Below are 112,829 nucleotides of genomic sequence, written 5' to 3' on the forward strand. Positions count from 1 at the left end.
CCTGTACGCTCTTCTGTCGTTTCTTCTTTCCTTCCCTTAAACTGTCAAATAACGGCGATATAAACTAGCAGTCATACTGCCTAACATTTTTTATTTTGTTCCTTTGTTTTCAAAGGGTGAGATAGAATATATAGCTGTGAAGAAATATTGTCAATAGTAAAATCAAAAAAAAGATAAAATTTATTAAATTTTTTGTACGGCATAAAAAAAGCAGACATTTTCAGCCTGCTTTCATTTATTATTATAGAATATAAAAATTATTCAGTTGCTTAGTTTTCCTCGTAATCAAGGTTTTCTTCTGGAATTTCTTCAGCTGGCAAATCAGTTTCTTCATATTCGCCGGCATCGTATTCATCGTCAGCAGGAAGAACAACCATCTGGGACTGCACTGCGCTCTGAATTTCCTCTTCCGTTATCGCATCAACCAAATCCTTTGCCTGCGCCCTTGTAAAGTACAAAAGGTTTCCGCCGTATTCAATTTGCGTGTCGCCTTTTCTCTGATTTGACTTTGTGGAAGGAATTTTTATGCAGAAATAAGGAGACTTTCCGACAAAAACATAGCCCATGGAAATTTTTGGGTCAGCATAAGAAGAGTACTGGAAAGGTCCCCATTCAATTTTTGCGCGGGCATATTCATAAGTCGCCTTGTATTTTTTCTGATTGCGGTCAAGTTTCTTTTCTTCAAAGTCCTTTAAATATGCGTTGTAAGAAGTAATAACGGCTTTGCGCGCATCTTTGTCCAAAAGAAGACGTTCTTTGTTCGGCATATTTTTATAAACAATTCCAGCTGTTCCGTTTTTTGGAAAAAGCATAACTGAAAAATCTTTCGCCTCAAGCTCATTCACGAGAATTTTTCTTAGCCTGAAAGTTCCAGAGCCAAGTTCAACAGGATCAAATTTTCCAAGTTTTACAGTTTCGATTTCCTGCTTTACTTTTGGAGTTCTTGCCGCAAACGACAATGCAGCCATTGTTCCAACCATTATAAATAAAATTTTCTTTTTCATATTTTCCTCTGTTAATTAAGTTCTTCCATTCCGTTCAAAAGATTCTTTAAAGCGCAAAGCTCATCTTTTGTAAATGTTACGCCTTTTCCCATTTTCTGATGCTCGGAATCCCAGGAACGAATGTCGTACTTTGCAGGACGGCCGCCCCAAGACACAAAATTCAGCTCAAGATTCCAGCCGGACTTTGACGTGGAAAGAACACCGATATTTTTCTGTATATCAGGCGGAGTAAAACCTTCAGACATTGCCATAAAATCCTCCGAAAAAAATATGCGCCGCGCTTTTATAGAAACAACCGCTCGCAAAGCAAAAAGTTACAGGCGCTTTCAATCTATTTTATATTAATGCCGTTTGTCATTTTTGTCATCAATAAAATTTCATTCTAAAACAAAACGCATTATGGCTTTTGCGCAGTCTGTTTATTGCCGAAATACAATTAGTATTATATATTAATAGTAAGCAAAACAGCTTTTATGAAAACTGAAATTCAAAAGGCAAACAAAGCTTTTCGTTTTTTACTTTATGGAGGAAAAATGATTAAAAGTAAACTTGTATTGGCGGCATTTGCAGCCATGTCGCTCGCACTGATTTCATGCGGCTCGTCACCAAAAGAAGAGCCAGAGATTCAGGAAGAGAATGTTTCTGAAAGCACAACAGAAGAATCTCAAGACCAGCAGCAGATTTCCGAAGACACAGCGGAATCAAATGAAGCAGCACTCAGCAAAATTGAGTCTTCAAGGCAGGACGCAATAAATGCCGGCGCTCAAGAAGCAGCTCCAGACGCATTTAACGCCGCAGAAGAAGAATACAATTCTGTAAAATCCGCGATGGAACAAGGCGAAGATGTTTCTGCAAGACTAAAAGATCTTCTTGCACGCTATCAAGGTTTAAAGGCTTACGCAGACGCAGTTGCAAAGAAAGCAAAAATTGACGAAAACGGATTTGCTTCTTATGCGCAGAATGTATACAATGACGGCTCTTCTCTTATAAGCGAGCTTGCATCTTCAAAAGACTACGGAAGCGACTGGAATAAAAATGCGCTTTCCGCAGATGCAAAAATGACTTTCGTTCTTAAAGCAGCTTACAAATCGCTTGCGCAGGCTGAACGCACAGAAGCTTTTAAAGCAAAGAGAAACGCAGACAGCATAAAGTGCTCTGTTTCAAGAAAAGCTGACTACGACAAATTTGTTGCAAACTTCAAGTCCGGCGACCAGAATTACGTTACAGGAAACCCAGAAGGCGCGCTTGCAAACTACACAAAAGCAAAAGAAGGATTCGCATCTCTTTACGCACAGGTTTCCGAAGCAAGAGCACAAGCTCAGGCAGCAATTGAAGAAGCAAAGAAACGTGTTGCAGAAAGCGAAACAAACGCTCAGTGGGCAGACAAGGAAAAGCCGCTTGGAGACGAGCCAGTAGAAGGAATCGAGGAAGCAGACACACAGCTTCTTGAAGCAGACGACTTTACAAAGGCAGAAAACTCAGAAGTTGAAATCGAAGAAACTATCGAAGAAACTGCACAGGAGGCTGAATAATGAAAAAATTACTTGCTTGCACAGTTGCATCTGTTCTGGGACTTTCAGTTTTCGCAGCCAGCTACACAAACAACACATACCAGAAACTTGCAAAAGAATACACACAGAAAGCAGAAAGAGCATTGGACGCAGGAGAATATGTTCTTGCTGAAGAATACGCCGCAAAAGCAAAGGAAAATGCAGAGCTTTCTGACACTTACATAAGCCACATGCTTTCAAAGGAAAGCGCGGAAAAAGACCTTAACCTTGCAAGAAACAGACTCGCTTATGTTGAAAGCATCAACGGAAAAGAAAACTTTCCGATTGCTTATGATTCAGCATCAAAATCTCTTGCACAGGCTGAAGACGCATTTGCAAAAGAAGAATGGGACGCGGCTTCAAGCTATTCAAAGCAGGTTCTTGACGCTTTGGCAGAAATAAAAGAAGTTACACCTCTTCCAAAATATTATGTTGTAAAACCTTGGGAGTCAGACAAAGACTGCTTCTGGAATATTTCTGGAAGACCTTATGTTTACAACAATCCTTATTTGTGGGAAAACCTTTACGAAGCGAACAAGAATTCCCTTCCAGACCCAAAGAATCCAAACTTGATTCGTCCGGGAATGAAAATGGAAATTCCTTCAATTTCTGGCGAATACCGCGATGGAGTTTATAGCCCGGACAAAGACTACGAGCCTTTCCAGAAACGCTAAAAATTCCTAGCTAAATACAGGGCAGCTGCTGAAGCCATCAACGCATGGCAATATTCGGGGCTGCCCATTTTTTTTATCACTTCGGACTTTGGAATTTCCATGTAGTTTACATATTCGTCAGCATCCAGACTCTGCTTGCCGGAAAACTCCAAGCCTTCAGCAAGAAAAACATGAACGTGGTTTGCAAACAAAGCCGGGTTAGGATTCATTGAGCCAAGGCAAATCATTTTTTTTGCAGTTGCGCCGGTTTCTTCCAAAAGCTCACGTTTTGCAGCCTCAAGAGGAACTTCGCCCTTGTCTATTACGCCGCCCGGAAATTCAATGCTTAAAGATTTTTCTCCGTGCCGCCATTGCCTTACCATAAGAAAATTTTCACCGTCATCTGGAATCACAATTACCCAGTCTGGAGCTTCGTTCACAATGTAAACGCCTTCAGTTCCGTCGGGACTTACGCTGGTTCGTTCAGTAACAGTAAAAACGGGAGTCTTAAAAGCTCCCCTGCGAGATTTTTCGTGCCATATAAGTTTTTTGTCGTCCATGGGTTTTATACTAAAATTATTCTGAAACTTTAGCAAGAAAGAAAATCTCAATAACTGTCATTTCATTGCTTGACAAGGAAATCTAAAATCAACATAAGATTGCTGGACTTGCTCTGGCAATGACAAAGAACCAAATCATAAAAAATTGCAAATTTCAAAAAACGGATTTATAATTTAGTTATCAAAAACAATATTTAAAACAGGAGGCGCATTATGGCAATCATCGCAATTTCAAGACAGGTGGCAGCCCTTGGAGATGAAATAGCTGCGGCGGCGGCAAAAAAACTTGGCTACACATTTATAACACGCAAGCAGATAGAAAACCGCATTGTAGAACTAGGATTTCCAAAGGAAAAACTTCAAAAATATGACGAAATAAAACCGGGATTTTTCGCAAGCCTAGCAAAAGGTCGCGATGAATACCTGAACTATTTGCAGTATGCGGTTCTTGAAGCGGCAAGCAAAGGAAACTGCATTTTAATAGGACGCGGTTCATTTGTAATTCTTGAAGATGTTCCAAACTTGATTTCGCTGCGGTTCGTTGCAAAAGAATCTGTAAGAGCAAAACGCCTTGAAAAAGAATTCAACTGGACAGAAAAGCAGGCAATGGCAAGAATCAATGAAAGCGCGGCAAACAGAAAAGGATTCCACAAGAGTTTCTTCAATATAGACAATGAAGATTCAAGCCACTATATGCTCACAATAAACACAGGAATTCTTGAGCAGGAAGAAGTTGTAAAGCAAATTGTAAACTTTGTAAAATATTTTGCAGATCCAGAAAAAGAAGCGTTAGGCAAAAAGCGCATTGAAAATATGCTCAAAGCCCAGGACTTGACAAACAAACTTCTTTTTGAATACAAGCTGAACATAAATTTCCTGCGCGCAATAATCGATGACGAGGGAACTTCTATAACATTGCAAGGCGTGGCGGATTCCCAGGCTATAGTAGACAGAGCCGTAACACTTGCCGCAAAGATTCTTCCAAGCTGCACAATAAAATCAGCAGTAAACATTGTTCAGGACTTTAAGGGCTGCTAGCTGAAAGCAGTTTATATGAAAAGTTTTTAATGCCATATTTTTAACTGTCATTCCCGTGCTGTGCGTCGCAAGACGAATGCTGACACGGGAATCTAGCTATAAAATTTAGATTATCGGGTCAAGCCCGATAATGACAGTAGTTTTTATTCAACCGTAACAGACTTTGCAAGGTTGCGCGGCTTGTCCGGGTTGTTTCCCCTGTGGACTGCGCAATAGTAAGCAAAAAGCTGCGCCGGAATTATTGAAAGCATCGGCTCAAAAAAACTTTCCGTAGAAGGAATCTTTACAATTTCATCTGCGGAAGAACTGAACGCCCCGGAATCATCCTGAGTAATAACAAAAGTAGAAGCTCCGCGGCTCTTGACTTCAATAATGTTGCTTGCAAGTTTTTCATAAAGCTCAGGAACTGTGGCAGTCGCAACAACAAGAGTGTCTGTGTCTATAAGCGCAATCGGTCCGTGCTTAAGTTCGCCCGCAGCAAAAGCTTCGCTATGCATATAGCTTACTTCTTTAAGTTTAAGTGCGCACTCAAGACTTGTCGCGCTGTCATACTGGCGGCCAATAAAGAACACTTTCTGCTTGTTGTAGTTCTTGGAAACAAATCTCTGAATAGAAGCCTTGTCTTCAAGAATCTGCTGAACTTTTTCTGGAATAGAATTCAGTTCGCAAAGATATTTTTTATAGTCAGAAGCGGAAATAGTTTCTTTTATAAATGCGGCTTTCAAGGCAAGCATGCAAAGGCACATAAGCTGAGTTGTATAAGCCTTGGTTGAAGCAACCGCAATTTCAGGACCTGCCCAAGTATAGACGACATCATCAGCTTCGCGGCTTACAGTTGAACCTACGCAGTTTGTAATCGCCGTAACGTGAACGCCGCTCTGCTTGGCAAGACGCAATGCAGCCAAAGTGTCGGCAGTTTCCCCGGACTGGCTTATTACAATAAAAATATCATCCTTGCATAGAATAGGATTTCTGTAGCGGAATTCGCTTGCAACATCGACTACAACAGGAACACGCGCAAGCTGCTCAAAAACATACTTCGCCACAACTCCGGCATGGTAGGCAGTTCCGCAGGCGACAATCACAATGCGCTTGGCTTCCTTCCATTTTTCGTCAAAGCAAAGCTCGTCAAACTTTATGTCAACAGGAACTCCGCCTTCAAAAACAAGACGAGGTCTCATTGTGTCTGTAAGAACTTTTGGCTGCTCGTGGATTTCCTTAAGCATAAAATGCTCGTAGCCGCCTTTTTCCGCGGAAGAAATATCCCAGTCAACATGGAACGGCTGCTTTATTATGCGGTTTCCGTCCTCGTCAAAAAGATCAACATGGTCTTTGTAAAGAACTGCGATTTCTTTCTGGTCAAGGAAGTAAACATCGCGGGTGTACTCAAGGACAGCAGGAACATCGCTTGCAATAAAGTTTTCATCCTTGCCAAGCCCCACAATGAGCGGACATTCTTTTCTTGCGGCAATAACTCTGTCTGGGAAGTCCTTGCACAGAACTCCAAGAGCGTAGCTGCCTTCCAAGCGGTTTACAGTCGCCTTTACAGCTTCAAAAATATCAAGAGAATCTTCATAGTAATAGTTTATAAGATGAGCAATTACTTCTGTGTCTGTGTCGCTCTTGAACACAACGCCTTCACTCTGAAGCCACGCCTTTAGCTTTGCGAAGTTTTCGATGATTCCGTTGTGAACAACAGCGATTGTTCCGCTTTCGTTAAGATGCGGATGAGCGTTTATGTCGCTAGGTTCGCCGTGGGTCGCCCATCTTGTATGCCCTATTCCAAGAGAGCCTTCGATTGTTTCCTTTGCGATTTTTTCTTCAAGAGCCTTGAGCGCGCCTTTTACCTTGCGCACCAAAATATCCTGACCGTTAAACACTGCGATTCCCGCACTGTCATATCCGCGGTACTCAAGTTTTTTAAGAGCATTCACCAAAACCGGTGTAGCATTTTTATTGCCGATATATCCTACAATTCCACACATGGCATTATTCTAGCGAATTTCCTGTCTTTTGAACAGAATGCATTTCGTAAAAATAAATGTAAAATCTAATCAAGGAAAATTGCTTCAAGAATATTTTATTTTTCTCTGGAATTCTTTAAAAAGTTCAGGAATATTTCATTTTCTATGTGGAATTCGTCAAAAAACTCAAGAATATAGAATTTTCCTGAAGAATATGCATAAAAACTCTGGAATATCTTTTATTATTCAATTTTTATACAAATTCCTCAGGAATATACAATATTCTTGAGGAATATTATTTATTCCTGTATATTTATGCAAAATTTATCATTTCACAAAAAAATTCTCCTCTATGAAAAAAAACGCGCAATGCACTATAATGGCGCAAGGTTTTGGACAAATGAAAAGGCTTTTGGGATTCGCCGCAGTTTTAATATTTTCCGCAGGAATTTTTGCCGCCACATTAAAGGACGCGCAGGACAGGCTTTCTGCAATCGAAGAATTTAAAAGCGGAATTCTAAGCTCAAGTCCAAGCGGATTTTTTTCTGACGAGGAAATGGACGCGTTAAACCTTCTTTACCAGGTTCTTGAAGGAGATGAATACACCGTAAACTCGCTTAACGGAGAAATGCAGTTTTCCATAGGAGAATACAGCCTTGTAGAAACAAAATGGCCCACGGAAATTCAGGCACTTTTCTTCGGCGGAAAAATAAGCTATGAGCGCAGCGTGGACATCATGTATTCCGACGCAATGGAAAAAAAATACGTTCCAGAACCGCAAATGACTGAATACCAGCGGCGCGACTATGAATATTACATAAACGACTACGAAACCAGAATCCGTTCCGGGGAAAAATTCTTTTATGCAGAACTTACATTTAAACTTACGCACTGGCAGGGAGCAAGCGAATACAGATTCGAGCCGGTCGCGCTAAAAATCTACAAGAATTCAAAACGTCCGTGGGCAATAATCACAATAGACGAAACGCAGAGCAAGGATTTTTTTACATTCACAGAAGAAAAAGAATTCAGAACAGAAAAGCAGATTGAAAGAAACAGCGCGCGCATAAAAAAGCTTCTAAAGGACGAAAACAAAAACGCTTCTACAGAAAAAGCAAAGAAAAAAGACATAATATTCACCGAGCAAAAAGGAAGACGCGCATTTTACGTAAGCGCGGAAACTTCCACGGACAACATTGATTTTTCAAGCACGGACATTGCCTCTTACTCGCTTGACAATATGTACGGAACTCTTACGCTTGGACTCGGAAAATTTATCTTCGCAGGAATTTCAGCTGGAATAGACTTGCCTTCGCTTAACGAAAATGTTCCCGTTTATTCTTTCGGCGGAATCTTCGGATTAAACCTGAACCTTGGAACTCACATTCGGCCTTACGGTCAAACTTCAGTTTATGCACGCACAGACGACCACGTTGTATTTAAAACCGGAGCTGGAATAGATTTTAAGCTTGGAAAATTCATGCTGAATCTTGAGTACAGCTACAACTGGAGCAACAACGTAAACGCTTCTGTAAAAGACGAGGAAACAGAAAAGTTCGGCTCGTACACGGCAGGAATCGGACTTACTTGGTAAAGTTTTCGTTGTGAAGGCACAGGTCGTTTATCGGGCATTCCGCGCACTTGGGGCTTCGCGCTGTGCAAATATAGCGTCCGTGCAAGATAAGCCAGTGGTGGGCGTGCATCATAAATTCAGAGGGAATGCGTTCAAGCAAGGAACGTTCAACTTCAAGAGGCGTTGAGCCTTGGGCAAGTCCAATCTTGGGGCAGATTCTAAGCAAGTGCGTGTCTACCGGCATTGTGGGCTTGTGGTAGACAACATTCAGAATAACATTCGCAGTTTTTCTTCCCACGCCCGGCAATGACTCAAGGTCTTCCCTGTTGTCTGGAACTTGCGAATTGAATTTTTCCACAAGCATTTTGCTCAAGCCCACAACGTGCTTTGCCTTGTTCTTGTAAAGCCCGATTGACTTTATAAAGCCCCTTATTTTTTCTTCACCAAGAGCAAGCATAAGTTCAGGCGTATAGGCGACTTTATAAAGCGGCTCGGTTGCTTTGTTCACGGCTTTATCCGTAGTCTGCGCGGAAAGAACCACGCTCACCAAAAGACAAAAAGCGTTCGGAGCAACAAGCTCAGTTTCTGGAGAAGGATTCAATTTTTGAAACCGCAGAAAGACTTGCGAAATCTGCTGCGGAGTTAAAAGTTTCAAGCTAGAACTCTTTCTTTAGAAGCGCGGCTTTGTCTGTCTGTTCCCACGGAAACTCAGGATTTCCAAAGTGACCGTAAGAAGCTGTCTTAGAATAAATAGGACGCTTGAGGTTGAATGTCTTTGTTATTCCAGCTGGAGTGCAGTCGAAAACTTTTTTTACAGCATCCGCAATCTGGCAGTCAGGAACAATTCCAGTTCCAAAAGTTTCAACTAAGACAGAAACAGGGAACGGAACTCCGATCGCATAAGCAAGCTGAACTTCGCATCGTTCCGCCAAATCCGCGGCAACAATGTTCTTGGCAATGTAGCGCGCCATATATGCTCCAGAACGGTCAACTTTGCTAGGATCTTTTCCGCTGAAAGCTCCACCTCCGTGCCGTCCCATTCCGCCGTAAGTGTCAACGATTATTTTTCTGCCTGTAAGACCAGTGTCTCCAACAGGACCGCCGATTACAAACTGACCTGTAGGATTTATAAAATACTTTGTATCAGAATCCAAAAGTCCTGCAGGTTCAAGAACTGGCTTTATTATTTTTTCCATTACAGTGGATTTTATTTCGTCATAGCTGATTCCTGCGTCGTGCTGCTGGCTTATAACAACAGTGTCGATTCTTACAGGACGGTGGCCTTCATATTCAATTGTAACCTGGCTTTTTGAATCCGGGCGCATCCATTTGACTTCGCCGCTTTTTCTTAGTTCTGCGGATTTTCTCATAAGCTTGTGGGCAAACATAATCGGAGCAGGCATAAGCTCAGGAGTTTCCTTGCAGGCAAAGCCAAACATCATTCCCTGATCTCCTGCGCCCTGCTGACCTTTGTATTCATCAAGGCCTTTTCCAACAACTCCCTGATTTATATCCGACGACTGGGAATGAATCATATTAAGAACAGCCATGGAATTGCAGTCCAAGCCGTAATCCGGATTTGTGTAGCCGATTCTCTGAACAACATCGTATGCAACTTTCTGAACATCAACCTGGGCATTTGTAGAAAGTTCGCCGCCTACAAGAATAAGAGCCTGGGATGCAAAAGTTTCGCAGGCAACATGGCTTTCTGGATCCTGACGCAAACATTCATCAAGAATTCCATCTGAAATCTGGTCGCAAACTTTGTCCGGGTGTCCTTCCCCCACGGATTCCGAAGTAAATAAATAGTGATTTTTTGATAAGACAGCGCTCATTTTTAGAGCCTCCTGTTTAGCAAGTTTCAGTTCCACAAGAAAACTGTTCCGCCTGCAATTTGGATAAATCAGCGGATAATTTATAATTTGTTCAAAACAATATAATCAAAAGCACAAAAACAAGCAAGGGAAATTTTTTCAACAAATTGAACGCTAACCTTGCTAAAAAAATATTAGATTTTTTCTTTGTTACCAAATAGTTTTTACATTATATAAAGGAATTTTTGAGTCTGTTGTTACAATAATTAAATCATTTTCAATTGACTGTGCAATCAACAATCTATCAAACGGATCTTTATGAATATCTGACAAAGTTTTTATTCTTTCAGCATCATATTCTGTTGTTGGAAGATATACAAATTCTTCATTTTCCAAAACAGATTTTAACCTTGGAATATCAATATCAAATTGCAATGTACCCTTTGCTTGCTTTATCGCGATTTCCCATAAAGATACATAACTAAAAAAGCACCTTTTAGTTTCCATTATATTACGAGCTATTGGAGAAAGCTCATTATTTCCTGTTACATACCAAATTATTGCATGAGTGTCTAATAAATACATCACATATACTCCGCAAATTCTTCAAGTGGTTCATCAAAATCAGGAGACATTTTACATGGTATATTTTTTAAACATCCAAATCCACTTTTTTTTGTTTCAATAGGGCATTGTTTTTCTGAAACAGTAAATTTATAAAAAATGTAGTCTACATACGAAGCAACTTCTTCAAGTGCGGCCTGAGGAAGTGTTTTCAATTTTTCCTCAAGCATAGGATATGACATACAATACCTCCATGTTTTCAAATGTTGATCTAATTATATCACATTTCAATTAGTTTTCTACTTAAAAAATAATAAGAACCTAACTTTTCATAAACTTGCATAGAGAAATTGTATCTGCAATCAGCGAAATGAAACGTTTTTATATATGCCCTTGATTACATTTGAAATATTATATAATATGTAAATATAGCAAAGGAGCGGAAACAATGCATATATATGCGTTATTTTCTATCCGGCAACTGTTGTTTTATATCAAATTGTTTTTATAATAAGGAGACATGAAATGTCACTGAAAAAGTCTTATTCCAAAGACAAGAAAACTTGTAACGTAACTTTTTCTGTTTCTCAGGAAGCAGCACACGGCGCAGAAAAAGTTTCAATCGCAGGAGACTTTAACAGCTGGAGCAGCACAGAAACTCCGTTGAAAAAAGGCAAAGACGGTTCTTTCTCTGTAAAAATCCCTCTTGAAGCCGGAAAAGAATATCAGTTCCGCTATCTTCTTGACGGAAAGCACTGGGAAAATGACTGGGCGGCAGACAAGTACATTCCTGCTCCATTCTCCCACACAGACAATTCTGTTGTAATCTGCTAAGCTAGCTTAAAATCTTTTACTTTATACAAGCTGTCCAACTGAAGAAAACTTCAAAGGGCAGCTTTTTTTATAAAATCTGCAAAAAAAAACACGCAAAAAGTAGAAATTCCAAAATACCTTATTATAATGTATAAAAGGAGATGCGCATGGACTTAAAAGAAATCTATACAGCAGATGCCCGCCGCTATGATGACTCCCAAGCTTTATACAATCGATGCGGAAAAAGCGGAATTCTCTTGCCCAAAGTAAGCCTAGGATTTTGGCACAACTTCGGCGGAAACGACTCTTATGAACGAAGCCGGAAAATCACACATTTTGCGTTTGACCACGGAATAAATCACTTTGACCTTGCAAACAACTACGGTCCTCCTTATGGCAGCGCAGAAGAAACAATGGGCAGGCTCATAAAAGACGACTTCCGCCCTTACCGCGATGAACTTTTTATTTCAACAAAAGCCGGCTACGATATGTGGGAAGGACCTTATGGCAACTGGGGCTCGCGCAAGTATCTTATAGCAAGCCTTGACCAAAGCTTAAAGCGCATGAATCTTGAGTATGTAGATTTATTTTACAGCCACCGCTACGATCCGGACACACCTTTGGAAGAAACTTTGCAGGCAATGGTGGATATTGTAAAGCAAGGAAAAGCACTTTATCTGGGTTTAAGCCGCTGGCCGCTTGAAGCATTGAAATTCGCCGACAAATACCTTCGCGAACGTGATGTTCCGCTTCTTATTTATCAGGGCAGACTGAATCTTCTTGACCGCTCTCCGCAAGAGGAAGGCATTCTTGACTACTGCGCCGAGCATGGAATTGGCTTTATTTCATTTTCTCCATTAGCGCAAGGATTGCTTACAGACCGATACCTTAACGGAATTCCTTCTGACAGCAGAATGGCAAAAGAGCATTTTCTAAAAAGCAAGGATTTAACTCCAGAGCTTTTGGAAAAACTAAAGTCATGGAATGCGCAGGCAGTCAAATGCAACGAAACTCTTGCAGAAATGGCACTGTCCTGGATTCTTAACCAAAAAGGCGTAACAAGCGTGCTAGTAGGCGCAAGTTCCACAGAGCAACTTGAAAAAAACATGAAATGCGTTCACGCTGAACCGTTCAGCAGTGAAATATAAAATAAAATCTAGGAGAATTATTATGAACATCAGGAGATTTTCATTTGCATTCTTACCGGCAGTAATTCTTGCATTTATTTCTTGCATGAACGTGAACAATTCTAGCGGAAAAGACGGCGCAATACGCATAACAGTTCCGGGAGGCGAGCGCGGACTTTACACATTTAACAAAGACAATGCCACTTCATATAAAGTAAGCATAATTCTTGACAAAGAAGTTATCGACTCACAAACCGCAGATTCCACGGGGGGGGGTATTTACATTTGATGAACTTGAGCCTTCCACATATACAGTAAAAGCCGAAGTTTTTGATTCAGACGGAATACGCATAGGAAGCGGAAGCATAGAAGTAAAAGTCGTAGCCGGCGAAACCGCAGAAAAATCAATTCTGATGATACTTACAAACGGCGGCAAAATATACGAAACAAATTATCTTTTATTCCATTACAACAGCAGCACAAACAAATATTATTACGCAGACTCAACCTCTGAAATAACTGACAAAAGTTTTACCGGAAGCAATTCAGTTATTGCAGGATATGCAGAATGTAAAAACGGAGCTGCTTATAGATACTTTAAAAGCAATGCTTTTGAAGATAGTGGTGAAAGCGGAGGTAACTCAGATTCTAATTTCGCTACTTTACTGAAGACTAATGGTGATAGAACTACCTTCTCAATAACATACCAAGATGACACACCTATAATAGACCCTTTTTATTATGATGAAACAACAGATACTTTATGGATAGGTCATTATACAACCACAGACAACACTCTAAAATTCCTTAAAATAGAAAATCCATCGACTAAATTTTTTAATATTCAAAACAATCCTACATTTGCGACTTCCACAGGATTTTCTGTTTCCGGGGCAACTTACATGGCTTTTGCAATTCAGGGCAGCGATATTTACGTTGCATACAAAGACAATAGCGGCACATCGTACCTTCAGCGTGGAACAATCACGAGCAGCAATGATTCAGATTTTTCAATAAGCGCAAAAGGAACGGCACAGTCCACAGAACAAATGGGCATTGCGGGCACAATCAACGATATAGCCATTTTATACGATGGTTATGTATATGCGCTGGTTTCAAATGTGGGAAATTACGCAACAGGTTCTGATGATACTTTCTATACTTTTTATGATTGCAAGGTATACAGCCGAGGCGCGCTTTTAAAAATCGCAGGCACAGATTCAGGATTTGAAGTAGAAGACATCTTGGGCTGGACAACTTCCGCAAGAACAATAAATTCCGTTGGAAATCCTGAAAGCGCAGGAAGTTCAATAGGACCACTTGAAGCATACATTCCAGCACTTAAAGAAAACAGTCAGAAATTTTACGGTCCACGCAGATTCGTAGCCATAAAACCAAAAGAACTTTCAATTGCAGACTGTGGCGCAAACTTTGTTCTTCCAAACAAAACCACAGGCAAATCAGGAAAACTCTTTGCACATAACAGAGTCATAAATGTAAACCTTTATAATTTCGCAATCGATTCTATTGTAGATTTGGAAAACATAAAATTCAGCAATGTATGCCTAAGCGGAAACTCAATGTACATATCGGCAGATTACTGCACTGATACAAATGTTACAGAAGAATAAATAAAAAACATTTCATTATGATGATTACAAGCACACGGCAGCCCTACTGTCGTATGCTTACAACACCCCCTAACAAATGCTTGCAAGGCTCCTTGCGTGTGCATATCAGTACCCCTTGCAAAGGCTGAGTAGAGAATCTTCCACTCTTATTGCATAGTTGCCATCTTATGAACAAAGGGCAATGTTTCAAAAGTTTTGTTTTCAAGCATACTTATTAATCTGCAAGCAGATCCAGTAGGATGGTTTGTTCCTCTTTCCCATGATTCAACTGTTTTTGTTGAAACACCCATATAATTTGCAAAAAATGCTTGTGTCATGCCTATTGAAGTTCGAATCTGCTTAATTTGAACATTGTCATATTTTTTTACCGGCTGAATTTCATAAACAGTTCTTCTACCCTTCAATTTGCCTTGTTCAATGGCAACAGCTTCATTAAGTCCTGTCATTAAGTCATTAAAAAAACTACTCATGTTTTTCCTCCAAATTTTTAGCAGATTCAGTTTTTAAAATAGCAACAACTTTCCTTACTGCATTTTTTTCAGCGTCAGTCAAATTAGGTTTCTCGTCTTTTGAAAACACTTGAATCAAATAATCTTTTTCAAAGGCTGCAAAATCAACATAGCAAACACGCGCACTTCCGCTTTTGCCTTTTCCTTTAAATGCAAACCTTAGTTTTCTTAAGCCTCCAGTCCCAACCATCATATCACCAGCTTCTGGATTCTCTACAAGAAACTGCTCTAATTCAGCTAAATCTTCATCATTGAAACCAAGCGAAAACCATTTTTTAGTAAATGACGGTGTTTCAATAAATTCTCTTTTCATTTATTGATTCTAATATATCCTATAAAATAGGGTATGTCAAACAACAGATTGCCGTATCAAGTACGGCAATGACAGTTAGAAGTTATTAGACAATTCCATGACAGGTTTCTTTACAGCATACTTTTTTGGCATGACAGCTTCAGTTTTCCTATTGGTGCAGAATTTTGTACATTGGGGTTTGACCGGGGCAAAGTTCCAGGATGTTTTTTTCGCATGCAAGGACTTCGGAAGGCTCGTGGGTTACGTGCAGAAGTGTTGTTGTTCCTGTTTCTGCAACGGTTTCAAGAAGGTCTAGGATTTTTCCGCGGTAGTTTTCGTCAAGTCCATGGCAAGGCTCATCCAAAATAAGAACACGAGGAGACTTTACAGCAGCTCTAAGAATCAGAATTGCGCGCTGCTCTCCGTAGCTTAAAGAGCCGAATGATTCCTTTTCGCGTCCGGTAAATCCTGCAAGTTTAAGCCAAGCCTTCGCCATTGCAAGTTCAAAATCCGTGGCAGGCTCATAAAGCCCGATGCTGTCCTTGAATCCGCTTACAATCACGCTTTGCAAATCAGTTCCGCCGACCATTCTGTATTCCACATGAAGCCTGTAGCTTACAATTCCAAGATGCTTTTTTATATCCCAAATTGATTCGCCTGAACCGCGCCGATTTCCAAACAGATAGACTTTTTCGCGGAATACTTGCATATTGTCGCCTGTTATAAGCTCCATGATTGTGGTTTTTCCAGAGCCGTTCGGTCCTCTTACAAGAAAATGTTCGCCTTTTTTAACTTCCCAGTTTAAGTTTACAAGAACCTTATGGTCGTCCCAGCCCACATTCACATCCTCGAATTTTATAAGGCTTTCCGGCACTTCGGAAAATTCTTCTGTTTCCAAAGCGGCATTGCTTTCACTGCGGATTCTTTTTAGCTCGCAAAGGAATTCCTGTCTTTCTTTTTCGCGGATTGATTTTCTTTCTGCGTTTCTAGTTTCAAGAAGATTTTCGTATTCAGAACGGCTTGCGCAGAAGGAAATTTTTTTATCTGAAAACTCAAGCACGCGGTTTATTTTTTCCGGGATTTCATTGAACCGCTCCATGCACAAAATTATGCGCGGAAAATCTGTTCCTGAATTTTCAGTCTGCCGCTTTAAAATCATGTTGAAAAATTCCATTAGAATTGAACGCGACTCAGCATCCAGCCCCGCAAAAGGGTCGCTCAAGACAAGCATTTTAGCTCCAGACAAAAGTGAACGGCACAAAAGAGTGCGCCTTATTTCCCCGGTAGACATAAAGCGAAGTCCGCGGTCAAGAATTTTTTCTACGCCGCAAAGCTTTACCTGCGGAAATGTTTCAAGCTTGTACGCATCCTTTACAAGAGGCTCTGATTTCTTCTTTGCGCCGCCAATCACTTCGTAAATGTATTCACGGCCAGTTCTTCCAATATCAATTTTGTCCAAGTATTCGCTTTCATCCCGCTCACGCTCTTCTTCTATTAATCTTGCAGCTTCTTCAAGTGAAACTACAGCCGTGCTTTTTGCAAATTCAGAATAGAACGAGCCGCCCTGTTCCGGGTAGAATTCCAAAGAGCCAGACAACGCTTTTATAAAATCAGCCTTTCCGCCGCCGTTCGGTCCTGTAACAAGCCATGCTTCGCCCTCTTTCATCGTCCAGTCAATCTGCGGAATCAAAACAGAGCCGCTCTTCCTTATCTGGCATTTATCAATGCGAATCAAATCTTTTTCCATAAATATTCTCCAAATCTATTATAATGCAAATATTAGCATCAATATTTTATTTACTAACAATAAATAACTAAAAATGCGGTAAGAAAAAGAAAGCGGCAACAGAGCCGTTTTGAGCGTTGGCAAGCGATTGTAAAATCGCGCAGTCCGATTCAATTTACGCTCAACTTGGCGAATTGGCGCGCTTTTTCTTATAGCTTTTTTAGTTGCTTCTAACATTGCAAAATACAACTTTATGAAATGCCTAATATTTCATTTACTGCAATGCGGATTTTTCTTGCGCTTTCACTTCCTGTAATTTTTGACTTTTGAATAAATCCGATGTCATAAAATCCCAGCGCATTTCCTGCGTTGTGCGACACAAAGCCTTCCCTGTATGGTCCGTTTTCAAGAACAATTTTCGGAACAAGTCCTATTCCAAGTCCAAGAGCGGCAAGCGCCATTACAGCTTCATTTCCTTCTGTTTCCGCGGCAACTTCCGGGTGAACATTGCGGCTTTTTATCCAGGAATCGAATCTTTTGCGGGCAAGTCCGGCTTTGGGCAAAATCAAAGGCACTGTGGAAACTATATCCTGCGGACTTCCCTGCACGTCAACATAAGGACCGTTCAATGCGGCGGCAAACACAAGTGGACTTCGGCATACGGAAATGCAGTCAAAAAAAGCAGACCGTTCATCAGGAATCGCCGCAACCGCAAGCTCAGCCCGACCTTCCCTTACCGCGCTCACAGCCCCGGCAGGATCTCCTGTTTCTATGGAAAGATGAATTGCCGGATATTTTGCAGAAAGTCTCTTTATAAACGGAGGCATTATCGTGTAGCACGCCGTAACGCTTGCATAAACATGAAGAGTTCCGCACACACTGTCCTTTATCTGAGAAAATTCATTTACAAGATTTTCTTTTTCTTCCACACACTTTGAAGCAAAGCTAAGAAATTTTCTGCCTTTTTCTGTAAGAAATATATCCTTGCTTCTTCTGTCAAAAAGCTCCGCGCCAGTTTCCTCTTCCAGCCTTGAAACAAGACGGCTCAATGCGGAAGGACTCAAATTAATTTCGTTTGCGGCACGAGCAAAATGCAGATTTTTTGCCACGGAAATAAAAGCCTTAAGCTCAAAAAAATCCATGCATTTACTATAAAAATTTTTCGTTTTTTAGTCGATAATCAAGAAGATAAATTTACACTTTTGCATTATGACATTATCAGACTTGATTTGATAATCTATCGCAAATTAAAACTTTTAGCACTTGGGGGATTTATGAAAAAAACCGCTTTTTTCGCTATTGCTGTCCTTGCAGCCTTTTCTGCTTTTGCCGACAACTTTTCAATTGGATTCACTCCAGCCGGAAATGTTTCTTCTTACACAAAGACAAATTATTCTGTAACTTCTAAGTTCGGTGAATATTTCCGCTCTGTTTCAGAAAAAGAAGTTCACAAATTCAGCAACGGGCTTGAAACTGAATATTCACTTTTAAACGCAAAAGACGAGCTTATAACAAAAACAACAAACAATTATGACGCAAAAAAACTTGTAAGCTTTATATATTCAGACATTGCAAATTCCGCGGAACTCAAGACTGAATACGAATACGGCGTGGACTCAAAAATCAAGTCATATACAGTTACAGAAACTGATTCTGGAAATCTTAGCTCAAAAACAATTTTCAAATATGAAGGCAAAAAACTTACTGAAAATCACTACGACAAAGACGGAAAACTCTATCTGCGCGTAATTCAGACTTTGAATGATGACGGAATTCCTGTTCAGGAAACTGAATACAACGGAGATGGAACTTTCAGCCTTTCAAGAAGCTATTCATTTACAGAATCAAAAAAAATCGCCGCAATAGAAACTTTTGACGAGGAAGGAAACTGCACAAACAAAGTTGCTTTCCGCTATGACGCAAACGATTTTCTTACAGAAATTCAGGTTTACGAAAACGGAAAAATCACAGAACGCCGCATTTACAAAAATGATGCTTTGGGAAATCCTGTAAGAATAAGCTACTACGATGTCGCAGAAAAATTTGGAACAACAGTAAACGAACTTTCCCGCATAGAAGATTTTTCTTACAGCTACTAAGCCTGATGTCATACTTTGACAAAAAAAATATTCCAATGTCATTCTAGGCCTAACATTATGTCATACTCCGGCTTGACCGGAGTATCGCACGTGTAGAGATTCCCCGATTTAATCGGGGAATAACAGTTAATTTCTATTTCCAAATAGCCATAGACTTTTGAAGCAACCTCAGTTATTATTATATTCTATGAACAAGCATTTCTTGGCGCATTTGGAACAGATTGAATCTTCTATAAAAAATTTTCTTCCGCTTGAAGCAAACAACGAATGGAAAAAACTTTCATTTGGAAACGAAAATATAGACTCCAAGCACATTTTTCCGCTTATAGAAACAACACGCTCTTTGGTAGATCTTGGCGGAAAAAGATGGCGGCCGTTACTTTTGGTTTTATGCGCCCGTGCTTGTGCCAATGACAAAGAAAAATCCCAGGAAGCGGCATATTTGCTTGCGCCTCTTGTTGAATTTGTACACACAGCAAGCCTCATCCATGACGACATTGAAGACAGTTCTCCTGTCCGCCGCGGAAAGCCAGCCGCATACATAACTTACGGAATCGACACTGCAATAAACGCAGGCTCATGGCTATATTTTGAAGCTCCGCTCTGCATAGAGAAACTAAATTGCTCTATAGAGCTTAAAAACAGGCTTTACAGCAACTATCTTATGGAGCTTAGGCGGCTTCATTTGGGGCAGGCAATGGATATAGCTTGGCACAGAGACAATACAAAAGTTCCTTCCGTGCAAGAATATCTTGAAATGGTAAAAGGCAAAACCGGAACTTTGGCTTCGCTTGCCGCAAAGACAGGAACACTTGCCTCCAACGCAGATGAAGAAACCGTAAAAAAAGCCGGAATTATCGCTTCAGAAATTGGAGCCGGATTCCAGATTATTGACGATGTTATAAATCTTACAACTGGAAATCCCGGTAAAAAGCGCGGAGACGACATTGTTGAAGGCAAAAAGTCGCTTCCGGTTCTCACATTCTTTGAGCAGAATAAAGAGAATCCTAAGAAAACTCAGGAGCTTAGCCAGTACTTTATTCAAGCTAGAAAAGAAGGAATTGAAAGCCCGGCTGTGGAAAAGGCAATCGCCCTTATGGAGCAGGATTCTTCTATTGAAATAGCAAAGAAAAAAGGAATCGAGCTTATTTTTAACGGCGGAAACTCTTTTATTGAGCTTTTTGGGAAAGACAACGAAGATGCGCTTCTTATAAAAGAGCTTTTTGTTTCGATGATTCCAAAAGAACTTATGGGAGCAGAAAATAAAGATGCTTGAAAACAGCGAAAAACTAAATAATCAGGCGGTGCATCTTGCTTCAAAAGGTGAATATGAAGATGCGATTGCCTGTTTAAAGCGCGCAATAACTGTAGAAAATTCAAATTATCTTTTGTGGTTCAACTTGGGACTTACTTACCATGACGCAGGAAATATTTCACTTGCAAAAGCCGCAATGGAGCACGCTTACAGAATAAATCCTTATGATGAAGACACATTGGACAGCCTTGCTTCATTTTGTGTTTCCGCAAAGACATTCGATGAAGCAATTTTGTACTGCGCAAAAGGCCTTGAACTTAATCCGGTGAATCCGCATTACTGGAACACAAGCGGTGTCATAAGATTTCAGCAGGGAAATTATTTGGAAGCCGCAGAATTTTTTGAGCACGCGGTTTCTCTTAGTCCGCATTATTACGACGCTCTGTTCAACTTGCGCGACACTTACCAAGAACTGAACAACAAAGCCGGCGTCCAGGAATGCAACAGGATGCTTGAGTCAATAAAAAAAGCTGAATAAAATCCGCCAAGAAGGAAAGCATGACAGAAAAAGCTCTTATAATGTCGATAAATGAAAACAAAATTCTTGCCGCAAGATTTGAAAAAGAAGAATGCGCAAGCTGCTCAGCCGGATGCACCAAAAGAAACCATGCATTTGAAGTTGTAAATCCGCAGAACATGGAAATTTCAAGCGGCTCTATTGTAATAATCGGGGCGAACAAAAAAGTGCAGGCAGTTCAGGGAATCGTTTCGCTTTTTATTCCATTTTTATGCGCAATCGCAGGATATTTTTCCGCCTCGCCTATAATGAGTTTTTTTGGCAAATCAATTTCAAGCGACGGCAAAGCTGTGTTCGTGCTTTTGTTTCTTCTGTTGTCTTCCGCGCTAGTTTTTGCAGTTACGCGGAAAGTTCCAATTCCCGGCAAGCCTGAAATAATCGAAGTTCTGTAAACTCAAAATGCCAAAAGCCGCCTTTTTTCTTTTGCTCCTTGCATTTTCCTCCTGTTCCTTAAAATACGATGAAAATCCCAGCGGAACAGATTCTTCCCCGGAATTTGAATTTAAAGACGCGGACTACAAAAAATACGAAGACAAAAAACTTTCAACGCAGATTCAGGCGCAGCTTCTTGAACAATACAAAGACAGTTCAGCTTATGCAAAAAACGCCAGATTTAAAACTTGGAATTCTGGCGGCGACCTTTTAACAGAAGGATATTGCGCTTTGCTTGGAATCAACAGCGACACAAAAATCTACACGCTTTTCAACGAAATTTTCATAGACAACATTGAACAGAATTTCAAGATAAATGCTGAAAGTTTAAAATGGAATTCAGAAACAAAGCAGATGGTTTCCACAAAAGACGGAAACGTAAAGCTCACCAGAAGCGACATTGAAATTCAGGGCAGCGGATTTTCTGCGAGCGGAACTTCAAAAAGCTTTGAGTTTGCAAATCCTGTAACAGGAACAATTACAACAGACGACAGTGAAGAATCAAGCGGAGAAGAATTCAGTGAAGAGTAAAAAATTTATTTTGTTCTATATAACATTGCTGATTTTTTCTATTGCGGCAAACGCGGAGCAGATAACATTCAGCGCGGATTCAATGACAGGAACAGCCGGAAGCAAAAACAGCACGACAATTTTAAAAGGAAACGCAAAAGTAAAAACAGAAAGCATGGAAATTTCCGCGGAAACAATAGAACTTTCTGGAAAAAATTTCAGGCGGATAACGGCAAGCGGAAATGTCGTAGGCAAAAACACAGAAAGCAAAATGGATTTCACCTGCGAAAGAATGAAATACGACAGGCAGACAAAAATCGCAGTTCTGGAGCAAAACGTTGAGCTTTCGGACACAGAAAACGGCGTAAATGCAAAGGCCGAACTCATTGAATATGACCAGAAAAAAGAAACCGCCATCATGCAGATTCAAGTGAATTTAACGCAAAAGAAAAATGTCTGCACTTCCGCCTATGCAATCTACAGCAAAAACGAGCAGACTTTGGAAATGAGCGGAAATCCAAAAATTGTGCAAAACGGAGACACTTTCCGCGCGCAAGTAATTCTTCTTGATATGGAAACTCAGGAAATAACGCTTACAGGAAGAGTAAAAGGCTCTGTTTCTACCGCGGAATCAAGCAAGCCGGAGCAAAAAAATTCCGCCGAGCCAAAAACAGAAAGCAGCGAAAATGCGGAAGAAAAAGAAGAAATTTCAGAGGAGCAAAATGGAATTCCAGAGTAAAGAAAAAAGCACGCTAAGAGTTTCTTCGTTATACAAATCATTCGGAAAAAAAAGTGTTGTAAAGGGCGTTGATTTTTCAATGCAGACCGGGGAAGTTCTTGGACTTTTGGGACCAAACGGAGCCGGAAAAACCACAACTTTTTATATGATTGTAGGATTTTACAAGCCAACGGCAGGCGATGTTTTTCTTGACGAAGAATGTATAACACAGCTTCCAATGTACAAAAGAGCCAGAGCCGGAATTTCGTACCTTCCGCAAGAACCTTCAGTTTTTAGAAAACTTACAGTTGAAGAAAATATCTGGGCAATTCTTGAAACGCGCAAGGATTTGACACGGATCGAAAAAAAACGGGAGCTTGACCAGCTTATTGAAGAATTCAACATCGGGCGCATAAGAAAACAGCAGGCGTACACTTTGTCTGGCGGAGAACGGCGCAGAACTGAAATAGCGCGCTCGCTTGCAATAGAGCCAAAGTTTTTGCTTTTGGACGAGCCATTTGCCGGAATAGACCCGATTGCGGTTGCGGATATAAAAGGAATCATAAGGCTGCTTGCAAAAAGAGGAATCGGCGTTCTTATAACAGATCATAATGTGCGCGACACTTTGGAAATAACTGACCGCGCCATAATAATTTCTACAGGAACAATTTTAGTTTCTGGCGGAAAGGAAGAAATCTTAAAGTCGCAGGAAGCCCGCGAAATCTACCTAGGAAAAGACTTTTCAATGTAAAAAAAGAGCCTAGATAATCTCCGGCACCACTGCAAACTGAATACCGTTGCTGCGTTCCCGCTCTGGCGGGGTTTTCCAGCTGCAATGTGCAGAGCATCTAGGCTCAAAATCGGAAAGAGGGGGATTCGAACCCCCGGTAACATTTCTGCTACGCACCCCTTCCAAGGGTGTACCTTAAACCACTCGGACATCTTTCCTAAAATGTCAACAAAAAAAGGATTCATTCTTGCTGAATCCTTATAAACTGAAATCTAAATATAATTGAGACTGACACGATTCGAACGTGCGACCCCCACCTCCGCAGGGTGGTGCTCTAATCCAGCTGAGCTACAATCTCATAAACAGACCTTTTCTCTGCTGCTAAATCAAGTAAAACCTGTTTAGTAGCGGAGGCGACAGGAGTCGAACCTGCCCGGCCCTTTAGGGAACCGACGGTTTAGCAAACCGTTGTATTAACCGCTCTACAACGCCTCCAATTCCCTAAAACTCTGTTTAGGACGGAGCGAGAGGGATTCGAACCCCCGGTACCTTTCGGCACGCCTGTTTTCAAGACAGGTACTTTCGACCACTCAGACATCGCTCCATGAATGTGGAAATATACTAGCAAAATTCACATCATAATGTCAATAGGATTAATGCAGAAATTTAACTTTTAAAATGAAGCTTTCAGTTTATAGCCAAAGTTTCAAGGGCAGTCAAAAGGCTTACATTTTCTATGGGAACTTCGCTCGGAACTTTTAGCACACAAGGCGTGTAATTCACAATTCCTTTTATTCCGCAGTCAATAAGAAGATCCGTAAGCGACTGGGCTTCGTCGGAATCAACGGTAAGAATCGCATAGGAAATTTCTTCTTCACGGATAATTTTTTTCATCAAGGTCGTGGGATGAAGCGGAAATGATGAACTTAAAACTTCAGTTTTATTCACGCTTGAATCAAATCCGGCTACGATTTTAAATGGTGAATCATAAAGTTCCGAAGTGTCCAGCAGTGCCTGCCCCATTCTTCCAAGGCCAACAATACAGCACCGCAAGCTTTCTTTTTTTTCACCGAACATTTTTTCAAGATGGGATTTCAGCTCTTCAACCTTGTAGCCGTTCGTTGCACCGCAGTTCAACTTTAAGGCTGAAATATCACGGCGCACAACTGCAGAAGTCCAACCGGTAAGCTCCTGAATTTTTTGCGAAGTTATATTTTTTTCTTTATATCCTGAAAGCAGCCGCTCTAAAAGAACAAGTCTGCGTTTCGTTGGCAAAGGAATATCTTTCATCTTTTAAAAATATTTTATCAATTTAATACATTTTTTGTAAATATTCGAATATATATTTTTGGAGGAAATTATGAGGAAAATTAATTTAAATGAGCGGTTTAAATTTTATGCTGTTTTGTGGATTTTATTTCTGCCGTTTTTTGCCTGCTGCGATTCCGGCAAGAGTGAAATAAAAATTGTAAATTGGAATGTCCAGACTTTTTTTGATGCAACCAACGATGGAACAGAATATTTCGAATTTGTCAAAAGCAAAACTTGGGGCGAAGAAATGTACAAGGAGCGGCTCAAGCGGCTTTGTTCTGTTATAAAAAAACTTGACGCTGATATTTTTGTAATGGAAGAGCTTGAAAATTCAGATGTGCTTTTTGACATAAGCAATTTCCTTGCAGGCGAATGGAATCCACGGAAAATGTACAGATACGCTTGTTTTTCAAAAAGTGAAGGCGGCGCTATCGGCTGCGGAGTTCTTTCAAGAATTCCATTGCAAAAAATGAATTTGCATTCGCTTGACATAAGAAGCGAAAATGAAAAAATGCCACGGACAAGACCTTTGTCAGAAATTGAAATAAAATTAAAAGAAAAAACATTAAGTCTTTTTGTAAACCACTGGAAAAGCAAAAGCGGCGGAGAAGAAAAAACTGAAAAATGGAGGAACCGAGAAGAAAGCGTTCTTTCATTTTTTATGAGCCGGGCATTAAACGAAGACAAGGCAGTTTTTGCAGTTGGAGACTTCAACAGAGACATAAATGATTTTTGCGTAAAAGAAAACGGAAATGTTCTGCTTAGAGCGTGGCACGGCAAACTTCTTAACGATGAAGGGCTTTTGGTAAAATCGCCTTGGTTTGATGAAAACGAAAATTTAATAGAACCGGGAAGCTACTATTTTAGAGAAGAATGGTCGCGCATTGATAATATTTTTTATTCAGGGAAAATAGAAGTTGAAGATTTTTTTCCAGCGGCAGAAGGATTTTGGTGCAATGAAAATTCAATTCCTTACAAATATTCACTTTGGAACGGAAGAGGGTACAGCGACCATCTTCCGCTTGTATGCAAAGTGCGGCTCTTAGATTAGACTTCCGAAGTTTTCTTTACAAGTTTTTCATGCATAACAAAAAGAAGCGCGAGGGCAAGCAAAAGATAAAACGGATACAATGCGATTGTAGTTTTTGAGGCAATCATTCCAAATAAAGGCGGCATTAAAGTTGTGCCGGTGTAAGCGCTTGCCATCTGAACCCCAATTATTGCCTGCGACTTGTCTGCTCCAAAATGCGCCGGAGTAGAATGTATTATGCATGGATAAATTGGCGCGCATCCAAGTCCGATTGTTACCAATCCTACAACTGTGGAAATTTGTCCAAACGGCAAAACCACTGCGACAATCCCTGCAAGCGCAAAAATCTGTCCAAGGCGAATCATCTGCGTGTCATTCATTTTCATTGTTAAAAATCCGCTGATGGCGCGTCCTGCTGTAATTCCAATGTAAAACATTCCTGCAAAAAAGGCGGCTTTTTCAGGAGAAACATTTTCATAAAGCGCAAGATAAGTTCCAGCCCAAAGTCCAGTTGTCTGTTCAAGCGTGCTATAACAAAAAAATGCAATCATAACTTCCTTTGCGCCCGGAATTAAAAAAATCTGACGCAAGGAAAGAGGCTTTTCATTTTTTTCAGATTCGTGCAAATCAGTTTGGGTTTTATTTTTTTTCCAAAGCGGAAGAGAAGCAACGAGAATTGCAGTAAGCGCAGTCTGAAAAATTGCAATGTATCTGTAGCCGGAATTCCATCCGTGCTGACCAGTCAATGCGAATCCCATTATAGAAGGACCGATTGCAGTTCCGACTCCCCACATACAATGAAGCCAGCTCATGTGGCGGCTTTTGTAATTAAGGGCGACATAATTGTTAAGGGCGGCATCCACGCTTCCGGCTCCAAGTCCATAAGGAACAGCCCAAAGGCAAAGCATCAAAAATGAACTGCTTATAGAAAATCCAAAAAGCGCAAGTGCAGTTGTTGCAACGCTTATTACCATGACTTTTCCAACACCGGCTTTTTTTGTAAACCAGTCGCTCATCAAACTTGAAAAAACAGTTCCCGCGGCAATAATCATTGCAATGATTCCGGCAAAAGAAATGTCCACGCCAAAATCTTTATACATCGAAGGCCATGCGGAACCAAGCAAAGGGTCAGGAAGACCAAGACTTATAAAAGCCACATAAATCACAGCAAGAAGAAGCGATGCCATACAAACCTCACTTAATTGCAATTTTTGGAAAATTATAATACACAAAAATATTTTTTTCTTTAACGATTTTCCGCATTGATATAACAATCTTCCATAAAAAATATTTGACAGCATCTTTTCTTATAATTAAAATTATTCTGTTATGAATGTAATTGTAATCCAGCCGCCTTTAGTTCAACTTAATTCCCCATACCCATCTGGAGCATATTTAAAATCTTTTTTTAATGGAAACGGACACAATGCTGTATGGCTTGATTTGAGTGTGCGGCTCGTACATTCAATTTTTTCAAAAAACGGACTGAAAAAACTTTTTGAACTTTCAAAAGAAAACGCAATGAAGATTGCTTCCGCCGCAGAAAAAAAAGGAGACTTCGCAACTGCAAAAAATTTAAGGCGTTACATTTTTCAAAGCGATTTATGGATTGACTGGATTGATTTTATAATGTCGGCTTTATGCGGAAAACAAAATCCAAGCGCACGTGAACTTTGCCACAGATTTATTTTAAATCCGTACACTCCGCGCGGAAACCGCATGGAAAACTACATAGCAAATCTTGACAGAGAACCAACTGTAGATGACACAAGAAATATTGCAAGCCTTGCACTTGAAGATTTAGCAGACTACATTTCAGTTGCATTCGACAAAAGTTTTTCTCTCGTGCGTTACGCGGAAAGCATTACGGTAAGCGAAACTTCTTTTAGCCAAATTGAAGCAAAACTCAACTCGCCAGTTTTGACAACTTTTTATACAGAAGTTTTAGAAGATACGTTTTCAAAAACAACTATTGCTGAAAACGAAAAAACACTTGTATGCATTTCCGTTCCGTTTGCAGGAACTTTTACTCCAGCTCTTTTCACAGCAAAATATCTACGAAAAAAATATGGCGAAAAAGTTTTTATTTGTTTTGGCGGCGGATTCATAAATACAGAGCTTAGAGAATTCAGCGACAATTCATTTTCTAAATACGCAGATGCAATAAGCTACGACAGAGGCTACGGCTCATACAAAAATTTTTTTGATGAATTTCCCGGCGGAAAAATTTCCGAAGAAAAACAGCTCTATAAAATGCGTCTGTTTACAAAAGAAAAAATCATAGAGCCATTGCAGTCATCTTTAGAATACGAAAAATTTGAAAATGAGCAGACATCATTAATTGTTCCTGATTATTCAGAAACGGATTTTTCTATTTATCCGCGTGTTGCCGATGACGAAAATCCAATGCAGCGTTTGTGGTCAGACGGAGCCTGGATGAAAGCTTATCTTGCGCACGGATGCTACTGGCACAAATGCGCGTTCTGCGATGTAAGCCTTGACTATGTTGCTTCCTATAGGCTTGTTCAAATTGAAAATCTTTTTCATGGATTAAAATCACAGTCAGAAAAAAATGGAATACACGGAATTCATTTTGTTGACGAAGCAATGCCTCCAGCCGCAATGATAAAATTTTCCAAGTTGAATTTAGAAAATTCTGCTTCCTTTTCATTTTGGGGAAATGTAAGATTTGAAAAAATTTATTCCCGCGACATGGCAGAGTTTTTGTCATTCGGCGGACTGATTGGAGTTTCCGGCGGAATTGAAATTGCAACAGGAACAGGTCTGGACAGCATAAGCAAAGGCACAGATTTAGATTCAATTGTAAGCGCGTGCTGTGCGTTCAAAGAAGCCGGTATTTTGATTCACGCCTACATGATTTACGGCTACTTTGGAGAAACTGAACAGGACACAATAAATTCAATGGAAACTTTAAGACAGCTTTATGAAGCAGGACTCCTTGACTCTTGCTTCTGGCATAAATTTGTTTTAACAAGGCATTCAAGAATTTATTCAGAATGGAAAAACGGGCTTCATAAAAATTTAAATCCATTTGCTCCTAAAAATTCCGGAGTGTTTGCAAAAAATGGGCTTCATTTTAAGGACGAGGAAAAATCCGCAAAATTCGGCAACGGACTTTACGCGGCTCTTCAAAGCTGGATGCACGGAGAAAATTTAAATACTCCAGTTGAAAAATGGTTTGATTTTAAAGTTCCGCATCCAAATGTTCCCAAAAACTTGATTTCAAAATCAATTGAAAAATATGAGCAACGCCGCGACAAAGAATGGAACACGCCGTTAAATATAAAAAAACTTTTCTGGCTTGCAGGAAACGTTGCCTTCTGTGAAAATAAATTTTTATGGAACTATATGCATGAAGATTTTAAAATTTCAATAAATATTTCCGCACAAGAAAAAGAAGAGTTTATTCACGCGCTTTATTTTCTTTCACCTAAAAACTTTGACAGTTCATTCATGGAAAATCTTGTTCAAAAAAATCCGGGAATAAAAAAAATCCTTCGCTCGCTAAGGGGCAAAGGACTTGTAATGCTTTAAAAAATTCAGCAGCACAAATTAACTTTCTAGTTTTTGTCTGTAGACTTCATAAAGAAGAACGCCAGCTGCAACAGAAACATTCAGGCTGTCAATTTTTCCGCAGGTTGGAATGGAAACAATTTCATCGCATTGTTCTTGCAAAAGCCGCGCAATTCCGCTGCCTTCACTTCCCATTATGATGCAAGTTTTTTTTGGAAACTTTATTTTTGAAAGAGTCGTTCCACCTGCATCCGCTCCGTAAATCCAAAATCCGGCTGACTTTAAAATCTGAACTGCGCGAACAAGATTTGGAACTTTTGCAACATCAACCCAAGAAGAAGCGCCCGCGCTTGTGCGTGCAATTATTTCATTGCTGTTGATTTCCGCGCTTCTATGATCTGGAACAACCATAAGGCTTGCGCCGAACTGATCGCATGAACGCAAAATTGCGCCGACATTATGCGGATCTGTAACACTGTCAAGAACAATGACAACGGAATTTTCCGGGCAGTAAGTAATCCACTGTTCAAGCTGAATTTGATTTTTCGAATTTTCTTTTTCACCTTCAACTAGAAGAATAATTCCGCGGTGATCACGGGCAGTTTCTGGAAGCGGCAAAACCATTGAGTCAAGTTCTTTTTCATTCACAAGTGAAACTTCAAAATTTGAGTCCTTTGCAAGTGAAATTATTTTTTTGATTCTTGGTCCTGGCTTTGAATAAAAAATTTTCAAGCTGATTTCTTTAGGTTTAGAAACTGAATACAGTCTGACTTTTTCTTCCACAGCATGGAAGCCTGTATAAATATTTTTTGACATAATCTTTTATTTTTTCAAAAGAAACTGCTGGCTAATGTTGATTTACAAATATGGGAATGTCTAAAAAGTATCTTTTATGTCATTTTCGGGCTTGACCCTGCGATGTTTGTGCAGCAAACTCGGTTAGAAATCTAACTGCACATATCACAATCTTTTAGGGATTGTCGTATCAAGTACGGCAATGACACTTTAAACTTATTGGATATTCCCATAAAATTTTTCAATTAATTATCGTACAAAATTGCTGCGTCAATTCTTGCCGCAGTTTGGTGCTTGCTCCCACTTGGTCGCAATCATTGTACAAAATTGCTGCGTCAATTCTTGCCGCAGCAATTTTTATATTTTTTTCCGCTTCCACAAGGGCAAGGTTCATTGCGGCCAATTTTTCTGCCTTCTCTTACAACTGTTGTCGGGCGCATCATGCCTTCGCTGTAAAGCCACTCGCCGTTTATTTTTTTGAAGCCGCCAATTTCATGGTGAATGTCGTGCATTCCTTTTGAAGTGTATTCAGCTTCAAATTCAACAATGCCTTCATCATCGCTTTCTGTTCCTTTTTCTGTGCGAAGAATTTTCAAGCCATGCCAAGTACTGTTGTTGCTCCAGTCTTCAGTTGCCTTGCGGTCAATTTCTGCAATTTTCTCGCCTTTCTCGCAGCTATTGATAATGAAATCAATTTCATGCTTTACGTAAGCTGTATAACGCGCCCTCATTAGAGATTCAGCAGTTTTTGCTTTTTCAGTGCCCTTAATAATTTTTTCGCAGCATTCAGCATAATCTTTTCCTGAACCGCATGGACACAAATCTTTTTTATCGCTCATAGTTTCTCCAATAAAATTTCTGTTTGTAAATATTTTTTTATTTTACCAATTTATTCAAGTTGTTGCAAACTCTATTTCAGTTGTCGCGGTAGTCGGTTACGCGCTTTGTTTTCTTTTCGCTGCGTGGAAGAGTGCCGACCGGAACAATTGTAATTTTTGGAGTTACACCGATTTTCGACTTGAACATTTCACCAATTTTTTTTGCGGTTTCTTCAAAGTTCACTCTGCCCTCGGCTTCAGCAGTAAGAATCATAATGTCCTTGTTGATTTCATCGTCATGCGCAATCGCAATTGAATATTCGCTTGAAACTCCGTCAACATTTTGCAGCAATTCTTCAACTTGGCTTGGGAACATATTCACGCCGTGAACTTTAAACATATCGTCGCTTCTTCCCTTTATCATGTCGATTCTCGGATAGCATCTTCCGCAGCTGCATTTTTCAGGAATGATTCTTGAAATGTCGTGCGTTCTGAATCTTAAAAGCGGCGCGCCTTCCTTTACAAGAGTTGTAATTACGATTTCGCCTTCTTCTCCGTCCGGTAAATTTTTTCCAGTTTTCGGATCGATTATTTCTATATAAATGTAATCGTCCCAATAATGAATGCCGCTTTCTTTTTCGCAGTTGATTCCAATTCCCGGTCCGTAAATTTCTGTAAGTCCGTAAATGTCGTAAAGCTCAATTCCAAGTTCGTCTTTGATATACTTGCGCATTTTTTTTGACCAGCGTTCAGAACCGAACACGCCTTTCTTCAAATAAATTTTATCTTTAAGTCCGCGCTTGTTGATTTCTTCCGCAAGCAAAAGTGCATAAGAAGAAGTCGCCGTGATTACAGTTGATTTTAAATCCTGCATCATCTGAAGCTGTTTTTCTGTATTGCCCGGTCCCATCGGAATTGCCATTGCGCCAAGCTTTTCGCATCCAGCCTGAAATCCAATTCCCGCTGTCCAAAGTCCGTAGCCCGGCGTAATCTGGATTCTGTCCTTTTTTGTGATTCCGGCAGTTTCGTAGCAGCGCGCAAACATAATCGCCCAGTCGTCAACATCTTTTGCAGTGTACGGAATTATAACCGGCTTTCCTGTTGTTCCAGACGATGAATGGATTCTAACAATTTCTTCATCTGGAACAGCCTGAATTCCAAGCGGATATGCATTGCGCAAATCGTCCTTGCTGGAAAATGGAAGTGCCTCAAATTCTTCCTGACTTGAAACGCCGGTAATTTTTTTTTCTTTCAAAATTTTTCCGTAGTAACTGTCGCCTGCAATAAGACGTTTAATTTGCTTGTCAACTTGAGCAAGCTGCTTTTCATTCAATTTCATATTTTTCCTCCAAAACCTTTTTCCAATGCTTTTATGTTGATTTCTACCAACGCTGGCTTTACCGTTGTTTTTAAAGCTTCCTTTATTTTTTCTATGCTGATTCCGTTTATTCCGCGTGAAGCCGCCGCGCCCAAAAGAATTGTGTTTACAACTTTTGAAGTACCAAGCTCGCAGCAAATTTTTTCTGAATCAACAACGCAGACAGAACCGCAGTTTTTATTCAGGAATTCCAGAAGCGAATTTTCATCAGCTGAATTTTCCTTTCCGGCGCAAGCAGAAGACACCGTAATTTTTTTATTCACAACAATTGTTCCTCCGCGTTTTAAATACTGAATATTTCTTACAGCTTCTGTCATTTCAAAAGAAATAATCATGTCCGCCTGACCAAGCGGAATCAGAGGCGACCAGCAGTTTTCTCCGATTCTAACGTGGCTTACGACTGAACCGCCGCGCTGAGCCATTCCAATCGTTTCCGCAGAGTGAACCGTAAGCCCGCAAAGAAGTGCCGCCTGATCCAAAAGTTTCGCGGCAAGAACAGTTCCCTGTCCGCCGATTCCGCATATCAAAATATTTACACTCATTTTTTCCGCCTTTATTTTTTTGAAGCAATCGCATTTACCGGGCAAATCTGCGAGCACAATGAACAGCCCGTGCAGAGCGATGAATCGATTTGCGCTTTTTTGCCGTTCATGCCGAGCGCGGGACATCCGATTTCGTTTATGCACTTTTTGCAGCCGACGCATTTTTCATTTTCAATGCAAAGAGCGGGTTTTCTGAATTCCTTGAATTCTTCCTTGCGCAAAAGGGCGATGCAAGGAGACTTGAAAATAACTGCGCTCACTCCCTCATGCGAATCGCATTTCTTCACCGCCGCAATGCTTTCCTCCAAGTCAAACGGATTCACCGTAATAACAGGCTCAACTCCGACCGCCTTGAGGATTTTTTCGATGCTGATTTTTTCCGTGATTTCGCCCATCATCGTAACGCCTGTTCCGGGATGAGGCTGATGTCCTGTCATCGCAGTTGTGGAATTGTCCAAAATGCAGATTGTCTGACGCGCCTGATTGTAGACCGCATTAACAACGCCTGTGATTCCCGAAGCGAAAAAAGTCGAGTCGCCGATAAATGAAAAGCAGTGCCTGTCGTTTTCCGCATGAAAAAATCCCTGCGCCATGGTTATGTCCGCGCCCATGCAGAGGCAGGTGTCGCACATATCAAGCGGTTTGGCGTTTCCCAAAGTGTAGCACCCGATGTCGCCGCAGTAGACTGTCTTCTCGCCTTTCATCGCCTGCTTTACCGCATAGAAACTTGCACGGTGAGGACAGCCCGCGCACAGAACCGGAGGACGCACAGGAAGAGGCGGAAGCTCAATTTTATTTTCTGAAAGTTCAAGGCCAAGAAATTTTGCAATCACCTGCTTTGCAATTTCCACAGAATATTCTCCGGCTTCTGGAATTTCTTTTGTGAGCTTTCCGTGGATTTTATTTTCAAGATGATTTTTTCCGCACAACTTTAAAAGCTCGTTTTCAATAACCGGGTCAAGCTCTTCAATTACAAGAACTTCTTCTACGTCCGCTAAAAAACTTTTTGCAAGATCAGTCGGAAACGGATAAGGCGTTCCGATTTTTAAAACCGGAATATTTTTTTCACCAAGAATTTCCAAAGCTTCCTTTGCATAGCAATAGCTCACGCCGCTTGTAACAATTCCCTTTTTACTTTTTGGAATTTTGTTTTCTATAAAATTAAATTTGCTTTTTGAAAATTCAGACGGAAGAATAAATTCGTTACGCTCAAAAATCTGCTTGTGGTTCAAAAAAGATGTACGCGGAAAAATTACCCAGCGGCTTGTGTCCTTTTCAAATCCTTCAATTTTTTTTGCTTTTGGAAGCTCCGGGATTTCCATGCTTGCGTATCCGTGGTCAACTCTTGTTGTGGGACGAAGCAATACCGGCGTATTGTATCTTTCAGAAAATTCAAATGCCTGCTGAATCATCTCAAAGGCTTCTTCCGGCGAGCTTGGATCAAAAACTGGAATCTTTGAAAATGCGCCGTACATTCTTGTGTCCTGCTCTGTCTGCGAGCTGATTGGTCCGGGATCGTCCGCGCTTACAATTACCATTCCGCCTTTTACGCCAACGTAGGAAAGACACATTGCAGGGTCGCCGGCAACATTCAGTCCAACTTGCTTCATTGTGACTAAAGTTCGCGCACCGCAATACGAAGCTCCAGCCGCAACTTCAAGAGCTGCTTTTTCATTGACCGACCATTCAACGTAGGCTCCGGTCTGCTTTATGTATTTTGCCGCAAATTCTATTATCTCTGATGAAGGCGTTCCCGGATAGCCGGAAATTACATTTACCCCGGCACAAATCGCGCCCAAGGCAATCGCCTCGTTTCCCATTATCATTTTCTTTGACATTGCGAAAAACCTCAAAAAGATTAAAAAGTGTATGTATCTTTTTATAGTAACATGAATATGCGGCTTTTACAATAGAAAATTTTAAAGATAAAAAAGGCTGCCAATTGCTTGAAGTGAATTTCAAGAACTGACAGCCTAAAAATTATTCCGTGAAGAAAAAGTTATTTTTTAATCCAAGCAGAAAGCTCACCATCACCATCAATAGAACTCATTGTATTTCCATTGATTGTAGCTTTCAAAACAAAATAAGAAGCATATTCTGCAGGAACATCAACAAGGTCTAATGATTCAGAATCATCAAGCACGCCTTTTACAATCTTCTTTATTGTTATTACAATATTTCCATCTTTTGTAGTATCGCCAGTATAAGTTCCTGTTGCAAAATTAATATTTACTCCTTCAGAAGAGTCTACTACTTTAAATGTGCTGTCATCATAGAAATAAATTGTTTCTGTCATAACAGAATCATCATCTTCATCCACTTCTTGAGTGTACCAAGTTGTTACAACGCTTGGATCGTCGTCGTCATCATCGTCATCTTTGCAGCCTACAAATGCAATCGCAAGAACCATAGCCGCCAATACAGCTGAAATTTTAGCAAACTTTCTCATAAGTTTACTCCTTTAAAAATAGATTACGCTGAAAAAAATTCAGCAGCCTCCATTGTACCCCCCCCCGGGATTTGTCAAGTACTTTTATAAATTTTTGTTAAATTTTTTCTGATGCAATTTTTATAGGATTATCGGGTCAAGCCCGACAATGACGACATCTGTTCCTGCAATTTCCTTGGTACTGACAATTTTTCCCCTAAACAACCGCTTTGTTTTTTCCGAAAATCAGAACAAGGGAATCTTTTTATTCAGAGGGTGCAATATGAAGTCTATTGGAATAAAACTCGCAGACGGAACTTTCTATCCGCTTTTGGAAGAAGGCAATCCAGAAAAGAAAACTATTGACTTGACAACGGTCATGGACAACCAGACAAAAGTTCAGGTCGATGTATATAGAACAGAAACTGGAACGCTCGAAGGCGCAGAATATGTTGATACGCTTGAAATTACAAATTTGAATCCGCATCAGAACGGAGAGCCAACTTTGTGCCTTGCAATCGACGTGGACAAAAACAACGAGCTTTCCGCAGAAATCCGCGACCTTGAAACTGGAAAGAAAAGCGAAATCCAAGTTACCCTCGCATCCCGCACTCATTCAGAGGCAAACCAGCCAGAAAAAATTCCCCAGGAAGAAGAACCGCCAGTTACAATTTCTGACAGCGATCTTGCGAATGCAGGACTTGCAGATTTTGTTGCAGAACAGGCAAAAAAAACAAATGACGATGACTTTCATTTTGATGACCTGAATAATTCAGAGCCTCAGACTGAGCCAGAATCTTCCGCAGATGAAGAAATTTTTGGCAAGGACAGTTTGGATCTTCCAGAATTTCCTTCAGATGCAAATGAAGAAATTTCTGCGGATTCATTTCTTGATGAAGATGATGACAAAACTTTCGTGCCGGACAACACAAAGCTTCATCCTGAAATTGAAGAAATGGAAAATTTTGAAACAGAAATTTTTGAAGAGCCAGACACAGACATTCAGGAAGAATTTACAGACGAGCCTATAGAAGCAGAAGAACAAGAAATTCCAGAGCAGGAAATTTCAGAAATTCCTTCAGAAGAAAATGTGATTGACGTTGACCACACAGAAGTTGAAGCTCCTGATGACCAGACAGAAATAAACGGTCTGCCGGATTTTGACAGCACGGAATCAGTTGAAGACGAAGAGCCAGCAGAACCGGCAGAGCCTGAAACTCAAGTTTCCGAAGAAAACAACGAGCTGCCTGATTTTGATGACACAGAATTTTCGCTTCCAGATTTTGAGGATGAAAAAACAGAAGAGCCTCTTTCTGATGATGATTTTTCTCTTCCACCGGAATTTGATGATGAGCCAGAAATTCCGCAAGAAAACGAAGAGCAGCCAAAAGATCCGACATTTCAGCCAAACACAAATATGTTCAGCAATCTTTACGACAAAGAAACAATGCAAGGCTCCTCATCTTCATACAGCGAAGAAGACGAAATAAAAAGAAAAACAAAAGCGCCAGTAATAATCTGCGTAGTCTGCGCAATAATCTGCGTGATTGCGGCTCTCCTTGTGCTTTTTGTAATTCCTTCCAAGCTGAATATTTTTGGAAAGCACACTGAAAAAATTTCTGAGCAGGAACAAGTAACAAATCTTCCTTCTGAAGAAATTAATCAGCAAACAGAAATCGCAGAGCTTCCGCCTGAACCAGAGCCAATTCCTGCAAAAGAAGATGAAATTGTAATTGCAGAAATTCCTGAAGCTGTTGTGCCAGAACCGCCAGCTCCGGCTCCAGAACCAATTGAAGACATCCGCTACAAAATTGTCTGGGGAGACACTTTGTGGGACATTTCAAATGCCTACTATAAAACTCCATGGAAATACAAGCGGATTGCAAATTACAACGGCATAAAAAATCCTGACCATATTATTTCAGGACACTGGATTCTTATTCCGGCGGAGTAATTTTTTGGCATTTAGCTTTTTATATTATTGATGAAAAAAATACGTGTATTTATTTCCTGCCTGATTGTCTTAGTGAGCTTTACAGGATTTGGATGCGCACAAAATAATTCTCTGCAAAAAAAGTATGGTCAAGATTCCGCATATTTTATGGCACTTCTTTCTCTTGAAAACGGAAATGAGCGTCAGGCGGAACATCTTTTAAAACAAGCTGAAAAAAAAGCGTCTCCATTAATTGCAAGACGTTCAATGGAAAAACTTTCACAGTTTGGAAATGTTCAGGAACGCATAAACAGAAGCTACAGTTTATACAAAAAATTTCCAGATGAAGAAACCAAACTTGCAGTCGCAAAAGAATTTTTTAAAAACAAAGAATATGCAAGAGTAATCCGCCTCACAGAAAAAATCGATTTGAAAAGCTGCCTGAATGAAACCGCATATTACAGGCTTTCTTCAATGCAGAAAAAAAATGACTCAAGATTCAGCAAGGATTTTTTTGAGTGGTGCGTTTCAAGAACATTTTCTGATTTACATTACAAGCTTTTTTGCGAAACATTCAAATCCGAAGAAACAGAAGAATCAAATGTTATTCAGTTGCGTGCTGATATTTTTACAAAAAATTATGTCGCCGCATATTCAAATGCAAAATCAATTCTTGAAAATAAAAAATTTCTTTTGCCGCAAATTTTAAGCGATGCAGGAAAAGTGTTTTTGTACGGCTCAAACAATTTTTTTTCAAATGCACTTTATCTTGATTCCATAAAAAAGAATTTGCCGGACGACTGCAAATTTTATGCCAGTTTTTATTCAGGACGGCTTTACGACAAAGCTGATTCCTACAAAACAAGAGCACTGAACAGATTTGTTTTTGCAATGCAGGAATCTTTATCAGACGGAAATTTTGACAACGCGCTTTGGTATTATTTAAATTGCCTTTTAAAAATTTCAGTTCCAAGAACAATCGATGCAATTGAGCAATATAGAGGCGAATGGAAAAATCCTTCTTACTTTGATGATTTTTTTGAAACGCTTTCTGTGCGGCTTCTTTCACTTCATGCTTGGAATGATTTTTTTAAAACCGCAGATTTAATTTATGGAAAAGCAAGTCCGGAAATTTCTGCAAAGTATTCATACATTTCCGCCCGGCTCATTCAGGAAAATTTTATAAAGCCTTCAAAAGAAAAATCAGGAGAAGAGCAAAGACTTTTTTCGCAGGCACTTCAAAGCGGAAGCGACTTGTACTACAGATTTCTTGCAATAAAAAATTTGGAGCTGGACAAAACAAAAGCAGAAGAAATTATTTTTTCCGCGGGAAACAAAAAAGAAATTCAGCCAGATTCAAAAGCAGAAAAACTTTTGCTTGGCTATGCGGATTTCGGACTTAAAGAATTTATTTATCCTGAATATCAAAGGCTTCAAGACAAAATCGGAATGGAATGCACGGAAAAAATTGCAGAGTTTTTAAGCCAGTGCGGAAAAGAACAAGAAAGCATCCGAATTGCTTCCCGAAGGTTGTTTTCAAAAGATCAGGATTTTCAAAAAAAACTTCTGGAGCTTTCATTTCCGCAGTATTTTAAAGAGAGCGTTCAAAAATATTGCCAGGATTTTTCGCAGCCGGAATATCTTCTTTACGGACTAATCAGAAGCGAAAGTTTTTTTAATCCGAATGCAAAAAGCAATGCAGGCGCAAAAGGCCTTACGCAACTTATGGAAGGAACTGCCGCGGATGTTGCACGAAAACTTAAAGTGGCGCAATTCGATTTAACAGACAGCGCGACAAATATAAGGTTTGGCTCATTTTATCTTGAAGAACTTAGGCGCAGGCTTGACGGCTCTTCCATACTTGCAATTCTTTCTTACAACGGCGGAATCTCAAGAGTTCGTTCCTGGGTAAAAAGCGCGAATCTTGAATTCGGAACTTCAGCCTTGCCACGGGATTTATTTTTAGAAGCGATTCCATTTTCAGAAACAAGAGAATACGGACGCAAAGTTGTTTCAGCGGCGGCAATGTACGGTTATCTTTACTACGGACTAAGCACATCGCAAGTTGTTGAAGAAATTATGAAATGAAACTAGAATACATTTCGCTTTTAAAAAATTCTAAAATTTTTCAATTCCTTTTAATTTTATAAACGGAGACAAAATTATGACTGACCCGTTTGCACAGGTTCTGCCGCAGGCATTTCATTTTTCGCATTTGCAAGGAACACAGTTTGTTCTTTTGCTCGGAATCATTATGTTCTTTGGCGCGCTCGGCGGACGCATTTTTCAAAAACTGAAAATTCCGCAGGTCGTAGGATATATTGTAATCGGAATTTTAATCGGCTCTTCAGGCTTTCAAATTCTTCGGATTGAAACAATCATCGCATTAAATCCAGTAAACACAATCGCGCTTTCTTTAATAGGATTTTTAATCGGCGCAGAACTAAAAATCGATGTAATAAAAAAATACGGCAAGCAGTTCGTTGGAATTTTAATTGGCGAATCTGTAACTCCATTTTTTGTTGTTGGATTTTTTGTTACTTTAGTCGCATACATTTTTATGAAAGATTTCAAAACTGCAATTTCTTTCGGACTGATTCTTGGAGCAATATGCGCGGCAACAGCACCGGCGGCAACAACTGATGTTTTAAAAGAATACAGAACACGCGGACCTTTAACAACAACAACTCTTGGAATTGTCGCAATGGATGATGCGGTTGCGCTGATTTTGTACGCAGTTGCATCTACGGTTGTTTCACCTTTGCTTGGCGGACAAGGGCAGTCGTTTGGAATGCAGATGCTGAATATTGCAAAAGACATCTTCGGTTCTATTATAGCCGGAAGCATTTTTGGCGCGCTTGTAACTTTTGTTGTAAAAAATCTTATGAAAGATGAAGGCAGAGTTCTTTCGTTCGGACTTGGAGGACTTTTTCTTTCCACAGGAGTCTGCATAATTTTAGGACTAGACAACATTCTTGCCGCAATGTCTTTGGGATTTTTTATGGTGAACTTCGCTCCTGCAAAAACACGCCCAATATTCAGCCTTGTTGAAAAATTCACGCCGCCAATTTACGTTTTGTTTTTTGTGCTTGTTGGCGCAAAACTGAACATTTGGGTTGTTACACCAGTCTTGGGAATTCTTGCAATTGTTTATGTTTCAGGAAGAACTTTAGGCAAATCCATAGGCGCTCGTCTTGGCGCAAAGATAACAAAAGCTCCGCAGACAGTCCACGACTTTTTGCCATGGTGTCTTTTAAGCCAGGCCGGAGTCGCAATCGGACTTAGCATTGCAGCCAGCAACGATTTTGAAAATTCAATCGGGCCTTCTATAATACTTATAATCACGGCGACAACTTTTATCGTTCAGCTGATTGGTCCAGTCTGCGTAAAACATGGCGTTACAAAAGCCGGCGAAGTTGGTCTTGCCATAACAGAAGATGACATTTTGAAATCCTCAAAAGTAAAAGACATTACTTGGGGAAGTGAAAAAATTTGCTGCGCCGACAGCCACGCAATTGTCAGTGAAACAGAAAAAATCTGCCATATACTTAAAAATTTTGAAACTCACCACAACCAGTCATTTGCAGTCGCTTCAAGTGAATCTGGAAAACTTTCCGGCATAATCACGCTTGAGCATTTAAAAGAAACTCTCATGATTGGAGAATTTGCAGACACACTTCTCGCTGTTGACATTATGGACAAACCTGTTTGCACTTGCAGCCCTGAAGATTCGCTTCCCGATGTCTATAAAAAATTCAGCGACGCAGATACGGAATCAATGCCGATTGTAGACAACGACGGAAAGCCTCTTGGCATTATGGAAAAGTTTGCCGCTGACCATTATCTTCACACAAGAATTCTTGAAATAAACCGCAAGCTTGAAAACATGGCATAAACTGAAAAAGTGAATCATTGCATAAATCTGCCAAATTTTGTATCTTTAGAAAAATAAAATTTTAGAGGTAGAAATGGCAGACGAAGCTCTCATTGCAAAAGTAAAAGAAACTTTGGAAGCATTCCGCCCGCAGCTTAATGCAGACGGCGGCGACATGGAATTTATAAATATCGATGATGAAAATAAAGTTCATCTAAAACTCACTGGAGCTTGCGGTTCATGTCCAATGGCAACAATGACTCTTAAAATGGGAATCGAACGCTACTTAAAAGAAACCTGCCCCGAAATTTCCGAAGTTGTACAGGACTAAGCGATGACAGTTGAAAACGACAAATATGTTTCTATCCATTATGTATTGAAAAATGATGAAGGAGCAGTCCTCGATTCTTCCACTGAAAAAACTTTGGATTATGTTCATGGGCGTGGCTATCTTTTACCTAAGCTGGAAGAGCAGTTGGCTGGAAAAAATCCCGGAGATAAATTCAACGTAGTTCTTGAACCGAAAGACGGCTACGGAGAATATAGAAAAGAACTTGTTACAGATGTTGACCGTTCAAGTTTTGAAGACGGAGTTCCTATAGAAGTTGGAATGGCTTTTCAAGCGATGACAGCTTCCGGACCTCAAATTGTTCGTGTTACAAAAATCAGCGATGATAAAATAACAGTTGACGCAAACCATGAGCTTGCAGGAACAAGACTTCATTTTGAAATTGAAATTGCAGACGTACGCAATGCAACAGAAGAAGAACTGAATCCTCCATCTTGCGGTTGCGGCGGAAATTGCAGCGGTGGCTGTGGAGGCGAATGTTCAGACGGAGGCTGCGGCAACTGCGATGGAAACTGTGGCTGTGAAAACTAAACTTTAGAAGAAACAGCCTCTATTATTTTTGCAGCGTTTGATTCTTTTGAAGAGCCGGACATATCAATAACAACATCAGCCAGCTGTTCATAAATACATTCACGTTCAATAAAAAAGTCATGGAAAATTTTTTTTGCATCGGCTATTGAACGTGGATTTTTTTTTGCAATAAAAGCAGGAACATTTGAAAGAGTTCCATCTTGAGCAACAGAAATTTCCCTTAAAACACGAAAACTGGCAATTCTTTCTGGAGTCTTTAAAAAAACAAATGTTCCTATTTTTCTTAAAACATCGAGAGCTTTTTTATTTCCGCAGATTCCGCCGCCAGTCGCTATAACCGCATTTTTTTCAGCAGAAGAATTTATTTTTTCAAGCAAAAATGAACAGGCTTTTTCTTCAACATCTTGAAAACCTTCGTTTCCAAATTTTGTGTAAATCTGCCGCGGAGTTTTTCCTGTCATTTCTAAAATCACATCGTCCGTGTCAAAAAAAGGCACTGAAAGTTTTTTGCTTATTATGCGGCCTTGAGTTGATTTTCCGCAGTGCTTAATGCCCATTAAAACTATGCTCATTTTTCAGCTCCGGTAAATTAAAAAAATTGCTGGAACTTTATTTATAGGAGGCTCGCTTGCTTTTTTCCATTCAGCCACAGAAAGCGTCCTGATAAATTCCTGCTCAGTTGTAAGACCTGCCGCAACACAAACGCGGGTTTCATTCCGGCACGAATTCAAAATAGATTCCAGCATTTTTAAATTTCTATATGGAGCTTCTATAAAAAGCTGCGTCTGCTTTTCGTTCCAAGCGCGGTTTTCAAGCTGCCGTATTTTTGCGGCGCGTTCATTCGGCTTAACAGGAAGATAACCGTTAAATGCAAAGCTCTGGCCATTCAATCCGCTTGCCATTACAGCCATAATCATCGAAGACGGTCCGGAAAGCGGAACAACCTTCAAGCCTTTTTTTTGCGCCATTTCAACAACAGCAGCTCCAGGGTCGGCAACAGCAGGACATCCGGCTTCTGAAATAATTCCCATCGGAAGTTTTTTCTTTAAAAGCGGATCAAGATAATTTGAAATTCTTGCAAGGTCTGAATGCTCGTTAAGCTCAAGAAATTCAAGCGAATCAATATCAATCGATGAATCAGCAAGCTTTAAGAAACGGATTGCAGAACGGCGGTTTTCAACAATAAAATTCTTTATTCCGCGGATAATTTTGCGGTTGTATTCAGGCAGAACTTTCTGATATTCGGTTTCACCCAAAGTTACAGGAATAAGATAAAGCGCAGGCTCAATTTTTTCCATTGCAAATCACCGTGTAAAAATTGAAATAAAACTTGCGCCGCCAATAAAAGTTCCAATGCTGCTTCCAATTGAAGACAAAAAGAAAACAAGCAGAACGCGGAGAATTCTATTTTTATAAAAGCCTTTTACGCTCGAAGCATCAGCCTGCAAATTTTCCATATCCTCAACCGCCGGCTTTTTTACAAGAGCCTGAACAATTCCAGAAACAAATCCAATTCCAATAAACGGACAAAGCGAAGTGAACGGCGCGCCAACAGCAGAAACTAAAATTGCAAGAATGTGTCCGCCCGCAACAGCCGTTCCAATAGCCGCAAGAATTCCGTTCCACAAAACCCAGCTTCCAATCAAGTCCGCGCCTTTTTCAATTCCGCCAACAACAAAGCCCGCAACAATAAGTCCCAAAATCAAAATCGGAATTATCCAGGAAGCAACTTTTGCTCCAGCTGATTTTTCTGGAACTTTTTCAATTGCGCTTACATCAGGAATTTCTTTTCCAGCCGCAATTTTTTCAAGATGGGAAGAAACTCCAGGCAAATGTCCTGCTCCCAAAACTGCAAGAATATTTTTTTGCGGACAAGACCAAATTTTTGAAGCAAGATAAAAATCACGCTCATCAATCAGAACTTCTTTTACAGCCGGAAGATAAGACGAAAGCTCCTGCATCATTGTGTCCATTTCGCTGGACTGCTTTAAATTTTCAATTTCAGTTTCTGAAACTTCTTCCTTGGAAAAAGCAGTGGCAATGAGCAACGAAAGCAACTTGCATTTTCCCATAAAAGAATTTTTTGCCCAGGCACGGCGCAACGTAACTGTTACAGGACGGTCAACCATTATCTGCGGAATTCCAAGCTCCTTGGCTTTTTTGATTGCAGCCGCCATTTCGTCTCCGGGCTTTATTCCGGCGTCTTCTCCCATGCGTTTTTGATAAGCTGAAAGGACAATGTTCGCAAGCAAAAGAAATCCCTGCTTTTTCTTGAGGATTTCAATTATATCCATTTTTTTCCAGGACTCTTTATCCTCCATGTTTTTCAAGCGGTTTTCATCAAGCTCGATTGCAACAGAATCCGGTTTTTGCTCTTCAATTGCATTTTCAACTTCCGAAATGCTAGCTTTTGAAACGTGAGCTGTGCCAATGAGAATAAATTTTCTTCCATTAAGCTCAAGGATTTTTTGTGTTGACTTGTTTTCTTCCATAAAAAATTATTTTAAAGGAACTTTTCCTTTTGTTCTCCATTCTGCCAAACGAAATTCAAAAAACATCGGGCTGTTCATGCTGACAACCTTTGCGTAATATTCATTGGCAAGTTCTGCTCCACCAAACATATCATAAAAAAGCGCAAGATAATAGTACATTTTTCCCTGCAAATTTCTGTTTGTCATTGCGGAAATTCTCTGCGGCAAAGGACGCTCGCCTGCCCTGTCATGGAAAACCCGGAGCATAGAATATTCAATTGTATTTCTGTCCATTTTTCTAAGAACCTGATTGCTGAAATTTTTTGCTTCAGTTCCGTTGCCTTCCTTGTAATAGCAGTAAGTAATCATCAGCGGATAAGAAATATTATTTTTATTGGAATCGTAGCATTTCATAAAAGCTTCGCGCGCGGTTGTCCAGTTTTCTTCGTGAAGGGCAAGAATTCCAAGGCTTTCATAAGCGTAGTAATAATTCGGATTCAGCTCAATGACTTTTTTGTAATCTTCCATTGCCTTTGCAAAAATATCCTGCTCGTCATAAAGCCCTGCCCGGTACGCGTAAGCTAAAAAATAATCCGGCTCAATTTCAATTGCTTTTGTCCAAGCTATTTCCGCATTTTTGTAATGCCCAAGATAACGCTCGTACATTCCGTAGTCCATATTGCATTCATAGTTTTCAGAATCTGTATCAAGCGCCTGCTTTGCATAGTCAGAAGCGATTTTATATTCATTTGCGGCGTAGGCAAGTTTTCCTAAATACAAAAAAGCCTGGGTGTTTTTCGGGTCAATCTCGAGAATCTTTTTGAAAGTTTTTTCCGCCTCGTCATCATTTTCAAGGTAATAGTCGCATTGCCCGGCTCCACGCAAAGCATCAATATTTTCTGGCTCGCGGACTAAAGCTCTTTTATAATAAATTTTTGCCTGCTTATAGTTTTTCTTTAAAAACATATCCTCGCCAAGCTCCACATTTGCTGCGGAATTCAGCTTGTCTTTTGCCAAAAGCGAATTAACTTGTTTTATGCGCTCGGCATTGTCGCCTTTCATTTTTGCAATCGCAACCGCAAGAGAAGCAACATCATCATTCTGCGGATCTCGTTGTGAAAGCTCATTGCAAAGAGCCTGCGCTTCATCAAGATTTTCTGCGCTCACATTTATCGCTGCCTTTAAAAAAAGCAAATCAAAATCGTCCGCATATTTTGCCGGAAGCTTAGTTTCGTAAAGTGAAAGAGCCGCTTCTGGTCCGTCTTTATTCAAAACTGACTTCAAATCTTCCATAAAATCAGTTTTTGAATATTCAGTTTTTTTCTTTGTTTCTGATTTCTTTTCAGTTTCAGCAGTTTGAGCCGGCTCTACAGGTTTTTCAGTGGAAGCGCAAGAAGAAAGCCCCATGCTCAAAATAATAGCAACCGCCACAACAAGAACAACCGCAGCCAAAAGCTCCGTCAACGTAGTTTTTACCGAACTTTTCATAATTCCTCATATTCCAGAATGCTTATTGCCTTTTACACTTTTTAAATATAAAATAGCAAAGTTATGCGTAAACATCCTGTAAGAAAGTTTTTTGGACTTACACTCCTTTATTCAGCTATTATTGTCGGCATTTTTGTTATTCAATTTAAGTCCAACTCTGTATTTTCAAAATCTTTAGGAGACTTGAATTTTTCAATTTCACAGATTCAAACGGAAAACAACGGGACAAGTTTAAAAAATCAGATAAAAGTATCTTTTAAAGGCATTACATTTTCAGCGGATGACAAAAATCCTGTAACTGCAAAAGATTCTAGCGGAAATTTGAGGCCGCTTTTTCTTGAATCCTACGAAGAGCTAGCTGATTCCGTGGAATTTTCATTTAACGGCGGCGCGCATATAATGTTCCGCCAAATTCAGGACGAAGAAAATTCAACTGCGCTTTCAATTCTTGCAGTTCCGCCAGAAAACTGTACTGAAATTTTCCTTCCATATAAAATTGCGCAAACCTACAGCACGGAAAATGTTTCGCCGGCAAATATTCTTGTAACTTCAAAAGACAGAATTTTCAGTTTTACATCCCACGAATTCAGCGCGGAAAAAATCGCGTTTACAAAAACAGATTCAGCGGCGCAATATTCGCATTACAATCCTACAAAAAAATTCACATTTGACCTTGTTGCCGGCATCAAGGGAACTAGCGACAGTGAAATCAGAGAACTTACAACAAAAATCCGCTACAGCCTTGTGGAAAAAGTTCAGTCCGCATTGGCGCAGGCAAAAATCGACTCGCTTTCTGAAACCGACATCACGGCTTATGTTGCGGAACTCGCTTCCCAAGGAAAATACAATCAGGCAATCGATTCAATTCCAGATTCGTTCAAAAAAGGAAACAAGCGCACTTACATTTCTTCTCCATATTTTGACAATCTCGTTTCAATGAGCAGAAGCCTTTCGGTTCAAACTGAAAAATACGCGTCTCTCGTGCAGTCAAATTCAGCGGAAGTTTTCACAGTTGAAGGAATTTCCGATTACATTTTGCGTGAAAAAAAGTCTTTGGCAGTAAAAAATCTTATAGAAACTGTTTCAAAGGCAAGCGAATTTTCGCCGTTTCAGGCAGCCGGAATTATAAGCGTCTACACAAATTTAAAAGGCAAAGATTCCGCGCTCGTTCAGCCGCTTGAAGCCGTAATAGAAACCTGCGTCAATTCCATTCAGGAAAACTGCAAAACTGAAAACGGAATTATAAAAATTCAAAAAGACGCAGAAAATTCAATGGACATTTTTGAAACGGTCTTTACTGGAGATGCTTTGCAAAAACTTGGAAAACTGCAAGGAAACAAAGTTCTGGTTCAAGCCGGAAACCTGATGATTTACTCAAGCCTTTCTGGGGCGGACACAAGCATAAGGACAATCGCAAATATTTATCCTATTATAGTAAAAAACAATTATTTTTATCCGCACACAGAAATTCTTGGCTGGTACGGAAGCTCTTGCGTCTGGGCATGGACTTGCGCAAAATCGATTTTTTACACGCAAGAACCAGCAAACACAGCAAATATTTTCATAGATTTCCCATTGTCGCTAACGCATTACATTATGCTGAACGGAATTCCTAATTTCCACGGAAAAATTGAAATCCAGAGCCAAATGTTCAGAACAGATCCACGCTTTGAAACTTACAATTCATCTGGCTATGTTTACCAGAATTCTTCACGCTCGCTGTTTATAAAATCGCGCCATAAGTCAAAAATGGAGCTAATAAGGCTTTTCTATGACGGACCAAGAACTTTTGAAACAACCGCAGATTTGTCAAAAGTTCCGCAGCTGCCAAAACCACCGGCTTCAGAGCCTAAAAAAGCAGAGCCAGAAGCGCAAAATCCAGTTTCCGCAGAAGAAAATCCTTCTGAAATTTCAAATTCAGAAAGCAACACTCCAAATTCAACTTCCGCAGAACAGTAAAAAATATTGAAAATCAAAATTCTCAGGGAAAAAATTTCTGCAACAAGCGCGAAAATGACAACAAGATGCCGTGCCCGACATGGCAATCTTATTTTTCCCAGCTTGAAATTGAAGCGAAAAAAAATAAATTTTTTTACTATTTTTTGTCATTTTAAAGAAATATGTGCTATAATTAGCCAAAATGCCGTTACATCAACTTTTTGAAAAAAAGCAGCAGGAGCAATTGTGAACAAACGTGATTTCCCTAAAATCCACTTTTATGATCAGGATTTTGTAGATATTTATGATAAAACTTGGAACTGGCTTTCTGAATATTGGATTAACACAGAAACAGGCGAACAAGACAGCGAAGGACTTTTTGTTTATCCTGTAAATGGAAAATATATATTAGATCAGCTTGAAACAATTTTTTCATCATTTTTCCTTGTTTACTCAAATAGAAATTATCCGGCAAGCAAAAACATAGATTATTTTTACGCCCGTCAAGAAGAAAATGGAGCAATCAGATGGAAATATGACGCGGCTACAAACAGCCCTATTATGGACAAAAAAAATCCAGAGGGAATAGGTCTTCCGCTTTTTGCCTGGGCTGAATTCAACTTATATCACAAAAGCGCAAACAAACGCCGCATAAAAGAAGTAATGCCGGTGCTGCAAAAATACATGGAATGGATTGACAGAACATTCAAGCAGCCGAACGGACTTTATTCAGTTCCGCACGAATGTTCAACAATGTTCAATTCTCCGCGGAAAGGCGCATTTTATCCAGTCGATTTCAACTGCTGCATGGCAATCAATATGGCGCACATGTCTGCACTTGGAGACATTCTGAATGACAAGGACTTGAGCTTTCAGTATAAAAAAATGTATTTCAGCTTAAAAACCAGAATAAACAGCCTTATGTGGGATGTAGAAAGCGGTTTTTACTACGATTTGGACAAAAATGAACAGCGTCTTTCACAAAAAACTATAGCCGGATTCTGGCCGTTGCTTGCGGAACTTCCAAATGCAGACAGGGCTGACACTCTTATTGCTCATTTAAGCAACCCAAAGACATTCGGCACAGACCATCCATTCCCTACTTTAAGCGCGGACAGCCCGGACTTCAAAGAAAATGGCGAAGGATTCAAAGGCTCTGTTTTGGCTCCGTTCAACTTCATGGTTATAAAGGGACTTGAAAAATATCAGCGTTACGCATTTGCACGCGAATGTTCAATCCGGCACTTGTATTATATTCTCGAAGCATTAAGCCCGGCGGACTCAAAACGGAAAGGCGACTTGTACGAAGCATATCTTCCATGCCAGGAAGGTCCTGCAACCTGCCGAAGCGAAAAAGATTTTCCGCGCAAACGTTTCCTGCATTTTACCGGTCTTTCAACAGTTGCGCTCATGATTGAAAACGTAATCGGTCTGAACATAAGCCTTCCAAGAAAGACTGTAGACTGGATTATTCCGAACCTTGAAATCATGGGAATTGAAAAGCTTTCATTAAAGCGGAACCTTATCACAATTCTCAGCAATAAAAGCAAACGCGGCTGGGAAATTCAGATGGAAAGCGAAAAACTCTACTATTTTACAATCAATATTTTGGATCAAAAGAAAAAAACGCTTCCTATTCCAAGCGGAAAATGCTCAATGCTTATCGACAAATTGTAACATATTCCGCTCTGAATGTTTTTAGAGCTAAAAATGTAAAATAATTTTTAGAAAACGCCGGATTTAACAGCAAATTAACACAAATCAAAGCGTTTCTAAAAGTTAATGGAATAAGGTAATTTTTAATGAACACACCTCAAGCTGTAATTGAGATTGGCTCAACAGGAATAAGGCTTCTTGTTGCTGAACCAGTTGAAGTCCAATCACAGAAAAAATTTAACATTCTCGACCGAAGCGATCAGCCTGTGAATTTGGGACGCGATGTTTTTACCACACGCTCAATAAGCCGCGAAACTCTTTTGATTTGCCTGCATATTCTTGAACGCTACGCAGAGCAACTGGCAGCCTGGGGAATCAGCCGGGAAGAAACAATTGTAATCGCCACAAGCGCAGTCCGCGAGGCAGAAAACAGAGATCCATTCGTTGACCGAATAAAAGTAAAAACAGGCTTTATTGTCCATGTAATCGATGGAATTGAAGAAAACAGGCTCATGTATCTTGCCGTAAGCGAATGCATAAAAGAAGGAAGCGTTGCAATCCGTCAAAACGACTCAATTTTCCTTGACATTTCAGGCGGCGCAACAGAAATGATGCTCATGGAAAAAGGCAGAATCATCGGGGCGCACAGCATGAGGCTGGGAACTGTAATCATTGAGCAGATGATTCATTCCATGATGGGAAACCTTGACGACGCCCGAAGATTCATTTCAGAATTTATACGCAACACAAAAAATACGCTGAATGCAGAAATAAATTTGGACAAAATCCAGCAGTTCATTGTTCTTGGCAATGACATGAAAATTGTTTCGCTTTTTGTCGGAAAACCGATTTCGCCATTTTTGTGGGAAGTTGAGCGCGGCGCATTTGAAAATTTCGTGGATGAAGTTCAGCATTACACGCCTGAAGAATGCATCGCAAAATTCAAAATGAGCTACAATGAAGCGCAGACATTTCAAATTTCGCTTGTTGCCTACAAACTTTTCATTCAGCTTACAAATGTAACAAAATTTATTGTGCCGGACACTTCAATCCGCGAAGGAATTCTTTTAAGCCGGAATCAGCTTTCAAATCCTGAAATTCAAAACGACTTTACTCAGCAAATCTTAGCAGGCGCAAGGGCGATTTTGAAAAAATATCAAGGCGATGAAAATCACGCTGAATACGTGCGCAAAACCAGCCTTGAAATTTACGATGCGCTTCAAAAAGAACTTGGCTTCGATTCCCACGTCCGCGTGCTTCTTGAAATAAGTGCTATTCTTCACGATGTCGGAATGTTTATCAGGGCGGAAGATCACAATATCCACGGAAAATACATTGTAAACAACAGTGAAATTTTCGGACTGAACCGGGACGACAAATCCATTGTTGCGCAGATAATAAGTTTTCACCGCGGAAGCAAAATGCCGCAGGAAGATGAAGAGTTCAGGCTTTTATCCAGAAGCAGAAGAATGACTGTTTTAAAGCTAAGCGCAATTCTCCGTGTGGCGGACGCGCTGGACAGAACGCACAAGCAGCATTTGTACAACTTCAACATTTCTTTTGCAAAAGACAGCATAACGTTCAGAACAAAAGGGCACAACAACCTTTCCTTGGAAAAACTTGCCGTTTCAGAAAAAGGCGACTTGTTTGAAAATATTTTTGGCTACAAAATAGTATTGGTATAGCTTATGGCAAAGACAAAATTTTTTAACAGAGAATTAAGCTGGATTGAATTCAACGCAAGAGTTCTAAATGAATCATTAAGAAAAGAAGTTCCTCTTTTGGAACGGCTTAGGTTTCTTGCAATTACAGAAAGCAACTTTGACGAATTTTTCCAAGTAAGAGTGGCAAGCATAAAACGCCGAATTCAAAATTCCCAAGAAAAAAACTTCGTTGATGCAAGCGGACTGACTGATTCCGCCGTGCTCAAAAAAATTTCAGAAAAAACACGCGCACTTATAAAGCTTCAATATTCAACGCTTATGAATGATGTTTTGCCAGCTCTTGCAAAAGAAGGCTTTGTTTACGTTCCTTCAAAAAACTATACGCAGGCGCAGGAAGCATTTGCAGAAAATCTTTTCAAGCATGAAATTTTTCCGCTTTTAACGCCATTGAGAACTGACACAGATGTTTTTCCTCATGTAGGCGCGCTTTGCCTGACCGCGGCATTTCTTCTTGAGCCAATGGAAGGAGTAAGAAAAATCAAGAATGCGCTTTCAACCTCGCAAGAATCAGATATTGTTGCACTGGTTCAAATTCCGTCAGCAATAAACAGAATTGTGTGGCTTCCGTCTTCAGGAGGAACAAAGCAGTTTGCGCTTATTGACGACATAATCCGGCTTTACGGAACAAAACTTTTTCCGGGCTACAAAGTTCAGGAAACAATGCTGTTCAAAATAGCACGAGACGCGGATTTTGCAGTAAACGAAGATTCCGGGGAACATTTTATTCAGGCGATGGAAGAAGTTCTTGAAAAACGCCAGTCTTCATTCGCGGTAAGAATGACTTACGATTTTGCAAGTGAAAAGCTTTTAAAATTTTTAAAGCAGCATCTAAATCTTTCAAATGAAGATGTTTACGAAGCCTGCGGAATTCTTGACCCTTCATCTTTGGACGAGCTTTTTAACATTGAAGGCGCGGAAAAATACATTTATCCTGAATGGGAGCATTTCTTTCCTAATTCGCTTCCGGAAGAAGAAACTTACTGGAATGTTTTCAGACAGCAGGATATTCTTTTAAATGTTCCTTACGAAAGTTACGAGCCGGTTGTAAACTTTATACATCAGGCGGCGCACGATGAGCAGGTTCTTGCAATAAAAATGACTTTGTACAGAACAGGCAGCAATAGTCCGATTGTAAAAGCATTAAAAGAAGCGGCTCAAAACGGAAAGCAAGTTACAGTTTTTGTTGAGCTTAAAGCCCGCTTTGATGAAAAACGAAATATTTCCTGGGCAGAAGAACTTGAAAAAGCCGGCGCAATTGTTGTCTACGGAATTGTAAATTTAAAAGTCCACGCAAAAATCTGCCTTGTTGTAAGACGTGAAAGCGACGGAATCCGGCGTTATGCGCACATAGGAACTGGAAACTACAATCCAAAAACCGCAAAACTTTACCAAGATTTGTCCGTTTTTACAACAAACCACGAGCTTGTAAACGACGCAACTTTGTTCTTCAATGTAATTTCTGGATACAGCGCGCTTCAGACAATGCATCATCTTTACATGGCGCCAGTAACTTTAAAAAGCCGCCTTCTTGAGCTTATCGAACGTGAAATTCAGCAAAGCACAAAAGAAACTCCGGGGCACATTGTCGCCAAAATGAACAGCCTTTGCCATCCGCAGATAATCGAAGCGCTTTACAAAGCAAGCAATGCCGGTGTAAAAATAGAACTCAACATCCGCGGAATCTGCACGCTAGTTCCCGGAGTAAAAGGAATGAGCGAAAACATAAAAGTTGTAAGCATTGTTGACAGATACCTTGAGCATTCAAGAATTTTTTACTTCCAGAATGGCGGCTCTGAAGAAATTTATTTAAGCAGCGCAGACTGGATGGAAAGAAATCTTGACAAGCGAATTGAACTCATGTTCCCTGTTTCTGACAAAAAAGTCTTTAAAACAGTCAAAGAGATTTTGTTTTTATATTTTCAAGACAACACGCACAGCCACGTTTTGCAAAAAACAGGTCTTTGGAAACAACTTTCTCCAGAAAAAAATGAGCAGGCAGTCCGTGTTCAGGAAGTTCTTTATAAAAAATACAAAAAAAAAACTGATATAAAAAAGAACACGCCACGCGCAGAATTTACTGTACGCCGCAAATAAAAAAATATCGCTTTGATTTGAAATTATTTTGTCTTTCCCGCACTTGATGCGGGAATCTGTTGTAAAATTTCAATAGATTATCGTAATGACATTAAACTATAAAACTAGAAATTTGTACTAATACTAAAAGCATAAAGGCTGCCCAGTTTTTGGACAGCCTTTTTTACATTTTTAACAAACTTATCTTTCGCGGAAAATAATACGACCGCGGTTCAAATCATAAGGCGAAAGCTCTACTTTTACACTGTCGCCAGGAACAATACGGATATAGTGCTTGCGCATCTTTCCGCTAAGATGTCCCAAAATAATATGGCCATTTTTTAATTCAACACGGAACATTGTGTTAGGCAATGCTTCTTTTACAATTCCTTCAACTTCTATAGCCTCGTCTTTACTAGCCACAATTCCTCCAAAAAAATGTTTGCCTTTTTGACAAAATATTCGTATACTATTATGAACAAAACATTTAAGACTGTCAACATCAAACATTGAAATCAAAGGCAGTTTTACAGGGGAAGGCTCAAATGAAAAAAGAATTTGTAGATAAACAGAAAAAAAAGTTGATCGCAGAAAGAAATGAAATCCTTGATTCGCTCGCAGGACGCAATGAACAGCTTACAAAGCTTGTTGACACATTGGAATCCGGCGACGATGTAGATATTGCGTCTGACACAATTGACAGAACTCTTCTTAACTCGCTTGGAGAAGCTGACCAGCGCAGGCTTACAATGATTGACAGAGCCTTGGACAGAATCCGGCAGGAAACTTACGGACAGTGCTTGTCATGCGGAAAACAAATTCCAGAAGCCCGCCTTGAAGCTCTTCCTTATGCAGTTCTTTGCGTAGAGTGCCAGGCAAAAGAAGAGCGCAAAAACCGCTAGCAAATTTTCTGAGTTTTTAAAGATCCGTCTTCATAGTACGAAAGTTCTGTGTAGCCGGATTTTTTTATGTACTCAACAGCCTCATCAAACCACCAGTCAATTCCAGCAGCTGAATGCGCATCAGAAGTTATTGTAACAGGAACATTTCTCTCTTTTAAAAGCGACAAAAAATATGGCGAAGGATATGGAAGAGTCATTCCGCTTCTCAAAATTCCGCCTGTATTCACTTCAACACAAACTCCAGCCTTTGCCGCTGACTTTGCAACTTCCTTAAGTTCGTTTTTGTACCACTGCGAATTTTCATCAAAAAGATTTCTTCCGCCTAAATTCTGCTTTCTAATCAAATCCGCATGGCCCAAAAAAGTAAACGAAAATTTTTCAAGCATTTCGCGTTCCAAAGAAAAATATTCCTGAACCGCTTTCTTCACATTTCCGCCAAAACATTCTTTTATTTTTTTGCAAACTGAATCCTGGCTTCCGTCAGCTTCAAAAAATCCTTTTTTCCCGGGAACAAAATGCACAGAGCCAATCAAAAAATCAGGGTTAAACTTTTCATAATTCTTAAAATCTGGATTGCAAACTCCCGCAATATAGTCAGCCTCAAAGCCTGCATAAATTTTTATTTTGCCGGAATATTTTTCCTTCAGACGCAAAATTTCTTTTATATATCCTTCGTGGGAATTGGACGGAATGTGCCAGTCGCTTGAAAACGGATACATTGAATGGCTTGAAAATCCTAAAATGTCTATTTTTTTTTCTATTGCGGATTCAACCATTTCTTCAGGAGTGTTTTTTCCGTCACAAAAAGTTGAGTGAGTGTGAAAATTTGATTTTATCATAAAATATTCCGTTTTTATGAATTAGAATGCAAAATTTCTATAACTTTGCCCAAAACTACAGACGGCTTCTGCGGCTTAACAAGATAGCTTCTTGCGCCCAGAGAAAGAGCCTGCATTACAACTTCTTTTGCAGCTGCCTTTGAATAAACAATAACTGGAATCTGCAAGCCTTTCCGCTGAAAATTCTTTAGAACATTGATTCCGTCCATATCCGGCAAATACAAATCCATGATAACGGCATCGTATTCTTTTCCAGTCGAAAGGGAATCAAAAAAAGCGCCGGCTGTTTCAAAAAGCTCAGTTTCACCGCTTACAGAAGAAAAAGTATTTTGCAGAAGCTTGCGCACGACAATGTCATCGTCAATAACCGCAATCCGCATCATGCTTCCAAAATTTCCTTCAAGTTCGCTTTTAGAATCAATAAATCCCAACGCAGATTCTTCGGCAGGCTTGTCAGAAATCAGAACTTTGTCATAAAGGAATTCCTTGATATTGTAATTTGAATCTTGGTCAACCATAAATCCCACGATAGATTCAATGTCGTTTGAAACTTGTATTCCAAAATATTCAGGATGCCCCTTTACAAGTTCCTTTGTAAAAACATCATTCGTCAGGATTTTTATATATTTGTTTGGGATTCTTCCTTCCGCGGAAATATTGTCAATCAAAAGCTCAAGGTTCATGCCGTCAACAAAACTAAGCTGAATATTTGTCAGCATAAGAATAACCTTGGGAACATTTATTTTGTAATGCTCAATAAGTTCCGCAAGCCTGTATTTTAAAAGCATAAGTTTTTCACGGTTAAGTCCAAACGCAACTTCAATAAAAATCAGGCTTCCGTTCAAATGGACATCAAGAATGCAAGGCGTTTTGTCCATTGAAAATTCAATTTGAAGAATTTTTCCAACAGCCTCAAAGAAAACTTCAAATTTAATTGGCTTGGAAAAATATTTTACTACATTATATTCAACAAGATTCGCAATTTTTGAGCGTTCGATTACAGGACCTGTAATTATTATGGGAATTTTGCGTGCATTCGGATCAACGCTCTTTTTTTCCAAAAGGTGCATCACATCTTCAGAAAGTCCGTCTTCCGCCTCAATGATTATCAAATTGGGCAGCAGAGTTATCATTTTTGTATAGGCTTCTCTACTAGAAACTGACTCAAGCGAAATTTGCTCAGTTGAAAATTTGTCATGCAAAAAACCGCCGAATAAAGAAGAGCAGTCTATAAGAAGTACCGATTTCATAATATACATAATACTTCATAAATTGTATAATTTCAATTATAAACACAGTTTAGAAACCAGCTTAATTCACGGAGAAAAAATGAAAAAAACAGTAGTTCTTTTGGCAAATGGATTTGAAGAAATAGAAGCACTTTCGCCGGCAGATTATCTTCGCAGGGCAGGAGCTGAAGTCATAATCGCAGCAACCGGAACTTCCTCTAGAAATGTTGAAGGCGCGCATAAAATTCTTGTAACTGCCGACATGACGCTGGACACATATTTTTCAACTGAAAAAGAGCTGCCGGATGCGGTGGTTATTCCAGGCGGAATGCCCGGCGCAAAAAATATAAGCGAATGCGCAAAAGCAATGGAATTTATAAATCAGATGTTCAAGGCAAAAAAACTTGTTGCGGCAATTTGCGCTTCTCCGGCTGTTGTTCTTGGCAAAACTGAAATTCTAAACGGAAAAAACTGGACTTGCTACCCAGAAATGCAAAAAAGTCTTTCCGCAGAAATTCAGAAAAACCACAAAATTCAGCCAGTTGTTACAGATGAAAATTTAATAACAGGAAGAGGCCCAGGAACTGCCGAGCAATTTTCAATGGAAATTGTAAGAATTTTATTTAGCGAAGAAACAAAAGCAAAAATTATGGAAGCCTCTGTTCAAAGAAAATGCTAAGCTAATTTGCATTCTGATGAGTCTGAAAAACACCGCTGTTGAAATTTCCGCTTGAATTCAACTTAAAAGAAAATCCATTGTACATTGTAAGAAATTCTGTGCGGTTTTTAACATCGAGCATTTTGTAAAGCTCAACCATGCGGGCTTTTACTGTGCTTTCGGAAACATCATGGAGAAAGGCGATTTTGCTGTATTTTTTTCCTTCCAAAACTGAAGACAAAAATTCAATGTCGCGAGGAGAACATTCTGTGTCTTCAAGAATTTTTATCCGCTTAACTGATTCCGCCTTTTTTAAAATCGGATAAAGAACTGCAAAAGCAACAAAGCCCATGTAAACGGCTCCGGCAATATGCGCAAGAGAAAGCAAAAAAACAAGAGAGCCGGATCTAAAAAACTGCGTTGTCAAAGAAACCACAGGAAGAATCATAAAAACACAAGTCTTAATACTTCTGTAGCTTTTGAAAAAATTAGAAAAGTTCAAAAACAAAAATGAAAGTCCAAGACACAAAATGCCCAAAATATTTCCGTTGTCGAAAAAATTTCCTATTCCGTAGCAATAAAAAAGAACAGAATAGCAGCGAAAATCCAAAGAATCAAAACAAAGTCGTAAAAAAAGAAGAAATGCAATAATATTTATGGCAATTCTAATAAATTTTCTTATGTCGTCAAGATTTTGTGAATCATCAGTAAAAAACTGAAACAAACTCACAATCAGGCAAAATGCCGTAATTGTAGCTCCAATCCGACCTAAAATTTCCCATAGTTTTTTTTCATCAAAATCCATTTTTGTTTCTGCGGATTCATTTTAAGTCCCTTGATTCCGCCAAGACTTTTGTAATCTCTCCTATATAAATTGTATGAAAATCATTTTTTCTATAAAACTGATTACAAAATTTCTCTTCCACAAATTTAAATGAATCTAGTTCCTGCGAATAAAGTTTTTGGCAAAACAAGACAAGCCGAGCCTGCTTTATCCAAGGAGTTCCATTCATATATTCAACATCAAGTTTTGTCGCACGGAATTTATCTTCGTTGCGTCCTGAATGGCAACCACAGTAGTCAAGAGCAGTCTTATATCTTTCAGGAAGAAAACTCAACGAAAAACTATCCGTTTCATCTATAATTTCCTTTGTATATCTTGAAGGACGAATATAAACTGTCGCCACATTTTTGTTCCAAAGAACTCCAAGCCCGCCCCAGTTCGCTGTCATTGTATTCGGTCGGCCAGTAATAATGCTTCCGTCATCTGAAACTTTTTTTGTGCAAGCCGTAATCAGCATCTGATCTTTTCCAATCAGCTTGAACGGATTATCTAAAATCGCCTCTGGCTTTATAACTTTCAACATAAATTTTCCACTCCCATAAAAAGTCAAGATTAAAACTTCAGTTTTAGGATTGACCTTTTAAGTTGTTTCGCAACGAAGTGAGAAACAACTGATAATAAGAAAGTTTGCAATGCAAACTTTTAAAGATAAAAACAGACGCTATTTTCGGCTGTTTTTATCTTACCTCCTTTTAAAAATTCGGCTTTGCTATTTTACAGTTTTAAAATAAAAAAAGCCGGTCTGAACTTATCAAACCGACTTCCACTCAAATTTGGAGATGACCGGACTTGAACCGGTTACCTCTTGCATGCCATGCAAGCGCTCTAGCCAGGTGAGCTACACCCCCTTAAATATTTTTGAATTTTACCAAAAAACAATAACAAGGTCAAGACATCACAAAGAAAGTATTCCAAATGGATTTAAAAACTTCCCTTAGGAACACTTTCTTTAGTGGCGTTTGATTTCTTGCAAAAAGTTTTTTTTAAACTGACCTGATGTCTTTTATTTCAGCATTGTTAGCTTCAAGCAAAGACTTCAATTCCGCTTCAGAAATATTCGAAACTTTTACGGTAACAGTTCTATGCTTAGAGTCGCTGGCATCAGAAGTTACAAGCGAAACAATGTTTCCGTTTTTTTCTGCAATAGCCGCGGCAAGTTTTGCAAGCTCGCCTGGAATTTCATTTACAACTGCGACTGCGCGCACTCCAGGAGTTCTTGTGTTGAACATATCAATAAAAGTCGCAAACAAATCAGATTCAGTTACAACACCAACAAGAAGATTTTCCTTTACAACCGGAAGGCAACTGATTCCGTAGTCATTCATAAGCCGGGCAGCTTCTTCAACTGTCTGGTTTGCAGTAGTTGTCTTTACGGATTTCACCATTGTTTTTTCAACAGAAAGCTTGCTTAATAAATATCCAAGCTCAAACATATCAAGGCTAGTTGCCGCGCTAGGAGAAGCTTTTGCTAAGTCTGTGTTTGTAATAATTCCAACAAGCGCGCCGCTTCGGTCAACAACGGGAAGCTTTTTAATTTTGTTTCTGCTCATTGTTTCCTTTGCTTCAAGAACAGAAGCCTCCGGTCCGATTGTTATAGGATTTTCAGTCATTACATCTTTTACTAGCATAATCAGCCTCCTAAATACGCAGATTTTACTGCACTGTCTTTTATCAAGTCTTGAGCGTTTCCGCTTTTTGAAATTACGCCTGTTTCAAGTATATATGCGCGGTTGGCAATTGACAATGCCTTGTATGCGTTCTGCTCAACCAAAAGAATTGTTGTTCCTGCCGAACTGATTTTTTCAATAATGCTGAAAATTTCATCAACAAGAATCGGAGCAAGTCCCATGCTCGGCTCATCAAGCAAAAGAAGCGACGGCTTTGACATAAGCGCGCGGGCCATTGCAAGCATCTGCTGTTCACCGCCGGAAAGTGTTCCAGAAATTTGTCCTATTCTTTCTTTTAAACGCGGAAAAAGCTCAAAGCACCATTCCATGTCAGTTTTAATTGCATCTTTGTCTTTGCGTGAATAAGCTCCCATTTCAAGGTTTTCTTTTACGCTCATATTTGCAAAAACCCTGCGCCCTTCCGGAACTTGAATAAGCCCAAGCTGAACAATTTTATCCGCGCTCATATTTGTTATGTCTTTTCCTTCAAATTTTATTGTTCCGCTTGCCTTTTTTACAAGGTTGCTGATTGAATGAAGCGTTGTGGTTTTCCCAGCTCCGTTTGAGCCAATGAGCGTAATGACTTCGCCTTTTTCAACATTGAAGGAAATTCCTTTCAGCGCCTTGATTGCTCCGTAAGAAACAACAAGATTTTCAACTTCAAGCATGCTCATTTTTTCCCTCCAACATCTTCATAGCCAGAACCAAGGTACGCTTTTATAACTTCTTCATTTGACTGAATTTCCGCAGGAAGCCCGGAAGCAATTACACGTCCGTAGTTTAAAACCATAAGCCGCTCGCAAATTCCCATGACAAGTTTCATATCGTGTTCAATCAAAAGAACTGTAAGATTAAATTTTTTGCGGATAAATGAAATAAGCTCCATAAGTTCTTCAGTTTCCTGGCCGTTCATTCCAGCCGCAGGCTCATCAAGCAAAAGAAGCTTTGGATTAGAAGCAAGCGCGCGGCAAATTTCAAGCTTACGCTGCTCACCGTAAGGCAAGTTGTGCGCAAGTTCATTTTTCTTAGAATCAAGATGAAAAATAGAAAGCAAAAGCTCTGTTTTTTCCTGCATGATTTTTTCATCGTTGCGGAATTTTTTAGTCCTGAGCAAAACATCAATCGGCGTAACGGTTCTAGTCTGATGAAGCGCGATTTTTATATTTTCCGCAGCAGTCAAATGTCCAAAAAGCCTGATGTTCTGAAAAGTGCGGGCAATTCCAATCCTGTTCAACTGGGCAGGCGATTTTCCGCTTACAACTTGAATGTTTCCGTCGCGTCCAACAAATGTAATTGTTCCAGAAGTCGGCTTGTAAATTCCAGAAAGCATATTGAAAACTGTTGTTTTTCCGGCTCCGTTCGGACCAATAAGTCCAATCAGCTCGCCCTGATAAAGCTCAAGGTCAAAATCACTTACCGCGCGCAAACCGCCAAAAACAATTGAAATATCCTTTGCACGAAGAAGAAGCTCTTTGTTTTCGCTCATTTTCTTCCTCCTTGCTTTTTAAACAATCTGGCAAAAAATCCAGGAATTCCATCGTATACTTTTATAAAGCTCAATTCTTTCGTTCCAAGAAGTCCCTGCGGACGGAAAAGCATTACAAAAATCAAAACAACAGGATAAATAAGCAAACGGTAATCGCGCAAGAATCTAAGCGCTTCCTGAAGAATTGTAAGAACAAATGCCGCAAGAATTCCGCCGGTTATGCTTCCCATTCCGCCCAAAACAACAAAAATCAAATCGTTAATTGAATTGTTAAAAGAAGCCAAATCCGGTTTTATAAATCCAATAAACGGAGCATAAAGCGCGCCGCCAATTCCTGCAATAAACGAAGCGATTACAAAGCCCGTCATTTTATAGCGGAAAACTCCAATTCCATTGCTGTTTGCCGCAACCTCATCTTCGCGGACTGCAAGAATTGCTCTTCCATAAGTTGAACGCAAAAAATTCTGAAGAAGAACAACAATCACAACAAGCGAGCCAATTACCGCAAGATAAGAAATTGCCGCGCTGTGGTCAAGTGAAGTTGTAAAAATCGTGCTGAACTGTTTTCCGTTCGGACCGCCTGTTATAGACTTTAAATTTATAAGGCAAACTCTGATAATTTCACCAAACGCAAGTGTTACAATCGCAAGGTAGTCGCCTTCAAGCTTAAGTGTAGGAAATCCAATCAAGAATCCCAAAAAAGCCGCAATAAGTCCGCCAAGCAAAATGCTCACAGGCAAAGGAATTCCGGCTTCTGTAAGAATAATAACTGAATATGCTCCAAGCGCCTGAAATCCGGCTTGCCCCAAAGAAAGCTGACCTGTAATTCCGCAGATAACATTTACGCTAATTGCCATGATTGCATTTACACCGGCAAGAGTTATAATCTGAGCAGTGTAGGCATCTATCAAAGGCATTCCAAGCGGCAAATCCATAAGAACCGCAGGAACTGCAATGCAGACAAAGGCAATAACAAAAAGAATTATCGTATTTCTGGTAAATTTGTCTTTCATTCCGCCGCTCCTAAACTTTTACAACTTCTTTTTTACCAAGCAAACCTGCCGGCTTAACAAGAAGAATTACAATCAAAATGCAGTAAGAAATTGCATCGGCATACTGTGAAGAAATATAAGCCTTGGTCATAGTTTCCGCAATTCCAAGAATAACACCGCCAACCATCGCGCCAGGAATAGAGCCAATTCCGCCTAAAACAGCCGCAACAAACGCCTTGAGTCCTGGAATATATCCCATAAACGGATCTACTTGCGGATAGGCAGTCGCATACAAAACTCCGCCCGCTCCAGCAAGAACTGAACCTATTACGAATGTAATTGCAATTGTTCTATTTACGTTTACGCCCATAAGACTTGCGGCTCCAAGGTCGTAGCTTACAGCGCGCATAGCACGTCCGGTTTTTGTATAATTGATTATATAATTCAAAATAACCATTAAAACTGCTGAAGAAATAATTACAATCAGCTGAATATTGCTTATCTGCACTGAACCAAATGTAAAGAACTTTGTTTCCATTGTCGGAAACTGGCGCGGATTCGGTCCTACAAAAGGAAGCACACGCATAGCATTTTGAAGAATCAGCTCAACCGCAATCGCCGTAATAAGAGAATTTAAACGCGGCGCAGTTCTCAAAGGTCTGTAGGCACAACGTTCAATTGCAAGGCTCAAAACTGCGCAAACAACCATCGCACCCAAAAACGCAAGAACAAGTCCAAGCGGAGTCGGACCTGTAGCAGTCAAAACAAAGTATCCTGTATAAGCTCCAATCATCATAACATCGCCATGGGCAAAGTTGATGAGCTTTACTATTCCATATACCATTGTATACCCAAGAGCAATCAAGGCATATATGCTGCCCAAAGAAAGCCCGTTGACAAGTTGCTTAAAAAAAGTATCCAACGTATCCTCCAAGAAAAAAATCCTACTGATTTTACTATAAATTCATAAAAATAAAAAGGGGCGTTCCTCAATTACGAAGAACACCCCATTGTGTTAGAATAGTAAAAACTTAATTTATTCGCTATTTGCTAATATCAACTGTAGCCGCATAAGCTGTAGAAAGTTTTCCGTTTTCTTTTACAAGCTTAATCATTACAGCTGATTTTACAGGATTGCGTTTTTCATCGAACACAATGTGTCCTGTTACATAGTTTCCGTCAGTCTTTTCAAATGCGTTGCGGATTTTTGCAATATCTGTAGTTGTTCCAGATTTTTCCATTGCATCCTTGAGCATATAAACGCTGTCGTATCCAAGAGCGGCAAAAGAGTTTGGAGATTTTCCATATTTTGCCTTGAATGAATTTACGAATTTCTGAACAGCAGGACTGTCTGAATCTTCCGCATAGTGATTTGAATAATATCCGTTAAGAACTTCATCGCCTGCATTGCCTGTAAGTCCGTCCCATCCGTCCGCACCTACGATTGGAGTATTGATGCCCTGAGCACGAAGCTGCTTTGCAATAAGAGCAACTGTGCCATAATAGTCCGGAAGATAAACTACATCAGGCTTTGCTGACTTTATTTTTGTAAGCTGAGCATTAAAATCCTTGTCGCCAGTGTTATAAGATTCCTTTGCAACAACCTTTCCGCCCAAAGAAGTATATTCTGCAACAAAGTTTTCCATAAGGCCTACAGAATAGTCATTTCCGATGTCATAAAGAACAGCAGCATTTTTTGTGTTAAGATTTGAAAATGCAAATTTTCCGCCGACTTTTCCCTGGAACGGATCGATAAAGCAAGTGCGGAAAATGTAGTTTCCTGCGTCAGTTATTGCAGGAGCTGTCGCAGCAGGAGCAATCTGAATTACTTTCTGTGCCTGAGCCTGTTTTGTAATTGCAATTGTACATCCAGAAGTAAGAGAGCCGATTATGATGCGGACTCTGTCTCTGGTAACAAGTTTTTTATATGCGTTTACTGATTTTGCAGCGTCGCCTTCATCATCTTCGCAGATAAACTGAACCTGCTGACCGTTAATTCCTCCAGCCGCATTGATTTCAGAAACGGCAAGGTCGATTCCATTTTTACATTCAACGCCATAAACTGCAACTGCGCCAGAAAGAGGTGCAACTCCGCCGATTTTTACAGTTTTTCCTTTTGGAGCTGCAAAAGCAACGGCAGAAAAAGCCATTGCGCCCAAAACTAATGCTTTTGAAAATTTACTCATAAATCCTCCTGCAGAACTTTTGCATATTAAAAATGCAAGTTTCCGCATCTATCATTTATGAAGCAATTCTATACAATTGTTAAAATTTAGTAAACAAGAATTTTAAATATATTTAAAAAAATACAGCCGCCCTTAAAAAAAGGACGGCTTTGAAGCTGAATGCAAATAAAATTATGCTTCAGCAGGTGCTTCTGTTTCAGCGGCAGGAGCGGCTTCTGCAGCAGCTTTTTTAGCAAGTTTTGCTTCTGCCTGAGCTTTGTTTTTAAGAGCAGCCTTACAGAACTTGCAAATCTTAACTTTTTTTCCGTCTATTTCCTGATCATACAAAGTCTTAATCTGCTGTTTTCCACAAACAGGACAAACTCCGCGACCATGATTAGGATCTTTACGGATTCCAGTTCCACGATGAGCTTTAGACATTGCTTACTCCTTATGCGTCAGCTTTTTCAGCTTTTTTTGCAGACTTTTTAGCGGCTTTTTCTTCTTCAGCGGAAGAATCTGGCAGCTTGTAGTCAACCAATTCAAAAATTACAGTGTCTGCCGCATCACCCTGGCGGAATCCAAGTTTAAGGATGCGTGTGTAACCGCCGTTGCGTTCCTTCATGCGAGGTCCGATTTCTGTAAAAAGCTTGTTCAGAATCTTCTCATCAGCAATAAATTTAGCAACAGTTCTTCTGTTATGAACAGAATCAACTTTTGCACGTGTAATTAATTTTTCTGCGGCTTTGCGTACTTCTTTAGCCTTAGCTTCTGTTGTAGTAATGCGCTCATATCTAAAAAGCGAAGTTACCATGTTGCGAGTCATTGCGCGGCGATGGGCTGTTGTACGTGAAAGCGGATTAAATCCATTTCTGTGGTTCATTCGTTTTCGTCCTTATGTTTACCTAAGTCAACATCTTTAAGGTGGCTATAATCAGTCATTCCAAGAGTCAAGCCATGCTCTTCAAGTTTTGCTTTGATTTCTTCAAGGCTCTTTTTTCCGAAGTTGCGAGTTTTTGTAATGTCGTCTTCAGTTTTCTTGGTCAACTCACCAATTGTTCTAATGTTTGCATTCTTAAGACAGTTTGAACTGCGAACAGAAAGCTCAAGCTCTTCTACCGAAGTATTAAGAAGCTGGCGAATCTTTTCGTCCCCTTCATCAAGCTCATCGCTGCCAGAATACTCGCTTTCATTAAAGTTTACAAAAATAGCAAAATAATCTTTAGCAATCTTTGCAGCTTCTGCAAGCGCATCTTCTGGAGTAATCGAACCATCAGTCCAAATCTCAAGAATCAGTTTATCATAGTCGTTTCGCTGTCCTACACGGCAAGGTTCAATTGAATACTTAACCTTTGGCACAGGTGTAAAGATACAGTCCATTGCAATTGTACCAACAATTTCAATGTAATGCTCATTTACTTCAGCAGGAACATAACCTCTTCCAAGATCAACCTGAAACTCAATCTCAAGGTGTGCGCCTTCCATCATGGTAAAGATTTCAAGATCTTTAGACATAATTTCAAGCTGACCTTCTTTTGCCAAGTCATCACTTTTTACAGTGCCAGGTCCTTTGAATTCATAGAAGAAAGTTTCCTGCTCAACGTCCCGCGGCAGGCGCAAACGAATCTGTTTCAAACTGTTCAAAACTTCCAAAGTATCTTCTGAAATATTTGGAATTGTCTCGAACTCGCTGGAAATTACATGAGGAACACCGTCTGCATCATAAGAAGTAATACGCACTGAAGAAATTGCATATCCCTGAATTGAAGAAAGAAGTACACGGCGGAGTGTGTTTCCAACTGTTGTACCAAATCCTGGCTCAAATGGATACGCAGTGAACTTTCCGTAATTCGGATTGTTCTCCAGATGTTCAAATATAATTCCCTTTGGTTTCTTAAAACCCTTAAGCAGATTTTTGCGAGCCAATCTGAACTCCTTATTTATCCCGAAAAACTGAAAAGCCAGAATTCCGGGCTTGCATTATCATTAACCGGCACATAAAAGAACCGGTTATCGTCATTACATGCGGCGTGTCTTGCGCGGGCGGCATCCGTTATGAGGAATCGGAGTAATATCAGAAATTGATTTTACCTTGAGTCCCAATGTACCAAGAACACGTATTGCGTTTTCACGGCCCATTCCAGGTCCCTTTACAAATACATGAACTTCACGCAAACCATAGCTTGCCGCACGCTGAACAGCAGTTTCTGCTACAGACTGTGCTACAAATGGAGTAGATTTTTTTGCTCCTCTAAATCCCAAACCGCCAGAAGAAGCCCAAGCGATTGCGTTTCCTCTTAAGTCTGTGATTGTAACAATAGTGTTGTTGAAAGTAGCCTGAATGTAGATATTACCTTCAAAAACGCTTTTTTTCTCTTTTCTCTTTTTTACAGTTGTTGCCATCTGTTACCTCGCTTAAGCCTTCTTCTTGTTAGCAACGGTCTTTTTCTTACCTTTGCGTGTACGAGAATTGGTGCGTGTGCGCTGACCGCGGCAAGGAAGTCCCTTACGGTGGCGAAGTCCACGATAGCTTCCAATATCCATAAGACGTTTAATGTTAAGACCGATTTCAGAGCGAAGACGTCCTTCAGTCTTAAAATTCTCATCAATATATTTACGGAGCTTTGTAAGATCATCTTCTGAAAGATCATTCAAATGTGCATGAGGATCTACATTTGTAGCTTCGCAAATCTTATTAGCTGATGAACGGCCAATACCATATACGTATGTCAATGCGATATTGACATGTTTGTTTGGGAGATCAACACCCGCAATACGTGCCATCAGTTACTCCTCAGCCCTGTCTCTGTTTATGCTTTGGGTTTTCACAGATAATGCGGATAATTCCGTTTCTCTTGATTACCTTGCATTTGTCGCAGATGGGCTTTACGCTGGTTCGTACTTTCATAAAAGTCCCCTTGGAAAACATGTATACACCGAATCATGGCAATCCGAAGTGAAATTTCTACACCATGGATTACAATCCGATGCACTGCCGTAAAAAACAGCAGTGCAATAATATAACATAATTTTCCTAACTTAATCTAGTCCTAATCACGAAATTTTACAAATTGCGCGATTTTAATCCCTTCTTTGTAAGTCCGTCATGGTGATGCATTTTAAGAAGAGCCTCAACCTGAGCCATAGTATCAATATCAACACCGACCAAAATCAGCAACGAAGTACCGCCCATCAACATAGAAATTGATGCAGGGAACTTAAATAAAATTTGAATCAGTGTAGGAAGCAAAGCAATTGCAGCAAGATACAGTGAGCCAGGAAGAATCAGACGGTTCAAAACCTTCTGAAGATATTCCTCAGTCTTGTCAGTTCTGATTCCAGGAATGGAACCACCGTTTTCACGGATATTCTTAGCGATTTCAGTGGGGTTCAGGGTTACCTGAGTGTAGAAGTATGCAAAGAATACAATCAACAACACTTCGATGAAATTATACCAAAAACCAAGTGGATTCAAAACTGCCGCAACCTTCATAAGCCAGGTAGCTTTTGTTGAAAGGCTGTTTGCAATCTGAAGAGGGAAAGTCAAGAATGCAGAAGCAAAAATGATTGGAATGACTCCCGACGGATTGATTTTAAAAGGAATGTAAGTGCTCTGTCCGCCATACATTTTGCGTCCAACAACGCGTTTTGCATAATGAACAGGAATTTTGCGCTCACCAGACTGCTCAAATACAACAAGTCCGATAATAGCAAGAAACAGGAACACTGCGACAACAACGAAAACAACATTTATGTCTTCATTGCGCACACCTCTAATCAATTCATAGACAGCACTTGGAAGACGTGCGACGATACCAGCAAAGATAATCATTGAAATACCGTTGCCAATACCACGCGCAGTAATCTGATTGCCCATCCAAACTGTAATCATAGAACCTGTGGTTACAGTAAGAATAGCAAGAAGATTAAAATAGACCTTGTTATCAAAAATAATCGCCCCAGGAATCTGCTGGTTGATGGAATCAGCATAAACTGTAATGGCCATAGACTGAATCAGACAAACGATAATTGTTCCGACACGAGTCCAGCCCTGCACTTTCTGCTGACCGCCTTCTTCCTGCGCAATTCTCTTGAGCGATGGGAAAATAACAAGCGCGAGCTGCATGATAATCTGTGTAGAAATGTAAGGCATTACACCAAGCATGAACACTGAAAATCTTTCAAATGCACCGCCCGCAAAAAAGTCCATGTAACTGGCAAACGCACTTTCTGCGCCACTAGCAAGATTGTCAAAATACTGCAAAAGCAATGTGGCATTGATGCCTGGAATAGTAAGAACACTTCCCAAGCGGAAAACAGCAAGAATGAGCAATGTAAAAAGAAGCTTTGAACGCAATTCTTTTACTTTGAACATATTTACAACTGGATTGTTTGCCATTTAGTCACTCCACGTTTATTTTGCTTTCGCAGACTTTTCAGCAATCACCTTTACTGATCCGCCAGCTTTTTCAATCTTTTCTTTGGCACTTGCAGAAATTTTTTCAACTTCTACAGTGAGTTTCTTGGAAATTTCACCGTTTCCGAGAACTTTAATTCCGTCAACGATTTTTCCAACCAAACCTTTTTCCTTCAAAGATGTGCGGTTCACGGTTTCGCCGTCAGCAAATTTTGCCTCAAGGTCAACCAAATTGATGATTGCAAATTCCTTTTTGAAAGGTGAATTTGAAAATCCGCGCTGAGCAATACGACGATACAAAGGCATCTGTCCGCCTTCGAATCCAACGTATGGTGTTCCTTTTCCTGAGCGCGACTGCTGACCTTTGTTTCCTTTTCCAGCTGTTGTTCCAAGACCAGAAGAAGATCCGCGGCCTACACGCTTAGGTTTTTTATTTGCACCCTCTGGTGCTCTTAAAGTAAAGTCAGCCATTAGTTAATTTCCTCTACTTTTACCAAGTGAGAAACTGCAGCAGCCATGCCTCTTATAGAAGCAGTGTCTTCATGTTCCACACTGGAATTGATTTTTTTAAGGCCAAGGCTACGAACAGTCGCTCTTTTTTCAGGCTTCTGTCCAATAACACTTCTAACAAGGGTAATACGTATCTTTGCCATAATCAGCCCCACATTTCCTTGAGAGTCTTTCCGCGACTCTGTGCTACAGCACGTGCGTCCATAAGATTTGCAACTGCGTCAAATGTAGCACGAACAACATTTACAGATGTGCGGGAACCCTGAGATTTTGAAATAACGTCAGTTACTCCAGCTGCATCCAAAACTGCACGAACAGGACCGCCGGCAATAATACCAGTACCAGGACAAGCCGGCTTAAGCAATACAGCAGAACTCTTATACTTTCCGATCATTTCATGTGGAATTGTTCCATTCTTGAGCGGAAGAGTAATAAGATTTGCTCTTGCTTTTTCAAGGCTCTTTCTGATAGCTTCGGTAACATCGTTAGCCTTTCCAAATCCAAAGCCGATGCGTCCTTTCTTGTCGCCAACTACAGTCAATGCCGAGAAAGACATTCTGCGTCCACCTTTTACAGTTTTTGCAGTGCGGTTAAGCTTTACAAGTTTTTCTACAAATTCGTCAGCAGGCTTTTTTTCATAGTTTTTCTGGTGTTCCATAGCCTCTCCTAGAATACAATCCCGGCAGAGCGGGTAGCGTCAGCAAGGGCTTTTACAACACCATGGTAAAGGTAACCGTTACGGTCAAACACTACTTTTGTAATGTTCTTTTCCTTGAGGCGTGAACCCAAAGCTTCTCCAAGTTTTGTTGCGCTTTCGACATTTGCCTTAAGCGTAATAAAATCCTTTTCAAGAGTTGAGATGGCGGCAAGAGTTCTGCCTTCATCATCATTAATTACCTGTGCATAAAGGTTACGGCCGCTTTTATACACTGTCAAGCGAGGGCGTTCTGCAGTTCCGTAAACAGACTTACGAATGTGAATCTTTCTATGCAGGCGCTTTCTGTTTTTATCACTAAGTTTCTTGAACATATCAATTCACCTTATTTTACGCCGGTCTTACCGACTTTACGTCTGATAACTTCGTTGTCATAGCGTATACCTTTTCCTTTGTAAGGCTCAGGCTTGCGCAATTTGCGAATCTGTGCGCTGAATTCACCAACCTGCTGCTTGTCAATTCCAGAAATAGTAAGCTTTCCGTCTTTGTCAGCAGTTACAGTAAGTCCTTCAGGAATAACAGCAACGAACTCAGAAGAATATCCAAGGTTCATTATAATTGTTTTTCCCTGAACTTCAGCACGATAACCAACACCTGTAATTATAAGTGTCTTAGAGAAGCCCTGTGTTACTCCCACAACCATGTTGTGAATGAGATTGCGGTACAAACCGTGACATGCGCTTGCAGCCTTTGTCTCATTTGCAGGATTAACAATAACTTCGGCGCCTTTTACTTCAACATTTACAAGACCGTTAATATCCTGCTTAAGCTCGCCTTTTGGACCTTTTACAGTAACCAAGTTAGGAGCAACAGTAACAGTAACGCCTGCTGGAATAGCAACAGGAAGTTTTCCAATCTTAGATGCCATTTCTTCCTCCTATTACCATACTTTGCAGATCAACTCGCCGCCGACCATCTTTTCAGAAGCCTTTTTGCCAGTTGTAACACCGCTTGATGTTGAAACGATTAAAGTGCCGTATCCGTTGTAAACGCTAGGCAATTCTCTGTAGCCAGAATAAGCACGGCGACCTGGTGTAGAAATTTTCTTCATGCCGTGAATAACTGACTTGTTGAAGTCGTCATATTTCAAAAAGATACGGATAACAGTGTGTCCGTTGTCATCCTGAACTTTTTTGAAATTCTTAATATATCCTTCTGTTTTAAGGATCTTTACAATTTCCAGTTTCATCTTAGAAGTAGGAACATCTACTTTTTCATGACCGGCTCTTGCCGCGTTCTGGACTTTTGCAAGCATATCTGCTATTGGGTCTGAAGCTGCCATTTCTATAATCTCCTGTCACTACCAAGATGATTTTGTGACGCCCGGTAAAAGGCCTTCACTTGCTAATTTGCGGAAGCAGATACGACAAATCTTGAACTTACGCAAATATCCATGTGGACGACCGCAAATCTGGCACCTATTATATCTACGAGTAGCATATTTTGGTGTGCGGCTTGCCTTGATAATCATTGATTTCTTAGCCATGAACTTCTTCCTTATTTCCTAAACGGCATTCCAAACTTGGTCAACAGGGCGCGAGCCTCATTGTCTGTGCGTGCGCTTGTAACAATGCTGATGTTCATACCGGCAATCTTAACGATTTTATCGAAATCAATTTCCGGGAAGATAATCTGTTCTGTAATACCAAGAGAGAAATTTCCATGTCCATCAAAACCAGTAGCTTTGATTCCGCGGAAATCCTTTACACGAGGAAGAGCAACATTGATAAGACGATCGAGGAATTCATACATGATGTTTCCACGAAGAGTTACCATTGCTCCTACTTCATTGCCTTCACGAAGTTTGAAGTTTGCAATACTTTTCTTAGCTCTTGTTTTAACAGCTTTCTGGCCGGTAATCTGAGTGAGATCTGTAACTGCAGCATCAAGAAGTTTCTTATTCGTGAGAGCTTCGCCAACACCCATGCTTACGACAACTTTTTTTACTGCCGGAATCTGCATTACGGATGTGTATCCAAGCTCCTTAAAGAGCTCTGGAGCGATTTTTTCCTTATAGACTTTCTTAAGCCGTGGTACGTAATTTTCCATTACAGTGCTTCTCCACACTTGCGGCAAACACGAGTTTTCTTGTCGCCATCAAGTTTATATCCTGCTCTGACAGGGCGTCCGCATTTTTTACATACGAGCGCTACATTTGATATGTCCAGAGGTGCTTCGATTTCAGCAATTCCGCCTGCATCCTGCTGGGACTTCCTCTTTATTGCTTTCTTTACAATATTGCAACCGCTTACAATAACACGTCCTTTGTTATTCTTTTCAAATACACGGACGATTGTTCCGCGCTTGCCCTTGTCTTTTCCAGCAATGATTTCAACGTTATCATTCTTATGGATCTTGTATTTATGCTGCATACTGTCCAAGCTCCTTAGAGAACTTCCGGAGCAAGCGATATGATCTTCATAAAGTCCATATCACGAAGCTCGCGAGCTACAGGTCCAAAAATACGTTTTCCCTTTGGATTCTTGTCTGCATCGATAAGAACGCAAGCGTTGTCATCAAAGCGGATATATGTTCCATCTGGACGGCGGTATTCTTTTGCCACACGGACAATTACAGCCTTCTGTACTGAACCTTCTTTAATTGTAGATGTAGGAATCGCTTCCTTTACAGCTACCACAACAATGTCACCAATACCTGCATAGCGGCGGTGTGAGCCACCTAAAACCTTAATGCACTGAACCAATTTAGCTCCGGAGTTATCGGCAACAACCATTTTTGATTGCATCTGAAGCATAATCTTACTCCTGCCTTATTTGGCTCTCTCGATTATTGTATCGAGACGCCAGCATTTTTCTTTGCTGATCGGACTGCATTCTACGATGCGAACTGTGTCTCCAATATGAGCCTCGTTCTTTTCATCGTGGGCCTTGCATTTCTTGGTCCGTGTAACATATTTCTTGTAAAGGCGGTCCATTTTTTTCTTATCAATAGAAACAACGATAGTCTTGTCCATCTTGTCGCTAGTGACGATACCTACGAATGAACGTTTTGCACCTTTTTTCTGCACATTCTGTTCTTCCACGGGTCAGCTCCTAGTTTTTTGCAGCAATAGCTTCAGCAGCAGCTGCTCTGAATTTTGCCAGATCCTGCTGATGAATAAGCGTATTAAGGCGGGCAATTTCATGGCGCATTGTACGCTTCTGCATTGGATTATCTACATGGCCAATTACGCTCTGAAAGCGAAAGTCCATGTACTGTTTTTTAAGTTCATTGCGCTTTGCAACGAGTTCATCATAAGAAAGATCTTTATCCTTTTTTTTCTTTGAATCAGCCATTTCTTACTCCTTACTCGACTGTTGGGCGGAATGCCACTTTTGTTTTAATTGGAAGTTTGCTTGCAGCAAGATGCATTGCTTTTTCAGCGAGCTTTTTGTCTACTCCGCCAACTTCAAATAAAATCATACCAGGTTTAATAACAGCGGCCCAGAATTCAGGCGCGCCCTTACCTTTTCCCATACGAGTGTCAGCCGGCTTCTTAGAAACTGGCTTGTCTGGGAAAACGCGTGTCCAAAGATTACCCTGACGGTTAATGCAACGGTTAATAGCAACACGAGCAGCTTCAATATGCTTTGCATTCAACCAAACCGGCTCCATTGCAACAAGCGCTATATCACCAAAATCAACATAGTTAATACGTGTAGCATTGCCTGTTGGACGGCCACGCTGAACTTTGCGGTGCGCAACTCTTTTAGGACTAAGCATTTTCTACTTTTCCTCCCTCAGCTTTTGGGGAACGAGCAGACTTACGGTCGCCATTAGAGCGGTCGCGGCGAGGCTTTCTTACAATATCACCTGCATCCTCGTTCTGCTCACGTCCGTAATTCATTCCGTTGTAGACCCATACTTTAATGCCGATCTTACCATAAGTAGTAAGAGCTTCATAAGTACCATAATCGATGTCAGCACGAAGAGTATGAAGAGGAACGCGTCCTTCCTTAAGCTCTTCTGAACGTGTCATATCAGCTCCGCCAAGACGACCAGAGATACGGATTTTTATACCCTGAGCTCCGCCCTTCATAGCGTTTGAAGCAGACTGCTTGAGAGCCTTGCGGAAAGAACCGCGGCCAGCAAGCTGACGGCCTACATTCTGCGCAATAAGAGAAGCATTGATTTCAGGACGTTTGATTTCCTTAATCTTAATCTGGACTTTCTTTGTCAGCTGCTTCTGAATATCTGCGCTGATTTTTTCAATAGTAGCGCCTTTAACACCAATAATAACACCCGGGCGTGCTGTGTGAATTACAATAGTAACACGCTGCGGATGACGAACAATTTCAATTTCAGCAATATCTGCGTTCTTGCATTCAGGAAGAGAGCCAACAAGCTTGCGGATTTTCATATCTTCCAAGAACAAGTCTGCATATTCACGAGAATCTGCATACCAACGAGACTGCCAAGTTTTGTTTACACCAAGGCGTAAACCGATAGGATTAACTTTCTGACCCACTTTATTTTCCCGCCTTTTCGTCAACTACAACAGTGATATGACACATCCGCTTCAAGAGCTGATCAGCACGTCCGCGTCCACGGAACCATACTCTTTTAAGTCTTGGACCTTCGTCAATACGAATTTCCTTAATGTAGAGCATATCTTCATCAAGTTGCTTATTCTTATTGAGAGCATTCGCTACTGCAGATTTTAATGTTCCGCTGATAAGACGAGCGCCTTTCTGCGGCATTACATCAAGAATAGCCATAGCTTCAGAGCAAGACTTAGTCTTTACAACATTAGCTACAGGGCGAACCTTTGTAGGAGATGCAATGAGAAATTTAGTTGTGGCTACATAACCTTTCTTTTCAGCCATAATATCCACTCCTATTATTTACCAGCTGATTTGTCTGAACCGCCATGTCCCTTGAATGTGCGTGTTGCAGCAAACTCACCAAGCTTGTGGCCTACCAAGTTTTCTGTAATATACACAGGAATCCATGACTTACCGTTGTGCACTGAAATAGTATTTCCTACCATTTCAGGGATGATTGTCGAGCAGCGGGAATAAGTTTTAATCATTTTCTTATCAGCTGCTGATGCTTTGTTCATTTCTAAAACCTTTTTGTAAAGAGATTTCTCTATAAAAGGTCCTTTCTTAACTGATCTTGACACGATTAACTCCTACCCTACTTCTTGCGGCGACTAATAATGAAACGACTAGATGTCTTTCTCTTATTGCGTGTTTTGTAACCACGGCAAGGCTGTCCCCAAGGAGTAACTGGCTGATGTCCTTTTCCAGCGCCTTCACCACCACCAAGCGGATGATCAACAGGGTTCATTGCCATACCACGTACAGTCGGGCGAATACCACGCCATCTGTTGCGTCCAGCTTTACCAAGCTTAGTGTTCATGCGGTCTTCATTTCCAACAATACCGATTGTTGCATAGCACTTTCTGTGAATACGGCGAAGCTCTCCAGAAGGAAGCTTTATAGTTACGTAATCACCTTCTTTTGCAGCAACAAGAGCACCTGTTCCAGCAGAGCGAACAAGCTGTCCGCCACGGCCAAGAGTAAGCTCAATATTGTGTACAGTGAATCCAATCGGAATAACATCCAGTGGAAGAGCATTAGCTACAGTAGGAGCTGCGTTTTCACCAGACATAATTTTCTGTCCAACTGTAAGACCTTTTGGAGCAATGATGTAGCGTTTTTCACCATCAGCATAAGCAATCAAAGCAATGTTTGCGCTGCGGAATGGATCGTATTCAATTGTCTTTACAGTTCCAGGAATACCATGCTTATCGCGTCTAAAATCGATTTCACGGTATTTTCTTTTATGACCGCCGCCCTGATGACGTACAGAAATACGTCCGCCTGCGCCACGACCAGCTTTTGATTTGCGGCCATGAGTCAAGCTTTTTTCGGGTTTATCGGCTGTCAATTCTTCGCGAACCAAGTCAACACGGCCGCGTGTACCTTTTGAATAAGGCTTGTATATCTTAAGAGCCATATGGTTCCCCTTACTTACAGTTTAAAGGCTTAAACACCTTCAAACACCTTGATTGTTTCGCCAGCAGCAAGCTTTACGATTGCTTTTTTGTAGCCAGCAGTTCTTCCAGGTCTTCCGCGAAGACGCTTGATTTTTCCTTTTACATTGATAGTCTTGCAGTCTTCAACATTTACATTGAAAAGCTTGCGTACAGCTTCTTTAATCTGAAACTTTGTAGCTGCAGGGTCAACAATAAAAGTATATTTATTCTGTTCACGGAGTGCTGTTGCTTTTTCAGAAAGAACAGGTTTAATAAGAACATCATTGAATGTCATTATTTTGCCTCCTTGTCTTCAGCATAGAAATCAGAAAGATTTTTTGCAGCACCTTCAAGCATGATGATTTTTCTTCCGTAGAAGAGATCATGCGCACGAAGACGGTTGTAAGAGAGGAAATAAACATTCGGAAGGTTTCTTCCAGCCTGCTTGATTTTCGCATCGTCATCTTTAAGAAGAATAACAGTGCGCTCGTCTTTTACAAAGTTCTTAAGGATTTTTACCAAGTCCTTTGTCTTTCCGCTTTCAATAGTAAAATCTTCAACAACAGTAAGTCTGTCTGCCTGAGCCTGAAGACTCAAGATAGACTTCATTGCGAGACGTTTTTCTTTCTTTGGAATTGCATAGCTGTAATCACGTGGTTTTGGTCCAAAAATTGTACCGCCGCCAACTGTAATTGGAGACTTTTTATCACCACGACGTGCATTACCAGTTCCCTTCTGCTTGTAAGGTTTAGCATTGCTGCCATGAACTTCTGCACGTGTTTTTGTACATGCTGTTCCAACACGTTTATTTGCTAATTCGTTAGTGATGGCATAGTAAATAACATCTTCGTTAATTGGAAGTCCGAAAATTTTGTCATCAAGATTGATAGTCCTGAGTTCTTTGCCATCGATTGAATAGACTTTCTTTTCCATACTATTCCTCGACCTTATTTCTTAACCGCAGCCTTAACGATAAGAGTACAGTTTCTTACACCAGGAACTGCACCACGAACCATCAAAACATTGAGCTCAGGGTCAACTTTCACAACCTTGAGGTTTTGTACTGTAACGCGATCAAACCCCATGCGGCCAGGCATCTTAACATTTTTAAGACAATGTCCCGGAGTTGTACAGCATCCAGTGCCGCCAGCTTCACGATGGAATTTTGAACCGTGTGTAGCACGTCCGCCGTGGAAGCCCCATCTCTTCATTACACCCTGAAAACCTTTACCTTTTGAGGTAGCAGTTACGTCGATGAAACGAACCTTTTCAAACAATTCTACACCAATCTGGTCGCCAACTTTAACTTCACCTTCAAAATCTCTGAATTCTTTAAGATGACGTTTTGGTGTAATGTTCTCTGGAAACTGCTTTGCGTATGGCTTTGTAATCTTGTGAGGCTTCAAATCCTCAAGTCCAAGGACAACAGCTTCATAGCCGCACTTTTCCTGTGTCTTTGTAGCAACAACAGTGTTTGGCTCGACGCGGATCACGGTTACTGGTGTCAGATTGCCGTTTTCATCGAAAACCTGTGTCATTCCTACTTTTTTTGCTATCAGACCTTTCATCTGAATCTCCTAAACTTGGCCGCCATCCCCGATCCAAGGGGACCGTTACCTTTATTTTACAGAAACCGGATTTTATTCCGATTACTGCTTGATTTCTACATCAACACCTGCTGGAAGCTCAAGTTTCATCAAAGAATCCATTACTTCTGAGCTTGGTTCAAAAATGTCAATAAGGCGTTTGTGAGTTCTCATCTCAAACTGTTCACGTGACTTCTTGTTAACGAAAGGTGAACGGAGAACAGTAACTTTATTGATTCTTGTTGGAAGCGGGATTGGTCCTGAAACCTTTGCTCCTGCCTTCTGAACCTGCTGCACGATGTCTTTTGCGCTCTGATCGATAAGAGCTACGTCAAAAGCACGAAGTCTTACACGAATCTTGCCATTTGCCATGATATTCTCCAAATAGGGCAGAAAGCTAAGCCTTCTGCCCTTCAATAACTATTCGATAATCTTTGTTACCTGTCCAGAAGCGATTGTGCGTCCGCCTTCACGGATAGCAAGCTTAAGACCTTCATCCATAGCGATTGGGTGAATAAGTTCACCGATGATCTTAACGTTGTCGCCAGGTTTTACCATGTCTGTTCCAGGTTCAAGTTCAACAGTACCAGTAATATCTGTTGTTCTGAAGTAGAACTGTGGGCGGTAGCCTGTGAAGAATGGGCTGTGGCGTCCACCTTCTTCCTTTGAAAGAACGTAGATTTGAGCCTCGAACTTTGTGTGTGGGTGGATGCTTCCCGGAGCAGCAAGAACCTGTCCGCGGATAACATCTTTCTTTTCAACACCACGAAGAAGAATACCAGCGTTGTCACCAGCCATACCTTCGTTAAGAGTCTTGTTGAACATTTCGATTCCAGTTACAGTAGAAGACTGTGTTGGGCGGATACCAACGATTTCAACAGCATCACCCATGTGGATAACACCGCGCTCGATACGTCCAGTAACAACAGTACCACGTCCTGTGATTGTGAAGATGTCCTCAATTGGCATCAAGAATGGCTTCTGGTCATCGCGAACTGGATCATCAAACCATGTGTCCATAGCTGTAAGAAGCTCTTCGATGCATTTTGTGTTTTCTGGGTTATCAGATTCGTTCAAAGCCTTAAATGCAGATCCCTGGATAATTGGTGTGTCCTCAGAGAAGCCGTATCCTTTGAGAGTTTCTTTTACTTCGTCAACAACGAGCATAAGAAGATCTGGATCGTCAACAAGGTCAACCTTGTTAAGGAATACGATAATCTTTGGTACACCAACCTGACGAGCAAGAAGAAGGTGCTCTTTTGTCTGTGGCATAACTGAATCTGGAGCAGAAACAACGAGGATAGCTCCATCCATCTGAGCAGCACCAGTAATCATGTTCTTGATGTAGTCAGCATGTCCTGGGCAGTCAATATGTGCATAGTGACGCTTGTCAGACTGATACTCAAGGTGGCGGCTGTTGATAGTAATACCACGAGCCTTTTCCTCTGGCGCATTGTCGATTTCATCGTACTTCAAGAGCTTATCACCGTATTTTTTTGCACAATAAGCAGTGATAGCAGCAGAAAGTGTAGTCTTACCATGGTCAACGTGACCGATAGTACCAACGTTCATGTGAGGTTTAGTTCTGTTGAACTCTTCCTTTGCCATGATTTTCTCCTTGCCTTGCAGTGTTTTACTGCGGCATTATGTTGTATTTTATGTGTTGCACTTTAAGCCAGAAAATATGCCTCTTAAAAAGCAGACAATATTTTCGCATACACACTTGACCAATTTAACTAGGACGATTCTATACGTGAATGGACAACATCAAAAATTCTGTTTCATCTATTCGAAGCAGCTGGCCTTTTCCACCTAGCATCATCCGGGCTGACGATTGGTTTGGAATTCAGAACCTTTTTTTAGCTGAAACAAACTGCGGGAGCAATTCTTTCAGCCAGTCAGAAGCCTGAACACGCAACCGTTTAATAGAAAGTCTCAACGAAACTTTCTGCACATTCAGGGTGTGAAACTCTACAGCCGCACTGCGGAAGTTTTACGATTTTCACCAGACAGCTAAAACTGTCCGTCCGACTATCAAACACTCTGTCTGCAAAAATGCAGAATACGCCTTATAAAGGCATAAATGTTCTGTATTTATATACTTTTTTCAAAAAAGAATCAAGGGGCTAAAACTTTTATTTGGAAAATAATTGAAAATATATTTACTAAATTCAAATTTTTAAAAGACATAAAAAAACCGCCTTGGAAAAACCAAAGCGGCTGTTCTGAAAAAGCAAGAACTACCAGCGGTAATGAGCAAAAGCCTTGTTTGCCTCTGCCATTTTGTGTGTGTCTTCCTTCTTCTTATAAGCAGAACCTGTGTTGTTGAAAGCATCGAAGATTTCAGCAGCAAGAGTTTCAGCCATTCCGTGTCCGTTGCGTGAGCGGGCAGCGTTAATCATCCATCTCATTCCAAGAGCTTCGCGGCGTGCGTCACGAATTTCAATAGGAACCTGATATGTAGCTCCACCAACACGGCGGCTTTTTACTTCCACCATTGGCTTTACATTTTCCAAAGCCTTAAGGAACACTTCAAGAGGATCCTTGTCAGTCTTTGTTTTCAATTTGTCCAAAGCATCATAAACGATTTTCTGGCAAATCTGTTTTTTCCCATCAAGCATCATGCGTGTTACAAATTTTGAAATAACTACGCTGTTGTATCTTTCGTCTGGCATAACCGGACGGTTAACTGATTTCTTATGTCTTCCCATAGTATTAACCTCCTATTATGCCTTTGGTTTTTTAGCGCCGTATTTTGAACGGGCTCTTTTGCGTCCGTCAACGCCAAGAGTATCTTTTGTACCGCGGATAATGTGGTAGCGTACACCAGGAAGATCCTTTACACGTCCACCGCGAACAAGTACAACTGAGTGTTCCTGCAAGTTGTGTCCAATTCCTGGAATATATGCAGTAACTTCGATTCCATTTGACAAGCGAACACGAGCAATCTTACGAAGAGCTGAGTTCGGTTTTTTTGGAGTCATTGTCATAACACGTGTGCAAACACCACGTTTCTGCGGACAAGACTGAAGTGCGGGGGCCTTAGTTCTTTTTGCAGAAGACTGACGTCCTTTACGAATTAATTGGTTTATTGTAGGCATCGCCTATTCTCCTATATTATTGCCGAGCAGCACCTCGGACAGAATAACAAAATAAGTATCTAATTTTACAGAATTCAAACTTGTTTCGTCAAGGGAATTTTGCTAAAGTCGCTAGAAAAAGTTTAATTTTCCTAGCGACTGGCAATTTTTAATCCTCGTCCGATGCAGAATCCATTGCAGGAACAACTGCGGCTTCTTCTGCTTCCTTCATTTCAAGCATACGCTGCTCAAGGATTTCCTTCATCTTGGCATCCAAGTCGGCGCTTGAATTGTCTGAAAGCTTAACATTATTATACTGGCGTATTCCTGTACCAGCAGGAATTCTGTGTCCAATAATAATGTTTTCCTTAAGACCATGAAGATTGTCTACAGAACCTGCAATTGCGGCGTTTGTAAGAACACGGGTTGTTTCCTGGAATGAACAAGCTGAAATGAACGAATCAGCGGCAAGAGCAGCTTTTGTAATTCCTTGGAACATAGGACAAGCAACGGCTGGCTGTCCTCCTTCCGCAACAACTCTGTCGTTTTCTTCACGGAATGTGTACTTGTCAACCTGCTGGCCGTAGATAAATCTTGTGTCGCCAACTTTGATGATTTCAACTTTCTTAAGCATCTGGCGGATAATAGTTCCAATATGCTTGTCGTTAATATCTACGCCCTGAGCGCGGTAAACAGACTGAATTTCATCCATAAGGAAGTTCTGAAGGCGGTCTTCACCAAGAACAGAAAGAACATCGTGCGCGTCTACTGCTCCATCGCAAAGCTTTTCTCCAGCTTCAACCTTATCGCCATCACGAACAAGAAGACGCTTAACCATAGGAACAAGGTGGCTGTGTTCTTTTCCGTATTCGTCAACAACAATAACAGTTCTTTTGCCTTTTACAATCTTGTCGAATTTTACAGTTCCAGTAATCTTTGCTATTACAGCAGGATTCTTTGGCTTGCGTGCTTCGAAAAGCTCAGAAACGCGAGGAAGACCAAGGGTAATATCGTTCGCCTTTGCAGCGTCTTTTGCCATTTTTGCAAGAGTTGTTCCGGCTTCAACCTTTCCCTTGTCCTTAATGTCGTTGCTCAAAATAGCGCCAACCGGCATGTGGTAGCTTCCAAGCTCGTTTCCGTCTTCGTCCGTAATGATAATACGAGGCTGCTTTACATCAAGGTGAAGATCTGAAATGCGGCGTTCAACAGCTCCAGTCTGAATATCAGTTTTTGTTTCAAGAGTTACGCCGTCAATAATATCTTCATAATGAATGTAGCCGGAAACTTCCGCAATAATAGGTTCGCTATAAGGATCGAATTCACCTACAGGCTCACCGGCTTTTGCAATGCAAGAAGCTTCTGTGAATTTTGCGTATACAGTTGAACCGTTGGAAATTTCAACTTTCTGGTCATTGCTTGTAAGGTAAATCACATTGTCTTTTATGATAATGCGTCCTCCGTCAGAAGCAAGAACTTCCTGTCCTTTGTGCTTTAAAATCGGATTATCCTTGCGGACATAAGCTCCGTCTTCAACAATAACTTCATCGGAAGAATCAAAAGCATAAGACTTGAACAGTTTTGTAACAATCATTGAGCCACGGCGTGTAAAGAGCCAGTCGCCATTTTTTGAAACAACGTGAGTTCCCTCAAGGCTTTTGATGTAAACATCGTATTTCATTGCAATGTGGTTGTCTTTCTGTCCACCTTCCGCAGCACCACCAGTATGGAATGTACGAAGTGTAAGCTGTGTACCCGGCTGACCGATTGACTGGGCCGCAATAGTTCCAACTGCTTCACCGATTTCAACAATCTTGTTGCGAGCAAGGTCTTTTCCGTAGCATTTTACGCAAATTCCGTGTTTGCTTTCGCAAGTAAGAACTGTGCGAAGCTTAACTTTTTCAACTCCAGCCTTGTCAATTTTTTCAGCAAGGCTTTCATCTATATACTGGTTTACATCGCAAAGAAGCTCGCCGGAAACAGGGTCAATTACGCGTTCAATTGTATAATGACCTGCAATGCGCTTTGCCAAAGGAACAGTAACAGTGTCTCCGTCCTTTATTGCAGCATAGTCAATTCCGTTGATTGTTCCACAGTCTTCTTCATTTACAACAACATCCTGAGCGACATCTACAAGACGGCGTGTCATGTAACCAGCATCGGCAGTCTTCAAAGCTGTATCAGACAAACCTTTGCGCGCACCGTTTGTTGAAATAAAGAACTCAATAACTGAAAGTCCTTCCTTGAAGTTTGCGCGAATTGGAAGCTCAATGATGTCTCCGTTAGGCTTCTGCATAAGTCCACGCATTGCCGCCAGCTGGGAAATCTGCTTTTTAGAACCACGGGCACCAGATGTAGCCATCATATAGATAGTATTGAATCCGTCCTTGTGCTTTGCAAGGTTGTCCATCATGAGGTTTGTAAGCTTTTCGTTTGTGTTTTCCCAAACTGTAACAGACTTGTTGTAGCGTTCGTCAGCTGTAATAGCACCGCTGTTCCACTGGCCTACAATTTTTTCAACTTCCTTGTTTGCTTCTGCAACCATAGCTTCTTTTTCTTCTGGAACAAGAATATCGTCCATTGAAAGAGTTGCGCCGTAGAATGTAGCGTTTTTATATCCGCAGGCTTTAATCGCATCAAGCATCTGGATTGTAAGCCAGCCGCGGTCAATCGCATAAAGGCTCGGAAGGATTTTTCTAAGCTTGTAGTCTTCAAGCGGAGTTTCTCTATTGTAGATTTTGTCAATCTGCTTTCTAAGGGAAGCATCTTCGATAACTTTATCCAATGTTTCCGCATCAAAAGTTTCAAACTGATATTTTTCTTCAATAAGGCTCTTTATTCGCTTGTCGCTTGTCTGCTCGTTGTGGTAAACACTTTCAATCATTTTCTTGAGCTTTTTGTCGCCAAGCTGCTCGTTGTAGAAGTCAACTTCGTCCGGCATTGACTCATTGAAAGCCATGCGTCCGGCAGATGTAAGAATGTACTTGCTGTCAGGCTCTTTGTCGTTGTTTACGCACTTGTTGAGAATATTTTTGTGAACCTTGATTTCCGCCTGCCATTCAATTGCTCCGCTAGAAGCCGCAAGACGAACTTCATCCGCGCTAGAGAAAAATTTTCCTGTGCCTTTTGCATTCGGCTTTATAGAAGTCATGTAGTAAATTCCCAAAACCATGTCCTGAGAAGGAGCTACAATCGTGTTGCCGTTTGCCGGGTCAAGAAGGTTGCGGGCAGAAAGCATAAGTGTCCAGCATTCCATCTGCGCAGCCTGAGTAAGAGGCACGTGGATAGCCATCTGGTCGCCGTCGAAGTCAGCGTTAAACGCTTTACAAGCCAAAGGATGAAGCTTCAATGCTTTTCCCGGAACAAGAACCGGCTCAAATGCCTGAATTCCCAAGCGGTGCAATGTAGGAGCGCGGTTAAGCATTACAGGATGCTCGCGGACAACTTCATCAAGGATTGCAAAAACTTCTGTAGATTCGCTTTCTACAAGTGAACGTGCCTTTTTAATATTGAAGACAACGCCCTTGTCAACAAGTTTCTTCATTATAAACGGCTTGAAAAGCTCCAATGCCATTTTTTCAGGAAGACCGCACTGCCAAAGCTTAAGCTCTGGACCTACAACGATTACAGAACGTCCAGAATAGTCTACGCGTTTTCCAAGCAAATTCTGGCGGAAACGTCCCTGCTTTCCTTTAAGCATATCGCTGATTGATTTAAGCGGACGGTTTGCGGCTCCTTTTAGAACACGCTGCTTGCGCTTAGAGTTATCAAACAATGAGTCAACTGCTTCCTGAAGCATACGCTTTTCGTTGCGGATAATAATATCCGGCGCAGACAAAGACTGAAGCTTCTTCAAACGGTTGTTGCGGTTGATTACACGGCGGTAAAGGTCATTCAAGTCGGAAGTCGCAAAACGTCCTCCGTCAAGCTGAACCATAGGACGCAAATCCGGCGGAATAACCGGAATAACATCCAGAATCATCCAAGAAGCCTTGTTTTCTGAAGTGCGGAAATTTTCTACAATTTCAATTCTCTTCAAAAGACGTTTGTCGCTCTTTGGACCTTTTTCAATCATTTTTGCACGGAGCTCGGCTGCAAGAGCATCAAGATCAAGGTTTTCAAGCAAAGTTTTAATTGCCTCTGCTCCCATTCCCGCTGTAAATGCTCCGCCATAACGTTCCTGCGCTTCAAGATATTCATCTTCTGTCAAAAGCTGATTTTTCTTTAAATCTGTGTCGCCCGGCTCAATTACAATATACTTTTCATAATAAAGAATTGAACGGAGAGCAGCCACCTGCAAATCAAGCAAAAGTCCCATGCGGCTAGGAACTGAATGGTAATACCAAATGTGGCTGACAGGAGCTGCCAAGTCAATGTGTCCAGTACGTTCACGGCGGACTTTAAAGTGTGTAACTTCAACTCCACAACGGTCGCAAACAACGCCTTTATAGCGGATTGACTTGAATTTTCCGCAGTAACATTCCCATTCCTTTGTTGTACCAAAGATGCGCTCGCAGAAAAGTCCGTCCCTTTCCGGGCGAAGAGTGCGGTAATTTATAGTTTCCGGCTTTTTTACTTCACCGTAAGACCATGAACGGATATTTTCCGGGGAAGCAAGTTTAATTTTAAGGCTTGTGAAATCCTGAATATCACGCATTTTCGTTCTCCTTGTCAAAACCAGCGCCTACTTTGTCAATAAGCTCCTGATCACGCTCTGTAAGGGCAATCTGCTTGCCTTTGTCATCATAAATAGTAAAGTCCAACGCAAGTCCGCGAAGTTCCTGAACCAAAACATTGAATGATTCCGGCACTCCGATTGGAGCTGTTGGCTCACCCTTGACAATCGACTCGTAAACTTTAGAACGTCCGTTCATGTCATCAGATTTGATTGTCATCATTTCCTGCAATGTATTTGCAGCGCCATAAGCCTCAAGCGCCCAAACTTCCATTTCTCCAAGACGCTGACCACCAAACTGGGCTTTTCCTCCCAACGGCTGCTGAGTAACAAGAGAATAAGGTCCTGTTGAACGCGCGTGCATCTTGTCGTCAACCAAGTGGTGAAGCTTCATAAAGTATATAACGCCAACGAAAATTGGATTCAAGAAAGGCTCGCCTGTAAATCCGTCGTGCACAATCTGCTTGCAGTCCGGCGAAAGTCCAGCCTGAACAAGTTTTTCCGCAATCTGCTCCTGGCTAGGTGTCTGGAATGCAGGCGAATTGTACCATTCATTCAAAACAAGACCAGCTCTTCCAAGCTCAGATTCCATAATCTGTCCAATATTCATGCGCGAAGGAACACCAAGAGGATTCAAGCAAACATCAAGCGGAGTACCGTCCTCAAGGTAAGGCATGTCTTCAACAGGAAGAATGCGGGCAACAACACCTTTGTTTCCGTGGCGTCCGGCCATCTTATCACCAACAACAAGCTTGCGTTTGTCTGCAATAATAACTTTTACCTGCTCATCTACGCCAGGCTGAAGCTCATCGCCTTCACTTCTCTTAAGGCGCTGAATGTCAATTACAACGCCCTGAACTCCATGAGGAAGCTTGAGTGAAGAATCGCGGACTTCTTTTGCCTTTTCACCGAAAATAGAATTCAAAAGCTTGAATTCCGGTGTAGTTTCAGTTTCGCTCTTTGGAGTAACTTTTCCAACAAGAATATCTCCAGAGCGGACTTTTGCGCCGATGCGTACAATTCCTTCAGAGTCAAGATTGTCAAGAATTTTTTCTGAAGTGTTTGGAATATCACGTGTAATGCGCTCAGGTCCAAGCTTTGTCTCGCGGATTTCAGTCTGGAACTCGTGGATATGAACAGAAGTATACATATCCTCTTTTACAACGCGCTGGCTGATAAGAACAGCATCCTCATAGTTGTATCCGTTCCACGGAACAAATCCAACAAGAATATTACGTCCCAAAGCAAGCTCGCCATTGAATGTAGCAGGACCGTCTGCAATGACTCCGCCGGCTTCAACGTGCTCGCCAACCTGAACTGTAGGACGCTGATGGTTTACAGTATCGCTATTTGTCTTCTGATATTTAAGCAACGGATATTCATCAAATACATCGCCTTTGACTCCATCCGGCTTGATTTTAATAAGATCGCTTTCAACCCACTTTACAGTTCCGGCACGGCGGGCTTTTGTAAGAACGCCAGAATCGTAAGCTGTCTTCTGCTCCATTCCAGTGCCAACATGAGGAGGCTCTGGGAACAAAAGCGGAACAGCCTGACGCTGCATGTTACAACCCATCAACGCGCGGTTAGCATCGTCATGCTCAAGGAACGGAACAAGAGAAGCTGAAACAGAAATTACCTGGCGCGGAGAAACGTCCATGTACTGAATGTCTTTTGGCGAGCGGCTTGTGTAGTCTCCACGGTGGCGGCAAGAAACCAAGTCTGTAGGGAACGAGCCATCTGCCTTCATTCCTTCTGTAACCTGACCAACGTAGTATTTATCTTCATCCATTGGATCAAGATATTCAACTTCATTTGTAGCCTTTCCGTTTACAACCTTGCGGTAAGGCTCTTCAAGGAAGCCGTATTCATTTACGCGGGTAAAAATCGCAAGAGAAACAATAAGACCGATGTTCGGACCTTCAGGAGTTTCAATAGGACACATTCGTCCATAATGAGTGTAGTGAACATCGCGGACTTCAAAGCCTGCTCTGTCGCGTGAAAGACCACCCGGTCCCAATGCGTTAAGACGGCGTTTGTGAGTAAGCTCTGCAAGCGGATTACACTGATCCATGAACTGTGAAAGCTGGCTTGAACCAAAAAACTCACGGATAGAAGAAATAATCGGCTTTATAGAAATCAAGTCGCCCGGCTTAAGGGTTTCTGTTTCCTTTAAGTTCATGCGGTCCTTTGCAATGCGCTCCATGCGTGCAAAAGCTGTCTTAAACTGATTTGTAAGAAGCTCGCCAACAGAACGAACACGGCGGCGTCCCAAGTGGTCAATGTCATCAAGAGGCTCATCGCCAATGTAAACTTCTATAAGATGCTTCATTGTGTTGATGATGTCGTCTTTTGTAAGTGTTACATCTTCAACAGGCTCTTTATAGTCAAATTTCTTGTTAAGCTTGTAGCGTCCAACACGTCCCAAGTCGTAGCGGCGCACACTAAAGAACATAGTTGTAAGGTCGCGTTCTGCAGCTTCAACTGTAATTGGTTCGCCCGGCATTAAGACAGCGTAAACTTTTGAAAGGCACTCTTCCTTTGTAGGCTCATCTGCTGTAGAAGAACCTTCCTTGGAGAATACAATTTCTTCACGCTCAAAACAGTTCACGATCATTTCGCTATCCAAAGAAGGATTTTTTTCCTCTTTGTCATCAGGGCGTTTTTTCATGTTGAACTTTATTACGTTGATTTCCTTGATTCCATTTGAAACAAGGTCGTCAATATCATGCGGATGAAGCTTGTCGCCTGCGCGGAACAATTTCTTTTCTTCGCCAGTTTCTTCATCTTTTACGATTACCGGCTTTCCAAGAACTCTTCCTGAAAGCTCGTCGCGTTTTTCTGAATCTGAAGGAATTTTTACGTCTTCTGTAACATAGAAGCAGTTTATGATTTCTTCGCGAGTTGAATATCCAAGCGCGCGGAGGAAAATTGTTCCCAAGATTTTTTTCTTGCGGTCAATTTTTGCGTAAATAAGCTCTTTTTTCTGGTCGATTTCAAATTCAAGCCAAGAACCGCGGTAAGGAATTATGCGGCTAGACAAAACGCCCTTGTCGCGCTGAAAAATAACTCCAGGCGAACGGTGAATCTGGCTTACAACAACGCGTTCTGCGCCATTGATAACAAAAGTTCCTCTGTCTGTCATAAGAGGAACATCGCCCATGTAAATATCTTTTTGGAGAATAGCTCCAGTTTCTTTAAAATTAAGATTGATGCGGGCCTTTAATGGAACTGCGTAAGAAACACCTTTTTTCTTGCATTCCTGCTCTGTGAATTTCATGCCGGCATAGTCAAGCTCATAAAATTCGTATTCAAGCGACATATCGCCAGCCGGGCTTTCAATAGGGAAAGTTGAAGTGAAAACTTCCTGAAGTCCTTGGTTTAAAAGCGGCTCGCCTTTTTCAATTCTGTCTTTTTGGATGAATTCTTCGTAGGAAGAAAGCTGAATGTCGATAAGATTAGGAAGCTCCATGAAATCCTGGATGTCTTTTCCTATGTACTGGCGAACAATTTTCTTGCTCTTTGCGAACATCAAATACCTCTTTAGGGGTTATGAACTGGTACGCCCAGACCGCTACAAGCAAAGACTTTGCTCAGCACGAGAAAAAGCGCCCTATCGGAAATCTCTGTCCCGGCAGATTTATTTTTATTTTAAAGCCAACCTGCAGGCTCTTTTGACAACAAAAGCCTCAGGAAAAGAAAAATCTTTCCCTGAAGCTAGAGTTCAAGTTTTATAAATGTCTTGAAGAAAAACAATCAAGCATCTGCCAGATTATTTCTTGCTAACTTTTCCACCAGCAGCAGTGATGTCAGCGATGAGCTTGTCAGCATCAGCCTTAGATACACCCTCTTTAACAACCTGAGGAGCACCAGTAACGATTGCCATTGCTTCCTTAAGACCAAGACCTGTTGCAGCCTTAACAGCCTTAATAACATCCATTTTCTTTGCTGGATCAATAGATTCAAGAGTAACAGTAAATTCTGTCTGCTCTTCTTCAGCTGCCGCTGCTGGACCTGCTGCTACTGCTACAGGTGCTGCTGCAGAAACACCGAATTTTTCTTCCATTGCTTTTACGAGATCAGCTGCCTGCTGAACTGTCATGTTTGCAATTGCTTCAAGAATTTCATCATTTGTAAGAGCTGCCATATTGTCTTCTCCGTAATCAAATATGATTAGTAAAATTTCCGTGCAGATAAAAACAAACTGTTTCTAAGCCCTGCATCGGTTTGTCTGCGGACAGTCGACAGCTATGAAGCCTGACCGCAGGGAAAAATTCCGCTCTGGGCATTGCAAAAAGCTTTTGCCCTACTGAATTTATTCAGCTGCTGGAGCTGGAGCTGCTTCGGCTGCTGGAGCCTCTGCCGCAGGAGCTGCCTCTTCCGCCTTTGGAGCAGCAGAAGCCGGACCTTCTTTTTCCAGTTTTTCAACATATGCTTGCAATGTTCCAGCAAGTTTTCTTGCAGGTCCATTGATTGCAGACATAAGCATTGCGATGAGCTGTTTCTTTCCAGGGAGTTTTGCAAACGCCTCGATTTTTGCAGCATCATAAAGCTCGTCTTCTACCCAAGCGCCTTTTACAACGAGGGCTGGAGCTTCTTTCGCAAAGTCAAACAAAACTTTTGCAGACTCGTTAGCCTCTTCCTTGATCATGGCAATAGCCGTTGGTCCAGAAAGATACTGAGCAACTGCATCATTCTTCATTTCGTCAAAAGCTACACGCGCAAAGTTATTCTTGATAACCTTGAACTGTGAATTCTTTTCACGCAAAGAATGGCGGAGCTTTGAAATCTGCTCAACAGTAAGTCCTCTGTATTCAACAAAGATAAAATCTTTATATTCACTAAGAACTTTCTTTGCTTCTTCAATAGCCTGTGCTTTGCTAGGCTGAATCTTTTTTGCCAAAATAGCCATTATTCTGCCTCCTTAAAGTCAATCCAAACACCAGGTCCCATTGAAGAGCTGATCGAAACAGAACGTACAAATCCGATTTTTGCATCAGCTGGCTTTTTGCGCTCAAGTTCTGTGAGGAAAACTTTTACGTTTTCAGCAGTGTCCTTTGAATCCATGGAAACTTTTCCAACAGGAATATGAACAACACCAGTCTTGTCTGCGCGGAATTCTGTGCGTCCCTTTTTGAGTTCAGCAACAGCTTGCGCAATGTTCGGTGTTACAGTTCCTGTCTTAGGGTTAGGCATAAGACCTTTGCGACCCAAAACCATACCAAGACGACCAACGTCCTTCATCATGTCTGGAGTAGCAACTGCAACATCAAAATCAAGCCAGCCGCCCTTTACTTTTTCAATGTACTCTGTACCTGCGTAAGTTGCGCCTGCATCAAGAGCTTCCTTTACACGGTCATCTTTACAGAAAACAAGAACGCGCTTTTCAGCAGTAAACTGATGCGGGAATACAAGAGTATCACGTACAGTCTGGTTTTTTTCCAGCTTAAGGGAAACTGAAAGTTCAACTGTTTCATCGAACTTTACATAGTGAAGATCTTTTACAAGCTGGCAAGCTTCTGAAATTCCATAAGCCTTTGCCGGATCATACTTCTTCAATGATTCGCGGTATTTCTTTCCGTGCTTCATTATTCAGCCTCCACTTCTACGCCCATACTGCGAGCAGTACCAGCGATGATTTTCTTAGCAGCCTCAATGTCGTTTGCGTTAAGATCAGGAAGTTTCTGTTTTGCAATTTCTTCAAGAGACGCTTTTGAAAGTTTTCCAACTTTGTTGCGAAGCGGATTTCCAGAGCCTTTCTGGATTCCAACAGCCTTTTTAATAAGAACAGCTGCAGGAGGAGTCTTGAGAATAAATGTGTAAGATTTGTCCTGATAGACAGTGATGACTACAGGGATAATAAGTCCCTTTTCCATGCTCTTTGTGCGGTCATTGAATTCCTGAACGAACTTAGGCGCAGAAACTCCATGAGGTCCAAGAGCCGGTCCAATAGGTGGAGCTGGTGTAGCAGCGCCGGCAGGGCACTGAAGTTTAATGACAGCTGTAACCTTTTTTGTGGCCATAATGTATCTCCTTACATTGGTGGTGGGTATCAGATTTTCTGAACCCTAGCGAAATGCCTATGTCCAACGGACTTGCACTTCTCCCAAAATTAAGAAAAAAGCATTCATTGCGAATGCAAAATTCTATCAAACATCAGAACCAGTTTCAAAAAAATGCTGTTTGAAACCGGCATAAAAGTTAAACTGCAAAAAGCAATTTATATTTTTTCAACTTGAAGAACATCAACTTCTACAGGAGTTGCTCTTCCAAAAATCTGAACATTAACACGGAGCTTGTTCTTTTCTGTATTTATATCTTCGATAGCACCGCTGAAAGTTGCAAAAGGACCTTCTGTAATTTTTACAGTTTCGCCAACTTCAAAATTCTGCTTAATGCGAACCAGCTTTTCACCTTTAAGTTCGCCAGCCATCTGAAGAATATTTTTTGCTTCATCTGTGGAAATTGGACGAGGCTTTTCAGAAGGCTTAACACCAACAAAGCCAGTTACACCCTGAACACGGCGGATTAGAGAGCAGGTATTCTTCCAGCCAATCTGCGGAAGATCCATTTCAATCATAATGTAGCCAGGAAGAATCAAGTTATTGCGGACGTGTTTTTTTCCATTTGAAATTTCAACAACTTCTTCCATTGGAACTTTTACTTGAAAAACAATATTTGAATCAAGTTTCTGCTCTGTGAGCATAGTTGCCAATGTTCTTTGAATTTTCTGTTCGTAGCCTGAATAAGTCTGAAGAATATACCAGCTTCTTGCCATTTGATTCCCCTAGAATACGAGGCGGAGGCCTTCTGTAAACAACCAGTCAAGAAGACCAAGAATCAATGCAACAATAATTGTAGAGATGAAAACAACCTTTGTAGAAGAAAGAACGTCGCTACGTGTAGGCCAAGTTACTTTTCTAAGCTCTCCGGCACATTCTTTAAAAAACTGAAAAATCTTTTTCATTTTCATCCTCGTCTTTTGTAATTAACAGGCCAGGCAGGACTCGAACCCGCGACAACCGGTTTTGGAGACCGGGACTCTACCAACTGAGCTACTGACCTAAAATATATTCAGCCTCCATAAAAGAAGGCATATATTTTATTTAGCTTTTGTTTCCTTATGAAGGATTTCTTTGCGGCAGAACGGGCAGTACTTGTTCTTTTCAAGTTTGCCAGTGATATTCTTGCGGTTTTTGTATGTTGTGTAATTTTTACGTTTGCATTCTGTGCACTGCAATGCAATGATTTCTACGGCTGACTTTTTCTTGCTTGCCATAATATTTGCTCCTCTGTTTTTCTAATCTTATAGCTCCCGAGCGGAATCGGACCGCTGACCTCATCGTTACCAACGATGTGCTCTACCGACTGAGCTACAAGAGCATAGGGATAATATTCCCCTGAAAAATAGTATGTTTTGGAAATATAACTTAATAGAAAAAATATGTCAATAAGAGATTCTTGAATTTGTTGAAATTCAAATAAGATTTTTAGAACAATAGGCTGAATTCTGAAAAAAGATTGTCGTATCAAGTACGACAATGACAGTTAAAACTTATTGTCCAGTGATGCAAAAACCCGACTACGAGCGGCATTCCTGCGTAAAGGTTGTATGCGGAGGAACAGACTTTGTAATCCAAGTATTTCCGCCTATTACGCAGCCTTCTCCAATGACGGTGTTTCCGCCTAGAATCGTGGCATTGGCGTAAATTGTAACGTTGTCTTCTATTGTTGGGTGGCGTTTTTTGTTCATAAGCTCCTTTTTTACGCTCAAAGCTCCCAGCGTAACGCCTTGGTAAATCTTTACATTGTTGCCGATAATGCAGCTTTCGCCGATTACAACACCAGTTCCATGGTCAATAAAAAAACTTTCGCCTATTTTGGCACCCGGATTTATATCAATTCCAGTATGGCTGTGCGCGTACTCGCTCATTATGCGCGGAATAACAGGAACTCCGTTTTCAGTAAGAAAATGCGCAATCCTATAAACTGAAATCGCTTCAAGGCACGGATACGAAACTATTACTTCCTCACTGGACTTTGCAGCCGGATCTCCAGCATTGGCAGCCTGAACATCAAGCCCGATTTTTCTGCGGATTTCTGGAATTTCCTCAATAAGCGCGAGAGAAGCCTTTTCCGCAAGGTTAAAACAGTGAGAAAGCTCCACTTTGTCGTTCTGGACAACAAAAGAAAGGGCTTTTTTAATTTCGCGGGTAAGCATTGAAACTATGCGGTTCACACGCTCGCCTGTAACAAACCTCAATGTAAGCGAATCAATTTCTTCCGCAACCCTGTAGCCTGGAAAAATCAAGCACTGAATGTCCTTTAGAACCGTTATGACATTTTCCCTGTTTGGAAACTTCATGGCTTCATCAAGGTTGATTCCTCCGTACTTTTGGTAAGACTCAAGTATTTTTTCTACGGCAGTGTCAATTGTCGCGCTCATAAGACCTCGCTTTTAATTTTCCGCAAAGCAAACTGGCTAGCTCCAGTACTTTTTGCCCCAGTTTTCAAAATTCCATTCATCGGAATATTCATTGCATTCATAGTCAATGTAATATAAAAGTCCATTCTGTACAATAAAATTTGTAGGATAATAATCAATATTAAGGTGAAGCGGATAAAGTTTGCGGCACATTTCTTCTACTTGGGCGATGTATTCGGGTTTTACAAGATTTTCCTTGGCAAGCTGCTCGATTGTAGAACCGTCAATATATTCCTTTAAAATACGTTCGTTTTGAACATCATGCGCAATCATAAGCGGAATTCTTATGCCGGCATTTTTCAGCCGCTCGTAATCGTTAAGTTCCGCCATTATCTTGTTGCCAAACTGATAATAGCTGCACGGCTCGTGGTGAATCTGCTTGAGAACAAAAAAACTTCCGCCACAAGAAGCAAGATACGAATATCCGCCCTTGCCTTTGCCCAAAAGCTTTTCAAGTTGATAATCCTTTCCGTTTAATGAAATACACGAATTAAGTTCAAGCATAAAGTCTCTCTCTCCTTTTGGTTCTATTTTAGGTTTTGTAATTAGCCCAGAATACCGAGTTTTGTGTTTATTGCCATTATCGAGCTCAACTGTATAATCCTAGTTCTTCGCTGTACGCACAACACGGAAACCATAATTGTCGTAGCCTAAATCTGGGCGCAAACTATTCCGCTTATAAACAGAACAGGAGTCCGCACCAATGACATAACAACCACTACGACTCACGCGGTTAGAACCCGACAATGCACCAGTAGAAGATGTACTGCCTGATATGCTACTGTTCCAATCCCAGCACCATTCATATACATTGCCGCTCATGTCGTATAGCCCCAACTCGTTTGCTTGTTTTGTCTTTACTTCATGAGTTCCTTTGGTGCCTGCTTCTGCTGAATTATCCGTGTACCAAGCAACGTCATCAATTGTATCACTTCCTGCATAAATATACTGTGTGCCGCTTAGTCCGTTTCCGCCGCGTGCCGCATATTCCCATTCAACTTCTGTAGGTAGTCGGTAACCGTTTGCACCAAAGTTACATGTTGCAGCATCCCAAGTAACATTATTGCCTGAGCTTGAACTTGGCACATTTCCCCACTCATCAGAATTTGTAGAACCGTTTATCGAATAACAAGGCGTAAGTCCTTCTTCTATTGAACGCTTGTTGCAGTAAACAATTGCGTTATACCAGATTATTCTGCCAATCGGATTGTTATCCGAAGTTCCAATTGCAGTTGCCAAACTACTTGGAAGACTTCCTATTACAGTCTCGTATTCTCCCCGCGTAACTTCATGGTCGCAAATATAAAAATTGCTTATAGTTACAGCTCTTCCATCAATAAATACTTCGCTATTTGGAGCTGCTTCTGTTATTGTTGCGCCTTCTACAAACACAAAGCCGTCTGTAGACCACTTTGCATAAAGTGTAACATCGTTTTTTTCAAATACATTAATAGAAGCATTATTGTAAACTGGGTCGCTGTCTATGCTGGTCGCCCAGCCTTGAAATGTAGAGCCGTCTTTTGTAAATAAATTTTCTGAAAGGGATTGGGAAGTTCCGTAAGTAAAAATTTGAGAAGACATTGTTCCAGTTCCGCCGTTCGAATCAAAAGTTACAGTAAATTTATCATGAAGCGTTACAGTGCAAGGAGAAGTTTCTCCAGCAACAACTGTTACTTCTGAATCTCCAAGGCCAGACAAAACATTATTTTTATAAGCCTTGACTTCAACCGTGTAAGTTTCTGGGCTGACTTCTAAAAACTCCAGTACCCCCCCCGAAGAACCGGTTTCACTCTGAATAACATCTTCATTTAACAAAAGTTCTACTATATAAATATCAGCTTTTGTACTGGAACTAATTTCACGTCCGCCGCCCGGCAAGGCAACACGAATTGAGCCGCCCTTTTCAGAGCCGCCGCTCACGTTCACGCAGGACGCAGCCACAAATAAAAACGCAAATAAAGCCGGAACAATAAATTTCTTCATAAAAGACCTCCAATCAAAATGTATACGTTTAAAGATTGTCGGATTGAATCCGACAATGACAAAGGCACGGGACTGATAAAACAAATCCAGCAATGACAATTTTCCTAACATTTTCATGCCATTATCAAACTTGGATTTTTCTGTCATTCCCGCGCTTGACGCGGGAATCTCTGTTATAACCAACTTTCCTAGAATCTAAATTAAATTATACTGAATAAATTTCAAAAAACAACTTTTTGGCGAAAATTTATTGAGAATTTTTGTTTTGTTGACTTAGTGAAGTTAGCTTAAAACATGGGAATTTTCCTTAAGTAAATACGTTATTTTTCATTGAAAAATAGACTATTTGCTTAGCAACAAATTCGTGCGGTTTGTCATGATTTAGGGCGGACTGCATGAATAACAAACCGAGACTTCTTTTACAAAAAAACAAAAAATTATTTAAAGCTCCTTGTCATGTGCCATGACTTGTAAAACTATTCTAAAAAGTAACGAAAATTATTATTTCAAACTGATTGTTTTCAAACAGTAGAAAATTTACCCCCCCCCTGTCATAAAATTTGTATAAATGACAAGGGTTTTCTATTATCTATCTATTCAATTTTTAGCGTTTAAGTCCGGCGACAGTCTGCATGAACAGTCACCAAGCACATAAAATTCTTTAACACTACGCAAATACAGGACGTTTCTTTTCCTTGCTTCAACATTCCGTCCGAATGCTCTTCATTCCATTGTCCTTCTTCGTCAAGCACAGGATTTTCAAATGCCCTGCACAACAGGATTTACCTTGTCTATTTTAAAACTCTGTCTTTAAAATCAAAGCATTCTATGATACAATTGCATTATGCAGATTATTCCAGTAGCGAGCGGCAAAGGCGGCGTTGGAAAAAGCCTTTTAAGCGCAAACCTTGCAATTGCCCTAGGTCAGGCAGGCAAAAAAGTTCTTCTCATTGACTTGGATTTGGGAGCTTCGAACCTTCATCTTGTAATAGGCCATCCTAATCCAAAAGCAGGAATCGGCACATTTCTTACAGGTGAAAGCAAGTTTGAAGACATAATTTGCCCGACAGACTACGACAATGTAAGTTTTATTGCAGGCGACTCTGAAATTCCGGGGCTTACTTCTCTCAAAGTCAGCCAGAAAAACGAGCTTATAAAAAGTTTCAATAAACAGGAATTTAAATTCGACTATCTTATTCTGGACTTGGGAGCGGGAACTCATCTTACAATTCTTGATATGTTCCTTCTTTCTCCGCAGGGAATTGTTGTTACAGCTCCGACCGTTACCGCCACACTGAACGGCTATCTTTTCCTTAAGAATGTAATGTTCCGCATGATGTACAACACTTTCAAAAAAGGAAGCGCAGGCTACAAATATCTTGAATCCCTAAAAAAAGATTCACTTTCGCTCCAGAGGCTTTATATTCCAAAACTTGTTGAAATTCTTGAAAAAGAAGATCCAGAAGAAACTGCATTGTTCAAAAAGCGCATAAATGAATTCCATCCACGGCTCGTTCTTAATATGATAGACGACCCAAAGGATGCAGACAGAGCGCAAAGAATCCGACGTTCATGCCAGCAGTATCTGGATTTGGACTTGGATCATCTTGGCGTAATTTACCGCGACACTTTGCAGGACAAAGCTCTTTCTTCAAGGCTGCCGGTCATTGTCTACAAGCCGCAGTCAATTATAGGCCAGGCAATCTACAGAATCGCGGAAAAAATAATTCAGTCTGAAACTTTAAAGTTCGACGACAGCTACGACATAACTCAGGCTTCGGACACTTCATTTGAAATTGCCACGGAAGAAGCAAACGATGACTTTGGACAAAAAATGGCTTACATAGAAGAACTTGCTGGAACTGGCGCGCTTACTGCCGGGGAACTTGCGGAAACTTTAAAGCAACAGCAATACGAGCTTACAAGGCTAAAAAACGAAAACAATCTATTAAAGAAAAAACTTCTGGAAGCAGCGGCAAAAGGCTTCAAGGTGTAAAACAAAATGCTAAATTCTCTTTTATATATAAAATATCCGTCTTGGATTCACCCGGAGCTTTTTCCCGGAGTTCCACTTTTGGGGCTTGTGCGCTGGTACGGTCTTATGTACATAATTGCCTTTGGAACAGCTTTTTATATTCTGCGGAAAATTCAGCGTGAAGGCGCATTGGACACGCCGGATTCAAAGACAACAGAAGACGACATTTTTAGCTTTATTGCATTCGGAATCATTTTTCTTTTGGCAGGCGCGCGGATTTTTTCAACGCTCGTATACGACACTTCAGGGCTTTACTGGAAAAAGCCTTGGCTGATTTTTTGGCCGTTCGACACAGTTACAAAAAGATTCACTGGGCTTGCGGGAATGTCCTACCACGGCGGATTTCTTGGCGGACTTATAGGAATGCTAATCTGGTGCAAAAAACATAAAAAGCCTGCTTTAAAATGGATTGACGCAATGGCAGTTGCAATTCCGCTTGGCTACACTTTCGGGCGAATCGGAAACTTTATGAACGGCGAGCTTTACGGCAGAATAACAAAAGCTCCTTGGGGAATTGTTTTTCCACGTGCAGAAACTTTTTCTTCAAGTTTGGACTGGGTAAAGGAATTCGCTTCTTCAATAGGAATGTCTCTTGACGGAACAAGGCTTGTAAATCTTCCGCGGCATCCAAGCCAGCTTTACGAGGCGCTTTTTGAAGGACTTTTGCTTTTTGTTCTTATCTGGTGCTTGCGGAAGAAAAAACCGTTCGACGGATTCCTTACAGCCTGCTACACAATTGGCTACGGATTTGTGAGATTTTTTATAGAATATTTCCGCGAGCCTGACGCAGACATTGGCTACAGAATTTCCGCAACAAAAGACGCTGCAATTTATACAAACACTTCTCTATTAAATCTTAGCACAGGACAAATTTTCTGCCTTATGATGATTGCAGGCGGAACACTCATGATTTTTATCCTTGCAATGCTGAACAAAAAAAATGACGGAAATAGAAAAGCACTACAATAAACACAAAGAAGAAAACAGGCTTTTGACACGGCACGGAAAAGTTGAATTCACTGTCGCAATGAAATACATCCACGATTTTCTTCCTGCGCAAAACAAGCAGTTTTTTAAGATTGCAGATATTGGAGCCGGAACAGGAAGATATTCAGTTGCGCTTGCAAAAGAAGGCTTTGATGTTACAGCGGTGGAGCTTGTAAAGCACAATCTTGAAATACTTGAATCTAAACATGAGCGCGTAAAGTGCTGGCCGGGAAATGCGCTTGACCTTAGCTTTTTACCAGATGAAACTTTTGACGCGACAATTCTTTTTGGGCCGCTTTATCATCTTCATAAGGAAGAAGAAAAACTTACGGCTCTAAAGGAAGCGCGCAGAATAACAAAAAAAGGCGGAATAATTTTTGCCGCATATCTTTTAAATGAATACAGCATCCTTTCATATTGCTTTTCTCAAAACAGAATTCTTGAGCTTATAAAAAGCGGAAATGTTTCTAAAGATTTTCACATCGTGCCAAAAGAAAACGAACTTTACGATTATGTACGCCTAGAAGATATTGACCGGCTGAATAATTTAAGCGGACTAAAGCGGATAAAAGTATTTTCTCCAGACGGACCTGCAGATTTTATGCGCAAAGAGCTGAACGCAATGTCAGAAGAAACTTTTGAAAAATTCATTGAATACCAGATTTGCAATGCGGAACGCCCAGAGCTTTTAGGCGCAGGCTCCCACATTGTAGATATTTTGGAAAATTGAAAACAGATTTAGCAGGAAATTATCCAGTCAAGCTGGATAATGACATAACATAATTCCTGTGCAGTACGCTGCAAGGCAAACATTAACACAGGAATCTAACAGGGATAATGACACCCGCTACGAAGATAGCAAAAAATATCAGTGATGGAAAAGTCTGATTCCTGTGAACGCCATAACCATATTATATTTATCGCAGGTTTCAATAACATTGTCATCACGAATTGAGCCGCCCGGTTGAGCTATGACTTTTACTCCGCTTCTATGAGCACGTTCAATGTTATCTCCAAACGGGAAGAAAGCATCGCTGCCCACTGCGACATCAGTATTTTTTGCAATCCAAGCTTTGCGCTCTTCACGTGTGAACACATCAGGCTTTTCAGCAAAGAAATTCTGCCACGTTCCTTCCGCAAGAACATCGTCATAGTCATCGCTTGTATAAACATCGATTGTGTTGTCGCGGTCGGCTCTTTTTATATCAGCCTTGAATTTCAAATTTAAAACCTGAGGACTCTGTCTAAGCCACCACTTGTCAGCCTTGTCGCCAGCAAGACGTGTGCAGTGAATGCGACTTTGCTGTCCGGCTCCAATTCCAATTGCCTGTCCGTCCTTTACATAGCAGACGCTATTGGACTGAGTATATTTCAAGATAATCAGGGAAATCAAAAGATTGTCGCGCTCTTCTTTTGTGAGAGTTTTATTTTTTGTTACAATGTTTTTTAAGCAGTCGTCATCAAGTTTTATAAAGTTGTGCCCCTGTTCAAAAGTTACGCCAAACACTTGCTTTTTTTCTATTTCAGCTGGAACATAATTTTCATCAATCTGAAGAACACAATATCCGCCTTTTTTCTTTGCCTTGAGAATTTCAAGAGCATCGTCATCATAGCCCGGAGCAATTATTCCGTCAGAAACTTCCTTTTTTATTAAAAGAGCAGTCGCCTTGTCGCACTTGTCGCTAAGAGCAATAAAGTCTCCAAACGAAGACATTCTGTCTGCACCGCGGGCTCTTGCATAAGCACACGCCAAAGGAGTAAGCTCAACATCATCAGTGTAATAAATTTGCTTAAGAGTGCTGCTCAGAGGACGGCCAACCGCAGCTCCAGCAGGAGAAACGTGCTTAAAAGATGTTGCCGCAGGAAGTCCGGTTGCTTCTTTTAATTCCTTTACAAGCTGCCAGCCGTTAAGAGCATCGAGCAAGTTTATATATCCAGGTTTTCCATTTATAACAGTTACAGGAAGCTCGCCGTTCTCCATGTAAACTCTAGCCGGCTTTTGGTTTGGATTGCAACCATATTTCAATTCAAGTTCTTTCATATTAAACTCCAAAATTATTTAGTTTCTTAACTGTCATTCTCGTGCTTGACACGGGAATCTTGTACAGAATATTGATTATCCAGTCAAGCCGGATAATGACGTAAAATTACAAAACTTGACATTCAAATTTTTTTAGAAACTTTTATTTTTTATGTCTTCTGTCAAGCTCGTTGTAAACATCCTGCCAAGTTACGCCTTCTTTGTACATGAGGACGCTTGCAAAATAAAGAAGATCAGCGGCTTCCCAGATTACTTCGTCTTTTCCTTCCGCTTCTGTAAGCTCTTCTGCTTCTTCCATTATTTTTTCGCGCACACGCTTGTCATTTAAAGTCGCAGTGTAGCTGCCCGGACGCGGATTTGCAAATCGTTCTGCAATTGTTCCGTAAAGACGTTCCATGCTGCTTTTTTCATCAGCCTCGCTAGAAAAACAGTTAAAGCTTCCTGTGTGGCAAACTCCTCCGTGCGGAATAACGGTCGCAAGAATTGTGTCCCTGTCGCAGTCAGCTCTCATTTTTACAAGCTCAAGGAAATGCCCGGAAGTTTCGCCTTTTGTCCAAAGAGTATTTCTTGTGCGGCTAAAGAAAGTAAGTTTTCCAAGCACAAAAGTTTTTTCCAAAGCTTCCTTGTTTGAATAGCCCATCATAAGAACTTCACCGGCTGGACTTTGGGCAATAACCGGAACCATTCCATTTGTCTTTTCCCAGTCGATGCAGTTTATAAAGCTTTCCTTAAGATTTACAGCTCCAGTATACAAAGCCATTCCAAGCTGAACATCGCAATGAAGTTTTTCAAGCTGAACAATCTGCTCAAGGGAATTTACTCCGCCGGCAGCAACAACACGGCATTTTACAGAATCACGCAGCTGCTTTACCATCTCCATATCTGTTCCCTGCATACAGCCTTCTTTTTCCACGCAAGTAAACAAAAGCTCAGATGCGTATTTTTCAGCTTCACGTGCGCCTTCAATCAAAGAAATGTCAGCAGTTTCGGCCCAGCCTTTTACTGCGATTTTTCCATTGATTGCATCCACGGAAATTATAATGCGCTGTTTTCCAATTGAAGAAGCAAGCTCGTCAAGGAATTCTGTGTTAAGAATTGAGCCGCCGTTTTTTCTGTCAAGATTCCAAGCCGCAGAGCCGATTATAACTTTTTCAGCTCCAAGAGAAATAAGCTCGCGTGCTTTTTTTACGGTTCTGATTCCGCCGCCAACACGGACATTTCCCTTGCGCAAAAGAGACTTTAAAAGCTCCGTGTTTGCAGTATTTCCCTTTTCGTCAGTATTTCCCAAAGCCGCATCCAAATCTATAACTGCGACTTCGCCATATTTATTGAATTCTGAAATCAATGAGTCGGCATCATCACGCTGAAGAACAAGGTCTTTTCCGTTTTTCAACTGAACAACATGGCCGCCTTTTAAATCTATAGAAGAAATTACCATGCGCTGATTTTACCAAAAAAAAAAGACTGTTACAATGATGAAAAAACAATGTTTCCGTTGAAAAAAGTTGTCTTTATAAAGCCAAAAAGTTTTTTCCCTTCAAGCGGCGTAAATTTTCCTTTGCTTGCGAATTTTTGGCCGCGCACAGTCCACTGCTTTTCCAAGTCAACAAGAACAAGGTTCGCGGCAAATCCTTCTTTTAAAAGCCCTTCATTTTTTAAGCCAAGAATTTTTGCTGGGTTCGCGCTCATAAGCTCGGAAAGTTTTTTTAAGCTCATTCCGTGTTCTTTTACGAGCATTGTATAGCAAGCCGAAAATGCAGTTTCAAGTCCGCTGAATCCCGGGCTGCCGTTTTTCTTGTCCAAGGCTGTATGCGGCGCGTGGTCGGTTGCAATGCAGTTTGCAGTTCCGTCTTTTAAAGCCTGAATTAAAGCAAGCCTGTCATTTTCTGAACGCAACGGCGGATTTACAATATTAAAAATGCCGGGAGCTTTTTCTCCGTTCATAAAAATATGATGCGGTGTAATCTCAAAAGTTACGTCAATTCCTCCCTTGCGCGCCTTTTTTGCGGCCTCTACACAAGCGGCAGTGCTTACATGGCAAAGGTGAATATGGCAGCCGGCATCTTTTGCAAGCCTAAGATTTCTAAAAGTCGCAGTATCTTCTGCGCAAGCCAAAAGCGAATCGGCTTTTCTTAAATTATTTGCGGCTTCTTTTTTTTCAGCAGGCGAAGCATTTTCTTTTGAAAGAAGCTCCAATGCTGCTTTTCTAAACGGACGCGCGCTTTCTGCTAAAAAAGGATCTTCGCAGTGGCACGAAACAACAATATTTTTCTTAGCGGCAATTTTCATCGCTTCAAGCATAACGGAGCTATTGCAAACTTCTTTTCCGTCTTCGCTTATAACTGGAACTTTTTTTGCGTCAAGAGATTCAAGGTGGCTTATAGTTTTTCCGTCGAAATCCTTGGTAATTGAAACAGCCTGAATTGTTCTGCACCGCCCGAATTCAAAGGCCTTTTTGTTATTAAGTTCCGCTTGTTTCTGGCTTGAAACTACAGGATTTGTATTCGGCATAAGAACACAAGTGGAAAAACCTCCAGCAGCCGCAGCCGCAGAACCAGTTTCAATGTCCTCTTTTTGAGTAAGCCCTGGATCTCTAAAATGCGAATGCATATCAATGAATGAAGGCAAAACACAAAGTCCTTTTGCGTCGAACTTAGAAATAGAATCATCATTTAAAAGTTTTTTTAGAGAAACTTTGTCTGGAAATGATTTTATTTTTCCGTCAGCTAAAAAAACTGCGGTATTTTTTTTATCAATATTGGCATCAACAAGCCGGGCATTAAAAATCAAAACTGCATTTTGCATAGACTCATTATAAAATGAATCCATGCAAACTACAAGATTGAATTAATAATTGCCGCATCAAGTGCGGCAATGACAGGCTTTGTGCAAATTATAAAATTGAACATTAACGTCATTGCCGGGCTTGCCCCTGCAATTTTTCTGAAAGAAACTCGGTTAACAATTTCTGAACAATTGTAATTTGGATTATCAGGTCAAGCTTGATAATGACAGCAATCAATTTATTATCCAATGCTACGGAATTTTCTGTTGAAGTCTTCTATTTCTGCCCCGGAAATCGGCTTGGAATAATAGTAGCCCTGAATATAGTCGCAGTGGAAAGTCTTAAGCTTTTCATTCTGCCACTGATGCTCAACACCTTCAACAGTAAGCTTCATTGCAAGCGAATGAACAAGACGCACAATGTTCTTTATAAAGTCGCCTTTTTCGTTTGAAAGATAATTGTCCACAAGCGACTTGTCGATTTTTACAACATTAATCGGCAGGAACGTAAGATAGCTAAGAGAAGAATATCCAGTTCCAAAGTCGTCCAAGGCAAGAGAAATTCCGCGCTTTACAAATTCATTCAAAAGTTTTGAAACTGCTTCCTTATTTGAAATAAACAGGCTTTCTGTAATTTCAATGCAGATAAGTTCTGGCGGAATATTATAACGTTTCAAAAGCTCTTCAAGAAAATCAACATAATGAATATCCGAAACTTGGCTGTAGGAATAATTTATTGAAACTTTGTACAAAGGGATTCCGTGCTCACGCCATTCAGCCATCTGCCTTACAACTTTTTCTGTAAGGATTCTGTCAATTTTTATAATCTGTCCAGTTTCTTCTGCAATCGGAATAAACTGCGCCGGAGAAACTTTGCTGTTCTTGAGCCTCATAAGAGCTTCGTACCCGTGGATTTCTCCAGTTTCAACATCAATCTGCGGCTGGTACGCAACCCAAATTCCGTCGTTTGCAATAGCATCGTCAAGGATTCTTGAAATGCGGTTGTTTTCAAATATACGGTCGCGCATTTTTTCGTTAAAGAAAACAGTCTTGTTCTTGCCGGAATTTTTTGCACGGTAAAGCGCAATGTCCGCATTTTGAATCATATTTTCCATTTCATCATCAGAAGAATTTACAATTCCAAAGCTAGACTGAATATGGATTTTATTTTCGGCATAGTTAATCGGACTTTCAAAAATTGTTCTAAGCTCCTGAATTTCTATGGAATCTTCATTCAGCTGCTTTTCAAGATAAAGCACAAGGAATTCATCTCCGCCGAACCGCGAAACAAAAATGTCTCTTCCGGCAGAATAAGCCTTGAGCCTTGAAGAAATTGTCTTTAAAACAATGTCGCCGCAAGCATGGGAATAAAAGTCATTTATGTTTTTAAAATCGTCAATATCAAAAAGAACAAGCGAAAACTTTTTTCCAGACTTCTGAATATCGTTGAACACAGCCTGCGCCTTGAATCTGTTCGGCAAATCTGTAAGCGAATCGTGTCCAAGCATATATTCCATTTTTAAGTTTGAACAACGAAGCTCGTGCGAATTTTTTACTTCAGCAATTATAAGAATCAAAGAAACCGCAATGAAAATAAAAAGCGAAACAGCGACTCCGATTATTCCAAACAAAATTCCGCGGCTGTTTTTTTGCATCTGATCCTGAATATTTACAAACACGGAATTCAGCGGAAAAGCGGAAGCCTTTAAGTTGCGCTCTTCAATTACCTTGTAGTCAAAGATAAATTTTTCGTCTTTTATCCTTTGGAACGGAACATATTTTTCACCGTCAATAATATCAAGAGCCATTTTTGCGGCAAGAGCGCCGGCTTTTTCGTAGTCAACCATTTTTCCGCCAAGAAAACCGAATCCCACACCGTTCGCATTGTGGCTAAACACAGGCGCGGAAGTGTTCTTTACAATGAAGTCCGACTGCTCTTCCATGGAATATTTTTTGCCGCTGGAATCTTGTGAAGCTCCCAAATAAAACACAATAGTTTTGTCATCCAATGCGGAAAGCTGCTCGGCAATCTGCGCTTTTGTAAATGCGGAAGTATCAATTCCTGAAAGCTCTACATTCGGAATCCTTTCACCGGCGTTTATAAAAATATTGTAGTTTTCGTAACCAGCATCGGTCTTGTCATAAATGGCGACATAATGCTCTGCGGAAGGGAAAAGCTTTCTTGCAAGTGAAATTGTATCTGACAAAAATCTTGTTGTGGCAATTCCCCAGAAATTCTTTTTTTCGTAAAGACGCTCTGCCCTGATGTTGCTTTCTATGCAAAAGAACACAATTGGAATTCCTGAGAAAAGCGTATCGTAGTTGCGCTCAACAAAGTTGCATGAATTATTTCCGCTTACAAGAACAGCATCAAATTTTTTGTTCTGCTGCAAAAATTCAACACGTTCCTTTAAAAATTCTGGAAGCGTTTTATCATAAAAATCATCTGGCTCAAAATATTCAACATCGACATTTATGTTGTTCTTTAGGAATACATTTCTTATTCCTTTTTCCTGAAGATCAACAACATAAGAGTTCGGCATTGAACTTAGAAAAAGAACATTCGCCCTTGGATTTTTTAGCTTAGTACTTATAAGCGCAGAAGACAAACGGTTTTTATATAGAAAGAAACAGAGCGAAAGAACACTGCTCAAAAGAAGAAAAGACGCAATGCCCATCAGAATAGAAAAAGATCTTTTTTTTGCCATAACACTGCCTCCATAAAAAGCCAAAGTAAAATCTTACTTTAGAATAGCTTTTTAAGCCGCTTTTACGGTTTGGATAAACCCTAAATGAAAAACGGCAGTCGATATGCAATTTTGCAATGCAAATTTGCAAACTAGTTATACATAGCTAAATTATAGACCACATAAATTGTTTTTTCAACAGCTACCCCCCCCCACGAAGATTTTTTTAACAAAAACAGCTGAATTTTTGCATTTTAAGGCAGAAATTTACAATAAAATTTTTATTAAGTCCGCTCTTCCAGCCTGAATCAATGCTTCTTTTACAAACTGGGCATTTTCTTTTTTGTTAAACTGAAGCAATGCGCGCTGAAGCCTTCGTTCGTGTCCACCGCGGGCAACATAGACTTCCTTAAAGCTTCCATCTGAATTTTTTTCATGCGGATTCAGTCCTGTATAATACATGCAAGTTGCAAGGCTTCCCGGTGTTGGATAAAAATCCTGAACTTGGTCTGGAACAAAGCCAGTTTTCTTTAAATAAAGGGCGGTTTCAATTGCCTCTGGAATTCCAGCTCCCGGATGCCCCGCAATATAATAAGGAACGAGATACTGCTTAAGTCCAAGCTTCCTGTTTGCCTTTGCGTATTCCGCAGAAAATTTTTCATAGACGGCGTGAGTGCTTTTGCACATAAGGGCAAGAACTTTGTCGCTGACGTGCTCGGGAGCAACTTTAAGCTGCCCGGAAACATGATGCTTGCAAAGCTCATACAAAAATGCCTTGTCTTTATCAAGCATAAGATAGTCAAATCGTATTCCGCTTCTTATAAAAACCTTTTTTACATTCGGAAGTGAACGAAGCTTTTTTAAAAGCTCTATGTAATCTTTGTGGTCGGCTTTTACATTCGGGCACGGAGAAACTCCAAGGCAATCTCGGTTTTTGCACGCGCCGTTTTTTTTCTGAAACTCACAGGCATCGCTTCTGAAATTTGCAGTAGGGCCTCCAACATCATGAATGTATCCTTTAAAGTCAGAATCCTGCGTCATTTTTTTTGCTTCTGACAAAAGGCTTTCGTGGCTTCTGGCTTGAATGCGCCGCCCCTGATGAAAAGTTATCGCGCAAAAACTGCAAGCCCCAAAACATCCTCGGCAGCTCGTAAGACTAAATTTCACTTCGGAAAGAGCAGGAATCCCTTTTTTTCCATTTGAAGCAGCAACGTCATACATCGGATGCCACTTGCGTTCAAAAGGCAGCTCATAAATCGAATCAAATTCAGCTTGCGAAAGAGGAAACGCAGCTTTTTCCTGAATTACAAAACGGCTTTCAGAAGGCTCGGCAAGAACGCTTCCGTTTATTGCGTCTGTATTTTCTTCCTGAATTTTATATGACAAGGCAAACTTGGCTTTGCTTTCCGGCGTGTTTTTGCTTATCTCTTCAAATGAAGGAAGCATTATAGCGTCAGCGGGAACTTCATCTTTTTTGCCAGTGAACCAGCAAGTTCCTCTTACGCCACGGATTTTACGCGCGTAAATTCCTTTATCAAGCTGAGATGCAATTTCAAGAAGAGCTTTTTCGCCCATTCCGTAAATAAGAAGGTCGGCTTTTGAATCCAAAAGAACAGAATGCTTTACTGTGTTTGACCAGTAGTCATAATGGGCTGTGCGGCGCAGGCTTGCTTCAATTCCGCCGACAATCACATTTACGCCCTTGTATGCTTCGCGGATTTTTGCCACATACTGAATTACAGCTCTGTCCGGGCGATGGCCTTTTTCGCCTCCGTGGGAATAAGAATCTTCCGAACGAGGCTTGTTGTTCGCAGTATAATTTGAAACCATGCTGTCCATTGCGCCTGCTGTTACAAGAAACGCAAGACGAGGCTGCCCAAGAACTTTAAAGCTTTCCGCAGATTTCCAGTCCGGCTGGCACAAAATTCCTACAGAATATCCGCGGGATTCCAAAAGCCGTCCCAAAAGAGCCGCTGCAAAAGACGTATGGTCAACGTAAGCGTCCCCGGAAACAAAAACAAAATCAAGCTGACCTATTCCGCGCTCCTCAAGGTCTTTTCTGCAAACTGGCAAAAACATTGTTCTGTTACGCAAGCCGCTGAACTGATTCTGCTGAAGAAAAATCAATCAGAAGATTAGGAACATAAAGATCTTCATCAAGAGAATCCCAGTGAATTCCTATTCCATTTCCGCTAAGCTCATAATTATCAAGTTCCAGTTTTGCAGCATTGTCAAGTTTCGGAAAATAGGCTTTAGGCACTGAAAGCTGTCTTCCATCAACAAGTGAAATCCAAATATTAGAATCATCAAACCAAACCGATTTTGCCCTAGCATTTTGTTTAAGCATACTTCTACTATACTTTAGTTTTTGGTTAAAATCCATAATTTTAAAGCAAAAATACTTCAGCATTATTACTCGAATTTTTAGGCTGATTAACAATTAATCAGTTATAGGAATTTTCTATAGCTCAATATAAAAAAACAGTATAAATAAACCTATTGAAGCAATAGGAAATAATCAGTATTGTTCCATTGTCGCGCGGAAAAAAACACTTGCTTACATTTCATTGACTTTTTATTGGAGGAAAACATGGCAAACAAAAAACAACTTGTTCTTGACGCACTTAACAACAAACCAACTGAACGTGTTCCAGTGGGATTCTGGTTTCATTATACAAAAAACGAAATGCTCCCGGTTTCAGAAAATCCGGAGATGAGAAAGGAAAACTTGGACGGACACAAAAAATTCGTTCAGGAATTCAAGCCGGACTTTGTAAAACTTATGAGCGACGGATATTTTTTTGAGCCAAAGACAGCAAAGTTTCTTCACAATGTAAAATCCGCAAAAGAGCTTTACGAGCTAAAGCCGGTTTCTAAAGACGACAGCTGGATTACAGAACAGGTTTCGCTTGTAAAGGAACTTACTTCTTCGTTTGGAAATGAAGTTCTTACTTTTTACAACATTTTTGCTCCGGCAACAGCATTTAAATGGAGCGTTGAAGGCGCAGACAAAAAACTTGCCCAATTTATAAAAGAAGACAAATATGCAGTTCTTTATGCTCTAAGCGTAATCGCAAAAAATACGCAGGCAGTTGCAGAAGCCGTAATAAGCGAAGGCAAGGCGGACGGAATTTATCTTAGCGTGCAGACAATTCAAGACGCTTTTGTAGGACCTGACTTGTACGCGGAAATAATTTCCCCGTCGGAACTTTTTGTGCTGAATGCCGCAATTGGCGCAGGCGGAAAAAATATTCTGCACGTATGCGGCTACGAGGGAGCAAGAAACAACCTTTCTCTGTTCAAAAATTATCCTGCAAATGCCGTAAACTTTGCTTCTGTTGTTGAAGGAGTTTCGCTTGCAGAAGCAAAAAAGATTTTCGGCGGAAAAACAATAATCGGCGGATTCGCAAACACAACAGATGGAATTCTTTTCAGCGGAACAAAAGAAGAAATTCAGGCTGAAACAAAACGGCTTTTAAAAGATTCAGGGCGCACAGGAATAATTCTTGGAGCGGACTGCACAATTCCGCGCGGCACAGATTTGCAGCATCTTGAATGGATACGCGAAGCCGCAGAGTAAAAAAATATACACAATGCGATTCCCGGTGCGAATCCAGCAATGACAAGGGGCAAACCCGATAATGAGCAAAAAAACTAAACGAGGTGAATTATGAAAAAGACAATTTTAGCATTTATTGCGTTGGCAGCAATTCTTCCGCTTTCGGCAAAACCAAAAAAGTCAGACGGAAAAGTTCAGAAAATCCGTGTAGCTCACACAAACTATTATGTTCCTTATGATTTTGTAAACGACAAAGGCGAATCGGACGGATTTGAAGTCGCAGTTCTAAAAGAAATTGACAAGCTTCTTCCGCAGTATGAATTTGAATATTTTCCAACTTCCGACGATGACCTTTTGATTGGAGTTCTTCAGGGAAAATATGATGTGGGAACAAAAGGCGTTTGGATTACAGAAGAGCGCAAGAAAAAATATATTTTTCCGCAGAACCCAATTGCGGCAAGCATCATTGGAATTGTAATCAGAAAAGACACAGCGGACAAAATAACGGACATGAAGTCATTTGCAAAGTATTCAGGAAAACTTGTTCCAATAGGACCTTCAAATGCGCAGTACAATATAATCGATGAATACAACAAGCAAAATCCCGACGCTCAAGTAAAACTTGTGGCAGGAGATCAGTTTGAAGCAGCGGACGGTTATGTTTGGGTTGTGGAAGGAAGATACGATGCCCGGGTAGACATAAAGCTTTCGTTCCAGAACAACATTGAAAAAGAAGGCGCACCTTACGCAAAATACAAGGACAAACTTTCTTATGTTCCGTACAAGGCGATTCCAACCTGGCCGCTTTTCAACAGAAAAAATCAGGCACTTGCAAACGCTTATGACGAAGCAATAAAAACACTCAAGGAAAACGGTACGCTCGAAAAACTTTCGCAAAAGTATTTTGGTGAGGACATTTTTTCCTTTGTAGAATAAAAATGATAAAAAAATGGAGTTGCCCTAAATGCAAGATTGCCGTATCAAGTACGGCAATGACAACTTGAACTTGCTGGATAACTTCTATAAAAATTTTGGGAGCACCGTAAAAATATGGACAGACCATTTTATCCTGAAAAAATTCTTGAGCTTATTCCAGTTCTTTTGCCTTACCTGTTGGTAACTTTTAGAATTATCGCGGGAACAGTTTTGACTGGACTTTTCATAGGATTTTTTCTTGCAAAAGGAATGCTTTCTTCCCACAATGCGCCAAGGAAAATTTCTTCCTTTATAATAAACGCATTCAGATGCACGCCTTCAATTGTAATGCTGTTTGTAGTTTTTTACGGGCTCCCAAATTTATTCTGGGCAATATTCAAGGTTGACATAAACAGCTGGGGAAAATCGTTTTATGTAATTCTTGCGCTGGGACTTTTGTTTTCAGCAAGCGCGGCTGAAATAATGAGGGCAAGCTACTTAAGCGTTCCAAAAGGACAAAGGGAAGCCGCATTGACTTCCGGGCTTACGGAATTTCAAACTTTCAGGCGGATAGTTTTTCCGCAGGCATTCGCAGTGTCGCTTCCGAATCTTGGAAACAGTTTGATTGCGCTTTTAAAGGAAGGCTCGCTCGCATACACAATCGGACTTGTAGACGTAATGGGAAAAGGCAACCTTTTTATCAGCATGAATTTTGGAGCTTATGCTGTGGAAACTTACACGGCTCTTGCGCTTATTTACTGGACGCTCACAATTTCAATTGAGCAGATTTTCGGCAGGCTGGAAAAACATTTTTCACGCGGAAGAAAAACTTTTTAACAGGGAGAACTTATGTTTGACATAGAATTTTTCTTTAGAACATTTTTACTTTCTTTTAAAGCTCTTCCTGTTACGTTAAAAATAACCGCCGTAGCTTTTGCTGCCGGAACTGCGCTTGGATTTTTAATTGCTCTTTGCAGAATACACAAAGTAAAAGTCCTTTCACAGATTTGCGCATTTTTTGTTTCGTTTATACGCGGAACTCCAGTTGTTCTTCAGATTCTTGTTGTTTATTCAATAATTCCATCGCTTTTAAATTCAGTTTTTAAAAACGCCGGAAGCTCAATCGATGTGTTCAAGATAAATCCAATTGTCTACGCTTACATTGTATTTTCACTGAACAACACAGCGATTCTTTCTGAAGTATTCCGTTCAGCCCTGCTCACAGTCAGCAAAGGACAATTTGAAGCCGGAATTACGTGCGGACTTACAAGCTGCCAAACTTACAGAAGAATTATAATTCCGCAGGCACTGGAAAGCGCGCTCCCGAACATTTGCAATGCTACCGTGAATCTTATAAAAAATACTTCGCTTGCATTTATGATGACTGTAAAAGACATTACAGCGGTTGCAAGAATTGAAGCTTCCTATGGCTACAATTATATCGAATCTTACCTTGATATTTTTGTAATCTACATAATCGTATGTTCTATAGTCCAGCAAATTTTCAGGCTGACGGAAAAGAAAGTTTCAGTTTATAGAACAGGAAAACCCGCGCTAAAATTGGAAGGTGAAAAATGCTGAAAGTAAAAAATGTGCACAAGTCATTTGGAGAAAACGAAATATTAAAGGGCGTTGACTTGACAGTTGAAAAAGGAGACGTTGTTGTAATTCTCGGACCTTCCGGCTCTGGAAAAACAACTTTTTTGCGCTGCCTTGATTTTCTTGAAACTGCGGACAAAGGCGAAATGGAATTTGATGAAATACATACAAGCCTTTCTCATCCGCATAAAAAAACAGTTCTTCAAGTGCGCCGGAAAACTGGTTTTGTTTTTCAGAACTACAATCTTTTTAACAACAAAACTGCGCTTGAAAACGTAATGGAAGGTCTTGTTACCGCAAGAAAAATTCCAAAGGAAACAGCCAGAAAAACTGCAGAAGAAGCCCTTTTAAAAGTCGGACTTTTGGAACGCAAGGATTTTTATCCGTCTCAGCTTTCTGGAGGACAGCAGCAGCGTGTTGGAATTGCGCGGGCTATTGCAGCAAATCCTGATGTCGTTCTTTTTGACGAGCCTACATCCGCTCTTGACCCAGAGCTTGTTGGAGAAGTTCTGGGCGTTATAAAAAAACTTGCAAAGGAAGGAAATACAATGATTGTTGTTACGCACGAAATGAGCTTTGCGGAAGATGTGGCGACTCAAGTTGTTTTCATGGACGGCGGAGTTGTTGTAGAAAAAGGCACGAGCGCGCAGATTTTTCAGCATCCAAAAGAAGAGCGCACAAAGAAATTTCTTCAGCGTGTGTTAAAGCCAATTGAATATATAATTTAAATTCAAATGTAATTCCTGTGCAGCGATACAGGAATCTGTTATAAAACTTCAATAGATTATCAACCGAGTTTCTTTCAGAAACATCGCAGGGTCAAGCCCGATAATGACAATAAAAAAATCAGGCAGGAAAAAATGGCGTTATCAATAGAAACGAAATGCATTCACTTGGAAAACGAGGACAATTGTAAAAACCACTACGGCGCGGTAAGTTTTCCGATTTATCAGACAGCAACTTATGCGCATCCGGGAGCAGGAAAAAGCACTGGCTT

At 40.7% G+C, this 112,829-nt stretch carries 121 protein-coding genes, 7 tRNA genes and 1 other RNA gene (1 of these 129 running past the window's edge); 37 read left to right on the top strand and 92 right to left on the bottom strand.

All coding sequences use genetic code 11. From position 1 onward, the window contains the following. Positions 1–269: 269 nt before the first annotated feature. Entirely contained in the window at positions 270–1,004 is a 735-nt protein-coding gene (locus Q0N70_RS04870; RefSeq protein WP_294014411.1) for a hypothetical protein, read from the bottom strand. Between the two features lie 11 nt (positions 1,005–1,015). Then, positions 1,016–1,249: a PC4/YdbC family ssDNA-binding protein gene (locus Q0N70_RS04875; protein WP_294014620.1), complete on the bottom strand. Its 234-nt coding sequence runs from the start codon at positions 1,247–1,249 to the stop codon at positions 1,016–1,018. 288 nt (positions 1,250–1,537) lie between these two features. On the opposite strand from Q0N70_RS04875, the gene Q0N70_RS04880 reads away from it, so the two are divergent. Together Q0N70_RS04880 and Q0N70_RS04885 are read left to right on the top strand one after the other, a co-directional pair. Then, entirely contained in the window at positions 1,538–2,536 is a 999-nt protein-coding gene (locus Q0N70_RS04880) for a hypothetical protein (RefSeq protein ID WP_294014413.1), read from the top strand. Next, positions 2,536–3,228: a hypothetical protein gene (locus Q0N70_RS04885; protein ID WP_294014415.1), complete on the top strand. Its 693-nt coding sequence runs from the start codon at positions 2,536–2,538 to the stop codon at positions 3,226–3,228. Before Q0N70_RS04880 ends, Q0N70_RS04885 begins: the two co-directional genes overlap by 1 nt. Here the strand turns inward: Q0N70_RS04885 and Q0N70_RS04890 are convergent. Further along, complete coding sequence (locus Q0N70_RS04890; protein WP_294014417.1) at positions 3,225–3,767, bottom strand: NUDIX hydrolase; 543 nt, start codon at positions 3,765–3,767, stop codon at positions 3,225–3,227. The two genes, Q0N70_RS04885 and Q0N70_RS04890, sit on opposite strands and share 4 nt — an antisense overlap. Before the next feature lie 213 nt (positions 3,768–3,980). Between Q0N70_RS04890 and Q0N70_RS04895 the strand changes: the two genes are divergently transcribed. Further along, entirely contained in the window at positions 3,981–4,805 is an 825-nt protein-coding gene (locus tag Q0N70_RS04895) for an AAA family ATPase (RefSeq protein ID WP_294014419.1), read from the top strand. A gap of 143 nt (positions 4,806–4,948) precedes the next feature. On the opposite strand, the gene glmS is transcribed toward Q0N70_RS04895, so the two are convergent. After that, positions 4,949–6,790, bottom strand: a complete 1,842-nt coding sequence (glmS, locus tag Q0N70_RS04900; RefSeq protein ID WP_294014420.1) for a glutamine--fructose-6-phosphate transaminase (isomerizing) — start codon at positions 6,788–6,790, stop codon at positions 4,949–4,951. A gap of 331 nt (positions 6,791–7,121) precedes the next feature. Here glmS and Q0N70_RS04905 point away from each other — a divergent pair, with 331 nt between their 5' ends. Further along, a complete protein-coding gene (locus Q0N70_RS04905) occupies positions 7,122–8,363 on the top strand; it encodes a hypothetical protein (protein WP_294014421.1) in 1,242 nt (413 codons plus the stop codon). Here the strand turns inward: Q0N70_RS04905 and nth are convergent. The 4 genes from nth to Q0N70_RS04925 form a co-directional block, all read right to left on the bottom strand. Further along, positions 8,353–8,997 carry an endonuclease III gene (gene nth, locus Q0N70_RS04910; protein WP_294014422.1) on the bottom strand — a complete coding sequence of 215 codons (645 nt, stop codon included), beginning with the start codon at positions 8,995–8,997 and terminating at the stop codon, positions 8,353–8,355. The two genes, Q0N70_RS04905 and nth, sit on opposite strands and share 11 nt — an antisense overlap. A gap of 1 nt (position 8,998) precedes the next feature. After that, complete coding sequence (gene metK / locus Q0N70_RS04915; RefSeq protein ID WP_294014423.1) at positions 8,999–10,177, bottom strand: methionine adenosyltransferase; 1,179 nt, start codon at positions 10,175–10,177, stop codon at positions 8,999–9,001. Positions 10,178–10,366: 189 nt separating this feature from the next. Continuing rightward, entirely contained in the window at positions 10,367–10,741 is a 375-nt protein-coding gene (locus tag Q0N70_RS04920; RefSeq protein WP_294014424.1) for a type II toxin-antitoxin system VapC family toxin, read from the bottom strand. Further along, entirely contained in the window at positions 10,741–10,962 is a 222-nt protein-coding gene (locus Q0N70_RS04925; protein WP_294014425.1) for a DUF2281 domain-containing protein, read from the bottom strand. The genes Q0N70_RS04920 and Q0N70_RS04925 overlap by 1 nt, the downstream gene beginning before the upstream one ends. Positions 10,963–11,245: 283 nt before the next feature. Between Q0N70_RS04925 and Q0N70_RS04930 the strand changes: the two genes are divergently transcribed. From Q0N70_RS04930 to Q0N70_RS04945, 4 genes are all read left to right on the top strand, one after another. Then, on the top strand, positions 11,246–11,554 hold the full coding sequence (locus Q0N70_RS04930; RefSeq protein ID WP_013702492.1) for an isoamylase early set domain-containing protein: 309 nt from the start codon (positions 11,246–11,248) through the stop codon (positions 11,552–11,554). A 146-nt stretch (positions 11,555–11,700) separates the two neighbouring features. Further along, on the top strand, positions 11,701–12,681 hold the full coding sequence (locus Q0N70_RS04935) for an aldo/keto reductase (RefSeq protein WP_294014430.1): 981 nt from the start codon (positions 11,701–11,703) through the stop codon (positions 12,679–12,681). A 22-nt stretch (positions 12,682–12,703) separates the two neighbouring features. Beyond that, the gene (locus tag Q0N70_RS04940) at positions 12,704–12,949 is read left to right on the top strand and encodes a hypothetical protein (protein WP_294014432.1); all 246 of its coding nucleotides are present in this window, start codon (positions 12,704–12,706) and stop codon (positions 12,947–12,949) included. Next, the gene (locus tag Q0N70_RS04945; RefSeq protein WP_294014435.1) at positions 12,888–14,291 is read left to right on the top strand and encodes a hypothetical protein; all 1,404 of its coding nucleotides are present in this window, start codon (positions 12,888–12,890) and stop codon (positions 14,289–14,291) included. Before Q0N70_RS04940 ends, Q0N70_RS04945 begins: the two co-directional genes overlap by 62 nt. Before the next feature lie 146 nt (positions 14,292–14,437). Here the strand turns inward: Q0N70_RS04945 and Q0N70_RS04950 are convergent, their stop codons facing one another. From Q0N70_RS04950 to Q0N70_RS04965, 4 genes are all read right to left on the bottom strand, one after another. Further along, complete coding sequence (locus Q0N70_RS04950) at positions 14,438–14,761, bottom strand: helix-turn-helix domain-containing protein (RefSeq protein WP_294014437.1); 324 nt, start codon at positions 14,759–14,761, stop codon at positions 14,438–14,440. Next, positions 14,754–15,113 carry a type II toxin-antitoxin system RelE/ParE family toxin gene (locus tag Q0N70_RS04955; RefSeq protein ID WP_288756969.1) on the bottom strand — a complete coding sequence of 120 codons (360 nt, stop codon included), beginning with the start codon at positions 15,111–15,113 and terminating at the stop codon, positions 14,754–14,756. The genes Q0N70_RS04950 and Q0N70_RS04955 overlap by 8 nt, the downstream gene beginning before the upstream one ends. 148 nt (positions 15,114–15,261) lie before the next feature. Continuing rightward, positions 15,262–16,839, bottom strand: a complete 1,578-nt coding sequence (locus Q0N70_RS04960; protein ID WP_294014440.1) for an ATP-binding cassette domain-containing protein — start codon at positions 16,837–16,839, stop codon at positions 15,262–15,264. A gap of 230 nt (positions 16,840–17,069) precedes the next feature. After that, positions 17,070–17,960 carry a LysR substrate-binding domain-containing protein gene (locus Q0N70_RS04965; RefSeq protein ID WP_294014441.1) on the bottom strand — a complete coding sequence of 297 codons (891 nt, stop codon included), beginning with the start codon at positions 17,958–17,960 and terminating at the stop codon, positions 17,070–17,072. 132 nt (positions 17,961–18,092) lie between these two features. On the opposite strand from Q0N70_RS04965, the gene Q0N70_RS04970 reads away from it, so the two are divergent. The 7 genes from Q0N70_RS04970 to lptB all read left to right on the top strand — a co-directional run bounded on the left by Q0N70_RS04970 (position 18,093) and on the right by lptB (position 23,160). After that, complete coding sequence (locus tag Q0N70_RS04970) at positions 18,093–18,917, top strand: hypothetical protein (protein ID WP_294014443.1); 825 nt, start codon at positions 18,093–18,095, stop codon at positions 18,915–18,917. A gap of 187 nt (positions 18,918–19,104) precedes the next feature. Next, entirely contained in the window at positions 19,105–20,193 is a 1,089-nt protein-coding gene (locus Q0N70_RS04975; RefSeq protein ID WP_294014445.1) for a polyprenyl synthetase family protein, read from the top strand. Continuing rightward, complete coding sequence (locus tag Q0N70_RS04980; protein ID WP_288756964.1) at positions 20,186–20,710, top strand: tetratricopeptide repeat protein; 525 nt, start codon at positions 20,186–20,188, stop codon at positions 20,708–20,710. Before Q0N70_RS04975 ends, Q0N70_RS04980 begins: the two co-directional genes overlap by 8 nt. Positions 20,711–20,730: 20 nt before the next feature. Next, complete coding sequence (locus Q0N70_RS04985; protein ID WP_294014448.1) at positions 20,731–21,141, top strand: SoxR reducing system RseC family protein; 411 nt, start codon at positions 20,731–20,733, stop codon at positions 21,139–21,141. A gap of 7 nt (positions 21,142–21,148) precedes the next feature. Further along, positions 21,149–21,712 carry an LPS export ABC transporter periplasmic protein LptC gene (lptC, locus tag Q0N70_RS04990; RefSeq protein WP_294014450.1) on the top strand — a complete coding sequence of 188 codons (564 nt, stop codon included), beginning with the start codon at positions 21,149–21,151 and terminating at the stop codon, positions 21,710–21,712. Further along, complete coding sequence (locus Q0N70_RS04995) at positions 21,702–22,430, top strand: LptA/OstA family protein (RefSeq protein ID WP_294014452.1); 729 nt, start codon at positions 21,702–21,704, stop codon at positions 22,428–22,430. The genes lptC and Q0N70_RS04995 overlap by 11 nt, the downstream gene beginning before the upstream one ends. Continuing rightward, on the top strand, positions 22,414–23,160 hold the full coding sequence (gene lptB / locus Q0N70_RS05000) for an LPS export ABC transporter ATP-binding protein (protein WP_294014454.1): 747 nt from the start codon (positions 22,414–22,416) through the stop codon (positions 23,158–23,160). The genes Q0N70_RS04995 and lptB overlap by 17 nt, the downstream gene beginning before the upstream one ends. 4 nt (positions 23,161–23,164) lie before the next feature. Here lptB and ffs read toward each other — a convergent pair. The 6 genes from ffs to Q0N70_RS05030 form a co-directional block, all read right to left on the bottom strand. Further along, positions 23,165–23,263: signal recognition particle sRNA small type (gene ffs / locus Q0N70_RS05005), an RNA gene on the bottom strand. Positions 23,264–23,270: 7 nt separating this feature from the next. After that, a tRNA-Ser gene (locus tag Q0N70_RS05010) sits at positions 23,271–23,357 on the bottom strand. Positions 23,358–23,422: 65 nt separating this feature from the next. Continuing rightward, positions 23,423–23,497: transfer RNA gene (locus Q0N70_RS05015), tRNA-Arg, on the bottom strand. Between the two features lie 50 nt (positions 23,498–23,547). After that, positions 23,548–23,634 (bottom strand) — tRNA-Ser (locus Q0N70_RS05020). A 24-nt stretch (positions 23,635–23,658) separates the two neighbouring features. Next, positions 23,659–23,743 (bottom strand) — tRNA-Ser (locus tag Q0N70_RS05025). An 83-nt stretch (positions 23,744–23,826) separates the two neighbouring features. Further along, the gene (locus Q0N70_RS05030; RefSeq protein ID WP_294014456.1) at positions 23,827–24,429 is read right to left on the bottom strand and encodes a redox-sensing transcriptional repressor Rex; all 603 of its coding nucleotides are present in this window, start codon (positions 24,427–24,429) and stop codon (positions 23,827–23,829) included. A gap of 70 nt (positions 24,430–24,499) precedes the next feature. On the opposite strand from Q0N70_RS05030, the gene Q0N70_RS05035 reads away from it, so the two are divergent. After that, the gene (locus Q0N70_RS05035) at positions 24,500–25,501 is read left to right on the top strand and encodes an endonuclease/exonuclease/phosphatase family protein (protein WP_294014458.1); all 1,002 of its coding nucleotides are present in this window, start codon (positions 24,500–24,502) and stop codon (positions 25,499–25,501) included. On the opposite strand, the gene Q0N70_RS05040 is transcribed toward Q0N70_RS05035, so the two are convergent. Then, on the bottom strand, positions 25,498–26,667 hold the full coding sequence (locus Q0N70_RS05040) for a sugar MFS transporter (RefSeq protein WP_294014460.1): 1,170 nt from the start codon (positions 26,665–26,667) through the stop codon (positions 25,498–25,500). The genes Q0N70_RS05035 and Q0N70_RS05040 overlap by 4 nt on opposite strands. 142 nt (positions 26,668–26,809) lie before the next feature. Between Q0N70_RS05040 and Q0N70_RS05045 the strand changes: the two genes are divergently transcribed. Continuing rightward, positions 26,810–29,035: a radical SAM protein gene (locus Q0N70_RS05045; RefSeq protein ID WP_294014463.1), complete on the top strand. Its 2,226-nt coding sequence runs from the start codon at positions 26,810–26,812 to the stop codon at positions 29,033–29,035. A gap of 18 nt (positions 29,036–29,053) precedes the next feature. Here the strand turns inward: Q0N70_RS05045 and rlmB are convergent, their stop codons facing one another. The 6 genes from rlmB to Q0N70_RS05075 form a co-directional block, all read right to left on the bottom strand. After that, positions 29,054–29,830 carry a 23S rRNA (guanosine(2251)-2'-O)-methyltransferase RlmB gene (gene rlmB, locus Q0N70_RS05050; RefSeq protein ID WP_294014465.1) on the bottom strand — a complete coding sequence of 259 codons (777 nt, stop codon included), beginning with the start codon at positions 29,828–29,830 and terminating at the stop codon, positions 29,054–29,056. 314 nt (positions 29,831–30,144) lie between these two features. Beyond that, on the bottom strand, positions 30,145–30,648 hold the full coding sequence (locus Q0N70_RS05055) for a YchJ family protein (protein ID WP_294014467.1): 504 nt from the start codon (positions 30,646–30,648) through the stop codon (positions 30,145–30,147). 76 nt (positions 30,649–30,724) lie between these two features. Continuing rightward, the gene (locus tag Q0N70_RS05060; protein WP_294014468.1) at positions 30,725–31,966 is read right to left on the bottom strand and encodes a phenylacetate--CoA ligase family protein; all 1,242 of its coding nucleotides are present in this window, start codon (positions 31,964–31,966) and stop codon (positions 30,725–30,727) included. After that, positions 31,963–32,547 carry an indolepyruvate oxidoreductase subunit beta gene (locus Q0N70_RS05065; protein ID WP_294014470.1) on the bottom strand — a complete coding sequence of 195 codons (585 nt, stop codon included), beginning with the start codon at positions 32,545–32,547 and terminating at the stop codon, positions 31,963–31,965. The genes Q0N70_RS05060 and Q0N70_RS05065 overlap by 4 nt, the downstream gene beginning before the upstream one ends. 11 nt (positions 32,548–32,558) lie before the next feature. After that, positions 32,559–34,385 carry an indolepyruvate ferredoxin oxidoreductase subunit alpha gene (iorA, locus tag Q0N70_RS05070; RefSeq protein ID WP_294014472.1) on the bottom strand — a complete coding sequence of 609 codons (1,827 nt, stop codon included), beginning with the start codon at positions 34,383–34,385 and terminating at the stop codon, positions 32,559–32,561. Positions 34,386–34,546: 161 nt separating this feature from the next. Then, on the bottom strand, positions 34,547–34,996 hold the full coding sequence (locus Q0N70_RS05075; protein WP_294014474.1) for a hypothetical protein: 450 nt from the start codon (positions 34,994–34,996) through the stop codon (positions 34,547–34,549). Between the two features lie 262 nt (positions 34,997–35,258). Here Q0N70_RS05075 and Q0N70_RS05080 point away from each other — a divergent pair, with 262 nt between their 5' ends. From Q0N70_RS05080 to Q0N70_RS05100, 5 genes are all read left to right on the top strand, one after another. After that, positions 35,259–36,929, top strand: a complete 1,671-nt coding sequence (locus Q0N70_RS05080) for an Hsp70 family protein (RefSeq protein WP_294014476.1) — start codon at positions 35,259–35,261, stop codon at positions 36,927–36,929. Positions 36,930–36,959: 30 nt separating this feature from the next. Then, a complete protein-coding gene (locus Q0N70_RS05085) occupies positions 36,960–38,996 on the top strand; it encodes a lytic transglycosylase domain-containing protein (RefSeq protein WP_294014478.1) in 2,037 nt (678 codons plus the stop codon). 76 nt (positions 38,997–39,072) lie between these two features. After that, entirely contained in the window at positions 39,073–40,803 is a 1,731-nt protein-coding gene (locus Q0N70_RS05090; RefSeq protein WP_294014480.1) for a cation:proton antiporter, read from the top strand. Between the two features lie 73 nt (positions 40,804–40,876). Further along, positions 40,877–41,113 carry a NifU family protein gene (locus tag Q0N70_RS05095; protein ID WP_273353452.1) on the top strand — a complete coding sequence of 79 codons (237 nt, stop codon included), beginning with the start codon at positions 40,877–40,879 and terminating at the stop codon, positions 41,111–41,113. Positions 41,114–41,116: 3 nt separating this feature from the next. Beyond that, positions 41,117–41,662 (top strand): peptidylprolyl isomerase, encoded by a 546-nt coding sequence (locus Q0N70_RS05100; RefSeq protein WP_294014483.1) that lies wholly within the window; start codon positions 41,117–41,119, stop codon positions 41,660–41,662. On the opposite strand, the gene Q0N70_RS05105 is transcribed toward Q0N70_RS05100, so the two are convergent. From Q0N70_RS05105 to Q0N70_RS05120, 4 genes are read right to left on the bottom strand one after another with little or no spacing between them, the layout of a single operon-like run. Further along, the gene (locus Q0N70_RS05105; protein WP_294014485.1) at positions 41,659–42,234 is read right to left on the bottom strand and encodes a shikimate kinase; all 576 of its coding nucleotides are present in this window, start codon (positions 42,232–42,234) and stop codon (positions 41,659–41,661) included. The two genes, Q0N70_RS05100 and Q0N70_RS05105, sit on opposite strands and share 4 nt — an antisense overlap. Positions 42,235–42,237: 3 nt before the next feature. After that, positions 42,238–42,960, bottom strand: a complete 723-nt coding sequence (locus tag Q0N70_RS05110; RefSeq protein ID WP_294014487.1) for an SAM-dependent methyltransferase — start codon at positions 42,958–42,960, stop codon at positions 42,238–42,240. 6 nt (positions 42,961–42,966) lie between these two features. Further along, entirely contained in the window at positions 42,967–44,154 is a 1,188-nt protein-coding gene (locus Q0N70_RS05115; RefSeq protein ID WP_294014489.1) for a TraB/GumN family protein, read from the bottom strand. Positions 44,155–44,160: 6 nt separating this feature from the next. After that, positions 44,161–45,621, bottom strand: coding sequence for a tetratricopeptide repeat protein (locus Q0N70_RS05120; RefSeq protein WP_294014491.1), 1,461 nt, complete (start codon positions 45,619–45,621; stop codon positions 44,161–44,163). A gap of 63 nt (positions 45,622–45,684) precedes the next feature. Between Q0N70_RS05120 and Q0N70_RS05125 the strand changes: the two genes are divergently transcribed. From Q0N70_RS05125 to ppk1, 4 genes are all read left to right on the top strand, one after another. Continuing rightward, complete coding sequence (locus tag Q0N70_RS05125; protein WP_294014493.1) at positions 45,685–47,580, top strand: hypothetical protein; 1,896 nt, start codon at positions 45,685–45,687, stop codon at positions 47,578–47,580. Positions 47,581–47,805: 225 nt separating this feature from the next. Continuing rightward, positions 47,806–49,236 (top strand): trehalase family glycosidase, encoded by a 1,431-nt coding sequence (locus Q0N70_RS05130; RefSeq protein WP_294014495.1) that lies wholly within the window; start codon positions 47,806–47,808, stop codon positions 49,234–49,236. A gap of 125 nt (positions 49,237–49,361) precedes the next feature. After that, on the top strand, positions 49,362–50,900 hold the full coding sequence (locus Q0N70_RS05135; RefSeq protein ID WP_294014497.1) for an HD domain-containing protein: 1,539 nt from the start codon (positions 49,362–49,364) through the stop codon (positions 50,898–50,900). Positions 50,901–50,903: 3 nt separating this feature from the next. Beyond that, on the top strand, positions 50,904–53,033 hold the full coding sequence (gene ppk1 / locus Q0N70_RS05140; RefSeq protein ID WP_294014499.1) for a polyphosphate kinase 1: 2,130 nt from the start codon (positions 50,904–50,906) through the stop codon (positions 53,031–53,033). Between the two features lie 180 nt (positions 53,034–53,213). On the opposite strand, the gene infA is transcribed toward ppk1, so the two are convergent. Then, entirely contained in the window at positions 53,214–53,435 is a 222-nt protein-coding gene (gene infA, locus Q0N70_RS05145; RefSeq protein ID WP_013702528.1) for a translation initiation factor IF-1, read from the bottom strand. Positions 53,436–53,557: 122 nt separating this feature from the next. Here infA and Q0N70_RS05150 point away from each other — a divergent pair, with 122 nt between their 5' ends. Next, positions 53,558–53,914: a TraR/DksA family transcriptional regulator gene (locus tag Q0N70_RS05150; protein ID WP_013702529.1), complete on the top strand. Its 357-nt coding sequence runs from the start codon at positions 53,558–53,560 to the stop codon at positions 53,912–53,914. Here the strand turns inward: Q0N70_RS05150 and Q0N70_RS05155 are convergent. Together Q0N70_RS05155 and Q0N70_RS05160 are read right to left on the bottom strand one after the other, a co-directional pair. Then, a complete protein-coding gene (locus Q0N70_RS05155) occupies positions 53,911–54,753 on the bottom strand; it encodes a histidinol-phosphatase (RefSeq protein WP_294014502.1) in 843 nt (280 codons plus the stop codon). The two genes, Q0N70_RS05150 and Q0N70_RS05155, sit on opposite strands and share 4 nt — an antisense overlap. Before the next feature lie 14 nt (positions 54,754–54,767). Further along, positions 54,768–56,003: a response regulator gene (locus tag Q0N70_RS05160; RefSeq protein WP_294014504.1), complete on the bottom strand. Its 1,236-nt coding sequence runs from the start codon at positions 56,001–56,003 to the stop codon at positions 54,768–54,770. A 79-nt stretch (positions 56,004–56,082) separates the two neighbouring features. Here Q0N70_RS05160 and Q0N70_RS05165 point away from each other — a divergent pair, with 79 nt between their 5' ends. Further along, a complete protein-coding gene (locus Q0N70_RS05165; protein WP_273353432.1) occupies positions 56,083–56,661 on the top strand; it encodes a DJ-1 family glyoxalase III in 579 nt (192 codons plus the stop codon). A 1-nt stretch (position 56,662) separates the two neighbouring features. On the opposite strand, the gene Q0N70_RS05170 is transcribed toward Q0N70_RS05165, so the two are convergent. From Q0N70_RS05170 to Q0N70_RS05435, 54 genes are all read right to left on the bottom strand, one after another. Next, positions 56,663–57,445, bottom strand: coding sequence for a LuxR C-terminal-related transcriptional regulator (locus tag Q0N70_RS05170; protein ID WP_273353430.1), 783 nt, complete (start codon positions 57,443–57,445; stop codon positions 56,663–56,665). 16 nt (positions 57,446–57,461) lie between these two features. After that, positions 57,462–58,007 (bottom strand): flavin reductase, encoded by a 546-nt coding sequence (locus Q0N70_RS05175; protein WP_294014507.1) that lies wholly within the window; start codon positions 58,005–58,007, stop codon positions 57,462–57,464. Positions 58,008–58,258: 251 nt separating this feature from the next. Next, positions 58,259–58,332 (bottom strand) — tRNA-Ala (locus tag Q0N70_RS05180). Between the two features lie 135 nt (positions 58,333–58,467). Next, positions 58,468–59,112 (bottom strand): CBS and ACT domain-containing protein, encoded by a 645-nt coding sequence (locus Q0N70_RS05185; RefSeq protein ID WP_294014509.1) that lies wholly within the window; start codon positions 59,110–59,112, stop codon positions 58,468–58,470. 2 nt (positions 59,113–59,114) lie between these two features. Further along, positions 59,115–59,825, bottom strand: coding sequence for an ABC transporter ATP-binding protein (locus Q0N70_RS05190; protein WP_366774699.1), 711 nt, complete (start codon positions 59,823–59,825; stop codon positions 59,115–59,117). Beyond that, positions 59,822–60,637: an ABC transporter ATP-binding protein gene (locus Q0N70_RS05195; RefSeq protein WP_294014511.1), complete on the bottom strand. Its 816-nt coding sequence runs from the start codon at positions 60,635–60,637 to the stop codon at positions 59,822–59,824. The genes Q0N70_RS05190 and Q0N70_RS05195 overlap by 4 nt, the downstream gene beginning before the upstream one ends. Beyond that, positions 60,634–61,650, bottom strand: a complete 1,017-nt coding sequence (locus Q0N70_RS05200) for a branched-chain amino acid ABC transporter permease (RefSeq protein WP_294014513.1) — start codon at positions 61,648–61,650, stop codon at positions 60,634–60,636. The genes Q0N70_RS05195 and Q0N70_RS05200 overlap by 4 nt, the downstream gene beginning before the upstream one ends. A gap of 10 nt (positions 61,651–61,660) precedes the next feature. Next, positions 61,661–62,551, bottom strand: coding sequence for a branched-chain amino acid ABC transporter permease (locus tag Q0N70_RS05205; RefSeq protein ID WP_294014515.1), 891 nt, complete (start codon positions 62,549–62,551; stop codon positions 61,661–61,663). 121 nt (positions 62,552–62,672) lie between these two features. Then, positions 62,673–63,815, bottom strand: a complete 1,143-nt coding sequence (locus Q0N70_RS05210) for an ABC transporter substrate-binding protein (protein WP_294014516.1) — start codon at positions 63,813–63,815, stop codon at positions 62,673–62,675. 171 nt (positions 63,816–63,986) lie between these two features. Next, positions 63,987–64,235 (bottom strand): hypothetical protein, encoded by a 249-nt coding sequence (locus tag Q0N70_RS05215; protein WP_013702542.1) that lies wholly within the window; start codon positions 64,233–64,235, stop codon positions 63,987–63,989. Between the two features lie 10 nt (positions 64,236–64,245). Beyond that, a complete protein-coding gene (gene rplQ / locus Q0N70_RS05220; protein ID WP_273353425.1) occupies positions 64,246–64,677 on the bottom strand; it encodes a 50S ribosomal protein L17 in 432 nt (143 codons plus the stop codon). Then, positions 64,674–65,720 (bottom strand): DNA-directed RNA polymerase subunit alpha, encoded by a 1,047-nt coding sequence (locus tag Q0N70_RS05225; RefSeq protein ID WP_013702544.1) that lies wholly within the window; start codon positions 65,718–65,720, stop codon positions 64,674–64,676. The genes rplQ and Q0N70_RS05225 overlap by 4 nt, the downstream gene beginning before the upstream one ends. 93 nt (positions 65,721–65,813) lie before the next feature. Next, positions 65,814–66,197, bottom strand: coding sequence for a 30S ribosomal protein S11 (gene rpsK, locus Q0N70_RS05230; RefSeq protein WP_294014520.1), 384 nt, complete (start codon positions 66,195–66,197; stop codon positions 65,814–65,816). A 12-nt stretch (positions 66,198–66,209) separates the two neighbouring features. Next, positions 66,210–66,578 (bottom strand): 30S ribosomal protein S13, encoded by a 369-nt coding sequence (gene rpsM, locus Q0N70_RS05235; protein ID WP_013702546.1) that lies wholly within the window; start codon positions 66,576–66,578, stop codon positions 66,210–66,212. A 10-nt stretch (positions 66,579–66,588) separates the two neighbouring features. Beyond that, complete coding sequence (gene rpmJ / locus Q0N70_RS05240; RefSeq protein WP_013702547.1) at positions 66,589–66,702, bottom strand: 50S ribosomal protein L36; 114 nt, start codon at positions 66,700–66,702, stop codon at positions 66,589–66,591. Between the two features lie 156 nt (positions 66,703–66,858). Beyond that, complete coding sequence (secY, locus tag Q0N70_RS05245; protein ID WP_013702548.1) at positions 66,859–68,193, bottom strand: preprotein translocase subunit SecY; 1,335 nt, start codon at positions 68,191–68,193, stop codon at positions 66,859–66,861. Positions 68,194–68,208: 15 nt separating this feature from the next. Then, positions 68,209–68,682 (bottom strand): 50S ribosomal protein L15, encoded by a 474-nt coding sequence (gene rplO, locus Q0N70_RS05250; RefSeq protein WP_294014524.1) that lies wholly within the window; start codon positions 68,680–68,682, stop codon positions 68,209–68,211. Further along, positions 68,682–68,864: a 50S ribosomal protein L30 gene (rpmD, locus tag Q0N70_RS05255; RefSeq protein WP_294014526.1), complete on the bottom strand. Its 183-nt coding sequence runs from the start codon at positions 68,862–68,864 to the stop codon at positions 68,682–68,684. The genes rplO and rpmD overlap by 1 nt, the downstream gene beginning before the upstream one ends. A 2-nt stretch (positions 68,865–68,866) precedes the next feature. Beyond that, positions 68,867–69,379: a 30S ribosomal protein S5 gene (gene rpsE / locus Q0N70_RS05260; RefSeq protein WP_013702551.1), complete on the bottom strand. Its 513-nt coding sequence runs from the start codon at positions 69,377–69,379 to the stop codon at positions 68,867–68,869. Positions 69,380–69,387: 8 nt separating this feature from the next. After that, the gene (gene rplR, locus Q0N70_RS05265) at positions 69,388–69,750 is read right to left on the bottom strand and encodes a 50S ribosomal protein L18 (RefSeq protein WP_013702552.1); all 363 of its coding nucleotides are present in this window, start codon (positions 69,748–69,750) and stop codon (positions 69,388–69,390) included. Positions 69,751–69,761: 11 nt separating this feature from the next. Next, a complete protein-coding gene (gene rplF / locus Q0N70_RS05270; RefSeq protein WP_294014529.1) occupies positions 69,762–70,304 on the bottom strand; it encodes a 50S ribosomal protein L6 in 543 nt (180 codons plus the stop codon). A gap of 12 nt (positions 70,305–70,316) precedes the next feature. Then, a complete protein-coding gene (gene rpsH, locus Q0N70_RS05275) occupies positions 70,317–70,718 on the bottom strand; it encodes a 30S ribosomal protein S8 (RefSeq protein ID WP_294014531.1) in 402 nt (133 codons plus the stop codon). Positions 70,719–70,736: 18 nt separating this feature from the next. Further along, positions 70,737–70,922: a type Z 30S ribosomal protein S14 gene (locus Q0N70_RS05280; protein WP_294014533.1), complete on the bottom strand. Its 186-nt coding sequence runs from the start codon at positions 70,920–70,922 to the stop codon at positions 70,737–70,739. An 11-nt stretch (positions 70,923–70,933) separates the two neighbouring features. Next, a complete protein-coding gene (gene rplE, locus Q0N70_RS05285) occupies positions 70,934–71,485 on the bottom strand; it encodes a 50S ribosomal protein L5 (protein WP_013702556.1) in 552 nt (183 codons plus the stop codon). Next, positions 71,485–71,808, bottom strand: a complete 324-nt coding sequence (gene rplX / locus Q0N70_RS05290) for a 50S ribosomal protein L24 (protein ID WP_013702557.1) — start codon at positions 71,806–71,808, stop codon at positions 71,485–71,487. Before rplX ends, rplE begins: the two co-directional genes overlap by 1 nt. Positions 71,809–71,822: 14 nt before the next feature. Continuing rightward, on the bottom strand, positions 71,823–72,191 hold the full coding sequence (gene rplN, locus Q0N70_RS05295; RefSeq protein ID WP_294014536.1) for a 50S ribosomal protein L14: 369 nt from the start codon (positions 72,189–72,191) through the stop codon (positions 71,823–71,825). A gap of 15 nt (positions 72,192–72,206) precedes the next feature. Then, positions 72,207–72,479, bottom strand: coding sequence for a 30S ribosomal protein S17 (gene rpsQ, locus Q0N70_RS05300; RefSeq protein ID WP_013702559.1), 273 nt, complete (start codon positions 72,477–72,479; stop codon positions 72,207–72,209). 10 nt (positions 72,480–72,489) lie between these two features. Further along, positions 72,490–72,732: a 50S ribosomal protein L29 gene (gene rpmC, locus Q0N70_RS05305; RefSeq protein ID WP_013702560.1), complete on the bottom strand. Its 243-nt coding sequence runs from the start codon at positions 72,730–72,732 to the stop codon at positions 72,490–72,492. A gap of 10 nt (positions 72,733–72,742) precedes the next feature. Then, positions 72,743–73,159, bottom strand: a complete 417-nt coding sequence (gene rplP, locus Q0N70_RS05310; protein WP_294014538.1) for a 50S ribosomal protein L16 — start codon at positions 73,157–73,159, stop codon at positions 72,743–72,745. Next, positions 73,152–73,904, bottom strand: a complete 753-nt coding sequence (rpsC, locus tag Q0N70_RS05315; RefSeq protein WP_013702562.1) for a 30S ribosomal protein S3 — start codon at positions 73,902–73,904, stop codon at positions 73,152–73,154. The genes rplP and rpsC overlap by 8 nt, the downstream gene beginning before the upstream one ends. 1 nt (position 73,905) lies before the next feature. Further along, positions 73,906–74,262, bottom strand: a complete 357-nt coding sequence (rplV, locus tag Q0N70_RS05320; RefSeq protein ID WP_013702563.1) for a 50S ribosomal protein L22 — start codon at positions 74,260–74,262, stop codon at positions 73,906–73,908. 14 nt (positions 74,263–74,276) lie between these two features. Next, on the bottom strand, positions 74,277–74,561 hold the full coding sequence (rpsS, locus tag Q0N70_RS05325; RefSeq protein WP_013702564.1) for a 30S ribosomal protein S19: 285 nt from the start codon (positions 74,559–74,561) through the stop codon (positions 74,277–74,279). A gap of 14 nt (positions 74,562–74,575) precedes the next feature. Next, positions 74,576–75,400 carry a 50S ribosomal protein L2 gene (gene rplB / locus Q0N70_RS05330; RefSeq protein WP_013702565.1) on the bottom strand — a complete coding sequence of 275 codons (825 nt, stop codon included), beginning with the start codon at positions 75,398–75,400 and terminating at the stop codon, positions 74,576–74,578. Positions 75,401–75,429: 29 nt separating this feature from the next. Further along, positions 75,430–75,714 carry a 50S ribosomal protein L23 gene (locus tag Q0N70_RS05335; protein ID WP_013702566.1) on the bottom strand — a complete coding sequence of 95 codons (285 nt, stop codon included), beginning with the start codon at positions 75,712–75,714 and terminating at the stop codon, positions 75,430–75,432. Then, positions 75,714–76,352: a 50S ribosomal protein L4 gene (gene rplD, locus Q0N70_RS05340; RefSeq protein WP_277078684.1), complete on the bottom strand. Its 639-nt coding sequence runs from the start codon at positions 76,350–76,352 to the stop codon at positions 75,714–75,716. The genes Q0N70_RS05335 and rplD overlap by 1 nt, the downstream gene beginning before the upstream one ends. 14 nt (positions 76,353–76,366) lie before the next feature. Next, positions 76,367–76,987 (bottom strand): 50S ribosomal protein L3, encoded by a 621-nt coding sequence (gene rplC / locus Q0N70_RS05345; protein WP_013702568.1) that lies wholly within the window; start codon positions 76,985–76,987, stop codon positions 76,367–76,369. An 81-nt stretch (positions 76,988–77,068) separates the two neighbouring features. Continuing rightward, the gene (rpsJ, locus tag Q0N70_RS05350) at positions 77,069–77,377 is read right to left on the bottom strand and encodes a 30S ribosomal protein S10 (RefSeq protein ID WP_013702569.1); all 309 of its coding nucleotides are present in this window, start codon (positions 77,375–77,377) and stop codon (positions 77,069–77,071) included. A gap of 48 nt (positions 77,378–77,425) precedes the next feature. Beyond that, positions 77,426–78,613, bottom strand: coding sequence for an elongation factor Tu (gene tuf / locus Q0N70_RS05355; RefSeq protein ID WP_013702570.1), 1,188 nt, complete (start codon positions 78,611–78,613; stop codon positions 77,426–77,428). Between the two features lie 632 nt (positions 78,614–79,245). Next, on the bottom strand, positions 79,246–79,716 hold the full coding sequence (gene rpsG, locus Q0N70_RS05360; RefSeq protein ID WP_277299596.1) for a 30S ribosomal protein S7: 471 nt from the start codon (positions 79,714–79,716) through the stop codon (positions 79,246–79,248). Positions 79,717–79,731: 15 nt separating this feature from the next. Beyond that, positions 79,732–80,106, bottom strand: a complete 375-nt coding sequence (rpsL, locus tag Q0N70_RS05365) for a 30S ribosomal protein S12 (protein WP_013702572.1) — start codon at positions 80,104–80,106, stop codon at positions 79,732–79,734. 148 nt (positions 80,107–80,254) lie between these two features. Beyond that, positions 80,255–84,739 carry a DNA-directed RNA polymerase subunit beta' gene (gene rpoC / locus Q0N70_RS05370; RefSeq protein WP_294014548.1) on the bottom strand — a complete coding sequence of 1,495 codons (4,485 nt, stop codon included), beginning with the start codon at positions 84,737–84,739 and terminating at the stop codon, positions 80,255–80,257. Next, on the bottom strand, positions 84,732–88,289 hold the full coding sequence (gene rpoB, locus Q0N70_RS05375; RefSeq protein ID WP_294014550.1) for a DNA-directed RNA polymerase subunit beta: 3,558 nt from the start codon (positions 88,287–88,289) through the stop codon (positions 84,732–84,734). Before rpoB ends, rpoC begins: the two co-directional genes overlap by 8 nt. A gap of 240 nt (positions 88,290–88,529) precedes the next feature. Beyond that, the gene (gene rplL, locus Q0N70_RS05380) at positions 88,530–88,904 is read right to left on the bottom strand and encodes a 50S ribosomal protein L7/L12 (protein WP_013702575.1); all 375 of its coding nucleotides are present in this window, start codon (positions 88,902–88,904) and stop codon (positions 88,530–88,532) included. 168 nt (positions 88,905–89,072) lie between these two features. Beyond that, on the bottom strand, positions 89,073–89,669 hold the full coding sequence (gene rplJ, locus Q0N70_RS05385; RefSeq protein ID WP_273353404.1) for a 50S ribosomal protein L10: 597 nt from the start codon (positions 89,667–89,669) through the stop codon (positions 89,073–89,075). Then, positions 89,669–90,346 (bottom strand): 50S ribosomal protein L1, encoded by a 678-nt coding sequence (rplA, locus tag Q0N70_RS05390; protein ID WP_294014553.1) that lies wholly within the window; start codon positions 90,344–90,346, stop codon positions 89,669–89,671. The genes rplJ and rplA overlap by 1 nt, the downstream gene beginning before the upstream one ends. Continuing rightward, on the bottom strand, positions 90,346–90,780 hold the full coding sequence (rplK, locus tag Q0N70_RS05395) for a 50S ribosomal protein L11 (protein ID WP_013702578.1): 435 nt from the start codon (positions 90,778–90,780) through the stop codon (positions 90,346–90,348). Before rplK ends, rplA begins: the two co-directional genes overlap by 1 nt. 197 nt (positions 90,781–90,977) lie before the next feature. Beyond that, positions 90,978–91,535 carry a transcription termination/antitermination protein NusG gene (nusG, locus tag Q0N70_RS05400; protein WP_294014556.1) on the bottom strand — a complete coding sequence of 186 codons (558 nt, stop codon included), beginning with the start codon at positions 91,533–91,535 and terminating at the stop codon, positions 90,978–90,980. 9 nt (positions 91,536–91,544) lie between these two features. Beyond that, positions 91,545–91,724 (bottom strand): preprotein translocase subunit SecE, encoded by a 180-nt coding sequence (secE, locus tag Q0N70_RS05405; RefSeq protein ID WP_288566840.1) that lies wholly within the window; start codon positions 91,722–91,724, stop codon positions 91,545–91,547. 25 nt (positions 91,725–91,749) lie between these two features. Continuing rightward, a tRNA-Trp gene (locus tag Q0N70_RS05410) sits at positions 91,750–91,822 on the bottom strand. A 37-nt stretch (positions 91,823–91,859) separates the two neighbouring features. Continuing rightward, positions 91,860–92,036, bottom strand: a complete 177-nt coding sequence (rpmG, locus tag Q0N70_RS05415) for a 50S ribosomal protein L33 (RefSeq protein ID WP_177528792.1) — start codon at positions 92,034–92,036, stop codon at positions 91,860–91,862. Between the two features lie 31 nt (positions 92,037–92,067). Continuing rightward, a tRNA-Thr gene (locus tag Q0N70_RS05420) sits at positions 92,068–92,140 on the bottom strand. A 199-nt stretch (positions 92,141–92,339) separates the two neighbouring features. After that, positions 92,340–93,203, bottom strand: coding sequence for a serine O-acetyltransferase EpsC (gene epsC / locus Q0N70_RS05425; protein WP_013702582.1), 864 nt, complete (start codon positions 93,201–93,203; stop codon positions 92,340–92,342). 36 nt (positions 93,204–93,239) lie between these two features. Further along, positions 93,240–93,746: a hypothetical protein gene (locus Q0N70_RS05430; RefSeq protein ID WP_294014566.1), complete on the bottom strand. Its 507-nt coding sequence runs from the start codon at positions 93,744–93,746 to the stop codon at positions 93,240–93,242. Positions 93,747–93,845: 99 nt separating this feature from the next. Next, entirely contained in the window at positions 93,846–95,225 is a 1,380-nt protein-coding gene (locus Q0N70_RS05435) for an SUMF1/EgtB/PvdO family nonheme iron enzyme (RefSeq protein ID WP_294014569.1), read from the bottom strand. Positions 95,226–96,069: 844 nt separating this feature from the next. On the opposite strand from Q0N70_RS05435, the gene Q0N70_RS05440 reads away from it, so the two are divergent. The 3 genes from Q0N70_RS05440 to Q0N70_RS05450 are packed head-to-tail and all read left to right on the top strand — an operon-like array spanning position 96,070 to position 98,977. Continuing rightward, positions 96,070–97,221: a P-loop NTPase gene (locus tag Q0N70_RS05440; RefSeq protein ID WP_294014572.1), complete on the top strand. Its 1,152-nt coding sequence runs from the start codon at positions 96,070–96,072 to the stop codon at positions 97,219–97,221. A 6-nt stretch (positions 97,222–97,227) separates the two neighbouring features. Continuing rightward, complete coding sequence (gene lgt / locus Q0N70_RS05445; protein ID WP_294014575.1) at positions 97,228–98,229, top strand: prolipoprotein diacylglyceryl transferase; 1,002 nt, start codon at positions 97,228–97,230, stop codon at positions 98,227–98,229. Then, positions 98,201–98,977, top strand: coding sequence for a bifunctional 2-polyprenyl-6-hydroxyphenol methylase/3-demethylubiquinol 3-O-methyltransferase UbiG (locus Q0N70_RS05450; protein WP_294014580.1), 777 nt, complete (start codon positions 98,201–98,203; stop codon positions 98,975–98,977). The genes lgt and Q0N70_RS05450 overlap by 29 nt, the downstream gene beginning before the upstream one ends. A 138-nt stretch (positions 98,978–99,115) precedes the next feature. On the opposite strand, the gene Q0N70_RS05455 is transcribed toward Q0N70_RS05450, so the two are convergent. The 6 genes from Q0N70_RS05455 to Q0N70_RS05480 form a co-directional block, all read right to left on the bottom strand. Continuing rightward, positions 99,116–100,288 carry a phosphoribosylaminoimidazolecarboxamide formyltransferase gene (locus Q0N70_RS05455; protein ID WP_294014582.1) on the bottom strand — a complete coding sequence of 391 codons (1,173 nt, stop codon included), beginning with the start codon at positions 100,286–100,288 and terminating at the stop codon, positions 99,116–99,118. A 142-nt stretch (positions 100,289–100,430) separates the two neighbouring features. Beyond that, on the bottom strand, positions 100,431–101,726 hold the full coding sequence (gene hisIE, locus Q0N70_RS05460) for a bifunctional phosphoribosyl-AMP cyclohydrolase/phosphoribosyl-ATP diphosphatase HisIE (protein WP_294014585.1): 1,296 nt from the start codon (positions 101,724–101,726) through the stop codon (positions 100,431–100,433). 29 nt (positions 101,727–101,755) lie between these two features. Continuing rightward, the gene (locus tag Q0N70_RS05465; protein WP_294014587.1) at positions 101,756–103,093 is read right to left on the bottom strand and encodes a dihydroorotase; all 1,338 of its coding nucleotides are present in this window, start codon (positions 103,091–103,093) and stop codon (positions 101,756–101,758) included. Between the two features lie 221 nt (positions 103,094–103,314). Next, positions 103,315–105,780 carry an ABC transporter substrate binding protein gene (locus Q0N70_RS05470; RefSeq protein WP_294014589.1) on the bottom strand — a complete coding sequence of 822 codons (2,466 nt, stop codon included), beginning with the start codon at positions 105,778–105,780 and terminating at the stop codon, positions 103,315–103,317. 246 nt (positions 105,781–106,026) lie between these two features. After that, positions 106,027–107,886: a YgiQ family radical SAM protein gene (locus Q0N70_RS05475; RefSeq protein WP_367268260.1), complete on the bottom strand. Its 1,860-nt coding sequence runs from the start codon at positions 107,884–107,886 to the stop codon at positions 106,027–106,029. After that, entirely contained in the window at positions 107,846–108,106 is a 261-nt protein-coding gene (locus Q0N70_RS05480; protein WP_294014592.1) for a DUF2442 domain-containing protein, read from the bottom strand. Before Q0N70_RS05480 ends, Q0N70_RS05475 begins: the two co-directional genes overlap by 41 nt. A gap of 243 nt (positions 108,107–108,349) precedes the next feature. On the opposite strand from Q0N70_RS05480, the gene Q0N70_RS05485 reads away from it, so the two are divergent. From Q0N70_RS05485 to Q0N70_RS05510, 6 genes are all read left to right on the top strand, one after another. Beyond that, complete coding sequence (locus tag Q0N70_RS05485; RefSeq protein ID WP_294014595.1) at positions 108,350–109,339, top strand: uroporphyrinogen decarboxylase family protein; 990 nt, start codon at positions 108,350–108,352, stop codon at positions 109,337–109,339. A gap of 90 nt (positions 109,340–109,429) precedes the next feature. Beyond that, positions 109,430–110,254: a transporter substrate-binding domain-containing protein gene (locus Q0N70_RS05490; RefSeq protein WP_294014598.1), complete on the top strand. Its 825-nt coding sequence runs from the start codon at positions 109,430–109,432 to the stop codon at positions 110,252–110,254. A gap of 114 nt (positions 110,255–110,368) precedes the next feature. Then, positions 110,369–111,070 (top strand): amino acid ABC transporter permease, encoded by a 702-nt coding sequence (locus Q0N70_RS05495; RefSeq protein ID WP_294014601.1) that lies wholly within the window; start codon positions 110,369–110,371, stop codon positions 111,068–111,070. Between the two features lie 12 nt (positions 111,071–111,082). Beyond that, complete coding sequence (locus Q0N70_RS05500; RefSeq protein WP_294014605.1) at positions 111,083–111,814, top strand: amino acid ABC transporter permease; 732 nt, start codon at positions 111,083–111,085, stop codon at positions 111,812–111,814. Further along, a complete protein-coding gene (locus Q0N70_RS05505; RefSeq protein ID WP_294014608.1) occupies positions 111,808–112,560 on the top strand; it encodes an amino acid ABC transporter ATP-binding protein in 753 nt (250 codons plus the stop codon). The genes Q0N70_RS05500 and Q0N70_RS05505 overlap by 7 nt, the downstream gene beginning before the upstream one ends. Positions 112,561–112,692: 132 nt before the next feature. After that, positions 112,693–112,829 carry the 5' end (the start) of a PLP-dependent aspartate aminotransferase family protein gene (locus Q0N70_RS05510; protein ID WP_294014611.1) on the top strand. The gene runs 1,036 nt beyond the window's last position, so only the first 137 of its 1,173 coding nucleotides appear in the window; the start codon lies at positions 112,693–112,695; the stop codon falls past the right edge of the window.

The organism is uncultured Treponema sp., assembly GCF_945873775.1.
Lineage (GTDB): Bacteria > Spirochaetota > Spirochaetia > Treponematales > Treponemataceae > Treponema_D.

Excerpts from the sequence above, each read along its gene's own strand:
- Q0N70_RS05440 (WP_294014572.1), top strand. The coding sequence starts at position 96,070 with ATGCAGATTATTCCAGTAGCGAGCGGCAAAGGCGGCGTTGGAAAAAGC.
- Q0N70_RS05040 (WP_294014460.1), bottom strand. The coding sequence starts at position 26,667 with ATGGCATCGCTTCTTCTTGCTGTGATTTATGTGGCTTTTATAAGTCTT.
- ppk1 (WP_294014499.1), top strand. The coding sequence starts at position 50,904 with ATGGCAAAGACAAAATTTTTTAACAGAGAATTAAGCTGGATTGAATTC.
- rpsL (WP_013702572.1), bottom strand. The coding sequence starts at position 80,106 with ATGCCTACAATAAACCAATTAATTCGTAAAGGACGTCAGTCTTCTGCA.
- Q0N70_RS04885 (WP_294014415.1), top strand. The coding sequence starts at position 2,536 with ATGAAAAAATTACTTGCTTGCACAGTTGCATCTGTTCTGGGACTTTCA.
- Q0N70_RS04880 (WP_294014413.1), top strand. The coding sequence starts at position 1,538 with ATGATTAAAAGTAAACTTGTATTGGCGGCATTTGCAGCCATGTCGCTC.
- rplE (WP_013702556.1), bottom strand. The coding sequence starts at position 71,485 with ATGGAAAATTACGTACCACGGCTTAAGAAAGTCTATAAGGAAAAAATC.
- Q0N70_RS05080 (WP_294014476.1), top strand. The coding sequence starts at position 35,259 with ATGAAGTCTATTGGAATAAAACTCGCAGACGGAACTTTCTATCCGCTT.
- Q0N70_RS05430 (WP_294014566.1), bottom strand. The coding sequence starts at position 93,746 with ATGCTTGAACTTAATTCGTGTATTTCATTAAACGGAAAGGATTATCAA.
- metK (WP_294014423.1), bottom strand. The coding sequence starts at position 10,177 with ATGAGCGCTGTCTTATCAAAAAATCACTATTTATTTACTTCGGAATCC.
- rpmD (WP_294014526.1), bottom strand. The coding sequence starts at position 68,864 with ATGGCAAAGATACGTATTACCCTTGTTAGAAGTGTTATTGGACAGAAG.
- Q0N70_RS04905 (WP_294014421.1), top strand. The coding sequence starts at position 7,122 with ATGAAAAAAAACGCGCAATGCACTATAATGGCGCAAGGTTTTGGACAA.
- Q0N70_RS05115 (WP_294014489.1), bottom strand. The coding sequence starts at position 44,154 with ATGGAAGAAAACAAGTCAACACAAAAAATCCTTGAGCTTAATGGAAGA.
- Q0N70_RS04980 (WP_288756964.1), top strand. The coding sequence starts at position 20,186 with ATGCTTGAAAACAGCGAAAAACTAAATAATCAGGCGGTGCATCTTGCT.
- rplD (WP_277078684.1), bottom strand. The coding sequence starts at position 76,352 with ATGGAAAAGAAAGTCTATTCAATCGATGGCAAAGAACTCAGGACTATC.
- Q0N70_RS04935 (WP_294014430.1), top strand. The coding sequence starts at position 11,701 with ATGGACTTAAAAGAAATCTATACAGCAGATGCCCGCCGCTATGATGAC.
- rpoC (WP_294014548.1), bottom strand. The coding sequence starts at position 84,739 with ATGCGTGATATTCAGGATTTCACAAGCCTTAAAATTAAACTTGCTTCC.
- Q0N70_RS05465 (WP_294014587.1), bottom strand. The coding sequence starts at position 103,093 with ATGCAAAATGCAGTTTTGATTTTTAATGCCCGGCTTGTTGATGCCAAT.
- rpmC (WP_013702560.1), bottom strand. The coding sequence starts at position 72,732 with ATGGCTGATTCAAAGAAAAAAAAGGATAAAGATCTTTCTTATGATGAA.
- Q0N70_RS04920 (WP_294014424.1), bottom strand. The coding sequence starts at position 10,741 with ATGTATTTATTAGACACTCATGCAATAATTTGGTATGTAACAGGAAAT.
- Q0N70_RS05500 (WP_294014605.1), top strand. The coding sequence starts at position 111,083 with ATGTTTGACATAGAATTTTTCTTTAGAACATTTTTACTTTCTTTTAAA.
- hisIE (WP_294014585.1), bottom strand. The coding sequence starts at position 101,726 with ATGGTAATTTCTTCTATAGATTTAAAAGGCGGCCATGTTGTTCAGTTG.
- Q0N70_RS04870 (WP_294014411.1), bottom strand. The coding sequence starts at position 1,004 with ATGAAAAAGAAAATTTTATTTATAATGGTTGGAACAATGGCTGCATTG.
- lgt (WP_294014575.1), top strand. The coding sequence starts at position 97,228 with ATGCTAAATTCTCTTTTATATATAAAATATCCGTCTTGGATTCACCCG.
- Q0N70_RS05065 (WP_294014470.1), bottom strand. The coding sequence starts at position 32,547 with ATGAGTGTAAATATTTTGATATGCGGAATCGGCGGACAGGGAACTGTT.
- rplV (WP_013702563.1), bottom strand. The coding sequence starts at position 74,262 with ATGGCTGAAAAGAAAGGTTATGTAGCCACAACTAAATTTCTCATTGCA.
- Q0N70_RS04950 (WP_294014437.1), bottom strand. The coding sequence starts at position 14,761 with ATGAGTAGTTTTTTTAATGACTTAATGACAGGACTTAATGAAGCTGTT.
- Q0N70_RS05215 (WP_013702542.1), bottom strand. The coding sequence starts at position 64,235 with ATGTCTAAAGCTCATCGTGGAACTGGAATCCGTAAAGATCCTAATCAT.
- rpsG (WP_277299596.1), bottom strand. The coding sequence starts at position 79,716 with ATGGGAAGACATAAGAAATCAGTTAACCGTCCGGTTATGCCAGACGAA.
- Q0N70_RS05280 (WP_294014533.1), bottom strand. The coding sequence starts at position 70,922 with ATGGCTAAGAAATCAATGATTATCAAGGCAAGCCGCACACCAAAATAT.
- Q0N70_RS04965 (WP_294014441.1), bottom strand. The coding sequence starts at position 17,960 with ATGGATTTTTTTGAGCTTAAGGCTTTTATTTCCGTGGCAAAAAATCTG.
- Q0N70_RS05105 (WP_294014485.1), bottom strand. The coding sequence starts at position 42,234 with ATGAGCATAGTTTTAATGGGCATTAAGCACTGCGGAAAATCAACTCAA.
- Q0N70_RS05165 (WP_273353432.1), top strand. The coding sequence starts at position 56,083 with ATGAAAAAAACAGTAGTTCTTTTGGCAAATGGATTTGAAGAAATAGAA.
- Q0N70_RS05100 (WP_294014483.1), top strand. The coding sequence starts at position 41,117 with ATGACAGTTGAAAACGACAAATATGTTTCTATCCATTATGTATTGAAA.
- Q0N70_RS05035 (WP_294014458.1), top strand. The coding sequence starts at position 24,500 with ATGAGGAAAATTAATTTAAATGAGCGGTTTAAATTTTATGCTGTTTTG.
- Q0N70_RS05185 (WP_294014509.1), bottom strand. The coding sequence starts at position 59,112 with ATGCTAGTAAAAGATGTAATGACTGAAAATCCTATAACAATCGGACCG.
- secE (WP_288566840.1), bottom strand. The coding sequence starts at position 91,724 with ATGAAAAAGATTTTTCAGTTTTTTAAAGAATGTGCCGGAGAGCTTAGA.
- Q0N70_RS04875 (WP_294014620.1), bottom strand. The coding sequence starts at position 1,249 with ATGTCTGAAGGTTTTACTCCGCCTGATATACAGAAAAATATCGGTGTT.
- Q0N70_RS04955 (WP_288756969.1), bottom strand. The coding sequence starts at position 15,113 with ATGAAAAGAGAATTTATTGAAACACCGTCATTTACTAAAAAATGGTTT.
- rplQ (WP_273353425.1), bottom strand. The coding sequence starts at position 64,677 with ATGAACCACAGAAATGGATTTAATCCGCTTTCACGTACAACAGCCCAT.
- rplA (WP_294014553.1), bottom strand. The coding sequence starts at position 90,346 with ATGAAGCACGGAAAGAAATACCGCGAATCATTGAAGAAGTATGATCCG.
- rpsM (WP_013702546.1), bottom strand. The coding sequence starts at position 66,578 with ATGGCACGTATTGCGGGTGTTGATCTCCCAAACAAACATGTCAATATC.
- Q0N70_RS05095 (WP_273353452.1), top strand. The coding sequence starts at position 40,877 with ATGGCAGACGAAGCTCTCATTGCAAAAGTAAAAGAAACTTTGGAAGCA.
- rpsE (WP_013702551.1), bottom strand. The coding sequence starts at position 69,379 with ATGGAACACCAGAAAAACTATGAAAAAAAGCCTGCTGACGAATTTGTA.
- rpoB (WP_294014550.1), bottom strand. The coding sequence starts at position 88,289 with ATGTTCGCAAAGAGCAAGAAAATTGTTCGCCAGTACATAGGAAAAGAC.
- Q0N70_RS04940 (WP_294014432.1), top strand. The coding sequence starts at position 12,704 with ATGAACATCAGGAGATTTTCATTTGCATTCTTACCGGCAGTAATTCTT.
- rpsK (WP_294014520.1), bottom strand. The coding sequence starts at position 66,197 with ATGGCAACAACTGTAAAAAAGAGAAAAGAGAAAAAAAGCGTTTTTGAA.
- rplJ (WP_273353404.1), bottom strand. The coding sequence starts at position 89,669 with ATGGCTATTTTGGCAAAAAAGATTCAGCCTAGCAAAGCACAGGCTATT.
- Q0N70_RS05170 (WP_273353430.1), bottom strand. The coding sequence starts at position 57,445 with ATGGATTTTGATGAAAAAAAACTATGGGAAATTTTAGGTCGGATTGGA.
- Q0N70_RS05190 (WP_366774699.1), bottom strand. The coding sequence starts at position 59,825 with ATGAGCATGCTTGAAGTTGAAAATCTTGTTGTTTCTTACGGAGCAATC.
- Q0N70_RS05435 (WP_294014569.1), bottom strand. The coding sequence starts at position 95,225 with ATGAAGAAATTTATTGTTCCGGCTTTATTTGCGTTTTTATTTGTGGCT.
- rpmJ (WP_013702547.1), bottom strand. The coding sequence starts at position 66,702 with ATGAAAGTACGAACCAGCGTAAAGCCCATCTGCGACAAATGCAAGGTA.
- Q0N70_RS05090 (WP_294014480.1), top strand. The coding sequence starts at position 39,073 with ATGACTGACCCGTTTGCACAGGTTCTGCCGCAGGCATTTCATTTTTCG.
- tuf (WP_013702570.1), bottom strand. The coding sequence starts at position 78,613 with ATGGCAAAGGAAGAGTTCAACAGAACTAAACCTCACATGAACGTTGGT.
- Q0N70_RS05135 (WP_294014497.1), top strand. The coding sequence starts at position 49,362 with ATGAACACACCTCAAGCTGTAATTGAGATTGGCTCAACAGGAATAAGG.
- Q0N70_RS05480 (WP_294014592.1), bottom strand. The coding sequence starts at position 108,106 with ATGCTTAAACAAAATGCTAGGGCAAAATCGGTTTGGTTTGATGATTCT.
- Q0N70_RS05450 (WP_294014580.1), top strand. The coding sequence starts at position 98,201 with ATGACGGAAATAGAAAAGCACTACAATAAACACAAAGAAGAAAACAGG.
- Q0N70_RS05125 (WP_294014493.1), top strand. The coding sequence starts at position 45,685 with ATGCGTAAACATCCTGTAAGAAAGTTTTTTGGACTTACACTCCTTTAT.
- Q0N70_RS05490 (WP_294014598.1), top strand. The coding sequence starts at position 109,430 with ATGAAAAAGACAATTTTAGCATTTATTGCGTTGGCAGCAATTCTTCCG.
- nusG (WP_294014556.1), bottom strand. The coding sequence starts at position 91,535 with ATGGCAAGAAGCTGGTATATTCTTCAGACTTATTCAGGCTACGAACAG.
- lptB (WP_294014454.1), top strand. The coding sequence starts at position 22,414 with ATGGAATTCCAGAGTAAAGAAAAAAGCACGCTAAGAGTTTCTTCGTTA.
- Q0N70_RS05175 (WP_294014507.1), bottom strand. The coding sequence starts at position 58,007 with ATGTTGAAAGTTATAAAGCCAGAGGCGATTTTAGATAATCCGTTCAAG.
- Q0N70_RS05455 (WP_294014582.1), bottom strand. The coding sequence starts at position 100,288 with ATGAAAGAACTTGAATTGAAATATGGTTGCAATCCAAACCAAAAGCCG.
- Q0N70_RS05150 (WP_013702529.1), top strand. The coding sequence starts at position 53,558 with ATGAAAAAAGAATTTGTAGATAAACAGAAAAAAAAGTTGATCGCAGAA.
- lptC (WP_294014450.1), top strand. The coding sequence starts at position 21,149 with ATGCCAAAAGCCGCCTTTTTTCTTTTGCTCCTTGCATTTTCCTCCTGT.
- Q0N70_RS05060 (WP_294014468.1), bottom strand. The coding sequence starts at position 31,966 with ATGAAATTGAATGAAAAGCAGCTTGCTCAAGTTGACAAGCAAATTAAA.
- Q0N70_RS05335 (WP_013702566.1), bottom strand. The coding sequence starts at position 75,714 with ATGACATTCAATGATGTTCTTATTAAACCTGTTCTTTCTGAAAAAGCA.
- rplR (WP_013702552.1), bottom strand. The coding sequence starts at position 69,750 with ATGTTCAAGAAACTTAGTGATAAAAACAGAAAGCGCCTGCATAGAAAG.
- iorA (WP_294014472.1), bottom strand. The coding sequence starts at position 34,385 with ATGTCAAAGAAAATGATAATGGGAAACGAGGCGATTGCCTTGGGCGCG.
- rpsJ (WP_013702569.1), bottom strand. The coding sequence starts at position 77,377 with ATGGCAAATGGCAAGATTCGTGTAAGACTTCGTGCTTTTGACGTAGCT.
- Q0N70_RS04925 (WP_294014425.1), bottom strand. The coding sequence starts at position 10,962 with ATGTCATATCCTATGCTTGAGGAAAAATTGAAAACACTTCCTCAGGCC.
- secY (WP_013702548.1), bottom strand. The coding sequence starts at position 68,193 with ATGGCAAACAATCCAGTTGTAAATATGTTCAAAGTAAAAGAATTGCGT.
- Q0N70_RS04960 (WP_294014440.1), bottom strand. The coding sequence starts at position 16,839 with ATGGAAAAAGATTTGATTCGCATTGATAAATGCCAGATAAGGAAGAGC.
- rplN (WP_294014536.1), bottom strand. The coding sequence starts at position 72,191 with ATGCTTCAGATGCAATCAAAAATGGTTGTTGCCGATAACTCCGGAGCT.
- Q0N70_RS05110 (WP_294014487.1), bottom strand. The coding sequence starts at position 42,960 with ATGGAAAAAATTGAGCCTGCGCTTTATCTTATTCCTGTAACTTTGGGT.
- Q0N70_RS05045 (WP_294014463.1), top strand. The coding sequence starts at position 26,810 with ATGAATGTAATTGTAATCCAGCCGCCTTTAGTTCAACTTAATTCCCCA.
- Q0N70_RS05200 (WP_294014513.1), bottom strand. The coding sequence starts at position 61,650 with ATGAAAGACAAATTTACCAGAAATACGATAATTCTTTTTGTTATTGCC.
- rpmG (WP_177528792.1), bottom strand. The coding sequence starts at position 92,036 with ATGGCAAGCAAGAAAAAGTCAGCCGTAGAAATCATTGCATTGCAGTGC.
- rplC (WP_013702568.1), bottom strand. The coding sequence starts at position 76,987 with ATGAAAGGTCTGATAGCAAAAAAAGTAGGAATGACACAGGTTTTCGAT.
- Q0N70_RS05195 (WP_294014511.1), bottom strand. The coding sequence starts at position 60,637 with ATGAGCGAAAACAAAGAGCTTCTTCTTCGTGCAAAGGATATTTCAATT.
- Q0N70_RS04975 (WP_294014445.1), top strand. The coding sequence starts at position 19,105 with ATGAACAAGCATTTCTTGGCGCATTTGGAACAGATTGAATCTTCTATA.
- Q0N70_RS05055 (WP_294014467.1), bottom strand. The coding sequence starts at position 30,648 with ATGAGCGATAAAAAAGATTTGTGTCCATGCGGTTCAGGAAAAGATTAT.
- rplO (WP_294014524.1), bottom strand. The coding sequence starts at position 68,682 with ATGGCTGACTTTACTTTAAGAGCACCAGAGGGTGCAAATAAAAAACCT.
- rplB (WP_013702565.1), bottom strand. The coding sequence starts at position 75,400 with ATGGCTCTTAAGATATACAAGCCTTATTCAAAAGGTACACGCGGCCGT.
- Q0N70_RS05155 (WP_294014502.1), bottom strand. The coding sequence starts at position 54,753 with ATGATAAAATCAAATTTTCACACTCACTCAACTTTTTGTGACGGAAAA.
- rplP (WP_294014538.1), bottom strand. The coding sequence starts at position 73,159 with ATGCTTAGTCCTAAAAGAGTTGCGCACCGCAAAGTTCAGCGTGGCCGT.
- Q0N70_RS05210 (WP_294014516.1), bottom strand. The coding sequence starts at position 63,815 with ATGAGTAAATTTTCAAAAGCATTAGTTTTGGGCGCAATGGCTTTTTCT.
- Q0N70_RS05505 (WP_294014608.1), top strand. The coding sequence starts at position 111,808 with ATGCTGAAAGTAAAAAATGTGCACAAGTCATTTGGAGAAAACGAAATA.
- Q0N70_RS04985 (WP_294014448.1), top strand. The coding sequence starts at position 20,731 with ATGACAGAAAAAGCTCTTATAATGTCGATAAATGAAAACAAAATTCTT.
- Q0N70_RS05160 (WP_294014504.1), bottom strand. The coding sequence starts at position 56,003 with ATGAAATCGGTACTTCTTATAGACTGCTCTTCTTTATTCGGCGGTTTT.
- rplL (WP_013702575.1), bottom strand. The coding sequence starts at position 88,904 with ATGGCAGCTCTTACAAATGATGAAATTCTTGAAGCAATTGCAAACATG.
- glmS (WP_294014420.1), bottom strand. The coding sequence starts at position 6,790 with ATGTGTGGAATTGTAGGATATATCGGCAATAAAAATGCTACACCGGTT.
- Q0N70_RS05030 (WP_294014456.1), bottom strand. The coding sequence starts at position 24,429 with ATGAAAGATATTCCTTTGCCAACGAAACGCAGACTTGTTCTTTTAGAG.
- rplF (WP_294014529.1), bottom strand. The coding sequence starts at position 70,304 with ATGGCATCTAAGATTGGAAAACTTCCTGTTGCTATTCCAGCAGGCGTT.
- Q0N70_RS05075 (WP_294014474.1), bottom strand. The coding sequence starts at position 34,996 with ATGAGAAAGTTTGCTAAAATTTCAGCTGTATTGGCGGCTATGGTTCTT.
- Q0N70_RS05085 (WP_294014478.1), top strand. The coding sequence starts at position 36,960 with ATGAAAAAAATACGTGTATTTATTTCCTGCCTGATTGTCTTAGTGAGC.
- rplX (WP_013702557.1), bottom strand. The coding sequence starts at position 71,808 with ATGCAGCATAAATACAAGATCCATAAGAATGATAACGTTGAAATCATT.
- Q0N70_RS04930 (WP_013702492.1), top strand. The coding sequence starts at position 11,246 with ATGTCACTGAAAAAGTCTTATTCCAAAGACAAGAAAACTTGTAACGTA.
- rlmB (WP_294014465.1), bottom strand. The coding sequence starts at position 29,830 with ATGTCAAAAAATATTTATACAGGCTTCCATGCTGTGGAAGAAAAAGTC.
- Q0N70_RS04895 (WP_294014419.1), top strand. The coding sequence starts at position 3,981 with ATGGCAATCATCGCAATTTCAAGACAGGTGGCAGCCCTTGGAGATGAA.
- Q0N70_RS04970 (WP_294014443.1), top strand. The coding sequence starts at position 18,093 with ATGAAAAAAACCGCTTTTTTCGCTATTGCTGTCCTTGCAGCCTTTTCT.
- Q0N70_RS05485 (WP_294014595.1), top strand. The coding sequence starts at position 108,350 with ATGGCAAACAAAAAACAACTTGTTCTTGACGCACTTAACAACAAACCA.
- Q0N70_RS05120 (WP_294014491.1), bottom strand. The coding sequence starts at position 45,621 with ATGAAAAGTTCGGTAAAAACTACGTTGACGGAGCTTTTGGCTGCGGTT.
- rpsH (WP_294014531.1), bottom strand. The coding sequence starts at position 70,718 with ATGGCAGCTTCAGACCCAATAGCAGATATGCTTGCAAAAGTCCAGAAC.
- Q0N70_RS04890 (WP_294014417.1), bottom strand. The coding sequence starts at position 3,767 with ATGGACGACAAAAAACTTATATGGCACGAAAAATCTCGCAGGGGAGCT.
- rplK (WP_013702578.1), bottom strand. The coding sequence starts at position 90,780 with ATGGCCACAAAAAAGGTTACAGCTGTCATTAAACTTCAGTGCCCTGCC.
- Q0N70_RS05495 (WP_294014601.1), top strand. The coding sequence starts at position 110,369 with ATGGACAGACCATTTTATCCTGAAAAAATTCTTGAGCTTATTCCAGTT.
- epsC (WP_013702582.1), bottom strand. The coding sequence starts at position 93,203 with ATGAGCGCGACAATTGACACTGCCGTAGAAAAAATACTTGAGTCTTAC.
- Q0N70_RS05470 (WP_294014589.1), bottom strand. The coding sequence starts at position 105,780 with ATGGCAAAAAAAAGATCTTTTTCTATTCTGATGGGCATTGCGTCTTTT.